Annotated in this window: 103 protein-coding genes, 3 tRNA genes and 2 pseudogenes (1 of these 108 cut by a window edge); 69 read left to right on the top strand and 39 right to left on the bottom strand. The window is 63.3% G+C overall.

Going from position 1 to position 104233, the window contains the following annotated elements; translation table 11 throughout:
- Nucleotides 1–366: 366 nt before the first annotated feature.
- Complete coding sequence (locus tag FXV83_RS04485; RefSeq protein ID WP_148737975.1) at nucleotides 367–2829, top strand: putative bifunctional diguanylate cyclase/phosphodiesterase; 2463 nt, start codon at nucleotides 367–369, stop codon at nucleotides 2827–2829.
- Here the strand turns inward: FXV83_RS04485 and FXV83_RS04480 are convergent.
- The 3 genes from FXV83_RS04480 to thrS form a co-directional block, all read right to left on the bottom strand.
- On the bottom strand, nucleotides 2815–4083 hold the full coding sequence (locus FXV83_RS04480) for a serine hydrolase domain-containing protein (protein ID WP_148737974.1): 1269 nt from the start codon (nucleotides 4081–4083) through the stop codon (nucleotides 2815–2817). The genes FXV83_RS04485 and FXV83_RS04480 overlap by 15 nt on opposite strands.
- A 63-nt stretch (nucleotides 4084–4146) precedes the next feature.
- Nucleotides 4147–4710: a nitroreductase family protein gene (locus FXV83_RS04475; RefSeq protein WP_187435648.1), complete on the bottom strand. Its 564-nt coding sequence runs from the start codon at nucleotides 4708–4710 to the stop codon at nucleotides 4147–4149.
- A gap of 93 nt (nucleotides 4711–4803) precedes the next feature.
- Nucleotides 4804–6846: a threonine--tRNA ligase gene (thrS, locus tag FXV83_RS04470; protein ID WP_187435647.1), complete on the bottom strand. Its 2043-nt coding sequence runs from the start codon at nucleotides 6844–6846 to the stop codon at nucleotides 4804–4806.
- Between the two features lie 186 nt (nucleotides 6847–7032).
- Between thrS and FXV83_RS04465 the strand changes: the two genes are divergently transcribed.
- On the top strand, nucleotides 7033–8208 hold the full coding sequence (locus tag FXV83_RS04465; protein WP_148737971.1) for an MFS transporter: 1176 nt from the start codon (nucleotides 7033–7035) through the stop codon (nucleotides 8206–8208).
- A gap of 91 nt (nucleotides 8209–8299) precedes the next feature.
- The gene (locus FXV83_RS04460; protein WP_148737970.1) at nucleotides 8300–8680 is read left to right on the top strand and encodes a hypothetical protein; all 381 of its coding nucleotides are present in this window, start codon (nucleotides 8300–8302) and stop codon (nucleotides 8678–8680) included.
- 41 nt (nucleotides 8681–8721) lie between these two features.
- Here the strand turns inward: FXV83_RS04460 and FXV83_RS04455 are convergent, their stop codons facing one another.
- Nucleotides 8722–10041, bottom strand: a complete 1320-nt coding sequence (locus tag FXV83_RS04455) for an alpha/beta hydrolase (protein WP_148737969.1) — start codon at nucleotides 10039–10041, stop codon at nucleotides 8722–8724.
- A 314-nt stretch (nucleotides 10042–10355) separates the two neighbouring features.
- Between FXV83_RS04455 and FXV83_RS04450 the strand changes: the two genes are divergently transcribed.
- Both FXV83_RS04450 and FXV83_RS04445 read left to right on the top strand, forming a co-directional pair.
- Nucleotides 10356–11723 carry an APC family permease gene (locus FXV83_RS04450; RefSeq protein ID WP_148737968.1) on the top strand — a complete coding sequence of 456 codons (1368 nt, stop codon included), beginning with the start codon at nucleotides 10356–10358 and terminating at the stop codon, nucleotides 11721–11723.
- A gap of 14 nt (nucleotides 11724–11737) precedes the next feature.
- A complete protein-coding gene (locus FXV83_RS04445) occupies nucleotides 11738–12940 on the top strand; it encodes a hypothetical protein (protein ID WP_235939305.1) in 1203 nt (400 codons plus the stop codon).
- On the opposite strand, the gene FXV83_RS04440 is transcribed toward FXV83_RS04445, so the two are convergent.
- Nucleotides 12941–13156: a hypothetical protein gene (locus FXV83_RS04440; protein ID WP_148737966.1), complete on the bottom strand. Its 216-nt coding sequence runs from the start codon at nucleotides 13154–13156 to the stop codon at nucleotides 12941–12943.
- Between the two features lie 91 nt (nucleotides 13157–13247).
- Entirely contained in the window at nucleotides 13248–13586 is a 339-nt protein-coding gene (gene yidD / locus FXV83_RS04435; protein WP_148737965.1) for a membrane protein insertion efficiency factor YidD, read from the bottom strand.
- Nucleotides 13587–13839: 253 nt separating this feature from the next.
- On the opposite strand from yidD, the gene FXV83_RS04430 reads away from it, so the two are divergent.
- Complete coding sequence (locus FXV83_RS04430; protein WP_148737964.1) at nucleotides 13840–14742, top strand: COG3904 family protein; 903 nt, start codon at nucleotides 13840–13842, stop codon at nucleotides 14740–14742.
- A 9-nt stretch (nucleotides 14743–14751) separates the two neighbouring features.
- Here FXV83_RS04430 and FXV83_RS04425 read toward each other — a convergent pair whose 3' ends face one another.
- Nucleotides 14752–15207: an iron-sulfur cluster assembly scaffold protein gene (locus tag FXV83_RS04425; protein ID WP_148738000.1), complete on the bottom strand. Its 456-nt coding sequence runs from the start codon at nucleotides 15205–15207 to the stop codon at nucleotides 14752–14754.
- Nucleotides 15208–15443: 236 nt separating this feature from the next.
- On the opposite strand from FXV83_RS04425, the gene folE reads away from it, so the two are divergent.
- The 4 genes from folE (at nucleotide 15444) to FXV83_RS04405 (ending at nucleotide 19179) form a co-directional block, all read left to right on the top strand.
- The gene (gene folE, locus FXV83_RS04420) at nucleotides 15444–16133 is read left to right on the top strand and encodes a GTP cyclohydrolase I FolE (protein WP_148737963.1); all 690 of its coding nucleotides are present in this window, start codon (nucleotides 15444–15446) and stop codon (nucleotides 16131–16133) included.
- A gap of 31 nt (nucleotides 16134–16164) precedes the next feature.
- Nucleotides 16165–16587 (top strand): phosphoribosyl-AMP cyclohydrolase, encoded by a 423-nt coding sequence (gene hisI, locus FXV83_RS04415; RefSeq protein ID WP_148737962.1) that lies wholly within the window; start codon nucleotides 16165–16167, stop codon nucleotides 16585–16587.
- A gap of 144 nt (nucleotides 16588–16731) precedes the next feature.
- Nucleotides 16732–17793, top strand: a complete 1062-nt coding sequence (locus FXV83_RS04410; RefSeq protein WP_148737961.1) for a lytic transglycosylase domain-containing protein — start codon at nucleotides 16732–16734, stop codon at nucleotides 17791–17793.
- Between the two features lie 210 nt (nucleotides 17794–18003).
- Nucleotides 18004–19179 carry a DUF2336 domain-containing protein gene (locus tag FXV83_RS04405; protein WP_148737960.1) on the top strand — a complete coding sequence of 392 codons (1176 nt, stop codon included), beginning with the start codon at nucleotides 18004–18006 and terminating at the stop codon, nucleotides 19177–19179.
- A gap of 112 nt (nucleotides 19180–19291) precedes the next feature.
- On the opposite strand, the gene FXV83_RS04400 is transcribed toward FXV83_RS04405, so the two are convergent.
- From FXV83_RS04400 to FXV83_RS04390, 3 genes are all read right to left on the bottom strand, one after another.
- Entirely contained in the window at nucleotides 19292–19864 is a 573-nt protein-coding gene (locus FXV83_RS04400) for an Hpt domain-containing protein (protein WP_148737959.1), read from the bottom strand.
- A 23-nt stretch (nucleotides 19865–19887) separates the two neighbouring features.
- Nucleotides 19888–20433 carry a response regulator gene (locus FXV83_RS04395; RefSeq protein WP_148737958.1) on the bottom strand — a complete coding sequence of 182 codons (546 nt, stop codon included), beginning with the start codon at nucleotides 20431–20433 and terminating at the stop codon, nucleotides 19888–19890.
- 97 nt (nucleotides 20434–20530) lie between these two features.
- Complete coding sequence (locus tag FXV83_RS04390) at nucleotides 20531–21310, bottom strand: NAD kinase (protein WP_148737957.1); 780 nt, start codon at nucleotides 21308–21310, stop codon at nucleotides 20531–20533.
- A gap of 318 nt (nucleotides 21311–21628) precedes the next feature.
- Between FXV83_RS04390 and FXV83_RS04385 the strand changes: the two genes are divergently transcribed.
- Nucleotides 21629–23188 carry a S10 family peptidase gene (locus tag FXV83_RS04385; RefSeq protein ID WP_187435646.1) on the top strand — a complete coding sequence of 520 codons (1560 nt, stop codon included), beginning with the start codon at nucleotides 21629–21631 and terminating at the stop codon, nucleotides 23186–23188.
- Nucleotides 23189–23286: 98 nt separating this feature from the next.
- On the opposite strand, the gene FXV83_RS04380 is transcribed toward FXV83_RS04385, so the two are convergent.
- On the bottom strand, nucleotides 23287–24669 hold the full coding sequence (locus FXV83_RS04380) for a serine hydrolase domain-containing protein (RefSeq protein WP_148737956.1): 1383 nt from the start codon (nucleotides 24667–24669) through the stop codon (nucleotides 23287–23289).
- Nucleotides 24670–24778: 109 nt separating this feature from the next.
- Nucleotides 24779–25318: a tetratricopeptide repeat protein gene (locus FXV83_RS04375; protein WP_148737955.1), complete on the bottom strand. Its 540-nt coding sequence runs from the start codon at nucleotides 25316–25318 to the stop codon at nucleotides 24779–24781.
- 230 nt (nucleotides 25319–25548) lie between these two features.
- Between FXV83_RS04375 and FXV83_RS04370 the strand changes: the two genes are divergently transcribed.
- The 4 genes from FXV83_RS04370 (at nucleotide 25549) to FXV83_RS04355 (ending at nucleotide 28030) form a co-directional block, all read left to right on the top strand.
- Nucleotides 25549–25908, top strand: coding sequence for a His-rich protein BRANT (locus FXV83_RS04370; protein WP_148737954.1), 360 nt, complete (start codon nucleotides 25549–25551; stop codon nucleotides 25906–25908).
- Between the two features lie 239 nt (nucleotides 25909–26147).
- Nucleotides 26148–26531, top strand: coding sequence for a hypothetical protein (locus FXV83_RS04365; protein WP_148737998.1), 384 nt, complete (start codon nucleotides 26148–26150; stop codon nucleotides 26529–26531).
- 286 nt (nucleotides 26532–26817) lie between these two features.
- Complete coding sequence (locus FXV83_RS04360) at nucleotides 26818–27525, top strand: outer membrane protein (RefSeq protein ID WP_187435644.1); 708 nt, start codon at nucleotides 26818–26820, stop codon at nucleotides 27523–27525.
- 265 nt (nucleotides 27526–27790) lie between these two features.
- Entirely contained in the window at nucleotides 27791–28030 is a 240-nt protein-coding gene (locus FXV83_RS04355; protein WP_148737952.1) for a DUF6719 family protein, read from the top strand.
- A gap of 26 nt (nucleotides 28031–28056) precedes the next feature.
- Here FXV83_RS04355 and FXV83_RS04350 read toward each other — a convergent pair whose 3' ends face one another.
- Both FXV83_RS04350 and FXV83_RS04345 read right to left on the bottom strand, forming a co-directional pair.
- On the bottom strand, nucleotides 28057–28311 hold the full coding sequence (locus tag FXV83_RS04350; RefSeq protein WP_148737951.1) for a hypothetical protein: 255 nt from the start codon (nucleotides 28309–28311) through the stop codon (nucleotides 28057–28059).
- A 301-nt stretch (nucleotides 28312–28612) separates the two neighbouring features.
- Entirely contained in the window at nucleotides 28613–29005 is a 393-nt protein-coding gene (locus FXV83_RS04345; protein ID WP_148737950.1) for a hypothetical protein, read from the bottom strand.
- 104 nt (nucleotides 29006–29109) lie between these two features.
- Between FXV83_RS04345 and FXV83_RS42410 the strand changes: the two genes are divergently transcribed.
- The gene (locus tag FXV83_RS42410; RefSeq protein WP_187435643.1) at nucleotides 29110–29274 is read left to right on the top strand and encodes a hypothetical protein; all 165 of its coding nucleotides are present in this window, start codon (nucleotides 29110–29112) and stop codon (nucleotides 29272–29274) included.
- 283 nt (nucleotides 29275–29557) lie between these two features.
- Nucleotides 29558–29901 (top strand): annotated as a pseudogene (locus FXV83_RS45360) (class I SAM-dependent methyltransferase); the annotation flags it as partial.
- On the opposite strand, the gene FXV83_RS04335 reads toward FXV83_RS45360, so the two are convergent.
- Entirely contained in the window at nucleotides 29898–30269 is a 372-nt protein-coding gene (locus tag FXV83_RS04335) for a hypothetical protein (RefSeq protein WP_148737949.1), read from the bottom strand. The pseudogene FXV83_RS45360 and the gene FXV83_RS04335 sit on opposite strands and share 4 nt — an antisense overlap.
- Before the next feature lie 135 nt (nucleotides 30270–30404).
- Here FXV83_RS04335 and FXV83_RS04330 point away from each other — a divergent pair, with 135 nt between their 5' ends.
- Nucleotides 30405–30824 (top strand): GFA family protein, encoded by a 420-nt coding sequence (locus tag FXV83_RS04330; protein ID WP_148737997.1) that lies wholly within the window; start codon nucleotides 30405–30407, stop codon nucleotides 30822–30824.
- A gap of 1284 nt (nucleotides 30825–32108) precedes the next feature.
- On the opposite strand, the gene FXV83_RS04320 is transcribed toward FXV83_RS04330, so the two are convergent.
- Together FXV83_RS04320 and FXV83_RS04315 are read right to left on the bottom strand one after the other, a co-directional pair.
- A tRNA-Thr gene (locus FXV83_RS04320) sits at nucleotides 32109–32183 on the bottom strand.
- A gap of 159 nt (nucleotides 32184–32342) precedes the next feature.
- Entirely contained in the window at nucleotides 32343–32795 is a 453-nt protein-coding gene (locus FXV83_RS04315) for a hypothetical protein (protein WP_148737947.1), read from the bottom strand.
- 307 nt (nucleotides 32796–33102) lie between these two features.
- Between FXV83_RS04315 and FXV83_RS04310 the strand changes: the two genes are divergently transcribed.
- Both FXV83_RS04310 and FXV83_RS04305 read left to right on the top strand, forming a co-directional pair.
- Entirely contained in the window at nucleotides 33103–33588 is a 486-nt protein-coding gene (locus FXV83_RS04310) for a hypothetical protein (RefSeq protein WP_148737946.1), read from the top strand.
- 61 nt (nucleotides 33589–33649) lie between these two features.
- On the top strand, nucleotides 33650–34174 hold the full coding sequence (locus FXV83_RS04305) for a hypothetical protein (protein WP_148737945.1): 525 nt from the start codon (nucleotides 33650–33652) through the stop codon (nucleotides 34172–34174).
- Nucleotides 34175–34237: 63 nt separating this feature from the next.
- On the opposite strand, the gene rlmB is transcribed toward FXV83_RS04305, so the two are convergent.
- Nucleotides 34238–35068, bottom strand: a complete 831-nt coding sequence (gene rlmB, locus FXV83_RS04300; protein WP_187435642.1) for a 23S rRNA (guanosine(2251)-2'-O)-methyltransferase RlmB — start codon at nucleotides 35066–35068, stop codon at nucleotides 34238–34240.
- 206 nt (nucleotides 35069–35274) lie between these two features.
- On the opposite strand from rlmB, the gene FXV83_RS04295 reads away from it, so the two are divergent.
- Nucleotides 35275–35360 (top strand) — tRNA-Tyr (locus tag FXV83_RS04295).
- A gap of 315 nt (nucleotides 35361–35675) precedes the next feature.
- On the opposite strand, the gene FXV83_RS04290 is transcribed toward FXV83_RS04295, so the two are convergent.
- Both FXV83_RS04290 and FXV83_RS04285 read right to left on the bottom strand, forming a co-directional pair.
- Nucleotides 35676–37130, bottom strand: a complete 1455-nt coding sequence (locus tag FXV83_RS04290; protein WP_148737944.1) for a short-chain fatty acid transporter — start codon at nucleotides 37128–37130, stop codon at nucleotides 35676–35678.
- A 50-nt stretch (nucleotides 37131–37180) separates the two neighbouring features.
- Nucleotides 37181–40585, bottom strand: a complete 3405-nt coding sequence (locus FXV83_RS04285; protein WP_148737943.1) for a molybdopterin-dependent oxidoreductase — start codon at nucleotides 40583–40585, stop codon at nucleotides 37181–37183.
- A gap of 170 nt (nucleotides 40586–40755) precedes the next feature.
- On the opposite strand from FXV83_RS04285, the gene FXV83_RS04280 reads away from it, so the two are divergent.
- Nucleotides 40756–41439 (top strand): GntR family transcriptional regulator, encoded by a 684-nt coding sequence (locus FXV83_RS04280; RefSeq protein ID WP_148737942.1) that lies wholly within the window; start codon nucleotides 40756–40758, stop codon nucleotides 41437–41439.
- Nucleotides 41440–41537: 98 nt separating this feature from the next.
- Here FXV83_RS04280 and FXV83_RS04275 read toward each other — a convergent pair whose 3' ends face one another.
- The 3 genes from FXV83_RS04275 to hglS are packed head-to-tail and all read right to left on the bottom strand — an operon-like array spanning nucleotide 41538 to nucleotide 45783.
- Nucleotides 41538–42767 (bottom strand): pyridoxal phosphate-dependent aminotransferase, encoded by a 1230-nt coding sequence (locus FXV83_RS04275; protein ID WP_148737941.1) that lies wholly within the window; start codon nucleotides 42765–42767, stop codon nucleotides 41538–41540.
- 11 nt (nucleotides 42768–42778) lie between these two features.
- Nucleotides 42779–44341, bottom strand: coding sequence for an L-piperidine-6-carboxylate dehydrogenase (gene amaB, locus FXV83_RS04270; protein WP_148737940.1), 1563 nt, complete (start codon nucleotides 44339–44341; stop codon nucleotides 42779–42781).
- A gap of 35 nt (nucleotides 44342–44376) precedes the next feature.
- Complete coding sequence (hglS, locus tag FXV83_RS04265) at nucleotides 44377–45783, bottom strand: 2-oxoadipate dioxygenase/decarboxylase HglS (protein ID WP_148737939.1); 1407 nt, start codon at nucleotides 45781–45783, stop codon at nucleotides 44377–44379.
- Between the two features lie 153 nt (nucleotides 45784–45936).
- On the opposite strand from hglS, the gene FXV83_RS04260 reads away from it, so the two are divergent.
- The 15 genes from FXV83_RS04260 to dhaK all read left to right on the top strand — a co-directional run bounded on the left by FXV83_RS04260 (nucleotide 45937) and on the right by dhaK (nucleotide 57778).
- Entirely contained in the window at nucleotides 45937–46833 is an 897-nt protein-coding gene (locus FXV83_RS04260) for a LysR family transcriptional regulator (protein ID WP_148737938.1), read from the top strand.
- Nucleotides 46834–46916: 83 nt separating this feature from the next.
- Complete coding sequence (locus FXV83_RS42405; protein ID WP_187435641.1) at nucleotides 46917–47060, top strand: hypothetical protein; 144 nt, start codon at nucleotides 46917–46919, stop codon at nucleotides 47058–47060.
- Complete coding sequence (locus FXV83_RS04255; RefSeq protein ID WP_148737937.1) at nucleotides 47057–47548, top strand: hypothetical protein; 492 nt, start codon at nucleotides 47057–47059, stop codon at nucleotides 47546–47548. The genes FXV83_RS42405 and FXV83_RS04255 overlap by 4 nt, the downstream gene beginning before the upstream one ends.
- A gap of 181 nt (nucleotides 47549–47729) precedes the next feature.
- Nucleotides 47730–49076, top strand: coding sequence for an ABC transporter substrate-binding protein (locus FXV83_RS04250; protein ID WP_148737936.1), 1347 nt, complete (start codon nucleotides 47730–47732; stop codon nucleotides 49074–49076).
- Nucleotides 49077–49178: 102 nt separating this feature from the next.
- Nucleotides 49179–50138: a carbohydrate ABC transporter permease gene (locus tag FXV83_RS04245; protein ID WP_148737935.1), complete on the top strand. Its 960-nt coding sequence runs from the start codon at nucleotides 49179–49181 to the stop codon at nucleotides 50136–50138.
- Nucleotides 50135–51088, top strand: coding sequence for a carbohydrate ABC transporter permease (locus FXV83_RS04240; protein ID WP_148737934.1), 954 nt, complete (start codon nucleotides 50135–50137; stop codon nucleotides 51086–51088). The genes FXV83_RS04245 and FXV83_RS04240 overlap by 4 nt, the downstream gene beginning before the upstream one ends.
- The gene (locus tag FXV83_RS04235) at nucleotides 51085–51297 is read left to right on the top strand and encodes a hypothetical protein (RefSeq protein WP_148737933.1); all 213 of its coding nucleotides are present in this window, start codon (nucleotides 51085–51087) and stop codon (nucleotides 51295–51297) included. The genes FXV83_RS04240 and FXV83_RS04235 overlap by 4 nt, the downstream gene beginning before the upstream one ends.
- 6 nt (nucleotides 51298–51303) lie before the next feature.
- Complete coding sequence (locus FXV83_RS04230; RefSeq protein ID WP_148737932.1) at nucleotides 51304–52401, top strand: ABC transporter ATP-binding protein; 1098 nt, start codon at nucleotides 51304–51306, stop codon at nucleotides 52399–52401.
- A complete protein-coding gene (locus FXV83_RS04225; RefSeq protein WP_148737931.1) occupies nucleotides 52394–53401 on the top strand; it encodes an ABC transporter ATP-binding protein in 1008 nt (335 codons plus the stop codon). Before FXV83_RS04230 ends, FXV83_RS04225 begins: the two co-directional genes overlap by 8 nt.
- On the top strand, nucleotides 53398–54012 hold the full coding sequence (dhaL, locus tag FXV83_RS04220; RefSeq protein ID WP_148737930.1) for a dihydroxyacetone kinase subunit DhaL: 615 nt from the start codon (nucleotides 53398–53400) through the stop codon (nucleotides 54010–54012). Before FXV83_RS04225 ends, dhaL begins: the two co-directional genes overlap by 4 nt.
- Complete coding sequence (dhaM, locus tag FXV83_RS04215; RefSeq protein ID WP_148737929.1) at nucleotides 54009–54410, top strand: dihydroxyacetone kinase phosphoryl donor subunit DhaM; 402 nt, start codon at nucleotides 54009–54011, stop codon at nucleotides 54408–54410. Before dhaL ends, dhaM begins: the two co-directional genes overlap by 4 nt.
- Nucleotides 54403–54717, top strand: coding sequence for an HPr family phosphocarrier protein (locus tag FXV83_RS04210; protein ID WP_148737928.1), 315 nt, complete (start codon nucleotides 54403–54405; stop codon nucleotides 54715–54717). Before dhaM ends, FXV83_RS04210 begins: the two co-directional genes overlap by 8 nt.
- Before the next feature lie 5 nt (nucleotides 54718–54722).
- Complete coding sequence (ptsP, locus tag FXV83_RS04205) at nucleotides 54723–56321, top strand: phosphoenolpyruvate--protein phosphotransferase (protein WP_148737927.1); 1599 nt, start codon at nucleotides 54723–54725, stop codon at nucleotides 56319–56321.
- Nucleotides 56318–56749, top strand: coding sequence for a hypothetical protein (locus tag FXV83_RS04200; RefSeq protein WP_148737926.1), 432 nt, complete (start codon nucleotides 56318–56320; stop codon nucleotides 56747–56749). Before ptsP ends, FXV83_RS04200 begins: the two co-directional genes overlap by 4 nt.
- A gap of 39 nt (nucleotides 56750–56788) precedes the next feature.
- Nucleotides 56789–57778, top strand: coding sequence for a dihydroxyacetone kinase subunit DhaK (dhaK, locus tag FXV83_RS04195; protein ID WP_148737925.1), 990 nt, complete (start codon nucleotides 56789–56791; stop codon nucleotides 57776–57778).
- 90 nt (nucleotides 57779–57868) lie between these two features.
- Here dhaK and FXV83_RS04190 read toward each other — a convergent pair whose 3' ends face one another.
- The 6 genes from FXV83_RS04190 to FXV83_RS04165 are packed head-to-tail and all read right to left on the bottom strand — an operon-like array spanning nucleotide 57869 to nucleotide 63509.
- Entirely contained in the window at nucleotides 57869–58705 is an 837-nt protein-coding gene (locus FXV83_RS04190; protein ID WP_148737924.1) for an ABC transporter substrate-binding protein, read from the bottom strand.
- A 13-nt stretch (nucleotides 58706–58718) separates the two neighbouring features.
- Nucleotides 58719–59267, bottom strand: a complete 549-nt coding sequence (locus FXV83_RS04185; RefSeq protein WP_148737923.1) for a MaoC family dehydratase — start codon at nucleotides 59265–59267, stop codon at nucleotides 58719–58721.
- 11 nt (nucleotides 59268–59278) lie between these two features.
- Complete coding sequence (locus FXV83_RS04180; RefSeq protein WP_148737922.1) at nucleotides 59279–60862, bottom strand: acyl CoA:acetate/3-ketoacid CoA transferase; 1584 nt, start codon at nucleotides 60860–60862, stop codon at nucleotides 59279–59281.
- Between the two features lie 16 nt (nucleotides 60863–60878).
- Complete coding sequence (locus FXV83_RS04175) at nucleotides 60879–62021, bottom strand: acyl-CoA dehydrogenase family protein (RefSeq protein WP_148737921.1); 1143 nt, start codon at nucleotides 62019–62021, stop codon at nucleotides 60879–60881.
- A 15-nt stretch (nucleotides 62022–62036) separates the two neighbouring features.
- Nucleotides 62037–62405 (bottom strand): tautomerase family protein, encoded by a 369-nt coding sequence (locus FXV83_RS04170; protein WP_148737920.1) that lies wholly within the window; start codon nucleotides 62403–62405, stop codon nucleotides 62037–62039.
- 3 nt (nucleotides 62406–62408) lie between these two features.
- A complete protein-coding gene (locus tag FXV83_RS04165) occupies nucleotides 62409–63509 on the bottom strand; it encodes a LacI family DNA-binding transcriptional regulator (protein ID WP_148737919.1) in 1101 nt (366 codons plus the stop codon).
- A gap of 184 nt (nucleotides 63510–63693) precedes the next feature.
- Between FXV83_RS04165 and dapA the strand changes: the two genes are divergently transcribed.
- The 16 genes from dapA (at nucleotide 63694) to FXV83_RS04085 (ending at nucleotide 77903) form a co-directional block, all read left to right on the top strand.
- On the top strand, nucleotides 63694–64602 hold the full coding sequence (dapA, locus tag FXV83_RS04160; RefSeq protein ID WP_187435655.1) for a 4-hydroxy-tetrahydrodipicolinate synthase: 909 nt from the start codon (nucleotides 63694–63696) through the stop codon (nucleotides 64600–64602).
- A gap of 15 nt (nucleotides 64603–64617) precedes the next feature.
- The gene (locus FXV83_RS04155) at nucleotides 64618–65808 is read left to right on the top strand and encodes a CaiB/BaiF CoA transferase family protein (RefSeq protein WP_148737917.1); all 1191 of its coding nucleotides are present in this window, start codon (nucleotides 64618–64620) and stop codon (nucleotides 65806–65808) included.
- Nucleotides 65805–66968, top strand: coding sequence for an acyl-CoA dehydrogenase family protein (locus FXV83_RS04150; RefSeq protein ID WP_148737916.1), 1164 nt, complete (start codon nucleotides 65805–65807; stop codon nucleotides 66966–66968). The genes FXV83_RS04155 and FXV83_RS04150 overlap by 4 nt, the downstream gene beginning before the upstream one ends.
- A gap of 10 nt (nucleotides 66969–66978) precedes the next feature.
- The gene (locus FXV83_RS04145; RefSeq protein WP_148737915.1) at nucleotides 66979–67386 is read left to right on the top strand and encodes a MaoC/PaaZ C-terminal domain-containing protein; all 408 of its coding nucleotides are present in this window, start codon (nucleotides 66979–66981) and stop codon (nucleotides 67384–67386) included.
- Nucleotides 67387–67389: 3 nt separating this feature from the next.
- Nucleotides 67390–67821, top strand: coding sequence for a MaoC/PaaZ C-terminal domain-containing protein (locus FXV83_RS04140; RefSeq protein ID WP_148737914.1), 432 nt, complete (start codon nucleotides 67390–67392; stop codon nucleotides 67819–67821).
- Entirely contained in the window at nucleotides 67818–68771 is a 954-nt protein-coding gene (locus FXV83_RS04135; protein WP_148737913.1) for a dihydrodipicolinate synthase family protein, read from the top strand. Before FXV83_RS04140 ends, FXV83_RS04135 begins: the two co-directional genes overlap by 4 nt.
- A complete protein-coding gene (locus FXV83_RS04130) occupies nucleotides 68768–69085 on the top strand; it encodes a DUF4286 family protein (protein WP_148737912.1) in 318 nt (105 codons plus the stop codon). Before FXV83_RS04135 ends, FXV83_RS04130 begins: the two co-directional genes overlap by 4 nt.
- Before the next feature lie 120 nt (nucleotides 69086–69205).
- The gene (locus FXV83_RS04125) at nucleotides 69206–70042 is read left to right on the top strand and encodes an ABC transporter substrate-binding protein (protein ID WP_148737911.1); all 837 of its coding nucleotides are present in this window, start codon (nucleotides 69206–69208) and stop codon (nucleotides 70040–70042) included.
- A 17-nt stretch (nucleotides 70043–70059) separates the two neighbouring features.
- Nucleotides 70060–70791: an amino acid ABC transporter permease gene (locus FXV83_RS04120; protein ID WP_148737910.1), complete on the top strand. Its 732-nt coding sequence runs from the start codon at nucleotides 70060–70062 to the stop codon at nucleotides 70789–70791.
- 23 nt (nucleotides 70792–70814) lie between these two features.
- A complete protein-coding gene (locus tag FXV83_RS04115) occupies nucleotides 70815–71594 on the top strand; it encodes an amino acid ABC transporter ATP-binding protein (RefSeq protein WP_148737909.1) in 780 nt (259 codons plus the stop codon).
- Nucleotides 71595–71622: 28 nt separating this feature from the next.
- A complete protein-coding gene (locus FXV83_RS04110) occupies nucleotides 71623–72588 on the top strand; it encodes a dihydrodipicolinate synthase family protein (protein ID WP_235939302.1) in 966 nt (321 codons plus the stop codon).
- A gap of 227 nt (nucleotides 72589–72815) precedes the next feature.
- A complete protein-coding gene (locus FXV83_RS04105; protein ID WP_148737907.1) occupies nucleotides 72816–73700 on the top strand; it encodes an AraC family transcriptional regulator in 885 nt (294 codons plus the stop codon).
- A 210-nt stretch (nucleotides 73701–73910) separates the two neighbouring features.
- Nucleotides 73911–74996, top strand: a complete 1086-nt coding sequence (locus FXV83_RS04100; protein ID WP_148737906.1) for an ABC transporter substrate-binding protein — start codon at nucleotides 73911–73913, stop codon at nucleotides 74994–74996.
- Nucleotides 74997–75074: 78 nt separating this feature from the next.
- Nucleotides 75075–75896, top strand: a complete 822-nt coding sequence (locus FXV83_RS04095) for an ATP-binding cassette domain-containing protein (RefSeq protein WP_148737905.1) — start codon at nucleotides 75075–75077, stop codon at nucleotides 75894–75896.
- Entirely contained in the window at nucleotides 75893–77149 is a 1257-nt protein-coding gene (locus FXV83_RS04090; RefSeq protein WP_148737904.1) for a sugar ABC transporter permease, read from the top strand. Before FXV83_RS04095 ends, FXV83_RS04090 begins: the two co-directional genes overlap by 4 nt.
- Nucleotides 77150–77174: 25 nt before the next feature.
- A complete protein-coding gene (locus tag FXV83_RS04085) occupies nucleotides 77175–77903 on the top strand; it encodes an SDR family oxidoreductase (protein ID WP_148737903.1) in 729 nt (242 codons plus the stop codon).
- Between the two features lie 158 nt (nucleotides 77904–78061).
- Here FXV83_RS04085 and FXV83_RS04075 read toward each other — a convergent pair whose 3' ends face one another.
- A complete protein-coding gene (locus FXV83_RS04075; RefSeq protein WP_148737901.1) occupies nucleotides 78062–79000 on the bottom strand; it encodes a LysR family transcriptional regulator in 939 nt (312 codons plus the stop codon).
- 208 nt (nucleotides 79001–79208) lie between these two features.
- Here FXV83_RS04075 and FXV83_RS04070 point away from each other — a divergent pair, with 208 nt between their 5' ends.
- From FXV83_RS04070 to dinB, 10 genes and pseudogenes are all read left to right on the top strand, one after another.
- On the top strand, nucleotides 79209–80291 hold the full coding sequence (locus tag FXV83_RS04070; protein ID WP_148737900.1) for an ABC transporter ATP-binding protein: 1083 nt from the start codon (nucleotides 79209–79211) through the stop codon (nucleotides 80289–80291).
- Between the two features lie 34 nt (nucleotides 80292–80325).
- Nucleotides 80326–81042 carry an HAD family hydrolase gene (locus tag FXV83_RS04065; protein ID WP_148737899.1) on the top strand — a complete coding sequence of 239 codons (717 nt, stop codon included), beginning with the start codon at nucleotides 80326–80328 and terminating at the stop codon, nucleotides 81040–81042.
- 16 nt (nucleotides 81043–81058) lie between these two features.
- On the top strand, nucleotides 81059–82366 hold the full coding sequence (locus FXV83_RS04060; RefSeq protein WP_187435639.1) for an NAD(P)/FAD-dependent oxidoreductase: 1308 nt from the start codon (nucleotides 81059–81061) through the stop codon (nucleotides 82364–82366).
- Between the two features lie 29 nt (nucleotides 82367–82395).
- The gene (locus FXV83_RS04055; protein WP_187435638.1) at nucleotides 82396–83457 is read left to right on the top strand and encodes an ABC transporter substrate-binding protein; all 1062 of its coding nucleotides are present in this window, start codon (nucleotides 82396–82398) and stop codon (nucleotides 83455–83457) included.
- A gap of 19 nt (nucleotides 83458–83476) precedes the next feature.
- Nucleotides 83477–84343 carry an ABC transporter permease gene (locus FXV83_RS04050; protein ID WP_187435637.1) on the top strand — a complete coding sequence of 289 codons (867 nt, stop codon included), beginning with the start codon at nucleotides 83477–83479 and terminating at the stop codon, nucleotides 84341–84343.
- Nucleotides 84340–85125 (top strand): ABC transporter permease, encoded by a 786-nt coding sequence (locus tag FXV83_RS04045; protein WP_148737896.1) that lies wholly within the window; start codon nucleotides 84340–84342, stop codon nucleotides 85123–85125. Before FXV83_RS04050 ends, FXV83_RS04045 begins: the two co-directional genes overlap by 4 nt.
- A 66-nt stretch (nucleotides 85126–85191) precedes the next feature.
- Nucleotides 85192–85437, top strand: a pseudogene (locus tag FXV83_RS04040) (aldehyde dehydrogenase family protein); the annotation flags it as partial.
- 168 nt (nucleotides 85438–85605) lie between these two features.
- Nucleotides 85606–86661 carry a sugar phosphate isomerase/epimerase family protein gene (locus FXV83_RS04035; RefSeq protein WP_148737895.1) on the top strand — a complete coding sequence of 352 codons (1056 nt, stop codon included), beginning with the start codon at nucleotides 85606–85608 and terminating at the stop codon, nucleotides 86659–86661.
- 14 nt (nucleotides 86662–86675) lie between these two features.
- A complete protein-coding gene (locus tag FXV83_RS04030) occupies nucleotides 86676–87851 on the top strand; it encodes a Gfo/Idh/MocA family protein (RefSeq protein ID WP_148737894.1) in 1176 nt (391 codons plus the stop codon).
- Between the two features lie 183 nt (nucleotides 87852–88034).
- Nucleotides 88035–89282, top strand: coding sequence for a DNA polymerase IV (gene dinB, locus FXV83_RS04025; RefSeq protein WP_148737893.1), 1248 nt, complete (start codon nucleotides 88035–88037; stop codon nucleotides 89280–89282).
- 374 nt (nucleotides 89283–89656) lie between these two features.
- Here the strand turns inward: dinB and FXV83_RS04020 are convergent, their stop codons facing one another.
- The gene (locus FXV83_RS04020; protein ID WP_148737892.1) at nucleotides 89657–90235 is read right to left on the bottom strand and encodes a hypothetical protein; all 579 of its coding nucleotides are present in this window, start codon (nucleotides 90233–90235) and stop codon (nucleotides 89657–89659) included.
- 542 nt (nucleotides 90236–90777) lie between these two features.
- Nucleotides 90778–91749 carry an MBL fold metallo-hydrolase gene (locus tag FXV83_RS04015; RefSeq protein ID WP_148737891.1) on the bottom strand — a complete coding sequence of 324 codons (972 nt, stop codon included), beginning with the start codon at nucleotides 91747–91749 and terminating at the stop codon, nucleotides 90778–90780.
- A 61-nt stretch (nucleotides 91750–91810) separates the two neighbouring features.
- Between FXV83_RS04015 and FXV83_RS04010 the strand changes: the two genes are divergently transcribed.
- The gene (locus tag FXV83_RS04010; protein WP_148737890.1) at nucleotides 91811–92095 is read left to right on the top strand and encodes a hypothetical protein; all 285 of its coding nucleotides are present in this window, start codon (nucleotides 91811–91813) and stop codon (nucleotides 92093–92095) included.
- Between the two features lie 405 nt (nucleotides 92096–92500).
- On the opposite strand, the gene FXV83_RS04005 is transcribed toward FXV83_RS04010, so the two are convergent.
- A complete protein-coding gene (locus tag FXV83_RS04005; protein WP_148737889.1) occupies nucleotides 92501–93532 on the bottom strand; it encodes an LLM class flavin-dependent oxidoreductase in 1032 nt (343 codons plus the stop codon).
- An 88-nt stretch (nucleotides 93533–93620) separates the two neighbouring features.
- Nucleotides 93621–95678 (bottom strand): ATP-dependent helicase, encoded by a 2058-nt coding sequence (locus FXV83_RS04000; RefSeq protein ID WP_148737888.1) that lies wholly within the window; start codon nucleotides 95676–95678, stop codon nucleotides 93621–93623.
- A 127-nt stretch (nucleotides 95679–95805) separates the two neighbouring features.
- Between FXV83_RS04000 and FXV83_RS03995 the strand changes: the two genes are divergently transcribed.
- Nucleotides 95806–96396 (top strand): TMEM175 family protein, encoded by a 591-nt coding sequence (locus tag FXV83_RS03995; RefSeq protein ID WP_148737887.1) that lies wholly within the window; start codon nucleotides 95806–95808, stop codon nucleotides 96394–96396.
- Nucleotides 96397–96402: 6 nt separating this feature from the next.
- Here the strand turns inward: FXV83_RS03995 and FXV83_RS03990 are convergent, their stop codons facing one another.
- Complete coding sequence (locus FXV83_RS03990; RefSeq protein ID WP_148737995.1) at nucleotides 96403–96789, bottom strand: YciI family protein; 387 nt, start codon at nucleotides 96787–96789, stop codon at nucleotides 96403–96405.
- 193 nt (nucleotides 96790–96982) lie between these two features.
- Here FXV83_RS03990 and FXV83_RS03985 point away from each other — a divergent pair, with 193 nt between their 5' ends.
- Complete coding sequence (locus FXV83_RS03985; RefSeq protein ID WP_148737886.1) at nucleotides 96983–97168, top strand: hypothetical protein; 186 nt, start codon at nucleotides 96983–96985, stop codon at nucleotides 97166–97168.
- Between the two features lie 29 nt (nucleotides 97169–97197).
- On the opposite strand, the gene FXV83_RS03980 is transcribed toward FXV83_RS03985, so the two are convergent.
- A complete protein-coding gene (locus tag FXV83_RS03980; RefSeq protein ID WP_187435636.1) occupies nucleotides 97198–97911 on the bottom strand; it encodes a substrate-binding periplasmic protein in 714 nt (237 codons plus the stop codon).
- Between the two features lie 349 nt (nucleotides 97912–98260).
- Here FXV83_RS03980 and FXV83_RS03975 point away from each other — a divergent pair, with 349 nt between their 5' ends.
- Both FXV83_RS03975 and FXV83_RS03970 read left to right on the top strand, forming a co-directional pair.
- A complete protein-coding gene (locus FXV83_RS03975; RefSeq protein ID WP_148737884.1) occupies nucleotides 98261–100672 on the top strand; it encodes an ATP-binding protein in 2412 nt (803 codons plus the stop codon).
- Between the two features lie 335 nt (nucleotides 100673–101007).
- Nucleotides 101008–101081, top strand: a tRNA-Gly gene (locus tag FXV83_RS03970).
- A gap of 269 nt (nucleotides 101082–101350) precedes the next feature.
- Here FXV83_RS03970 and FXV83_RS03965 read toward each other — a convergent pair.
- Nucleotides 101351–102085, bottom strand: a complete 735-nt coding sequence (locus tag FXV83_RS03965) for a polyamine aminopropyltransferase (protein ID WP_235939301.1) — start codon at nucleotides 102083–102085, stop codon at nucleotides 101351–101353.
- A 270-nt stretch (nucleotides 102086–102355) separates the two neighbouring features.
- On the opposite strand from FXV83_RS03965, the gene FXV83_RS03960 reads away from it, so the two are divergent.
- Nucleotides 102356–102676 carry a helix-turn-helix domain-containing protein gene (locus FXV83_RS03960; RefSeq protein ID WP_148737882.1) on the top strand — a complete coding sequence of 107 codons (321 nt, stop codon included), beginning with the start codon at nucleotides 102356–102358 and terminating at the stop codon, nucleotides 102674–102676.
- Nucleotides 102677–102832: 156 nt separating this feature from the next.
- Here the strand turns inward: FXV83_RS03960 and FXV83_RS03955 are convergent, their stop codons facing one another.
- Nucleotides 102833–103360, bottom strand: a complete 528-nt coding sequence (locus FXV83_RS03955; protein ID WP_148737881.1) for an NADH-quinone oxidoreductase subunit B family protein — start codon at nucleotides 103358–103360, stop codon at nucleotides 102833–102835.
- Nucleotides 103361–103369: 9 nt separating this feature from the next.
- Nucleotides 103370–104233 carry the 3' portion of a hydrogenase large subunit gene (locus tag FXV83_RS03950; RefSeq protein ID WP_148737880.1) on the bottom strand. Its footprint extends 648 nt past the window's final position, so only the last 864 of its 1512 coding nucleotides appear in the window; its start codon lies beyond the right edge, outside the window; it ends in the stop codon at nucleotides 103370–103372.

Below are 104233 nucleotides of genomic sequence, written 5' to 3'. Positions count from 1 at the left end.
CTTGACAACTCACTCCCCATGCAAGGATGACGGAATGGACACTGCCCTTGCGAAAAATTGGATTGCTTCGCTGCGCTCGCAATGACGGTCTGCTGATGCAGCGCGCGCACTATCTCCGCAACGTCGTCCCGGCGAAGGCCGGGAGCCATAGCCACCAGCGGACGTGGTTACGGAGACACGGAGTTACTTTTTCACGCAGCAACAACTGGCCCGCCGAACGCAACCGTCATAGTCTCTAACGCCCGCTAACTATCGTCCGACTTAAAACTGTCATAATCGCCGAATTGCCCCCGCAGCCGCACCACTTTTACAAGCCATTAAGCAGGCCTGCATTGGATGCGGCGGGAAAGTGCGTTGGGGACTGCCATGAATGCCGCGAAGAAAGCGCCGGGAAAACCGGCCACCGAAATGTTCGACGACATCCCGGTGCTTCAGCGCAAATGGCGTGCCGCGTTGAAGCCGGGCGAGCAACTGCCGCGCTACGAGGACGTGATGCTCGGCAGCCTTGGCCGGCTCGCCGACCACATCGCGTTGCTCAAGGGTGACGGCGTGCTCGAATTGTCGCGCAGCGGACGTTACGTGCAGAAATGGCTCGGCGAGGAACGCTGGGACATTCCGGTCGCGGAGCTATCGCCCGATTGCGCCACGGCGCTGTCGGAAGCGGTGGCGAACGCGCTGAAGAATGGACGGCCGCATCATGCGAGTGCACATTGCGTTCGCGACGGCATGGTCAGGACCTACGATCTGCTGGCGCTTCCGACTGCGTCGCGCTGGGGCGCCACGTTGATTGGCGCCTACGTCAACGAGCGCGGCGCGCAATACAACCTCCTCGACGCGATCTTCTCGTCGACCGACGACGCAGTCCTGTCGCTGGCGACGCTGCGTGACGCCGACGGCACGGCGTTCGATCTTCAAGTCGTGCACCACAACAAGAGCGCCGCACTGCTGCTGAAGGCCATAGGCGCCGGCCTTTTGTGGCGCCGGATCGGCGAGGGGAACAATTTGCTCGCCTCGCCCGACATCATAGAATTTCTGCTCAAAGCCGTTGCCGGCGGCCGCGGCGAACAGCTTGAGATCGAGCGAGACGGCCGCCATCTCCGGCTGAGCGCCACCGCCTTCGCCGATGTGGTCTCGCTGACGATCTCGGACGTCACCGCGCTGAAGCGCCGCGACGCCTCGTTTCGCCTGCTGTTCGACAACAACCCGATGCCGATGTGGGTGTTCGACGCACAGACCAAGCAATTCATCAGCGTCAACGACGCTGCGGTCCAGCATTACGGCTACAGCCGCGCCACTTTTTTGCGTATGACGCTGCACGAAATCTGGCCTAGGGACGAATGGGACATCCATGCCGAGGCACTCGAACGCGTCGGCGATACCTATCATTCCTCGCGCAACTGGCGGCATCTGCGCGCCGACGGCAGCGAGATCGAGGTGCTCACCTTCGGCCGCCGCGTCGCCTTCGACGATCGCGACGGCTATCTGGTCGCGGTGGTCGACATCACCGAGCGGCGCAAGGCCGAGGCGCGGATCGCCCACATGGCGCATCACGACGGGCTCACCGACCTGCCGAACCGCGAATATTTCCAGGAGCGGTTGAAGCAGGCGCTCGACCAGGCCGGCGGAAAGCGGGTCGGCGTGCTCTACATCGATCTCGACCTGTTCAAGAACATCAACGATTCCTTCGGGCATCCGGCCGGCGACCGCCTGCTGAAGGAGGTTGCCGAACGTCTGACCAGCGCGGTGCGCGGCGCCAATCTCGCGGCGCGGCTCGGCGGTGACGAGTTCGCCGTGATCCTCGCCGCCGATATCTCGCCCAACGAGGCCAGCGCCTGCGCGACCTTGTTGATCGACATGCTGAAGGCGCCCTACGAGATCGACGGCCAGGAAATGGTGATCGGTGCCAGCATCGGCATCGCGCTGTCGCCGGGCGACGGCATGACGTCGGAAGAATTGATGCGCAACGCCGACATGGCGCTCTACCGGGCGAAGTCGGACGGCGGCGGCGTGCACCATTTCTTCGAACGGGAGATGGACCTCCAGGCGCAGAGGCGGCGTGCCATGGAGCTCGATCTGCGCCGCGCCTTTGCCAATGGCGAGTTCGAGCTGCACTATCAGCCGCTGGTGTCGATCGCATCCGACCGCATCTCCGGCTTCGAATCGCTGCTGCGCTGGTGCCATCCCGACAAGGGCATGATCTCGCCGGCGGAATTCATCCCGGTCGCCGAGGACATCGGCCTGATCTCCCAGCTCGGCGAGTGGGTGTTGCGCGAGGCCTGCGCCGAGGCGACGAAGTGGCCCGTCGACGTCAAGGTCGCGGTCAATCTGTCACCGGCACAGTTCCGCAGCCGCAACCTGGTTCGGATCGTGATCTCGGCGCTGGCGCAGTCCGGCCTGTCACCCAGACGGCTCGAGCTCGAGATCACCGAGTCGATCTTCCTGGCCGAAACCGATGCAAATCTTGCGATCCTGCACCAGCTGCGCGAGCTCGGCGTCAGCATCTCCATGGATGATTTCGGCACCGGTTATTCCAGCCTCAGCTATCTCAGAAGCTTTCCCTTCGACAAGATCAAGATCGATCGCTCCTTCGTCAAGGATCTCGCCCAGCGGCCCGATTGCGTCGCGATCGTGCGCGCGATCTCGGGGCTCGGTCGTAGCCTCAATATCACCACGACTGCGGAGGGCGTCGAGACCGAGGATCAGCTCGATTGGCTGCGCGCCGAGGGCTGCAACGAAGTCCAGGGCTTTCTGTTCAGCGCGGCGCGGCCTGCCGCCGAGATCGCAAAACTGCTTGCGGATTTCGGCCAGCGCGCCTCACGGGCGGCGTAGCTCGGGCGGGTAGCAGTCATACACCAGCGCCTTGAAAGCGGGTGTGATTCGTCCGCGCTCGCTCTGGGTCTGCTGCATCAGGACGTAGACCATGTCGAGCTCGGGATCGACGCCAAAATAGGTGCCGCTGCCACTATCCCATTTCAACTCGCCCAGCGAGCCCGGCGGCGGCGGCTTTGCATTGCCGGGATCGGTGCGCACCGCAAGGCCGTAGCCATAGCCGAAGCCGTCGCCTGGAAAATAGAAATAGTCGCGTCCGACGCCGGAGCCGGGGCCTATGTGATCGGTCGTCATCGCCTTGAAGGCAGCGGGGCTCAAATAGCGCTTGCCCTCGAACTCGCCGCCGTTGAGCAGCATCTGCGCGAAGCGCTGATAGTCGGCGATGGTCGAGAGCAGTCCGCCGCCGCCGGACTGCCACTCGGGATGGTCAAGGCGGTCGCGCTCGGCGGCGAGCAGGATGAAATCGTTCGGCAGCGGCCGCGCCATCCGCGCAAGCTCGTCCTCCATCGCCAGCGCGAACTTGGTGCTGCTCATGCCGAGCGGATCGAAGATGCGCTGCTTGAGGAATTCGTACAGGGTCTGTCCGGAGATGATCTCGATGATGCTGCCGAGCACGTCGGTGGAATGGCCGTAGCGCCACAGCGTCCCCGGCTGCCGCGCCAGCGGCAGCTTCGCGATTCGCTCGGCAAATTCCCTGTTGTTGAATTGCCCCTCGAAGATGTTGGCGGCCTTGTAGGCCTGCTCGACCCATTTGCCGCCGATATAGTCGTAGCTGATGCCCGACGTATGCCGCAGCAGATCCTCGATGTTGACGGGACGGACCGGCGGCACGAGGTCGAGCGTCAGCGTGCCGTCGGGATTGGTGACCTCGAGGCCCACCTTGGTGTCGGCAAAGAGCGGGATATATTTCGACACGGGATCTGCGAGCGCAAGCTTGCCCTTGTCGATCAGCATCATCGCGCCAAGGCACGTGATCGGCTTGGTCATCGAATGGATGGCGAAGATCGTGTCCGGCGTCATGGCAAGGCCGGTCCTGGTATCGCGCACGCCGAACGTCTTCAGGTAGACCGGTTTGCCGTGCTGCTGGACCAGGATCACGGCGCCCGGCAGCCGGCCGCTCGTCACCTCGTTGTCAAAGAACGCCGTGATGCGGTCGAGCCCGGCGGGCGCCGGCGCAGGGATGTCGGCGGCGCGGCCTCGCGCCATCGTGCCGGCCAGCAGCGCAGCCCCGACCAGAAATTCACGCCGCAACATCCTGGCTTCCTCCCTGGCCGGGATCAAAGCCGCAAGACGTTCGAGGCGTCAACAAGACATCGATTAAAATCGCGTCACTATTTCAGAAAGGAACGGTCGCGGACGGTCATCGCTCGGCTTGGTCGGCGTGCCGATATGGACGAAGCCGGCGAGCTTTTCGTCCGGCTTAAGGCCGAGGCCATCCAGCACGTCGCGATCGAACGCGAACCAGCCGGTCAGCCAGCAGGCGCCATAGCCGAGCGCGGTCGCGGCCGTGACGATGTTCATGGCGCTGGCGCCCGCCGACAATTCCTGCTCGAACGCCGGCACCTTCGGATGTGGTCTGGTGAAGCTGACGATGCCGATCACCAGTGGCGCGTCCATGAGGCGCTTGCGCTCGGTCTCGACGTCGGCGGCCGGCGCGCCCGGATTCTTCCGGGCGAAGACCCTTGCGATCACCTCGCCGGCGCGCTGACGGCCGTCGCCCTCAAAGATAATGAAGCGCCAGGGCGTGAGCTTGCCGTGGTCCGGCACGCGCGCGCCGATGGTGAGGATCGTCTCGAGCTCGGCCGGGGAGGGGCCGGGCCCGGCCATCTCGCGCGGCTTGACCGAGCGGCGGGTCTTCAGGAGTTCGATGGCGTCTCGCACTGCGATGTCCTCTTCAGCTGGTCGTCGGGCGTGCCATACCGAGATAGGCATGCACGCCCGCAACCGGAAGCGAATTTAGATCGATTTAAGGGATCAGGCCGCGCCCCGCGCCCGCACGACATCCGGCGCCGTCGCCTCCTCGACCAGCGCGGCGATCGCCTCAGCCGTCGGCATCACCTTCTGCCCGTCGCTGCCGAGGCGGCGGACGGAGACCGAATGCGTCTCGGCTTCCTTCTTGCCGACCACGAGCAGCGCCGGGATCTTGGCCAGCGAGTGCTCGCGGACCTTGTAGTTGATCTTTTCGTTGCGCAGGTCGATCTCGACCCGAAGACCGGCGCGCCGGGCCTGCTCCATGACCTGCTTGGCGTATTCGTCGCCTTCCGAGGTGATGGTCGTGACCACGGCCTGCACCGGCGAGAGCCAGAGCGGGAAATTGCCGGCATAGTGCTCGATCAGGATGCCGATATAGCGCTCCATCGAGCCGCAGATCGCGCGATGCACCATCACCGGCGGCTTCTTGCCGCCGTCATGGTCGATGTAGAACGCGCCAAATCGCTCCGGCAGGTTGAAGTCGACCTGCGTGGTGCCGCACTGCCAGTCGCGGCCGATGGCGTCGCGCAGCACATATTCGAACTTCGGTCCGTAAAACGCGCCTTCGCCCGGATTGATCTCGGTCTTGATGTGATTATTCTGCGACTGGATCTCGCGCAGTACGGTCGCCATCACGCGCTCGGCGTGATCCCACATCTCATCGGTACCAACGCGCTTCTCCGGCCGGGTCGAGAGTTTGACAGTGAGATCGCCGGTAAAGCCGAAATCCGCATAGGTCGACAGGATGAGATCGTTGATCTTCAGGCATTCGTCCGCGAGTTGATCCTCCGTGCAGAAGACATGTGCGTCGTCCTGGGTGAAGCCGCGAACGCGCATCAGGCCGTGCATGGCGCCCGAGGGCTCATAGCGATGCACCACGCCGAACTCGGCGAGCCGCAGCGGCAGGTCGCGGTAGCTCTTCAGGCCGTGCTTGAAGATCTGGACGTGGCCCGGACAGTTCATCGGCTTCAGCGCGAACCAGCGCTTGTCCTCGGCCTCGTCGCCGGCCGACTGCGCCGCGAACATGTTTTCGCGATACCAGCCCCAATGGCCGGAGGTCTCCCACAACGACTTGTCGAGGATCTGCGGCGCGTTGACCTCGCTGTAGTCGCCGGTCAGGCGCCGGCGCATATAGGCGATCAGCTGCTGGAAGATGGTCCAGCCCTTGGCGTGCCAGAACACCACGCCCGGACCTTCCTCCTGGAAGTGGAAGAGGTCGAGTTCGCGCCCGAGCTTGCGATGGTCGCGTTTTTCGGCTTCCTCGATCTGCTTGAGGTAAGCGTCGAGGTCCTCCTGCTTGGCGAAGGCGGTGCCGTAGATGCGGGTCAGCATCGGATTGTTGGAATCGCCGCGCCAATAAGCGCCTGCGACCTTCATCAGCTTGAAGGCATTGCCGACCTTGCCGGTCGAGGTCATGTGCGGGCCGCGGCACAGGTCGAACCAGTCGCCCTGGTAATAGATCTTGATCGGCTCGTTGCCGGGAATCGCGTCGACCAGCTCGACCTTGAATGCCTCGCCCTTGTCGCGGAACACCTGCTTTGTCTTTTCGCGATCCCAAACCTCTTTCGTGAAAGGCTTGTCGCGCGCGATGAGCTCGCGCATCTTCTTCTCGATCGCGGCAAAGTCTTCCGGGGTGAACGGCTCGTTGCGGAAGAAGTCGTAATAGAAGCCGTTCTCGATCACCGGACCGATCGTGACCTGGGTGCCCGGCCACAGCGTTTGTACGGCTTCCGCCAGCACGTGCGCGCAGTCATGGCGGATCAATTCGAGCGCGCGCGGGTCGTCGCGATTGACCAGCTCGATCTTCGCATCGGCCTCGATCGGATCGTTGAGGTCGGCGAGCTCGCCGTCGAGCGCCATCGCTACCGTGCGCTTGGCCAGCGACGGCGAGATGCCCTTGGCAATCTCAAGGCCGGTGATGCTCTTGGCGTATTCGCGCCGGGCGCCGTCAGGGAAGGTGAGGGTGATCTTTTCGGGCGGGGTCACGGGCCTTAGATTGCTGAGGCTGTACTGGAAGCCGGATTCGGATTTGGGCTGGTCGGTCATTGCTTTTCTCCTGAAGCTCACTCCTGCGAACGAGCGCAGGTAAGCGGGAACGAGCGATATATCAGGCGATTCGGCCTGTGCAATCCGGCAATTCCAAGAAAGTGGCGCGCAAAAGCCGTGACGGTGCGCCAACTATTCCGGGCAACGCCCTTTAACTGGTTGCAGGCCTGCTCTACATGCACCCGCATGGAAAAGTCCCGCGCCCCCGACCGTCTCGTGCCAACCGCCCTGATGCTCGGAAATTTCGTCACCGGCTGCTCGGTGCTGGCGCCGGCGGGGATGCTGCCGGAATTGTCGGCGGGGCTCGGTATTAGTATCCACGCGGCCGGGCTGCTGATCACGTTCGGCGCCGTCACGCTGTGCATTGGGTCGCCGCTGACGGCCTGGCTGACCAGCCGGATCGGGCGGCGGACCTTGCTTACGACGACGCTCGCAGTCCTCGCCTTTGGCAATCTCGCATCGGCGTTCGCGCCCGACTACACCAGCCTCCTCGTCATCCGACTGGTGATGCTTGCGGTCGGCGCACTCTATACGCCGCAGGCTGCCGGCACGGCGGCGCTGATCGTGCCGGCAGAGCGGCGCGGCAGCACGATCGCCTATATCTTTCTCGGCTGGTCGCTCGCTGCCGCCGTGGGTCTTCCGCTCATTACCTTCATTGCCAGCCGCTATGGCTGGCGTGCGGCCTATGGCGAGATTGGCGCACTCGGCTGCGTCAGCTTCCTGTTGTTGCTGTTGCGCCTGCCCGGCGGATTGAGGGGCGTACCGGTGGATTTGAAGACCTGGGTGGAGGTCGGCCGCAGCAGGGCGATTCTGCTGCTGCTTGCGATTACGATGCTGCAAATGTCCGGGCAGTTCGTGGTGTTCACCTTCATGGGCCCGCTGCTCAAAAAGCTGACCGGGGCAAGCCCGGATGCGATCGGGATGGTGTTCGGCATCTATGGCGTCTGCGGCTTTCTCGGAGTCGTCATCGCCGCCCGCATCGTCGACACCTGGGGGCCTTATCGGACCTCGCTGCTGTTCACGTGCCTGCTGCTCGCGGGGATCACGGGATGGGCGCTCGGCGCCGGCACCCTCGTGTTGATGGCGATGGCGGTCGCGATCTGGGGACTGGGCTTTGCCTCCACCAATTCGATGCAACAGGTTCGACTGGTTGCGGCCGCGCCGCCGCTCGCATCGGCGACTGTCGCGCTCAATACGTCGGTTCTCTACATCGGCCAGGCTGTTGGCTCGGCCGTTGGCGGGCTGCTGTTTGCCCATGAGCGACTGTATTCGCTCGGCTTTGTGGCGGTTGGCTTCGTCGTTCTGGCGCTGATCCTGGTCCTGCTGACCCGGCCGCAGCCCGCCGTCGCCGTGCCGGCCTGAAGCCAGCGGTTTCCTGTGCGCAAGGCGCTTGGCAAACCGCGCGGGAGGGCGCTAGAAGGCGAGGCTCGGGGACCAAAGAGGGTTGACTGAAATGAGGATGATTCTGGCGGTTGCTGCGGTGCTCTATTCAGCCTCTGCGTTCGCACAGGCCGACAAGCCGCCGATGGTGGGGGACAAGCCGCTGGTGCTGGTCAAGCCCAAGGGGACCAAGGAGGCGGCTGCCAAGCCTGCCGCCGCGGCGCCGAAGGGCAAGCCGCAATCGATCGCGGTTCGGCTCCAGGCCTGCCTCGAGCTCGATGATGGCACCAAGGACCGCCTCAATTGCTATGACGCCGTGATCCCGCCGGCGCCGAAGCCGAAGCCGGCGAAGGCCAAGGGCTACGCCGATTGCCGCTTCTTCAAGGAAGAGGACGAACGACTGGCCTGCTTCAACGGCTTTGCCGAGAGCATTCCGAAGCTGCCGAAGAACTGAGGATAAAGAGCTGCAGTTCGAGCCGGACGTTTGGTCGCTGATCAGCGGCTCGATGGGGATGTGGCGGCCACGCGGGTCAGCGCCAGCGCCGGCGTCGCCGACATCTTCACCAGCACGTCCTTGAGCGGATCTTTCGTCCAGGCCCGGGTTACATAGTCGCGATGGGTGATGCCGTCGCCGGTTTCGACGAACACCACGCTCCCGGGATGCAGCGGCCCATCCATGTCCTCGGAGACGCTAATGCCCTTTTGGCGCAGCATGCTCATCAGCTCGCGGTCGCGCCGCGCGGTGTAGTGGGTGTAGGAGCTGACGAAGAAGCCGGAGCGGTGGCTCTCGATCCAGGAGGCGAACTTGTCCATTTCGCCATACACCGCGTCGAGAAGTACGACGCCGCGGACGCGGTCGCTGATGCCGCCGACCTCGAGGCTCCAGGCGGTCGGCAGGAAGCCGCCGCTATAGCCGACGATCACGATCGGCATGTTGGCGAAGGCACGCGCGCTGTTGGGATCGCCGGTGACGCGGGCGAGATGGCTAGCGGATTCTTCCATGAAGCGCTTGAAGCCGCCGGGCTGCCAGAACTTGCCGGCGCTGGAATCGGCGGCATCAACCGCCATCTGCGGCGCCAGCAGGATGGCATTGGCGCCGGAATCGGTGACCTGCTGCGGTACCAGCTGCCGATCGCGCACGTCGCGCTCCAGGGTCGCGCCGTTGCCGTGGAAGAACACCACGATCACGCCCGGCTTGCGCACGTCGAAATGCTCGGGCACGTGCACCAGCACGCGGCTGTCATTGTAGGTCTCGTCCTGCCAGAACACGCGCCCGGAATAGCTGCGGTGACCGCGGCGGTCGCCCTTGGCGATGTTGAGGAAGGGCGCCTCGGAGGCAGGGTTGTTGCCGAAATAGGGGAAGGCCGACGACTTCATGGTGACGAGCGTCGTCAGGTCTTGGCGCGGCGGACGCTTGTAGGGGGCCTGCGGCTCGAGCGAAGCCACCTTGTAGGGCGCCTGCTCCGGCTGCACGGCGTGCTTCGGGGAAAAGTCGGCCATCTGCCGTTGCAGGAAACTCTCGCTCGCGGAGGGGAAGCGCTCCCTGAACTGCGGGGCAGGGAAGCGATCCTCGAATGTATCGGCGTTCGCCAGTTGCGGATTGGTCTTGGCAACGGTCTGATTGACGATCTGGACGTTGGCCTGCGAGTTTGCGGCGAGCGCGGCCGGGTTGGGCGCCTTGCCGCATTGAACCAGCGTCAGCGACACCGGCACCAAGGCTGAGATCGTGGCGATCCGGAGCGCACGACCGCGCCCATCGGACATTGTCCGATCGGCACGAATGTCAGCTCTTACGTTCGGAACGGCCCCGACCATCCACCCATGACCCCAAGTCCAGCGGCGATGTTTTGCTAATTGAACCGACTGGCGTTTAGGCGACGTTAAGTATCCGGAGAAACTTCCCCACATCCGGAACGCTCAAAGTGACCATGCAATCGTGTCGTGATTGTGGGAGGAGAAAACGGATTTCGCGGGGGGCTGCGCAGCTTTATTGTCCAAGGACGTGCACAAAGGTGGCAAGATACCGATTTGGTTCGCCTCATTTAACCCTTGTTAACCCTGCTTGAATTGACTGGACTAATCTGCTCGATGCGACCCAAGAGGCGTGACGCCGAAGGTTGAGAACCCCGATGACGGCATCAGATGCGGGAACCGCGCCTTGGACTGGCCGGCTGACCGGAAGCGGGCCCGGGGTCTCCGTTCAGGTTGCGACCGCCATCGTCGTTGCCGACATGATCGGCGTCGGCGTCTTCACCAGCCTCGGCTTCCAAGTCAAGGACATCCCGTCCGGCTTCTCGATCCTCCTGCTGTGGACCATCGGCGGCATCGTCGCGCTGTGCGGGGTGTTCTCCTACAGCGAGCTCGGCGCGATGTTTCCGCGCTCGAGCGGCGAGTACAATTTCCTCAGCCGCGCCTATCATCCTGCCTTCGGCTTTCTCGCCGGCTGGGTCTCGGCGACGGTGGGCTTTGCGGCGCCGGTCGCGCTCGCTGCGATGGCGTTCGGCGAATACGCCAAATCGGTCGTCCCCGATCTGCCGCCGATCCCGCTGGCCATCGGCGTGGTGTGGCTGGTCTCGCTGGTGCAACTGACCGGCGTCAGGCATTCCTCGACCTTCCAGCTGATCTCGACCATTTTGAAGGTCGTGCTGATTGTCGCGTTCCTGGTTGCTGGCTTCATCGTCGGCGTGCCGCAGCCGATCTCCTTTGCGCCGCAGGGCGGCGATCTTGCCCATATTGCCAGCGCGCCCTTTGCGATCGGGCTGGTCTTCGTCATGTACTCGTTCTCCGGCTGGAACGCCGCGACCTACATCATCGGCGAGATGAACATGCCGCAGCGGAACCTGCCGCGCGCGCTGCTCGCCGGCACGCTGATCGTGCTGGTTCTCTACGTCGCGCTGAATGCGGTCTTCCTTTACTCCACGCCCGTCAGCGCGCTCGCCGGCCAGCTCGACGTCGCCAGCGTCGCCGGCACCGCCATCTTCGGCAGCCTCGGCGGCAGGATCGTCGGCGCGATGATCTGCGTTGGCCTGATCTCTTCGATCAGCGCGATGATGTGGATCGGGCCGCGGGTGATGATGACGATGGGGGAGGACATTCCGGCGCTGCGTGTGTTCTCGAGGAGATCGGTGAGCGGCGCGCCGGCCTATGCCATCCTGTTCCAGCTTGCGGTCGCGAATTTACTGCTGTTCACGCGCAGCTTCGAGGCGGTGCTCGACTTCATCCAGTTCGCGCTGCTGTTCTGCTCGTTCTTCACGGTCGCCGGCGTCATCAAGCTGCGCATCAGCGATCCCGACCTGCCGCGGCCTTATCGTGCCTGGGGATACCCGTTTACGCCTCTCGTTTTCCTGCTCGTGACCGCGTTCATGATGTACTACCTGTTAACCGAGCGGCCGGTGCAGGCGCTTGCGGGGATGCTCGTCATGCTCTCTGGCCTGTTGATTTATGCTGTTTTCCGCAGGCGGCCGGTCGCCGCTGCCGCTTCATCACATCGCGAATAGACATGTTTCGATCCATGAGAATTGCGGCCGTCGCATTTGCCCTGCTGGCTGCGGCCATCTCGTCCGCGGGCGCTGCCGACGTCACCTTCGACGATAGCGCGCGCTTCCTCGCCGGCATGCAGCCATCGGCGGACTCGCCCCTGGTGCCACTGACGAAGGACCCGGGCTGGCAGCGCCACGCAAAATTCTTCGATGGCGCCTTCGCCCAGCTCGAGCAGCGTCAGCTCTCGAAAATCCGCAACTGGGCCGACGTCAACCTGGCGGCGCCCAGGCCGACCATGTTCTACATGTTCAGCGGTCCGGACTTCCTCTACGCCAACGCCTTCTACCCCAAGGCCAGCACCTATGTGCTCGGCGCGCTCGAGCCCGTCGGTGCGGTGCCCGACCTGACGCGGCTTCCGCGCGGTTCGGTCGGCGCGGCGCTCTACAATGTCGAGCGTTCGCTCGGCTCGATCCTGAGTTTTTCTTTCTTCATCACCAAGCAGATGAAGGTTGACCTGCACACCAACCAGGTCAACGGCACTTTGCCTATCCTTTATGTCTTCCTGGCGCGCTCCGGCAAGACCATCCGCAACGTCGAGATGATCGCACTCGACAACAAGGGCGGGATGCACATTGGCAACGACAATCCCGGACCGAACGCAACCCGCGGCGTTCGCATCACCTTCGCCGGTAGCGACGGCGAGGCGCGCACGCTGTATTATTTCTCGACCGATCTCTCCAATGCCGGCGCACGCGCCGCGGGCTTCCTGAAGTTCTGCGAGACGCTCGGGCCCGGCAACAGCCTGCTCAAGAGCGCGTCCTATCTCTTGCACTCCGGCAACTTCACTTTTGTTCGCGACTGGCTGCTCGCCAACAGCGCGACTATCCTCCAGGACGATTCCGGAATTCCGCTTGCGAATTACAATGCACGGCAGTGGCGGTTCTTCCCGTTTGGCCGCTATCTCGGACCGATCGACGAATTCCCCGGCCGCTACCAGGAGCGCTACGCCGAACTGTTCACGCGCGCCCAGCCGATCGATTTCGGCGTCGGCTATCGCTGGCGAATGCACGAGTCGAATTTGCTGCTGTCGGTGAAGGTGCCGGGGAGCGAGACCGCGCCGGGAGCGGAGACCACCTCATCCGCCGAGCCGTCGCCAAAACCGCCACGCCCGAAGCGGCCGCGTCCGTCCGAGCCGATCCCGCCACCGCCGGGACGCTTCTTCTGGTTCCGGTAACTACCAGTGCACGCTCTGGCTCGGCACGATGAACGCCGTCGTGCTGGGCGGCGTTGCAAAGCTCGTTGCCAGATACCAGCCACAACCCAGCACCAGAGTCAGGAGAGCGATCATGGCGATCATGTCGAGGGCTCTGGGGTCATGGTGACCCTTCCGACGAATTCCAAAATGTGAACCAAGCCTGAAATGAAAATCGGGGCTGATTTTCCAGCGCATTGTTGTTTCCTCCCGCAGGAGCATCAAAACAACGCGAGCACAGAGTTCCAGTTCCGATCAGGGCAGAAATGCGCGAAGTACCGCAGCAAACTCAGCTAGCGTTGACTCCGCGCCAGCGGCCGTAGCGCCAGGGCAGATACCAGCGCGCGCGTTGCGGAGCGGTGAGAGGCACGTTGTCGATGCCCGACGTGCCGAAGGGATTGCAGCGCAGCAAGCGCGCGAGCGTCATCCAGCTGCCGGCCCAGAGTCCAAAGCGTTCGATGGCCTCGTCACCATAGGCGGAGCAGGTCGGCAGGTGACGGCAATTGTAGCCGACCAGGGGCGACAGCGTGTGTCGGTACAGCCAGATCAGCGCGCGGCCGAATCTGCGCGGAAGCCGGCGCGCACCATCGACGGGACTGGAACAATGCTCGCAGGCTGAATGCTTCATGGGCGGTTTGCTGCGATCGTGGGCGAGGTCTTGCACGGTTCCGGCGCAGGGAACTGTAAGCTGTTGTTTGTACGCCATATTTTGCGTGCTTTTTAGGAGCAGTGCAGCAAGTACCTATGGACGATCTGTATTCCCCCGGATACCATTTTTGTGACACTCGTGGGAACATACGTCTGTATGATGGACTCATCGAGCGCGAAGCGGGGATAATCGCGCAAATGGGCTTCAAATGGGGCTTGGGGAAGGGATCAGTTTGAAACTTCTGAAGTCGCTCAATCTTCGCGGCTGGTTGCTTGTGGGAACCGCCGTATGTGGTGTCGTGCTGGCTGGCGCCGTCGCGACATTCGGGTCGTCGGCCCGAGCCGGTGCTGCCCTCGAAGAGCGCAAGCTGCCGATGAAGTTCAACTGGGTCGCCTGCGAGCCGAACTGCCGCGGCTGGGTCAGCGCGGTCGGCATCATCACCGCTGATACGCCAAAGAATTTCGAGGAATTCGTGCGCGGTCGCCAACTGGGCGGTGCCACCGTCGTGCTCGACTCCAGCGGCGGTTCTGTCAACGACGCGATCGCGCTCGGCCGGCGGTTTCGCAATCTCGGCCTTTTGACCACGGTCGGCATGAGCGTGCAGAATCGAGGCGGACAGGGCGCCCGCCCGGCGGTCGCATCCGAAGCCTATTGTGAATCGATGTGCGTGTTCCTGCTGCTGGCCGGTAAGAAGCGCTACGTGCCGGAAGCCGCCCATGTCCGCGTCCATCAGATCTGGATGGGTGACCGCGCCGACGATGCGAGGGCGGCGAGCTACAACGCGCAGGATCTGATGATCGTGGAGCGCGACATCGGCCGCCTGGCCAAATACACGTTCGACATGGGTGGCGCTGGCGATTTGCTGTCGCTCGCGCTCAACGTGCCGCCTTGGGAAGACCTGCATGAGTTGGACGCGGCGGAACTGAAGCTCACCAATCTCGTCACGACCGACTTGGTGGCCGACGTGCTGCCGGACGTGAACGTCTCGGCGCCTGCGATGGCCGAGCTGGCGCCGAAGGCGCAGGACAGGGTCAGCGAGCAACCTGAGCACCCACAGGCGTCCTCCAGCTCGACGAAGACGGCGGAAGCCCTGGTGCCGACCGGCACCGCGCCGGCTACGACATCGCAGAAATAGGAATTTGCGTCAGCCCTGCGCGGTGGCCGGCTGCTTCGCCTTCGCCTCGATCTGGCCGATGGCATCGACCACGGCATCGAAGGTCAGGAGCGTCGAGGCGTGGCGCGCCTTGTAGTCGCGGACGGGCTCAAGGAACTTGATCTCGGCCCATTTGCCTTCGGGAGGGGCGCCATTCTCCTTCAGCATCTTGCGAACGGTTTCGCGTAACTCACGGAGTTCGCTCGCAGTCGAGCCGACGACGTGACTTGCCATGATGGATGAAGAGGCCTGGCCGAGTGCGCAGGCCTTCACGTCATGGGCGAAGTCGGTGACTGTGTCGCCGTCCATCTTGAGGTCGACTTTCACGGTCGAGCCGCACAGCTTGGAGTGGGCGGTGGCGGAGGCGTCGGGGTCCGAAAGTCGTCCAAGGCGCGGAATATTCCCGGCCAGTTCGATGATCCGCTTGTTATAGATGTCGTTCAGCATGTGATGGAGTCCAGCACTTCGCGCGGGATCGGCCTTGGCGGGCGCGGTCCACGGTCCTATATAGGGGCGGAACTGGCGGAAAAACAGCCTGGCGGTCCGGCACTGGTCCAGAACCACGCGACCGGCGTTAAAGCCGAAGACGTTTTTTGCCAAAATTGCTCTCTACAGGCGTCCGGCGGCTTGCCGCCCCGTCTGCCGGTGACACTCCGGCCGCAAGGCCGTCGAACGGAGTCGATATGGACGCTACGATCAAATCCATCCGCCCCAGCAAGCCTTCCGACAAGCACCCTGAGGGTCGCCCCGCTGAGCTCGATCCTGCCGAATTCCTCGCGGCCGCCGTCCGCGCCGACCAGCCGCGCCCCGCACGCGCCGAGGCCGAGCGCGCGGTCAAGACGTTGCTGGCCTATATCGGCGAGAACACCGAGCGTGAGGGCCTGTTGGACACGCCGCGCCGCGTGGTCGAGGCCTTCGACGAACTCTATCAAGGCTACCACCAATGCCCGGCCGAGGTGCTCAACCGCACGTTCGGCGAGACTGCCGGCTATGATGACTTCGTGCTGGTGCGTGACATCGAGTTCACGTCGCAGTGCGAGCATCACATGATGCCATTCTACGGCAAGGCGCATATCGCCTATACGCCAGTGGAGCGCGTCGTCGGCCTGTCCAAGCTCGCGCGCCTCACCGATATCTTCGCCCGCCGGCTCCAGACCCAGGAGCACCTGACGGCGCAGATCGCGGCGGCGATCGACGAGGTGCTCAAACCCCGCGGCGTTGCCGTGCTGATCGAAGCCGAGCATACCTGCATGTCGGTGCGCGGCGTCGCCAAGCATGGTGCCTCGACGTTCACCAGCCGCTTCACCGGCATGTTCCGCGACAATCCGGCGGAGCAGGCCCGCTTCCTGTCCCTGGTGCGAGGCACGCGCTGACCTCGCGAACACGTTTTGGCGAAGGATGCCCGTGTCCGGTCACTCTCATGAGGTCGAGGAAGGCCTTGCCTTCCTCCCCAAATTCGACGCGGCCGGCCTCGTCACCTGCGTGGCGACCGATGCCGCCAGCGGCGACGTGCTGATGGTCGCGCACATGAACGATGAGGCGCTGCGCAAGACCATTGCGACCGGCGAAGCTTGGTACTTCAGCCGTTCGCGCAATGCCTTGTGGCGAAAAGGTGAGACGTCAGGTCAGACCCAGCGCGTGGTCGAGATCCGCACCGATTGCGACCAGGACGCGCTCTGGCTCCGCGTCGAGCAGATCGGCGCGGCCTGCCACACCGGCCGAAGGTCGTGCTTCTACCGCAAGGTCGAACCCGAGGGGGGGATTGCGACGCTGGTCTTCGTCGATGCGGAGCGGCTGTTCGATCCAGGCGACGTCTACAAGGAATAGTCCGCCGTCATTCCGGGGCGCGCGACGCGCGGCGGAATGGATTCCGGGTTCATCGCTAACGCGATGCTCCGGAATGACGGCGAGAGCCAAATTAACCCCGCATTAACCATACCTGTCCCACGGTGAGACGACAGGGCGTCCGAATTGCCGGCGCCGCTCAATGCCGCGCGGAGCGGGCACGTCATCATGTCGGTCGACAATTTCAGTGCCACGCAGACGGCCGGCATCGATCCGTCACCGGCGCGCGTCGCCGGTGCGATCAAGCAGGCTTCGAACATCAGCGGCGTCAGCTTCGAATACATGCTGACCACGGCCAAGATGGAGTCGGATTTCAACCCGACCGCAGGTGCGACCACATCATCCGCGCACGGACTCTACCAGTTCATCGACCAGACCTGGCTCGGGACAGTGAAGGAGGCGGGCGCCCAGCTCGGCTTTGGCAGCTATTCCGATGCCATCACGAAGACCTCGTCGGGCACTTACACCGTCGATGATCCTATGATGAAGCGGTCGATCATGAAGCTGCGCGACGACCCGGAGGCCGCATCCAGCATGGCCGCGGCGCTGACGCAGTCCAACAGTTTCAAGCTCACCGGCATGCTCGGCCGCAGGCCGTCGGACAGCGAGCTCTATATGGCGCACTTCATGGGCGTCGGGGGAGCCGCCAAGCTGATCGCCAACGCCGAGGACAATCCGCAGGCCGTCGGCGCGAGGCTGTTTCCCAATGCGGCGGCCGCGAACCGCTCGATCTTCTACGCCAGGGACGGCCGCGCACGCAGCGTCTCCGAGGTCTATTCGGTATTGGACGCGCGCTATGCGAGCGCGGCGAATGCGAAATCGACCCGCAGTGCGATGGCGATGTACGGCGGTACGCCGTCGACCACGCAGGTGGCGAGTGCAAACGGGGTGCAGGCGACGGCGCCGGTGATCAACAACGCCGCCTATCTTCAGACCTTCCCGGACACGCGCGCCGTGACGCCCGTCAGTACGACCTCGCCAACAATCGTCGCGGACAATGCGCCGAGCACGCCGGTGTTTCGCTCGATCTATCAGCCCGGCGACGCCACCCAGCCGGTCTCGACCACGGTGCAGAAATTGTGGGGCAACAACGCCTCGTTCGCTTCGATCACTTCAGCAACGCCGGACGTGCGCCCGCCGCAGCCGCTCGATCTTTTCAGCGATCGCACCGGTACGTTCTCAAGCTGACATTCACTCGCATGTCCCGGACAAGGCGCACCGCATCATCCGTGCTGCGCTGTGTCCCTGGACACAAGCGAGGCGCTTTTTTGTTCCCTTAACAAAACGTCAATAAAACCAGCCAGTTATGGTGAACGCTTTGTTAAGCGTCGTGGTTTATTTTGTGTTGCAGGTGACAAGCCGTCACCGCTTCGTCGGGTTGCGTAGGCCGGAAGAACCATGATCGTTCGGCAGTTCATCAATTGGATCAGGACGGCGTCCGCCGGCGAGCGGGCCGAGGCGACGCGGGCATTGGCCCGGGCCTGGCTGATCTCGGACCTTTCCCATGACGACCGTCTCGCCGCCGAGGGCGCGCTGCTAATGTTGCTCGACGATGCCTCGCCGCTGGTGCGGCAGGCGATGGCCGAGGCCTTTGCGCGCAGCACGGATGCGCCGGCCGCCATCGTGCGGGCACTGTCGACGGACCAGCCGACTGTCGCGCTGCCAGTGCTCGAACATTCTCCGCTCCTGATTGATGCGGATCTGGTCGACATCGTTGCGACCGGCAACGGCGAAGTGCAATGCGCCGTCGCCCGCCGTATCGTACTGCCAGCCTCGGTCTGCGCCGCGATCGCCGAGGTCGGTTGCGCCGCGGCCGCGCTTGAGCTGATCGAAAATTCCTACGCCGAGCTCGCGCCGTTCTCCTGGGACCGCATCGTCGAGCGTCACGGCCATCTTGCCGCAATCCGCGAAGCCATGCTGGTGATCGAGGATCTGCCGGCCGCGACGCGCGCCGCGCTGGTGGCAAAGCTCTCTGAGACGCTTGCGCAATTCGTCGTGGCGCGGAACTGGCTGAGCGCCGACCGTGCCGACCGCATGATGATCGAGGCGCGCGACCGCTCCACCATGAACATCGCGGCGCGCTCGCGCGGCGAGGAAATGCAGGGGCTGGTGCGGCATCTGCGTGTCACGGGCCAGCTTACCGCGGGCCTGATCCTGCGCGCGCTGCTGTCGAGCAACCTCGACCTGTTCGACGCGGCGCTGGCCGAACTCGCCGATTTGCCGTTGGCGCGCGTCTCTACACTGCTGCATGATCGTGGCGGCGCCGGCTTGCACGCGCTGCTGCGCCGCGCCGAGCTTCCCGAGGCCACTTTCGCTGCGTTCCAGGTCGCGCTCGATGCCTGCCACGAGCAGGGTTTCGTCGATACCGATGACAGTGCCGCGCGGCTGCGCCGGCGCATGGTCGAGCGCGTGCTCACCCATTGCGAGGCCGACGGCGGCGCCGCCGAGCCGCTGATGATCCTGCTACGCCGCTTCGCCACCGAATCGGCGCGTGAAGAGGCGAGGCTGTTCTGCGACGAGCTGGTCGCGGAAGACGTGGTCGATCCGGTTTATGAGGATCTGATCGCGGCGTAGTTCAGGCCGACCCGCAAGCTCCGTCATTGCGAGCGCAGCGAAGCAATCCAGAATCCCTCCGCGGAAAGACTCTGGATTGCTTCGCTGCGCTCGCAATGACGAGAAGAGAGAGCTACTCCGCCGGCACGATGCTCGGTGCGAAGATCGCCTCGAGATGCTCGGGGCGGTCGCGGTTGACGTGGGCAAGATAATCGTCGGCGACGTTGCGCAGGCGGCGGCTGAGCTCGGCGGAGACGCTGATGCTGTCGAGCTTTGTGTTCTCGTGCGCGATGGCCAGGATGGCGTTGATGTGGTGCGTGAACAGCTCGGCCGGCACTTTCTCGAAATCAGGCGCGTGCTCGATGACGCGGCACAGGCTCTCGGCGATTGCCGCCGCCGACGGATAGCCGAACGTCGCAGCGTCGCCCTTGATGTCATGCGCGGCGCGGAACAGCTCGTCGCGCCTGTCCTTGGTGAAGCCGTCATTGCGGATGGCGACGTAGGCGGCCGAAAGCCGGTTGACCTCAGTCGCCATCCAGTCCTTGAACTCGCCGGAGAGGCCGGCCAGCGCCTGCTCGGCGCGGCCGACCGGATCGTCCTTGTCTTCGACCCGGCGCAGCACCTTGCGCAGCGGATTTGGCTGCGTGATCAATTGATGCGTGGCGAAGGCCTTGACCTCGATGTCCTTTGCGCCGTTCTTCGCCATGATGTCTGCCTCGAGACGTTGCGCTAGATGGAGGAGCGGGCCTTGTCGAGCAGCGAAGGTTGCTGGAGCACCTCGTGCTTTTCGCCGACGCGGCGCTCGGGGCCCATATAGGCAGAGCTGGTGTTGCGGCGCCGGTCCGGACCGAAATAGGTCTTGGTCTTGATGAAGGGGCGGGGACTGGCGACCACGTTGAGGATGCGCTGGTAGAGGCCCTTGGCCGAGATCGGCTTGGCCAGAAATTCGGTGACGCCGGCATCGCGCGCGACCGTGACGCGCCGCTTCTCGGAATGACCGGTCAGCATGATTATCGGCGCGTAGGGATTGCCCTTGGAGTCCGGCTGCCGGATCATCTGCGCCAGCTCGAGCCCGTCGAAGATGGGCATCGCCCAGTCGGTGATGACGATGTCGGGCACGTAGTGGCTGTACATTTCCAGCGCAGTCGCACCGTCCTCCGCCTCATAGACTTCGCGCGCGCCAAACGAATGCAACAGAGTCCGCAGGATGCGGCGCATGTGCGGATTGTCGTCACAGACGAGGAAGCGCAGCTTGTTGAAATCGATGCGGAACATGGCGCCCGGGCCGAAGTGGTCAACTTTTATTAACCATATCGCGCCGAGGGTTAACGAAGCGTTGCGACCGGGCACCGGCAGGCGCCGGGCAGGTCCCTCAGGAGCCGAACTGCTCGCGCAGAATGCGCTCTTCCAGGCTGTGGCCGGGATCGAACAGCATCCGCATCGAGATGGTCCTGTCGGACAGGACCTCGACGCGGCGGACGTCGCGCACCTCATCGTGGTCGGCGACTGCCGCGACGGGGCGCTTGTCGTCTTCCAGCACCTCGATCACGACATAGGCCGTGTTGGGCAGCAGCGCGCCGCGCCAGCGGCGCGGCCGGAAGGCGCTGATTGGCGTCAGCGCCAGCAGGGCGGCGTTGATCGGCAAAATCGGCCCCTGGGCAGACAGATTGTAAGCGGTCGAGCCCGCCGGCGTCGCCACCATGATGCCGTCGGCGATCAGCTCGGTCATGCGCTCGCGTTCGTCGATCAGGATCCGCAGGCGCGCCGCCTGATGGGTCTGCCGGAACAGGGCGACTTCGTTGATGGCATGATGCAGGTGGACACGGTCGCTGACGTCGGTGGCGCGCATCAAGAGTGGATGGATCTCGGACTCCTGTGCTGCCTCGAGCCGTGCGCGCAGATCGTGCGTCGCGTACTCGTTCATCAGGAAGCCGACCGTGCCGCGGTGCATGCCGTAAATCGGCTTTCCAGTGCGCATGTGCTGATGCAGCGTCTGGAGCATCAGCCCGTCGCCGCCGAGCGCCACCACGACGTCGGCCTCGTTTGGATCGCAATTGCCGTAGTTTTTTGTGAGCTGGCCGAAGGCGACCTGCGCCTCGGTGCTCGGGCTGGCGACGAAGGCGATCCGGTCATATCGCGAGGGCTTGGTCATGGCTTCCGGGCAGGGCCGCTGGCTCGAGAAAGTTCCGCCGGGCTCGTCTATACACCTCGGCCTGTATTGTCGAGGATGACAGTCCCTTGAAAGCAAACCGGCGGCGGGTCGGATGGCCACCCGTCTCGATTCAGGGTAAAAAATCGGCTCGAATTGGCTGGGGCCGTGCCATGATCCAGATCGGACGGGCTGACCCAGTGCGCAAATTCAACCAGGCGCTTTGGATCCCCCAAACCGTCGCAATTGACGGCTAGAACTTTGGCCAGCGCTGGCCGGCAAGCGATGATGTGCGAGTCCGGCCGGGCAGGGAGAATCGTCATGGTGATGCGTTGGTCGGCGCTGCGCCGAACGGGGCTGGTGCTGGCAGTATCTGCATTCGCCTTTGCAGGTTTTGCGCGCGCGGATGATCCGCCGCAGCCGCGCTCCGAGGCAACGGCGCCAACCGGCCAGAAGGGCGGGCGAGGCGCTGGCGCGCAGAACGCGTCGGCATCTGCTGCCGAGCCGCACCGTCTCCCGGCGGATTCGACCACCAGGCAGACGCTCGATCTGCCCGGGCGGACGCTCAACTTCGCCGCGACCGCCGGCTCGATCCGCGTGTTCGACGAGAAGAGGGAGCCGCTCGCCGACATCGCCACCACCTCCTACGAGCTCGACGGCGCCGACCGCGCCACGCGCCCGGTCACGTTCCTGTTCAACGGCGGGCCCGGTGCATCGTCGGCGTGGCTCCAGTTCGGCGCTGCCGGGCCGTGGCGGCTGCCGCTCGACGGCGAAGCGCTGTCGCCATCGGCGTCGCCCGAGGTGAAGCCAAACGCGGAGACCTGGCTCGACTTCACCGATCTCGTCTTCATCGATCCCGTCGGCACTGGCTACAGCCGCTTCGCCGCAAGTGGAGACGACGCACGAAAACGGTTCTATTCGGTCGATGGCGACGTCAACTCGATCGCGCTCGTGATCCGCCGCTGGCTCGAGAAGCACGACCGCCTGGTCTCGCCGAAATACGTCGCGGGCGAGAGCTATGGAGGCATTCGCGGACCGAAGGTCGTGCGCCAGCTGCAGCTCCAGCACGGCGTCGGCGTCAGGGGCCTTGTCCTGGTGTCGCCATTGCTCGACTTTCGCGAGTTCGCCGGCACCAGCCTCCTGCAATATGTCGCGACCTTGCCAAGCTACGTCGCGGTGGCCCGTCAAGCCAAGGGGCCGGTCACGCGCGCCGATCTTGCCGACGTCGAGGCTTACGCACGCGGCGAGTTCCTGGCTGATCTCGTCAAGGGCGAGGCGGACAAGGAGGCCACCAACCGTCTTGCCGACAAAGTCGCTGGCCTAACCGGCATCGACCAGGCGGTGAGCCGCAGGGTCGCCGGCCGCTTCGACGTCGGTGAATTCCGCCGCGAACTGGACCGCAAGAACGGCAAAGTGACCGGGCGCTACGACGCCTCCGTCCGCGGCTTCGATCCCTATCCGGATTCGGGCAACTCCCGGTTCGGCGATCCCTCAGGCGATGCGCTTCAGGCGCCGCTGACGAGTGCTGCGGTCGACGTCCTGACACGCAAGCTCAACTGGCGGCCCGACGGCTCTTATGAAATTTTGAACGGCGCCGTCGAGCGCAATTGGGATTTCGGCAATGGCATCAGCCCGCCGCAATCGGTGTCGGAGTTGCGCCAGATCCTGGCCACCGATGCGAAGCTGAACGTGCTCGTCGCGCACGGCCTGTTCGATCTCGCCACGCCCTATTTCGGAACGAAGCGGGTGCTCGACCAACTTCCGGCCTTTGCGACGCAACGCGTGAAGTTCGTCGTCTATCCCGGCGGCCACATGTTCTATTCACACGACGGCTCGCGGCAGGCGTTTCGCAGTGAGGTCGAGGCGCTGATCAGGGAGTAGGGCATGATCCGGACCGAAGGGCTGCGTTAGCGCAAAGTGCGCAGCGGCTTTCCGTCGCGACAAACGCGGAACGCGTTTGCGCGGAGATCATGCTCCGATTAAACAGGCCGGCGTTTTCGCGGCTTGTATCGCCGCGCGATCTCGCGGGCGACGATTCGCTCCGGCTTGACGTTGGCACCTGCGAGCCAGATGCCGCTCACCTTGCCACGCTTGTCACGGACGCGGCGCACCGGCTCGCCGTGGCTGGAGTATCCGGCGGCCGAGGCGAGCTTGCCGGTGTCGCGGCCGGTCACCTCGATCTCGGCGGCATCCATGAACGGATTGTTGAATTGCGGATTGGCGAGGAGCACGCGGTTGCCGATCGGCACCAGGTCGGTGGCGCCCCAGATTGTCCACCAGCGGCCGGTCCAGTCGCGTACGCCGCGGTCGGGCGCGCCGCGGGTCTGGAAGACGCGCAAGATCTGCATCGCGCCGTCCATCCAGAATGGTGCCGCACCGTCAATGGAGTTGCTCAGGATGCTGATCGCGAGCTCGCAAGCGGGGATCGAGCAGGTCCGGGAGATATAGCCCTGAAAACCGCCGCCATGGCCGAACCAGTCCCAGCCGTCGGTCTTGCCGGCGTTGACGCCGAGGCCGTAATAGGCCTCAAAGCTTTGCGGGACGCGCCAATGATGCCGCGTCATTTCGCGGCGGCTCGCGACCGATAGCACGCTCTTGCTTGCATTGGGCGCAAGCTGGGCGAAGAAACGCGCCGTATCGGCGGCGGTCGCGACGAAGCCCGCGGCGGACGCCATCGCGTGGGCCGGATTGTCGCCGGGAATCACGCATCGCTCGCCCAGCGGCAGCTTTCGCGTGTGGCCGCGCGCGAACGGCGTCCCCCTGGGAAGCAGCGCGTTGGGTTCGGTCTCGCGCAGGCCCGCGGGCGCGATGATCTCGCGCTTGATCCAGACGGCGTAGGGCTCCTTCGTCACGGCTTCGATGACGAGGCCGATCAGGCCAAAACCGTGGTTGGAATATTTGAAGCGTGTGCCGGGCTCGATCGCGGTCGGCAGCTTCAGTTCTGCGCGCAGCTCGCTCTGGGTCAGATAGGGGCGGCTGTCGATGAACTGGCCGGAATCGGCGCCGTCCCGCGTCAGCCCTGCGCTATGCGAGAGCACCTGTGCAATCGTCGTCTCGGCAACGCGCGGATGCAGGCCGCTGATATAGTCGCCGACGGGATCGTCGAGCCGGATCTTGCGCTGCTCGCGCAGCTTCATGATGCCGGCCGAGGTGAAGCTCTTCGAGTGCGAGGCGATACGGAAGCGGTGACGCGAGGTGAGTTTTTCGCCGGTGTCGAGATTGGCGAGGCCGAACGCGCGCTCGGCGACAACTTCGCCGCGATGGGCGAATGCAACGATGACGCCCGGCTGTTGCGATGTCGTTAGTTGGAATTCGATCCAGGAGCCGATGTAGTCGACGGCGGATCGTAGCCACGCGTCCATTGCGCACCAATTCTAAGGGAGGATTGCGGCGCGAAGGCTAGCCGAAAAAGCAGAACCGGCACAACCCCCGCGGGTCCTGCCGGTTCTTGTTGTTCGCAGATCGAATGTCTTAGTAAACCAGCGTCGTGCCGGTCGGCTTGTCGAGCGCCGCGGCGAGCGAGCGATATTCGGAGCTGTCGGTGCCGGCGAGCGAGGCGATCTTGTTCAGATGATATTGTGCCTGTTCGCGGTTGCCCTGCTCGAGCTGCCAGAGCCCATAATACTGCCAGGTCCGCACGTGGTTCGGATCGTCCTTCAGCGCCAGCTCGTAATAGACCTTCGACGACGGATAATCGCCGAGCTTGCGATAAGAGTAGCCGATCAAATTGGCAACGTCGGCGACATCGTCGCGCTTGAGCGACTTCAGCTGGTCGATCGCGCCGGTGTAGTCGTGGCCATCGTAGATGGTGGTGTAGGCGGTGCGATAGGCGGCAAGGAATTTGGGATCGCTGACGGAGGAGCTCTTCTTCTTCGACTTCTTGGTCGAGGTGTCCGATTTCGGCGGCGAGGGCTCGTCGCTGCCGGCGGCGTAGGCGCTGGTCAGCACCGGTCCGGCGGCCAGCGCCATCGAGACAAGTCCCGGTACCAGAAGCATGGAAAGTTTGCGCATTCATCTTCTCCCGTATGGAACGTGGCGATCCTACACGATTGCCTGAAGACCGGAACACCCGACGGGCCAAAACATTCCGCCCGGCCACAGATGACAAACTTGTCATCGAGATGAACGAAAGCCTGCAGCCGGCTTCAGATTGGGTTCAGTGCGCGCCGCCTAGGCTCCCACCCACGATCGAAGGGTTGGCAAAGGGCGCCGCCTCAAGATCCTTCACAGAGGAGACCACCATGTTGAAGACCATTTCCGCAGCCTTGCTTGCAGCGTCCGTCATCGCAGCCCCGGCCATCGCGGCCGAGACCGGCAAAACCACCACCACGACCGCGCCGGTGATCAAGGCGGACCAGAGCCAGACCAAGGTGTCGAACACGGCCGCGAAGCCGGCCGCCGGCGTCAAGGCCGATACGAAGGCCGCCGACGTCAAGGCGGACTCCAAGGTGAAGGCCATGAACGCCAACGCCGCCGTCACGCCCGACGAGCACAAGAGCGTGCGCACGCACCGCCATCACCACAAGCAGGTGTCGGCCAAGAAGTCGCTGAAGGCGCAGCCGGACCTCACCAAGCCGGCGACCGCCGACAAGCGTAGCTAACGACTGAACCCGCGCGGCGGCATCCCCCGCATTGCCCCGCCGCCGCGCGCGGAATTCAGGCCGGCCTGTCGTCTTGGTGCCTGCGCGAAAGCGCAGGCACCGGCGGCGGGCCGGTGCGCTATTCGCCAGCGTTGCGGGCAGGACCGAATTCCCTTTGCCTAACCTTGGGGCTAGAACGTCGCCGGGACTGATTGGCGGGAGAATTCGATTCCGTGAGGCGATTGGCGAAACGTGTGGCGATCCTCGTACTGCCGCTGGCGCTTGCGGCATGTTTTGGCAGCGACGGCGGCCGTCCGTCCCTGGCGGACGCAGGTCCGCAACCGTTCCCCGATAATTTCCGCAGCGACACGCTGGCGCTCATGCGCACCTATCTGAATAACCCGGTCGGCGTTCGCGACGCTGGCATGGCCGAGCCCGTATTGCGCGAGGTCGGCGGCCGGCAGTTTTACGTGAGCTGCCTGCACTTCGCGCCACGCGAGACCGACGGCAACTACAAGGGAATGCGCGAGCGCGCCGTGGTCTTCGTCAACGGCCGGGCGGACCGCGTCGTCGATCGCGCCAGCGAGCTCTGCGCCGGAGCGGTTTACGCACCCTTTCCGGAACTCGAAAAGATGGCGCGATAGCGCAAAGCCCGCCTTCATCGCCGGGTGCTAGAACAGCGCCTGCCGGAGTGCTGGATCACATTGTGGCGAGCTTTGAACGGGTTGTTTCGCCTCGCGACAAATTGTTACGGCAGACCTCGCGCAGAGGACAAAATCTGTCGGCACAGGCGGGACGTGACGGAACAAAATCGGCTTGTTGCCGCCCTGTCACAGTTGCGGACGATCAACGTTCCGGCATCGCCGCGAAGCAACCCAATTCACGCCACGTTGTTTGCTGAGTGTCGAATATGAAAGAACGGGGATGAGCATGAGAACGATTTGGCTAGGCGCGGCGGCTCTGCTCGCGCTGGCAGCGCCAGCCGCAGCAGCCGACATGCAGCCGCGCCCCTACACCAAGGCGCCGGCCTACACGCCGCCGCAGGTGATCTATAATTGGACCGGTTTCTACATCGGCGGCCATGTCGGCGGCGCGTTCGCCGGCGACAGCAGCTTCCAGTCGAGCGACGCACGCTTCATGGGCGGCGTGCAGGGCGGCTTTGACTACCAGTTCGCGCCCAATTGGGTGGTGGGCGTCGAAGCCCAATATTCGTGGCTGCCGACCAGCAACAACGGTGCTCTGTTCCCGCTGGGCACGCAGGTGACGTCGAACACCGACCAGATCGGGTCGGCGACCGGCCGGATCGGTTACACCTGGGGGCCGGCGCTGGTCTACGCCAAGGGCGGCTACGCCTGGCGCAACAACGGCCTCGGCGTCAACATTGCCGGCGTGCCGCAAGCCTTCACCACCACCGGCAACAGCAAGGACGGCTACACCGTCGGTGCCGGCCTTGAATACATGTTCGCGCCCAACTGGTCGGCCAAGGCCGAGTACCAGTACTATAATTTCGGCAGCACCACCTTCACCTCCGGCCCGGCGGACATCGTCGGCGTCCGCGGCCGGGAGGACGAGCATACCGTCAAGGCCGGTGTGAATTACCGCTTCGGCTGGGGCGGCCCGTCCGCCTCGCGCTACTGAGCTGTCGCCAGGAGCCAAGATCCGACTACGATCTGACAAAGGCCGGCCGCTTCGCCCGCCTTTTGTTTGCCAGCCTTTTGTTCGTCAGCCCGTTGTTTCCTTTGCGTGAACCATCTGGCGCGTCATTTGCAAGCAAACGTTCTGGAGCGCGCCTTCTCACGCGCGTCATGGGGCTGAGGTAAAGCAAAAATAATTTTTGCCGCTTACGGAACTCGCGCTCCGGAACGCGTATTATGAGAATTGCCGGGCTGGTGGGACAACGAACATGCGTATCTTGGCGTCGGTGGTGGTCTCGTGTTTCCTTGCACTGCCGTGCTTTGCACAGACAATCCTCAAATCCGAGCCTTTGATGCTGGCACCCTATGAGGTCGCCTTCGTCCGCGACGGCGCCTGTCCGTCCGGCAAGGTGCTGAAGGTCACTGGTGCCATCCGCGGGCTGCACCGCCGCAAGGCCTGTGTGGCCCTGGCCGGCGAGCAGGCGTCGCTGACGACGGCCATGCCCTGAGGGCCGGGGCGACTTTCGGCCGAAGCTTACGAACTCAACTGCAGCTCCATCCTCGACTCCTGCTCGGCGTCCGCCTTGTTCTTGGCGGGGTCTTCGCCTTGGGCGGCCTGGCAGGGCTTGATCTCATAGTCGTTGTCCAGCACCCGGCGCGGCCCGGGCCGCTGCTCGTCGGTACTGACGTCCACGACGAGGCCGCTCCGTTGCGCGAGCTTCCAGACGTCGGACTCGCCCGGATAGGCCTTGCTGATCTGGGCGTCGTTGCAAAACAGCGCGTACGGCATGCTTCCCGCTCCCATAAAGACCCGTTAACGTCCTGTAGGGGCTAGGGTTTCCTGCCAGAGGGAAATCACGGGAGCGTGATCGAGGCGGCGGGCCCTGAGTCGTAAACGAGTCCTGAATCCCAAAAAAAAGAATCCCTGGGACTCATTTGCCGGAATCAGCGGATGTTTTCGGCCATGACGTCCGACCTGAAAACCTCCTGCGGGCACATGCTCCTGCCGCTGACGCTGGCACTGGTCGGCGCCTGCGCGGCCAATCTCTGGTTGGTGTGGTCGTGGCTATAGGGGCTTCAAACGATCGGCTCTACTTATCCGCCGGCGGTCGTGACGGGATGTCGCGGATGGCAGCGCGGAGCCTGCTCAGGGTCGCCGCGCAATATTCCTCCCGTTCGCGCTGGAACCGCTCCTGATGTTTGCGGAAACTGACGATGCGGGCCTGCATCTCGGTGCGTACATCGACGCCGGTCCGCGGCGGCGGGACCTGGACGGGCCGAGGCTGCAGGGCGGCGAGCGGTGAGGTGGCCGCTGGCGGCTCGATTTCGACCGCAGCAGCCCGGACGGCGACGATCTCGGTGATCACGGCGGACGCCGCCGCCGGGGCCTGCGGCGGGGGAAAGTCCTCGTTCCTACCGGTGACCGATTGGACGAAGGCCAGTGTCTGAGCGATCAGCGCGTCGCGCTCCCTGATCCACTTCATGGTCCCCCCTTTGCTGGATCCATTCCACCAAAGCTGGTTCGCCGAATCAAGTCAGGTACTTGCAGGGGATTGCATATTTTTCCCGATTGTCCGACACTCAACCGATGGATGCCGGAGAAGAACAATCGGAGGAAGCGCAGGGCCTGAGGCTGGTGCGCGCCTTTCTGTCGCTGTCGCCGGACAAGCGGGCAGAGGTGATCGCGTTCGTCGAGGCCTTGGTGCGCGCTCATGGCCGGCCCGGGGAGGGCCAGGAGGCCTCGCCGACGTGAGCCTTGCCGCGCGCCGCCGGCGAGCCGCAGCTCCTATTGCGGCAGCAGGAGGGCCATGGCGATCGCGAACAGGAAGCCTGTCGCGACGATCGCCGCCACGGCACCGGCGATGATTTTGGCCTTCTGTCGGACGGTGGTTGAGCGCATCGGATGCGCACACTACCTCATGTTCGGAGATTTCGGACGCAACACCTCGCCTGTATAATGTGCCTGCGACGGAAATTTGTTTGAGTCTCGTCCGATGACCTCCAATCGCCCTCCAGCGCTCGCTCACGAACGGTTCGTCGCCGACCGCGATAATTTCGTGGGCCTCGATCTGATCCTGTGCCGGGACTGCCTCGTGCATCTGAGTTTTGCAAATATCGACCGCGCCGTCGCCCGCTTTCGCGGCAGCGGCGCGCTTCCTGCTGGTCACGGCCTTTCCTGAATGGGACAAGAATCAGGATTGCGAGGACGGCGACTGGCGGGCGCTGAACACGGAGCGGGCGCCGTTCAACTGGCCGACGCCGCGCGCGCTGATCAACGAGCGTTGCGAGGAGGGGGGCCGGCGGGTGGCGCGACAAGAGCCTCGGGGTCTGGCGGCTGGATCGATTGCCCGAAGGCAGTTGCACTCTAGGCGAAATCTAGTCTTCGGTCAGCTTTGAATCAGCCGAATTCAATTCTACCTCTACATTGCACCGCTTCTGTTGCTCGCGCTCTTTATTTGGAAGTTCCGGACCTTCGGTGAGATGCACTTTCCATGAGAGTCCAATCGAACTTTGCATCGCGAGCGCAAGGCAATAGACGCGATCTCGTACCGATCTATGAGTGCCGGAACTGCGCGCAAAATTTCGAAGCGACCTTTCGAGATTGATGATGCCGATTTCGACCTGGCGGTCTTCCACCATCGAAAGCCCGCTCCAGTAGAGGGCATAAAAGTCACGTTTCGTGCCGGTCCAGAGGTCAGATTGCGAAGTGGGATTGGTCGTTGCGAGCGTACCCCCAATGCGCGCCATTTCTTGGTAGAATTTCAGTTGAACATCGTTGAAGGGCTTGCGAGCCTCCCTGATCTGGGCATGCGGCGGTTAACGGCTTTCTCTTCTTTGACACGCCTCGGCCGATGCGGCGGATCTGAACGGGAGTCTGTGTTGATGGTCGACGCCAGATGCAGCTGCGGCGGCCTTGCGCTGTCGCTTCCGGGGTCATCGAGCCTCGTCGTTGCCTGTCACTGCATTGACTGCCAGCGGCGAACGGGCGCGCCGTTCGGTGTGGGTGCCTTTTACCCCGCTGAGGTCGTCACGATCTCGGGAGCTCCAAAAGAGTACGTTCGCGCCGCCGCAAGCGGTGGCAAGGTCCGTTGCTATTTTTGTCCCGACTGCGGTTCAACGGTGTATTGGAAGGCCGACAATCTGCCTGCGATGATCGGCGTTGCCGTTGGCGCAATCGCGGACCCAAACTACCCGGCGCCGGTCAGATCGGTTTTCGAGCAGTCGAAACATGGCTGGGCCGACATCAACGGCGCGGCCGTCGAACACTTCCAGCAAAGCAGCGTGGCGAAGAATTCAAGCTGAGGATTGCGCTGGTGCCGGCTTAGAGGATTGGTCAGTACAGCCGACAGGAATCCCCGGGAGAGCTTCGGAGTCTGGTCGAACGCTTGCGGCCGGGACGCCCCAAGCGCAGCTAGGCAGCTGCGGGAGGCAAGCCGGGTGGCTGCTCGGACGACGTGAACAGGTTATTGTTTGCGCATGATCTTTTCGGAAAACCGCTGCACACTTTTCCGAATCATGCTCTAGCCGCCCCAGTTCTTGTAGGGTCTATCCACCAGGGGATCCGGTTGGTCGTTGAAGTAGACCGGTGGACGAGGCCCGGCGTAGGCACCATAGGGAACGGGGCTCATGATCACGCCAGGATCCTGACGGGCAACGGCGTGTTTGCGGTGTGGGTGGTGTGCCGTCGCGGCATTTGCCGAGGCACATAGGGCAATGAGAAAGCCTAAGCTCAAAAAGGAACGCATCGCATCATCTCCCAAGGAAGCTGGCATGGCTGTTCACGTAAGGCCGGCCGCGCAGGCTGCAATCGGCACGAACTTTCACGAGCCGTCACAACGGCGGCATCAATGGCAGCCGCCCACCGGCGATTCCCGCGATGTGGAGCAGTCGTCCGCTCGGACGAGGATGACTTTTGATTGATGCACGTGTCTGAAGAAGCTTGCTCAGAAGCCGCGGCTCCTTGACACCAGCGACGTTCGGATCGGTCTGTCCGCATGCAGAACGACGCGCGAAGTCAGGTTGATCCGCTTACAAATTACATTCTGTGATTCCGCCCGGCAGCGCACGCCGGTTTTTTTGTGCGCACAACAGAAAGACTATAGTGAACACGAAACTGGAATTTACTACCTATCTCAAATCAACTCTTACCGCCGATTCCACGAAGCTACTTGCCGCGGACCCCACAAACACAGACACAGCCGACCGTCTCGATCAAATCGTACGCACGCCTGACGACAATGTGTCCGAGGGACACTCGGCGCGCCTCGCTCCCTCGTCCGATCCGTTTGCACCAAAACTGCAGCTAGAGGTGATGCATTTGAACGCAGATATCATTGGCGGGCTGAAGGTCGCGCCAGACTCAATGCTTATTTTTCGTTGTTCGCAGCCGACGCACAGAATTGATTTTAGATTGCCCGTCGCAAATTAGCGGCGGGCTTCTGGGGAGCCTTACACAATCGAGACCCGTGGACGGCTGGCAGCGTTGATTGGAACGCCTGCCGGGCGTCCTGAGGCCTCCCCATATGGTCTTATCGATGGGGGCAAAGGCAGCCCCAATGGGTAAGGCCGCTGTGTCGGCTAAATCGCTGGTGCCGGCTGAGGGGATTGAACCCCCGACCTTCGGTTTACAAAACCGCTGCTCTACCGCTGAGCTAAGCCGGCGACGCTGAAAAGGGCAGGGGCCGGCACGGGCCGGGCTGCCCGCCCGCGCGTCGCAATACCAGACTTGCCCAAAAAGTGCCAGAACCCGCGGGTGGCGTTCGCCGGCACGAAACAGGCGGCCCAAAGGGCCGCCTGAACCATTTCGCCTGGCTGCGGGGTCTACTGGCAGAGGTGCCGGCGGCCATCGCCGCCCTTGAACCAGGTGCCGGGCTTGCACACGATGCCGTTGCGGGTGGCGTAACTGTCCCAGTCGCCGTGCCAGCTCGTTCCGCCGCGGTCGTAGCTCGCGTAGGAGTTGCCCCAGCCCTGGAACGGTGCGGCGGCCACCGCTGCCGCGGTGCCGACCGCAGCGCCGGCGACGGCGCCCGCCGTGTCGAGCGGCCAGAAGCCGGATTGTGTTCCATCATTCGAATTCACTTGCCGACGGGCCATGTGCCTGTGGCGATAGCCGCGGTCGGTGGTGCGATTGCCTGGGCCGAGATTCTGACAATTGGGATCCTGGAAGAGCCCGGTGCAGCGGGCCGAATTGTCGGTCACGGTTTGCGCGAAGGCAGGTGCCGCCAGCGTGGACGCGACGATCGCGGCCAAGCCAAGAAGCTTCAGGCTCGTCATGGCATTTCCTCCATGTTGTTGAGACCTGTGCTAAGTGCGACGTCCGGCAGTCGTTCCGCGCTTTCTCGCAAGCGGTGTCACATCGACGTGAGCCCGCCCAGGATGTGCAGTCTGTGCCACGCAACCGTCTGCGCTCCGGCCGTGCTGTGGCCGACTGTCCCGTTAACGCTTCGCTAGCGCACCTCGCGGCATTTGAGCCGCTATCGACCCTTGCGCGTTAGGCTTACCGCCATTTGATGAGCCGGCCTTAACCCTAGCTGCGTTGCAATCGGATAGGTTGCGTTCCGGAACAACCGGGATCCCGCCTATGCGCGCCGTGGCGCTCGCAACCTTTCTGATCGGATTACCCGCGTCGGCGTTTGCCGGCGGCGGCTTCGATGTCGTCGTCCCCGGCCGGCCCGGCGTGCCCATCATCATCAATGGCATCGATGCGTCCTACACCGTCGTCGAAGGTGTCTGGGGTCTCGGCAAGAACGTCCAGGTGCAGCCCACGATCTATGGCGGGCGCTATGTCGCCGAGCGGCAGCCCTCCGATGTCGGCCATTATTATCCGACCCTGGGCTTGCGGCCCGGCTACGGCCGCCTCGAGGTCGAGCCGCCCGCGAACCGCAAGCTGCCGCAGCCTGCGGAGAGCTACCAGCGCAGCTGGGGTGCGCAGTCTGCGCCGTTGCCGCCGCAAATGGACATTCCGGTCGATCCGCCGCCGGTGATCCTGGCGCCGCAGATCAACGTCAATCCGCAGCATCGTCGGCCGCGGCCACATGCCGAGGGGGCCGGCAAGCCATCCGGTTAAGACAAGCCACCCGGTTAAGAAACGTCAAATCCAACGAAACGGAAATCAACAGGAGAGAGTAATGCGTCAAATGATTTCGGGACTGGTCGCGGCGGCTGCCGTGATGATTGCTGGGGCCGCGCCCGCCATGGCCTGCGGCTTCAATCCGTGCCAGCCGGTTGCGCCGGTCTATTCCGGCTGCAACACCGGCTGCGGCGGCTATGGGTACGGCTATGGCGCCTATGAGCGCCTCGCCGAGCCGACGACCCAATACTACTACGTCAACCAGGGCCCGACCTACACCGGCCCGGGCGCGTTCGCGCCGTATCCGACCTATCGTGAGGACGCGGTGGTTGCGCCCGCCAATTACGGTTACGGCTATGGATATCGTGCCGCCGCCGTCGAAGCGCCGGCCGCCTATCCCTATCGCCGGCCGTACTATCGTCCGTATCGCTACGGGTACGGTCCGCGCCAGGGCTACCTGCCGCGCGTGCACTATGGCTATGGCCCGCGCTACGGCTACGCCCCGCGCTACGGCTATGCCCAACGCCGCGCGCCCGCGCCGTACTATTACGGCGGCCACCGCGTGCTGCGCCGCTATTACTGAACGTTCGATCGGTTGAGCCAACGAAGCGCCCGTCCGCGTGATGCGGACGGGCGTTTTGTTTTGCTACCGCTTCATCAACCCGAGCCGGCTCGCGCCGACATAGAGAGAGAGCACGGCGGCGTTCGATACGTTGAGGCTCTTGATTTCGCCGGGCATGTCGAGCCGCGCCACCACGCTGCAGGTTTCGCGCGTCAATTGTCGAAGGCCCTTGCCTTCGGCGCCAAGCACGAGCGCGAGCGGCTCGCGCAGTGTGACATCGGAGAGATCCTCGCTGCCCTCGCTGTCGAGCCCGACGGTCAGGAAGCCGCATTCATTCAGCGCGGTCAGCGCGCGGGCGAGGTTTTGCACGGTAATCATCGGCACCAGCTCCAGCGCGCCTGAAGCCGCCTTCGCCAGCACGCCGGTCGCCTCCGGGCTGTGGCGCGCGGTGGTGACGATCGCCTTGACCGCGAAGGCGGCGGCGGAGCGCAGGATCGCGCCGACATTGTGCGGATCGGTGATCTGGTCGAGCACCAGCACTATGCCTTCCGGCTCTAGCGTCTCGATGTCGGGCGAGGGCAGGGGATCGGCTTCCGCAAGCAGGCCCTGGTGCACCGCGTCGGGCGACAGCAGGCGATCGATCTCCTGGGGCCGGACGATCTCGGGCGCGATGCGGGTTTCGATGTTCTCGTCCGCCAGGCGGCGGGCGGCGTTCTCGGTCAGCGTCAGCTTGCGGATCCGCCGCACGGGATTGGCGAGTGCCATGGTGACGGTGTGCCAGCCATAGAGGATGACGGGCCCGTCGGGGGCCGAATCGCGGTCGCGCCAGGCTGGGCGGCCTACGGATTTCCCTGGTCTGTTGAAGGGCTTACCGCCGCCGCGGGGGCGCTTGGGTGTGAATTTGCGCTCGTTCATGGTGCGCTTGTGTCACGGGTTCCGGAATATGGCAATTTGGGCGTCCAAGGAGGCGATTTTAGCTGTCCGCCTCGGTTGACTTTACCCCACGGCTTCGCCCATAACCGCGCCCGGTCGCGCCCCCATCCGGGCTGTTGCGGCCTTCACGTTCCATGGCCGTTTTCGGTCCGCCGGCAAGGTCCGGCCCGATTGTGCTGCCGTCGAGCGGGGGAGTGTCCCGAGTGGCAAAGGGAGCTGACTGTAAATCAGCCGCCTTATGGCTTCGCAGGTTCGAGTCCTGCCTCCCCCACCAACGATTACAGTGGCTTAGGGCGTTGCTGCTTCCCAGTTCTGTGGAGGCCTCCGGATTTGGGAAGCACATGGGAAGCAGCGAAATTCACGGCGTCTGCGCTAGACTTGCGGTCTCGAACAACACAGAGTGCAGCGGTTCGGGCCGCGCGGATTGACGAGCGCGCGCGGACAACTGCGAGATGTTGTTCTCGTTCGGCGGGGTGAACGGACCTGCCTTGTATCGAATGCCGATGTCGGGAGAGGCCTGAGATTACCCACTCTGGGATGTCGGGTCGGTGAGGTCACGACATCCCGCATGATCAGGTTCATCGATCGATTAGGGCAGAATTGGTGCGTGGTAGATGAACGTCGTCATCAAGATTGCAGCCAGGATCATGACGATCGGGAAGTGCACGAAGAATTGCACGGACGTGTATCCGATCAAGTCCTTTGACTTCAACCCGAGCACGCCAAGCAAAGGCAGCATCCAGAACGGGTTGATGAAGTTCGGCAGCGTCTCGGCGATGTTGTAGACCATAGTGGTCCAGCCCAGATGAGCTCCGACTTCGTTGGCCGCCTTCATGATGTAGGGCGCCTCAATGAACCATTTGCCGCCGGCTGACGGGATAAAGAAACCGAGCACCGCTGAATAAATTCCGATCAGGAACGAGAAAACGGTCGAGTTGACTGAGACGTGCGCAAACCAGTGAGCGATGGTATCGGAGAGCGTCAATCCGCTGCTATTAGGCACTTTGGTCAGCATCTGGGCGATGCCGGCGTAGAAGGGAAACTGCAATAACAAGCCCGAGATGCTCGGCGTTGCCTTGGAAAAAGCCTCGACGAGGCTATGGGGACGCCAATGCAGGAGAATGCCGAGCATCAGAAACACGAAATTATAGGTGTTCAGGCCTGAGAGAGTGATCAGCGGATTGCCGGACTGAAAGGTCCACCAGAGCCAGCCCGAGGCCAACGCCACGGTCAGAATGGTTAGAACAGGGCTGAACTCGAGAAAGTCGCCCGGCCGTGCCGGTTTCTTTGGCTCGATCCGGTCGCCATCAAGAGATACGCCAAGATCCTCTGCAGTCCTTGCCAACGCATCGTTCGGCGTCGTCAGATAACAGATTGCTGCGGACAGCGTGGTCACGACCAAGATCGTGACGAGGTTTTGCCAAGTCAGGATGGTCTCGGAAAAACTGATGACACCGGTGATCGGCAACAGCGAGGCCGGAATGCTTGCCGCATTGGCTTGAAGCTGGGCGACCGATGACGTGATGCCGAGGGTGAATCCGCAGCCAAGGCCGAGATAGCCGGCTGCACCGGCGGCGCGATAATCGAGCTTGATGTCGTTGCGCCGCGCGATTTCGCGCACCAAGAGGCCCGAAAAAATCAGGCTCAGGCTCCAGTTGAGCAACGACAGCAAGATACTGAGCACGCCAACGAAAACCACGGCACCGCGAGCGGTGGAGGGAACGCCGGCCAGCCGACGCATCAACGCCGCGACGGGCGGCGACATGGCGACGACATAGCCGCCGACGGCGGCCAGCGCCAACTGCATGGTGAACGGAATGAGATTCCAGAAGCCGTCGCCAAAGGCACGGCTGACGGCAAGTGGTGAGCCGCCATGCACGATGGTGCTGAGCGCGATCAAGACCACGGCGATCAAAACGAAGACATATGCATCGGGGAACCAGCGCTCGGCGAAGCGGACCATGTACTGCGAGAATCTCGCAAGCGGGTTGGTTTGTGTCGGTGCTTCGTCGAGGAAGATAGCTTTATCCGTCGTATCGGTCATTGCGGCCCCCATAGTCGAGTTGGTGTTGCGTTCAGTTCATCATTTGCCGATCAGAGTGCGAGCGTGAGCTCCGACAGCGGAACGGATTGACAGGTCAGGCACTGGTCGGTCGCGCTGTCGACGCCGCCGAGCTGTGCGACGTTGCCGTCGACGACGCGCATGAGGCAGCTCTCGCACTGGCCGACGCGGCAGCCGCTGGGCAATGACACGCCGGCCGCCTGGGCCGCATCGAGAAGGGTGCCGAGCTCAGGCGTCCACGTGAAGCTCCTGTCGCTATCGGCAATGTGGACGGTCTGCGCCTTCAGGGTCCGTGGCACGATCGGTGGCGAGGTGAACGCTTCCATGAATATGTCGAAGCGCGGAACGCCGCGTTCAACCAGCCGGGCCGTCATCGATGTCACGAAGCCGGGTGAACCGCAGAGATAGGCGAGGGGTCTCAGTGGCAGCATCGGATCGATCGCGGACAGATCCAGCCGGCCCGCGTAGTCGTAATCCTCGGGGCAGCGATCCTGCGCGCGCGGCGCCGAATACGCAGTAATGAGTTCGAGCTCCGGCAGCAAAACTGCGAGCTGCCGCAACCGTCCGGCAAAGGCATGCTCGCCGCGGTTGCGGCAGCCATAGAGCAGCAAAACCCTGGCAACGCGCTCGGCAGACCCTCGTCTGGCCAGCGCCTCGAGATGACCGATAAAGGGCGTGATGCCGATTCCGGCGGCAAGAAAGATCAGGGGGCGGGGTCCGTGCAGCGGTGGCGTGAAAATCCCCTTGGGCGACTCGATCTGAACTTCATCGCCGACCGCCAGACGATGGACGTGATCGGACAGATGAACCGCATCGCCCGCAAGGCTTGAATCGCCGGACCGGCGCTTCTTGACCGCGATCGACAGCACATCGCGGCCGTCGTGGCCGGTCAGCGAATAGGCGCGGGCAACGTCCAATCCCGGCAGGCTCAGCAGGACGTGCTGTCCCGGGCGAAACGCAGGAATCGCACCACCATCGTGTGGCGCAAGGTCGAGCGCGACGACATCGTCGGCCTGACCGTGAATGGCGGCGACTGCGAAGCCGCGCTTGCCCGTCCAATGAACGCGGCTCGCGGTCTCATCCTTGCGGATGTCGCAAGTCGTGGCGCGCAGCGGCACCGAACCGCTGACCGGATCGCGTGTCGCGTCGCTCAGGGCGTCGTTCATATTTGACGTCGGCGATCCCGCAGGCCGGATCGCGTCGCGTCCCAGCGGCGGACAATCCTCCCACCAGCCGAACTCGGCGATGGCGACGCGATCGTCGAGCGCTTCGTTCAGGCGCACGCGCAGCCGGACTTCGCCGGATGAGGTTGCGATGACCGCCCAGTCACCGTCTTGGAGGCCGCGTTTGGCTGCGAGCCTTGCGCTGATCTCGATGGACGGATCGGGCGTCTTCTTGCGGAGGGAGGCAATGTGACGATGCGAGCTGTGGACGAACCAACCGCTCTTGGCGGTGGTGAGCACCAACGGAAAGCGACTGTCGGCGCCGTCTGCGAGCGGACTTTCGGCAGGCTCAATATGGCCCGGCAACGCCGCGTAGCCATGTTCGAGCATTAGTTCCGAATAGATCTCGACGCGGCGGGTGGCGGTGGTAAAGCCCGCAACCGTGGCGTTCAGTTGCGGCAGCGCGTATTTTTCGTGACGAAAGGATTGAGGGAAACGCAGGCCTCCGGGATGCTGGCGCAAGTCGTGGACGGTCACGCCGAGCGGTGCAAGTTGATGATTCCAGCCGGCCTCAACATCGCCTCCGAAAAATTCATCAGCCATGCCCAACCTGACCGCGAGTTCGGCTGCTATTTCATAGTCTGCCTTGCAATCACCAAGCTGCGGCAGCATCTGCGGGCGAAACTGGATCGTCTCAACGGCTTCCTGCGTGATCTCGAAGCCGATCTTTAGGGCGTCCCGTTCCCAGGGCATGTTGGCAGGCAGCACGATGTCCGCATTCGCGGCCGTCGGATTCATGAACATGTCGACATGGACGTGGAAGTCGAGCGTGCGCAACGCCTCGCGATTGCGCGAAGAATGGCCTTGCGACACCATGAAATTGGTACCGAAGCTCATCAGCGCTTCGACCCGGTAGGGTTCGCCGGTCAGAACCGCGCGACTGAAATCCCGTGCCGTGATCCATCCCCGGCCTGGCGGCCCGAGCGGCAACTCGTCGAGGCCGAGCGCCTTGGCTTTTTGCTCCGGCGGCAACAAGGCATAGTCGTTGACGGTGCGTGTCGGAGGCGGGACTGGCCAGATATTGCCGCCGGGACGGTCGCAGGCGCCGGTGAGTGAGTAAAGCGTCGCAATCGCCCGTTCGATCATAGTCGCATTGGTGTGCTGCCCGACGCCCGTCCAGGAATGATAGGCGAGCCGCGGGCTGTTCTCAAACAGCTCGTAAAAGGCTGCGATCTTGCTCTCGTCGAGCCAGGTCAGTTCGGCCACACGTGCGATCGTGTAGGGATTTGCCGCGGCCGTCAGCAAATTGAAGGCCGTTGCCGCCGCGATCGCACGGCCGTCTTGCGCGATGAGTGTCGCCCGACAATCCAGCTTGTAGGAGGCAGGATCGGGCGCCGCAACGCGGGTATCGAAGGCGCGTGCTGCTCCGGATCGGTCCAGCGTGACGAAATCGTCGCTGGATTGGTCGGCCCAGAGCTCGCTCGCACGAACGAAGCGTCCCGTGGCGGTGTCGATCAGCAGCGGTCCGTTGGTCCAGCGCGTCACGAAGTCGGCGTCGTACGTCCCTGTCGTGATGAGGTGCCGGATCGCCCCCATCGCCAGCGCGCCGTCCGCGCCGGGGCGGATACGCAACCAGATATCGGCCTGTTGTCCGGAGCCGTTCGGCTTGGGATCGACCACCGCGACGCGCGCGCCGCGCCGCCGTGCGTCGGCGACGCGCGTTGCCTGGGCAAGCCAGGTGCGGGCCGGGTTATGCCCCCAGAGCACGATTGCGTCGGCACGCTCATAGTCGGGTACGCCGATGCCGCGTCCGAAGGTCAGCGCATGGGCGTAGTCCTTGTGCCAGCCGCAGATTTCGACCGCGTAGATCAGATTTGGACTGCCGAAGCAGCGGATGAAGCGCTCGACCCATTCGAAGCTGTCGACCATCGGCGTGCCGCTCGGCGTCGTGACGGCAAAGGCCACCGCTTCCGCCCCGGATTTTTTTCTGATGTGGCCGAGCCTTTGGGCGATGTCGTCCAGCGCCTCGTCCCAGGAAATCTCCGTCCAGCCGGGATCGGCTGCGTCGCGGGGCGTCGTCCGGCGAAGCGGCTTGGTCAGGCGGCGCGGACTGTGCACCATCTCGGGCGCGGCGCGGCCCTTTGCGCACAGCGCTCCGCCGGTCGGATGATCGGGCAAGGTCTCGACGCCGATCAGCCGCCCGTTCTCGATGACCATGGTTGCGCCGCATCGGGATCGGCACAGCGTGCAATAGCCGGGTACGCGCTGCGCCATAGGAAGGCCATACCATCTGAAGGGCTAATAGTAGCGCATTACTGTAAAGCGCTACATAATGTCATCTGCGGCGTGTCCGTCGTCAAGCCCTTTTATTGTGCCGTAGCCAAACCCGACTATGGTGCCGCGGACGAACCGGATGATTCCGGAGCCGACGAGGCAGGATGGGAATGGACCAGAATTTACGGGAGCTGGTGCTACAGCAGGTGCGCGCGGAGATCATTTCCGGTCAGAGCATGCCCGGATCGATGTATTCAGTACCGACGCTTGCCGCGAGCCTCGGCGTGTCGAGCACCCCCGTCAGGGAAGCGCTTCTCGAATTGGCGCGCAGCGGGTTGATCGAGCCGATGCGCAATCGCGGTTTCAGGGTGGTCGAGCCGACCTTGACCGAGCTGCGCAACCTGTTCGATCTCCGCGAGGTGCTGGAGCTCCACGCGGCGGCGATCGTTGCGCGCAAGCCGAAGAAGAATCTCAGGAAGCTTGTTCCCTTCGCCGATGAGGTTGCGCGGGCGGTCAAGGCGGAAGACATCGGGCATTATCTCGAAGCGGATCGGAACTTTCACCAATTGCTGACGGCGGCGGCGGACAATGCCCGCCTGACCGAAATGGTGATGGGATTGCGCGATCAGATGCGGCTTTACGGCATCAAGTCGCGCGCAGGTCTTGCCCGCCAGAACGAATCCGCCGCCGAGCACTACCAGATCATCGAACTCGCGATGGCCGGCGAGGAAGAAGCGCTCACCAATCTTCTCAGGCGCCATATCAGAGCCTGGGAACCGATCTTTATTGAGGCACTATCTCGGATGACACATCCGCGCGAGCCGATCATCGCAAATCGCGGTCGAGATCGGTAATTGCCGGGCAGAATCAAATCAGACGCAATGTCTGGACGAATATTCGGACTCGCGGTGACGTGTCGCAGGTACGGTCTTTCAGCGTCTTCTTTGGGCTCTCACGAAAGTCCCGCAGTTGCACGTGCGATGCGCTGGCACGCATCTTCGAGTTCGACAGCGGAGGTCGCGTAAGAGATCCTGAAATACGGTGCAAGCCCGAAAGCCGAACCAGGGATGACGGCAACGCCAGCGGCGCGAAGAAGGTACTCCGCGAAGTCCGTGTCGCTACGTAGTGTCTGCCCGTCAGGCGTGACTTTGCCGATCAAGCCGGCGCAACTTGCAAATGTGTAGAATGCGCCCTCGGGCGCGCGGCAACGGATGCCGTCGATCGCGTTCAAGGCGCCGACGACAAGATCGCGGCGCTGTTGAAATGACGAGCAGCGGTCCCGGATGAAATCCTGCGGGCCGTTCAGGGCTTCGATGGCCGCAGCCTGGCTGACCGATGATGGGCAGGAGGTCGATTGGCTCTGGACGACAGCCATGGCGCGGATCAGGGGGCTTGGCCCAGCCCCATAGCCGATGCGCCAGCCGGTCATCGCGTAGGCTTTCGAGACACCATTGACAGTCAGTATTCGGCTGCGGAGAGCCGGTTCGATCGCCGCCGGCGTGACGAAACGAAAATCGTCGTAGATGATATGCTCGTAGATATCATCGACCATCAGCCAGACGTGCGGATGCTTGATAAGCACGTCGAGGATCGGCCGATAATCGGTTTCCGAATAGGCCGCGCCGGATGGATTGGACGGCGAGTTCAGCATCAGCCATCGCGTGCGAGGCGTAATGGCACGTTCAAGAACGTTACCTTGAAGCCGAAAGCCATTGGCCTCGGAACATGGCACCAGCACCGGCGTGCCGCCGACGATCGCGACGATGTCGGCGTAAGTCACCCAGAACGGCGTCGGGATGATGACCTCGTCGCCGGGGTTGATGGTGGCCATCATGGCGTTGAAGAGCACCTGCTTGGCGCCGGCTGACACGGTGATCTCGTCTTGCGCGAACTCGAGCTCGTTATCGCGCTTGAACTTTGCGCGAATGGCGGCCTTGAGTTCCTGCCCGCCGTCCAAAGCGGTGTACTTGGTCACGCCTGCCCGAATCGCGCGCTCGGCTGCATCCTTGATCGGGTCGGGCGTGTCGAAATCAGGCTCGCCTGCGCCGAGGACGATGATATCTCGGCCTTGGCGCTTCATCTCCGCGGCGAGCCCGCTGATCTTCAGGATCTCCGACACGCCAATCGAGGCAATGCGGTGGGAAGGCCGGAACAACGCCGAGGTGTGCAGGGGCGCGTTCATGCAATCTCTCTCTACGCGACGTCGAACTTGACGCCCTGGGCGAGCGGCAGTGTCCGGCCAAAATTGATCGTATTGGTCGCTCGGCGCATGTAAGCCTTCCAGGAATCCGAGCCCGACTCCCGGCCGCCGCCGGTTTCCTTCTCCCCACCGAAGGCGCCGCCGATTTCGGCGCCGGACGGGCCGATATTGACGTTGGCGATGCCGCAATCCGATCCGGCCACCGACAGGAAAGCTTCTGCTTCGCGAAGATCGTTGGTGAAGATCGAGGACGAGAGTCCCTGCGGGACCGCGTTGTGCAGGTCAAGCACCGCTTCGAAGTCACGATATTTGATCACGTAGAGAATGGGCGCGAAGGTCTCGTGCTCGACGGGGCCGACCTGTCCTGTGATCTCGACCAGCGACGGGCGGACATAATAGGCCTCATCAGTGCCGTCGAAGAGGATCCGCTCGCCGCCGAACACCGCGCCGCCCACAGCGCGCGCCTCGCTCAGCGCTTTCTGCATCGATGCATACGCCGCTCCGTCGATCAGCGGACCGACCAGGGTGCCCTCCTTGAGCGGGTCGCCGACGGTGACGCTCTCGTAGGCGCGCTTCAGACGCGGTACGAACCTGTCATAGACACTTTCGTGAACGAAGAGGCGTCGCAGCGTCGTACAGCGTTGACCTGCCGTGCCCATGGCGGCGAATGCGACCCCGCGCAAGGTCAGGTCGAGGTCTGCCGTCGGCGCGACAATTGCGGCGTTGTTGCCGCCCAGTTCGAGGATTGCGCGCGCGAAGCGTTTTGCGAGCCGCGGTCCGACGACACGCCCCATTGCAGTTGAGCCGGTCGCAGACACCAGAGGCACCTTGGGGTGATCGACGAGGATTTCACCGATCTCGCGGCCACCAAACAGAACGGCAGAAAGCGCGTCCGGCGCCCTACCGCCTTCCGCTCTGAAACGCTCGAGCGCGCGATCGAACAGCGCTTCCGTCGCAAGCGCCGTCAGTGGCGTTTTTTCGGACGGTTTCCAGACGATGCTATTGCCGCAGATCAACGCCAGCGCCGCGTTCCAGGACCATACGGCGACAGGGAAGTTGAACGCCGAGATGATTCCGGTGACGCCGAGCGGATGCCAGCTTTCCATCATTCGGTGCTCGCTTCGCTCCGTCGCGATGGTCAGGCCATAGAGCTGGCGTGACAGACCCACCGCGAAGTCGCAGATATCGATCATTTCCTGGACCTCGCCGAGCCCCTCGGACGCAATCTTGCCGGCCTCGATCGACACGAGCCTGCCGAGCGCCTGCTTGTTGGCGCGCAACTCCTCGCCAAGAAGGCGCACGAGTTCACCGCGTTTCGGGGCGGGAACCAGTCGCCATTCGAGGAAGGCGGCGTGCGCCTTGTCGATTGCCGTCTGTGCGTCGCCGGTACCGATCTCGTTCACATGGCCCGTGATCTCGCCACTGATCGGAGATCGTGCAATCAGCTTGCCGCCGGTGTAGCGGCTCCGCTTGACGTTAAGCTTGCTCAGGAGCTGGTCTGCCTCGCCGGCCAGGGATTTGGCAATGCCGGTCGGAATTTGGGTCGTAGTCGTCATGGTGGTTTCTCTTGTATAGTTGAAAGGCGGCCCGATCAGGCCGTTGCCTTGCGTGCGATGTGCGGCGAACCGAGTTGGTTCATTGCCCGCTCGACGGAATCTTTTTCGGTCTTTGCGTATAGCGTCATTTCGTCGTGAACCTCGGCGCCAAGGGCGACCTCGAACGCAGCCCGGTTCGAGCGTGCGGCGTAGCTCTGCTGCGCGTCGGAGCCGAGATTCGACTGGAAGATTCCCGCCGCGCTGACAGGGAGGAAGTCCTCGTAGACGATCGGATCGTAACGCAAAAGGCCTTCGGCCACCAGTTGGTCCAGGGTGGAAGGCAGTGCCCGACGCTTGCCCGCCTCGACGCCTGCCGGTGTTGCCGAATAGCGGAAGAAGGCGAGGCCTTGCGAACGCAGCGCCGCCCAATCGTCCGGGAAAGCCGTGAACGCCCCGGCGAGTCCGGCGTCGTAGTCGCCCGTAGTCGACCCTGCCGCCCTGGCCTGACGCGCCGAGGCAAGCAATGCGTCGTAGAGCTCGCGGCCTTTCGGTGTGAGCGCAACGCCGCGCTGCTCGATCTCGCCAAACCGTGCGGTATGCATTCCCTGAGCGCTTTTGCCGTCTGTCTGCCGGAAGATGATCGGCTCTTCCAGCGCCTTGAAGCTGGTTTGACGCAACAGGATCGCGCAGTTGCGGCGCGGCGGACCTTCGATAACGGCCTTCGGCACAATGCCGCGTCGTGGCATCCCCGCCTGGACGGCGTCGATGTCGAGCGTGCGCGGCGTCAGATGGTTGATATGAGGGCCTTTGAAGCTCACCACGTCAGCTATCAACCGATGAGCATCATGCAGCTTTCGATAGACATCGAGGCTCACTGTCGCTTCGCTGTGCCAGCGGAAAGTTTCCAAGGCCTCGCAAACGAACTCCTCGGCTTGCGGGCGGGTCAGGCGACCGTCGGTCTCGAAAATGTTCACCAATTCGAGCGCCCGTGGCGTGAAGATCTGGCGCTCGGCAAGGATTTGTTCAGCCTGCCTGCGAAGCACCTCGTCCTCGATAAGCTCGACACGCAACAGTGAGGTGAAAACTCGAAACGGATTGTGGCGGAGTGCTGCATCTGTGATGGGCCGAAAGGCGGTCGAGTGGACGGGGACACCTGCGACCGACAGATCATAATAGCCGACCGCATGCATGCCCATCACGGAGAAGACACGACGGATATCGAACAGCTCTTCGGCGCGCCCCAAGCGGATCGCGCCGTGACGCTCGACGCTCAACCGATCGAGTTCGTCGTTTCGTGCGAGGCTCGCGCAAAGCTCACTGTGCCGCTGCAAGATCTCGCGATTGACGTCACTGACGAGCTCCAGGAGGGTTCCGTATTGCGGCACTTCGGCTCGGTACATTTCCGACATGGCACGGGAAAACAGAGTGCGGATTTCGTCGGGATCCGCGTGCAAGGCTGTCATCAGTATCTCCATTGCCACAGAACACGCCTGCGGCGGCGTGCCGGGTCCGATGGCACATGCATGCGATTTAGTTATGATCGTTGAAATTAGACTTGCGGAATGGGCTGATTCAATCAATGTTTTATCAATAGATCATTCTAAATTGGAATGAGTATGCAAACGCCTCGTCGCTTCCTTCCCTCCACCGCCGTATTGGCGGCGTTCGAGTGCGCCGCTCGGACCGGCAGCATGACCTTGGCCGCGCGTGAGCTCAGCCTGACCCAAAGTGCTGTCAGCCGTCAGATCAAGATTCTCGAGATGCAGCTCGATGTCGAACTCTTCGTCCGCGAGCGTCAGACCATTCGGCTGACTGCCGTCGGCGACGCCTATGCGCGCGAGGTCCGCGAAGCGCTGCACAAGATCAGCACCGCCTCCTTCAATCTTCACGCGAATCCAAGCGGGGGCATGCTCAATCTCGCCATCCTGCCGACGTTCGGTACGCGTTGGCTCGCGCCGCGCCTGCCCAGGTTCTTGGCGGCAAATCCCGGGATTACGATCAATCTTACGACGCGCTTGTCCTACTTCGATTTCCGTGCGGAAGCACTGGATGCCGCGATTCATTTCGGTCAGCCGGAGTGGCCAGGTGCAGAGATGGTGCTGTTGCGATCCGAGGAAGTGGTTCCTGCCTGTAGTCCCGCACTGAAACGGCAACACGGCTTCCGTGTTGCAGGCGACTTCAAGCAGGCTCCGCTGCTGAGCATCTCCACCCGCCCTCAGGCCTGGGATCGCTGGTTTTCGCTTCACGATGTGCCTGGCGGAACCTTTCAGGGGATGGTGTTCGACCAATTCGCGACTGTGGCCCAGGCCGCGATTGCCGGCGTCGGTGTGGCGCTGCTCCCGACGTTTCTGATCAAGGACGAACTGGCCAGCCGCAAGCTGGTTCGCGCCATCAATCTGCCGATGGAGAGCCCTGAGCGATACTACCTCGTCTGGCCCGCCGAACGTGCGACGTACCCGCCGCTTCTGGCTTTCCGTGAGTGGCTGGTGGCGGAGACCGCACCCGACCGGTGAGGGGACAGCTGGACTTTTGCTCGCGAAGCGCAATAATTTCCCTTCCTTTTGTCGAAAAACAATCAATCCGAAGAGAGCCGGATTTGAGCCCCAGCTATCGCTTCGGCGCTTTCGTCGAGGAGGGCGCCTATTGTACCGACCCGGGCGGCTATGTGGCGGCGATCGTGAACGCCGCGCGCATGCGAGGCGCTGTCCTTCGTCAGGCGCGCGCAACGGGCTTGCCGTGACGAATGGTGGTCTTGAAGCGATGACGACCGACCAAGGCCGGATCGATTGCGATCGCGCGGTGATCTGCGCGGGCATTTGGTCCAAGGCGCTGACTGAGGCCGCGGGTGATCGGGTATTTCTTGCAAGCGAGCGCGGTTATCACGGCGTCATCGCATTCCTGCCGCCGGCCCGTGGCTTCCGATCATTGAGGGTTCAAGTTTTTCAAATACTTGAATGGCCTCATGTGCACGATGTGCGCACCGGGAGATCAAGAAAAATCCTGCGTCCAATCTGGGCAAGCTCAGCAAATGGGACCGCATCCGATCGGCGATTGTACGAGGAAGCTTCAACGGGTGTCGCGTTATCCGCGGCGGAAATCTTTTCTACTCGTCCCAAAACAACAGCCGTCATTGCCGCTGACCGACCGATCATGTCGTGCGCGGGCTCGTGGGACCGCCGATATGAGTGTTTGAACTCCATGCCAGAACAGCCTGCTTGCAATGTTTAGTATCCCGTGGTTCACTAAACAAATCGAGCTTGGCTGAATCCCTAAGAATCCAGGCAGGCACGAGGAAACGTCCGTTTAGTCGTTCAGCCCGTGAAGGACTGTATCGCTCTGCTCGAAGCATTCGAGCGGGTTGGAGAGTCGCGCCATGTCGATGGCCGGCCCCACTGGGAGGGAAAGCGTTATGAAACTGACCGTAAAGGCGCTTCTTACTAGTTTCGGAGTTCTCGCATCCGCGCTCAGTGCCGGAGTGGGGACTGCCCCTGCGCACGCGCAGGCCAAGACCATCACGCTGTGCTGGGCCGCGTGGGACCCTGCCAACGCGCTGGTCGAACTGTCGAAGGACTTCACCGCCAAGACCGGCATCGGTATGAAGTTCGAATTCGTGCCGTGGACCAACTATGCCGATCGTTTCCTGAACGAGCTTAATTCGCACGGCTCGTTGTGCGATCTCATCATCGGCGATTCGCAATGGATCGGCGGCGCCGCGGAGAACGGCCAGTACGTCAAGCTCAACGATTTCTTCAAGAAGGAAGGGATCAGCATGGACGATTACATGCCGGCCACCGTGGTCGGCTATTCGGAGTGGCCGAAGAATACGCCAAACTATTGGGCGCTGCCCGCCATGGGTGACGCGGTGGGCTGGACCTATCGCAAGGACTGGTTTGCGCGGCCAGAGATCCAGAAGGATTTCAAGGCCAAGTACGGCCGCGATCTCGCTGCGCCGAAGACGCTCGACGAACTGCGAGACATCTCGAAGTTCTTCCAGGGCCGTGAGATCGACGGCAAAAAGGTCTATGGCGCTTCGATCTATACCGAGCGCGGCTCGGAAGGCATCACCATGGGCGTTTCGAACTATCTCTACGATTACGGCTTCCAATATCAGGATCCCAAGAAGCCCTATGCGATGGACGGGTTCGTCAACTCGCCCGGCGCGGTCAAGGGGCTTGAGGCCTACAAGGAGCTCTACAAGTGCTGCACGCCACCCGGCGCCTCCAACTCCTACATGTCCGAAGGACTTGATGCGTTCAAGTCGGGCCAGGTCGCGCTGCAGATGAATTTCTTCGCCTTCTTCCCGGGCCTCTACAAGGATCCGAACGTTGGCGGCGACAAGATCGGCTTCTTCAGCAATCCCGCCGGCCCTGCGACACAGGCGACGCAGCTCGGCGGACAGGGTATCTCGGTCGTTTCCTATTCGAAGAACCAAGGCGAAGCGCTGCAATATATCAAATGGTTCTCCGGCGGGGATGTGCAGAAGAAGTGGTGGGCGCTGGGCGGCTATGCCTGCGCCAAGTCCGTGCTGAACGATCCGAGCTTCCCGAGCAGCGCGCCGTTCGCCGGGGAGTTCCTGAAGTCGATGGGAATGGTCGTCGACTTCTGGGCCGAGCCCTCCTATGCGCAACTCCTGCAAGCCGAACAGAAGCGCGTGCATGACTACGTGGTTGCGGACAAGGGCACCGCGCAGGAAGCGCTCGACGGTCTGGTGAAGGACTGGAAGGCCATCTTCAAGGAAGAAGGCAAGAAGTTCTAAGGCAACCGCCTGGAGCGCACGCGAGCGCGCTCCAGGCTCTCTTCGGCAATATCGGCAGCTGTCGCATAGCTGATGGTCCCAGCGCGAGGATCGACCAAAGCCATGAACGATTTGAGTGCTTCGTCGCAGATCACCTATCGGGCCGTCCCGGTCCGGCCAGCCGTGGCGCGTCGTATCCGGGGCCTGTCGGACCAGGCGCTCGCCTGGCTCTTCATCACGCCGACGATCGTGCTGCTGCTGGCGATCAATATCTTCCCGCTGGTGTGGACGATCTATCTCTCGTTCACGAACTACCGCGCCAATCGGGCGAACGCGCCGACGATATGGCTGGGCACCGACTGGTACCAGTCGATCCTGACCGATCCGGATATCTGGGCGGCGATGCAGGTGACGGCGCATTTCGTGATCTGGACCGTGCTCATAGAGACCGTGCTCGGATTTGGTCTTGCCCTCCTCATCGACAAGAAATTCCGCGGCCATGGCATGTGGACCACGATCATTCTGCTGCCGATGATGCTTTCGCCGGCTGTCGTCGGCAATTTCTGGACCTTTCTCTATCAGCCGCAGATCGGATTGTTCAATTATGTGGTCGCCTTCTTCACGGGACGCGACGCCTCGTCGTTCCAGATGCTGGGAGACGTGACCCTCAGTCCGTGGGCCATCGTCATCGTCGATGCCTGGATGTGGACGCCTTACGTGATGCTGATTTGCCTGGCCGGGCTGCGTTCGATCCCGGATTACATTTATGAGGCAGCGGAGGTCGATCGCGCGTCGAATTGGCGGCAGTTCTGGTCCATCACACTGCCGATGGCTCTACCATTCATCATGCTGGCTGTGCTCTTTCGGGGGATCGAGAATTTCAAGATGTTCGACATGGTCAACCTTCTGACCGGAGGAGGGCCGGGCTCGACCACGGAAGTCGCTTCGATCACGCTGAAGCGCGCAGCTTTTGAGAGTTGGCGAACCGGCTATTCCTCGGCCTTCGCCATCATTTTGTTCGTAACCGTATTCGGCCTCGCCAACATCTACGTAAAGGCGCTGAACCGGGTGAAAAGCCGATGAGCGCCTCAAACGCTGCCCACTCCATCATCGAACCATCGACCGGCGCTCGCCGCTTCGCTGGCCTGCTCGTCATACTCTATGCCATCATAACGATGGTTCCGCTGGCATGGATCGTACTCACCTCGTTCAAGTCGCCTGACGATGCGATCTCCTACCCGCCGAAGGTCGTCTTCAAGCCTTCTCTTGAAGGCTATTGCAATGTCTTTACAACGCGCTCGCGCCAGACCCAGGAGTTCATCCAGACCCTGGGCTCGCCGCAGGGGCTTTGTGACAACATCGCGCGCAGCCGCAACATGGTCGTGGCCGGGCCGTCGAACTACGTACCGCGTTTCATCAACTCGCTGATTATCGCCTTTGGTTCGACAGCGCTTGCGGTCGCGCTCGGTACGCTCTCGGCCTACGGTTTTTCACGGTTCCGCGTGCCGCTAAAGGATGACCTCCTGTTCTTCATTCTGTCGACCAGAATGATGCCGCCAATCGCGGTCGCGATCCCGATCTACCTGATGTACCGGACCGTTGGGCTGTCGGATACCCGAGTCGGGATGATCCTGCTCTACACGTCGGTGAACGTCTCGCTCGCCGTCTGGCTTCTCAAGGGATTCATCGACGAAATCCCGCGGGAGTACGAGGAGGCGGCGATGATCGACGGCTACACGCGGTTTCAGGCATTCGTGAAGGTGGTTCTACCGCAGGCAACCACTGGGATCGCGGCAACGGCGATTTTCTGCTTGATCTTTGCGTGGAACGAATACGCCTTTGCGGTGCTTCTGACCTCCGGCAACGCGCAGACCGCGCCGCCTTTCATTCCGATCATCATCGGCGAGGGCGGTCAGGATTGGCCCGCAGTAGCCGCCGGTACGACGATCTTTCTTGTGCCGATCGTCGTGTTCACGGTGCTGCTCCGCAAGCATCTTCTGCGCGGCATCACCTTTGGGGCCGTCCGCAAATGAATCTTGATGTGAATACGTCCACGCTCCGACGCGGCCTCGCGGACAGGATTCTGCGACGCGGTCCGCTGGAGTCCATCGCGACGACGATCATCGCCGCGGGCGTCGTCATGCTGATGCAGCCATTTTTCCTCACGCTCTATTCTTGGTCGTTCGCGACCACGCTGTTCGGGACGGTGATGTTCACCATCGTCTCGAAGGTCAGGGAGTAAGGCGCGATGGCACAGATCAGGGTCGAAGCGCTCGACAAATCGTTCGGGACGTTTCATGCGGTCAAGGCCGCCAGCTTCACGGTGGAAGACGGCCAGTTCCTCTGCCTGCTCGGGCCTTCCGGCTGCGGCAAGACGACGACACTGCGCATGATCGCAGGGCTAGAATTGCCGACGGCCGGCACCATCTGGCTCGGCGGCGAGGATGTTACGATGAATCGCGCCTCGGCGCGCGATATCGCCTTCGTATTCCAGCTATTTGCGCTCTATCCGCACATGAATGTCCGACGAAATATCGGCTTTCCCCTGAAATGCGAGGGTGTCGGAGCGGCGGAGCGCGACCGGCGGGTGGTGGAGGCCGCGCGTATTCTGCGTATCTCCCATCTCCTCGGCCGGTCGGTCTCGGGCCTGGCAGGCGGCGACCGGCAGCGCGTCGCGCTCGGGCGGGCGATCGTCCGCAAGCCGAAATGCTTCCTGATGGACGAGCCGCTCGGCGCACTCGATACTGAGATGCGCGAGGCAATGATCCATGAATTGCGCGCGCTGCATGACCGGCTCGGCGCGACGACCGTGTATGTCACGCATGACCAGCTCGAGGCCATGGCGATGGCCGACATAATCGCGGTGATGAATAATGGCGTCGTCGAGCAGGTCGCGAGCCCGCGCGACGTCTACGACCGGCCTGCTTCGCTCTTCGTCGCAGACTTCATCGGCTCACCGCCTATGAATTTCCTGCCGTTCTTCGGTAGCCTGCAAACCGGCGCGCAGGCGGTCTGGCTCGGCGAGCGCGAAGTTGCAATTCCTGCTGCACGCGAGGCGCTGGCGGAAAGCGATCTCGTCCTCGGGGTACGGCCAGAGCATGTGCGGTTCAGCGATCGCGGCATGGTGCGGGGCGAGGTTTATGGGTCGGAATATCTCGGCACGACGCAGATCGTGACCGTTACTACGCACTACGGCGCACTCAAGGCCCGTTCGCCCAGCAGCATATACTTTCGGACTGGGGAAAGTGTCGGACTCGACTTCCGGCCCGATACGCTCTCGGTCTTCGACAAGGCGTCGGGCCGGGCCATCCGCACTGCGTTGTATGAAGGAGGTGCGCATGGCTGAAGTCGAGATCAGGGCAGTCTCCAAGGCGTTCGGCCGGACTCACGCCGTCGTCGACCTGTCCCTCTTGGTTGGCGACGGCGAATTCGTTGCGTTGCTGGGGCCGACGGGTGCCGGCAAGACGACGGCGCTGCGACTTGTCGCCGGACTGGAGACGCCAGACAGCGGTTCGATCCGGATCGGTGGACGCGATGTGACCGGCGATGCGCCGGCCGATCGCGACGTCGCCTTCGTCTTCCAGCAATATTCCTTGTATCCGCATCTTAGCGTGTTCGAGAACATGGCCTTTGCGTTACGTGCGCCGATCCGCCGCGTACCTGAGGCCGAGATTCGCGCGAAGGTGCAGGAGGTCGCGCGTCTTCTCCACATCGAAACCAAGCTGCACAACAAGGCGACGCAGTTGTCGGGCGGGCAGATGCAGCGCGTGGCGATTGGCCGCGCTCTGGTACGCTCGCCCTCAATCTATCTGATGGACGAGCCACTCTCCTCGCTGGACGCCAAGCTGCGCGGCGAAATGCGCCTCGAACTCAAGCGCATCCAGACCGATCTCGGCGCCACGATCCTCTATGTCACCCATGATCAGACGGAAGCGATGACCATGGCTTCGCGCATCGGCGTAATCGAGGCCGGCCGGCTGATGCAGATCGGTACGCCGCGCGAGATTTATGAGAATCCGATCAACGCCCATGTCGCCGCGCGACTTGGCCAGCCGATGATCAACCTGCTGCCGGCGGCTCTATTTGCCGGCATTCCGCCCGGCGCCAAGACCATCGGCGCGCGTACCGAGCACCTGATGATCGCACGCAGCGGCGGAGACGTGTCGGCAACCGTCACGCGAGTCGAACATCTCGGCGACCAGAGCCATCTCCACCTCGACCTCGGCGGCCAGCCGGTCGTGACGTTGGCCGACCCCGAGGCGAGGTTGGGCGCGGGGGACATCGTGTCGCTCCGGCTCAACAAGCCGCTGTTATTCGATGCGGCCGGCGGGAGGGTAGCGGCATGAGTCTCGATCGGGCTGCCAGGGAAAAGCTGGTGCGGGCGCTAGCGGAATCGGTGATCCAACACGCCGACGAATTGACCAGCCTCGATCAGGCGATCGGCGACGGCGATCACGGGCTGAACATGAAGCGCGGCTTCGAGGCCGTGCTCGCGACACTGCCCGGCCTTGCTGACAAATCGCTGCCGGAAATGCTGAAGGCGATCGGAATGACATTGGTCATGAAGGTCGGCGGCGCTTCCGGGCCGCTGGTTGGCACTTTCTTCATGGAACTAGGTAAGGCGCTTCCGGAGCAGTCGATCCGAGCGGATCTCGTCGCGGCGACGGCGAAGGCGATTGATGCGGTCAAAGCGCGCGGGCGCTCGGAGGCGGGGCAGAAAACCTTGCTGGATGTGCTGGTGCCGGTGCAGGTCGTGTTGGCTGTGGGCGGCGATGCCAAGGCGATAGCTGCGGAAGCCGCGCAAGCGGCCGATCGCACCACGCCCATGCTTGCCATCCGCGGCCGTGCGTCCTTTCTCGGCGAACGTTCTATCGGTCATATGGACCCTGGTTCGCGTTCGGCGTCCCTTTTGATCAGCGCGGCAGTCAAGGTACTGGAATTCGAGGCAAGTTCATGAACAGTTCAAATTCCGGCAATGTCGGGATCGTTATCGTTTCACATTCGCCCAAGATCGCGGAAGGCGCGGCGGATATGGTGCGCCAGATGGTAGGCAGCGCCGTCCCGCTCGCCTGGACAGGCGGCGACATCGATGGAGGGCTCGGCACGAATGTTGCCGGAATCCTCGAGGCGATCGAGACGGCCTGGTCGCCGGCAGGCGTGGCGGTGCTGGTTGATCTTGGCGGCGCGGAAACAAATTCCGAAATGGCCGTGGAAATGCTGCCTGAAGATCGACGGGCGCGCGTCGTCGTCTGCAATGCCCCGGTGGTCGAGGGAGCTGTGATCGCTGCAACCGAGTCTTCGGGTGGCTCGCCGCTTGCCGCCGTCAAGCGTAGCGCGGAGGAATTCTATGCATGATGCTCACGCCAGCCGGTCGGGCGAAACGCCGGTGCCGCTGACAGCCTCGGCGGTTCTCGTCAACAAGGTCGGACTTCACGCGCGGCCGTCGGTCAAGCTCACGCAGTGCGCGAAGGGTTTTAGCGCGAGGATCGAGCTTGCCCTCGCGGCGGACGGGCCCTGGACGGACGCAAAGAGCCCGGTGAAGGTGATGCGCGTGAAGGCCCCGCAGGGCGCAACGCTCCATTTCCGCGTTACCGGGCCCGATAGCAAGGCGGCGCTCGCTGCCGTACTGGCGCTTGTGCATGATGGTTTCGGCGAGGCCTGATCGCGGTGGCAGAGATCCATCTCATCGGCCGTGCTGCCTCGCCGGGCCTCGCGATCGGACCGGTCACCATGCTGACTGCGGCTGTGGCCAAGCGAACGGCGAGCGACGATCCCGCGCAGGAGGCGGCGGCACTGCGGGCGGCGATCGAAGGCGCGAGGGCGGAGATCGCCGAGCAGATCAAGACGATTCAGGGCGAGGTGGCCGACATTCTCGAATTCCAAGTCGCCATGCTTGAGGATGATGCGCTGGCGGATCCGGCATATGGGGTCATCTCGGAGGGGATCGCTGCCGACCACGCCTGGCGCTTGGCACTCGACGTGGAAATAGCTGGCTATCGCGCTGCTAAAGATGAATATTTCCGTGCCCGGGCGGCCGATATCGTCGACATCCGCGACCGCGTGCTCGCGCATCTGAGCGGCGTGGATACGGTCCCCAGGATTACCGGTGGCTCGATCGTGGCGGCTGACGACATCACGCCTTCCGCTTTTCTTGCCGCTGACTGGTCGCACGGCGGTGCTATCGCGCTGGCTGCGGGCTCACCTTCCTCGCATGTTGCGATGTTGGCGCGGGCGCGCGGGGCGCCCATGGTCGTTGGGCTCGGCCCACTGTCGTGGAACGGACAGCCACCGGCGTTGGCGCTCGTCGACGGCGATGCCGGCACCGTGATCTTCGATCCCGAGCCGGAAACGCGCCGCCTGTTCGAGCAGCGCATGGCGGTTGCGAATGCCGCGCAAGCCGCCGCCGATGCCGGCCGCCTCGAGTCGGCACGCACGGCAGGCGGCCGACGGATCGCGGTCCTTCTCAATATCGCCGCGCCCGAAGACCTTGCTGGCCTCGATCCCGCTATCTGCGACGGCATCGGCCTTGTGCGTACGGAATTTCTGTTCGAGGCGTCCCAAGGCCTGCCGGACGAGGATGCGCAATATGCAGTCTATCGGCGAATTCTCGACTGGGCCGAGGGAAGGCCGGTGACGATCCGTACCCTCGATGCCGGCGGCGACAAGCCAATTGCCGGCTTGACGATCGATGACGAGCGCAATCCGTTCCTCGGCCTGCGCGGCATCCGTCTCTCGCTCGCGCGGCCGGAAGTGTTTCGGGTGCAACTGCGGGCGCTGTGCCGTGCCGCCGTGCACGGGGCGCTGAAAGTGATGCTGCCGATGATCGCGGTCCCTTCGGAGCTCGACCGTGCCAGTGCCCTGCTGGATGCGGAGTTCACGGCGCTCAGGGCAGAAGGGATCGCCTGCGCCCGACCGCCGCTCGGCATCATGGTCGAGGTCCCGGCGGCGGCGCTCCGCGCCGAGGCTTTCGGCGCGGCGTTCTATTCCATCGGCTCGAACGACCTGACCCAGTACACGATGGCGGCGGCGCGCGACATCGGTGCCGTCGCGGACCTCAACGATACCGGCAATCCGGCGGTGCTGGCGCTGATCTCCCAGACCGTCGAGGCCGGACGAAAGCGTGGCGTGGAGGTCTCGCTGTGCGGTGACGCCGCGGCCGATACCCGCCTGACGACGGCGCTGCTCGCCACCGGGTTGACAATTCTCTCGGTGTCGCCGATTGCCGTCGCACGGCTCAAGGCCGCAATCGCAAAGGTGCGTTCATGACGGACGAAGCAGGCGAGGATCCCCGCGCGCCTGGTGACAGCAATGTGGCGGATTACAAGGCCATCCTGCGACGGGTGCTCGATAATCGGCCCTCGGGGACGCGGCTGAAGCTGGCGGCGGCGTTGGGCAAGAATCGCTCCTTCGTGACCCAGATCACCAATCCGGCGTATCTGGTGCCGATTCCGGCGAAGCATGTCGCGATCATCTTCGAAGTCTGCCATCTGTCCGGCGCCGAGCGCGCGGCATTCCTCCAAGCCTATGGACGCGCGCATCCCGGCCGGCTGCGCGCACCGCACCGCGAGGCGCGCACCCGCACCGTCTCGGTGACCGTACCCGACCTCGGCGATGACAAGAAGAACCGCGCGCTCGAACAGCTGATCGTGGATTTCGCCGCGCAACTCGCGCGCTATGCCGAAAGTGTGGGTTGAGCCATTGATTTGAACTTTAGACGAGACGGGAGGACGTTCATGAAAAAGCTGATCAACAGCGCCGATACGATACTCGAAGAAAGTCTGGACGGTTTCGCGGCAGCCCATGCGGATATCCTGCTTCTTGGTGCCGAGCGCAAATTCGTCCGGCGCCGCACGTTGAAGCCAGGCAAGGTCGCGCTGATTTCGGGCGGCGGCTCGGGACATGAGCCGCTGCATGCGGGCTTTGTCGGCCTCGGCATGCTCGATGCCGCTTGCCCCGGTCAAGTCTTCACCTCGCCGACGCCAGACCAGATGATCGAGGCCGCGGAGGCCGTCGACACGGGCGCAGGCGTGCTCTTCATCGTCAAGAACTACGAAGGTGACGTGATGAATTTCACCATGGCAGCCGAGATGGCCGGGCGGGAAGTTGCGAGCGTGGTGACTAACGACGACGTGGCGGTGGAGAAATCGACCTATACGACCGGTCGTCGCGGCGTCGCGGGGACATTGATCGTGGAAAAAATGGTCGGCGCTGCGGCCGAGACCGGATTGCCGCTTGCCGCGCTCACGGCGCTCGGCGAAGAGGTCAACCGGCGCACGCGCTCGATGGGGGTGGCGCTGTTGCCATGCACCGTGCCGGCGGCAGGGCGGCCAAATTTCGCATTGGCCGACAATGAAATGGAAATGGGCGTCGGCATTCATGGCGAGCCCGGCCGGCGCAGGGTGCCGCTGGCGTCCGCCGATGCGATTGCCGCCGAGCTGCTCGATGCGATCCTGAAGGATCTTGCGCCCGGCAAGGGGAGTGAAGTGCTGCTTCTCGTCAACGGGTTTGGCGCGACGCCTCTGATCGAACTCTATCTGATGGTCAATGCCGCAAAGCGGATTCTTGACAGCGCGGGGGTGGCAGTGGTGCGCTTCCTGACCGGTTCCTACGTCACATCACTCGACATGGCCGGTGTCTCGATCACCGTATCTGTGCTCGATAGCAAGTCGACGAAATTATGGGATGCCCCGGTGCAGACCGCAGCTCTGCGGTGGGGTGTCTGATCTCAGCTCGCGGCTTAGTTTGGGTCACAAACAATGACCTATCGACTCCGCTCCCGCGAAGCTAGTCCTTCCAAGGAAGGTATTCTCTCGTCAGTTGCTCGGACCATCGCCGCGGATGGCGAAGGTTGCGGCCTTCAGCTTGGTCATGCCGAACTTGTCGAACAGCTTGTCATAGGTGCCGTCGGCGCGGGCCGCTGTCAGCGCGTCGGCGAAAGCTTGCGCGAGCAGCTTGTCGCGGAAGGCGAAGGTGATGTCGGTGCCGGCGATGTCGCGGACCCAGATTTTTGCGATCCCCTTCTGCTCAAGCGAGTTGGCAGTCTCATTGATGTTGAGCGCGGCCTCGAGCTGGCCGGCGCGCAAAGCCGCAGAGGTCGCGGTGACGGTGGTAAAGGTGCGGAGCTCGATCGGCTTGAGGCCCTTCGCGACCATCTCGGTGTTGAACTCGCGCGCCTTGCGCTCGGTGTAGGTCGCCGATTCGACGCCCACCACGCGACCGGCGAGATCCTCGAACTTCTCCAGCTTCAGGCTGGAGGTGGGATCGGTGTAGATGCTGATCGCCTGCTGCGCGTAAGGCACGAGATAGAGCATTTTTGAGCGCTCCTCGGTCCAGAACAGGCCGGTGTTGATGGTGTCGAAGCGGCCGGAGCGGAGCGCCGGGATCATCGGCGGAAAATCCATGCGCAAAAACACCGGTTCGACGCAGATGCGCTTGGCGATCTCTCTGGCGAGCTCGACATTGAGCCCCTGCACCTCGCCCTTATCGTCGACGAATTGCTGCGGCGGTAGCGTCGGGTTGATCGACATCTGCCATTTCGGCGCCTCGATCAGGCTCGATCCCGGCACCTTCGGGGTACAGGTTTGGGCGCTGGCCGCCTGGGACAGGCCGATCAGCAAAGCGAGGGCGGAGAAGGTTCTGAGAAATCGCATCAAGATACTCCTGTCAAATCCTGCGTGGCAGTTGAGCCGTCTTCGGTCCGACGTCTTCTTTACGGTCGTGTGCCGTGGCGACCGGCACGCCACGATCAGCCTGCCGGGTCAGGATCAGCGAGGTGTGGCGGGCCGCCGTCACCACTTCGTCACGCTGGTTGACGAGGTCGAGCGCCTCGATGACGATGCCGCGTTCGGGATTTCGCGTCGACCGCTTCTCGACGAAACGGAAGCGCACGCGCAAGGCGTCGCCCGCAACGATGGGCGCCGTGAATCGCACCTCGTCCCAGCCGAGCGAGGCGACAGAGGTTTCCTCGTACAGTTTCAGCTCCGACTTCAGTCCCTCCATCAGCGACAGGCCGAACAGCCCGTGGCCGATCACGGCGGGAAAGCCGCGTGACTTTGCATAGGCCCTATCGACATGAAGCGGATGGTGATCGCGCGTGACCTCGGCGAAGGTCGCGATGTCGGCTTCGGTCACCGTGTGCACGGCAGTCTCGAACTCCGCGCCGAGCGCGATGTCCTCGTAGCGCAGATTGATTGATCCGGCAGCTGCGTCCATGAGCGTATCCCTCAGGCAACTTTGCGCGGCCGCGCCGGCAGCGCCCTAAAACTTTGCGCGATCCCCATCGGCCCGGAGCGGAAGATGCGCGGGTCCATATCCTTCAGCTGCAGGCTGATGCGCGGCCGGAAGCCCATATGCGCTAGGATGTTCTCCTCCAGGCGAGCGCCTGGCGCGATCTCGGTCAGGGTCACATTGCCGTTCTCCAGCTCGAACACGGCGCGCTCGGTGACGTAGCTGACGCGCTGGCCGCGCTGCGCGGCGAGCGAGGCACTGAAGCTGATCTGGCCGACTTGGGGCACGAACTTGCGGAAGGCGCCATCGCGGCGGATGGCGAGGCGGCCGTTCTCGACACCGATGTCGAACTTGCCGCCGGTCATGGTGCCGCTGAAGATCAGCCGCTTGGCGTTCTGGGTGATGTCGATGAAGCCGCCCGAGCCGTCGCGGCGGTCACCGAACCGGGTGACGTTGACGTTGCCGGTCTCATCCACCTCGGCGAAGGAGAGAAAAGCGCAGGACAGCCCGCCGCCGTCGTAGAAGTCGAACTGATAGGCCTGGTCGAGGATAACGCGCGGGTTGATCGCGGTGCCGAATTCGCGGGCATGGCCCGGTACGCCGCCGACCACGCCGGATTCCACAGTCAGCGTGATCAGGTCCGAGATGCCTTCCTCGGCGGCGACATTGGGGATCATCGCGGAGATGCCGACGCCGAGATTGACAACATCGCGTGGGCGCAGCTCGAAGGCGGCGCGGCGGGCGATCACACGGCGCTCTGTGAGCGGATCGGGTGCGATCATCGCGACCGGCACCCGCGTCTCGCCGCAGCGAGCGGGATCATAGACGGTGCCATAAGTCTGCATCTGCTCGGGTTCGAGCACGACGTGATCGATCAGGAAGCCGGGGATCTTGACCATCTGCGGATGGATCGAGCCCCGCTTCACAATCCGCTTTACCTGGCAGATCACCGTGCCGCCGGCATTGTGCACGGCCTGCGCGATCGAGAGATCCTCGCGCGTCGTGCCTTCGTGCTCCATGCTGACATAGCCGTCCTCGTCGGCGGAGGTGCCGCGGATGATGGCGACGTCCGGCGGTGCGGGAACGCGGTAGAGCAGCCACGACTGGCCGTGCAACTCGAGCAGATCGACCAGCGGCGCCGTGGTGCGCGCGTTCATGCGGCCGCCGTCCTGGCGCGGATCCATGTAGGTGTCGAGGCCGACGTGGGTGAGCACACCCGGATGTTTCGCGGCCATGGCGCGGCAGAGCTGGCTCATCACGCCCTGCGGAAAATTGTAGGCGTCGATCAGCTCGTCGCGGACCAGGCGCATGAACGGCACCTGGAGGCCGAAATTGCCGCCGATCACGCGCGCGATCAGGCCTTCATGGGCGAGATGGCACAGGCCTTTCTCGGTCACCGCGCCGACGCCGGTGATGTTGATCAATGTCAGCCCGTGCGGGCCGAGGCCGCTGAGGAAGCGTTGCTCAAGCGCGTCGAGGATCGCTTCGGCGGCACCGGTGCCGCCGTTGCCGCCGACAATCAGCGTGTCGGCATCGCGGATCAGGGCTGCGGCTTGTACCGCGCTGATGACGCTTAGCATGACTGCGCGCACCGCATCACGCGGCCTCCTTCTCAACCTGGCGAGCGATGATGAGCCGCTGGATCTGGTTGGTACCTTCGTAGATCTGGGCGAGGCGCACATCGCGGAAGATGCGCTCGATGCGGTATTCGCGCGAATAGCCGTTGCCGCCGTGGATCTGGAGCGCATTGGAGACGTGCTTCATCGCCATGTCGGTCGTGAACAGCTTGGCCTGCGCCGCCTCTTTCGCGATCGGCTCGCCGGCATCATGGAGGCGCGCGGCGTGATGGATCAGAAGGCGCGCGGCGGCGATGTCGGTCGACATGTCGGCGAGCATGAATTGTACCGCTTGGAAGCCGATGATCGCTTGGCCGAACTGTTTGCGGTCACGAGCGTAGGCGGTGGCGTCCTCGAACGCAGCCTGAGCCATGCCGAGCGCCATCGAAGCCATCATCAGCCGGCTGAAGTTGAAGTTGCTCATGGCCATCTTGAACGCCTGGTTCTCCGGCCCCATCAGGCTGTCGGCCGGCAGGCTCACGTCGGAGAAGGTGATCTGGCAGTCTTCAAGGCCATGCATGCCGAGAAGCTCCTCGTTCTTGCCGCGCGCGATGCCGGGCAGGACACCGTCAACCAGCAGGCAGGAGATGGCGCGATGGCCTGCGTCAGCGCCGGTGCGGGCGAACACCATGATGCGGTCGGCTATGCCGCCGAGGGTCACCCATGCCTTGGTGCCATTCAGCCGCCAGCCATTGCCGTCGCGCACTGCATTGGTCCGGATGCCCGCGACGTCAGAGCCGTGGTCGGGCTCGGAGACGGCGGTGGCGGGAATGAGGTCGCCGCTCAGGATTCTTGGGATCAATTCCTTGTGCGCGTCAGTGCCGTGATGGTCGAAGAAGAGAACTGCCTCGACGGGAATGGCGAAGGCGTTGGCGACCGCGCCGGAGCAGCGCGCAAGCTCCTCCATTGCGATGCAGGCCGCCACGGCATCGAGCCCGGCGCCGCCCGCGCCTTCGCGCAGGCAAATGCCGAACAGGCCAAGATCGGCCATGCCCTTGTAGAGCGCACGATCGAAACGATCCTCGCGGTCGATCGTGGCTGCGCGCGGCAGGATCTCTGCTTCCGCGAAACGACGGACTGTCTCGCGCAGGGCTTTCTGGTCTTGGCTGTAGAAGCGATCCATGGCGTGTGGCTCCCGTCAGTCGCTGGCGAGCTTGGCGTCGTGGGAGACTTCGCTCTTGTCGCGATCGAGGAAGTAGACCGCGACGTGGTCACTGGGGACGCCATAGGCGCTGCACACGCCGCGGGTCAGGGCGATGGCGGCGGCGCGGCGCTCAGCCTCGCTGCGACGGAACGCGTGGACCTTGAGCAGGATGCGTTGGCCGGCGCCTCGAATCCCCATCACACCGGCATGGGCGTAGTCGTCGGCAGCGATCGGGATGAAGTAGAGCGTGACCGTGTCCGCACCGACGCTGAATGCCGACATCAGGCCGTCGGTCACCGACCTCGCCAGCAAGGCCTTGCGCTGCGGCGGAACTTGCGGGGCGAGCACTTCGACATAGGGCATCGATCAGACTTTCGCGGACTTGGAGGCAGACAATTTGGAGGCAGACGATCTGGACGGAGACGATCTGGGCTTGCCGGATCTCGCCGGGGGCGCGGCGTCGATCTGACGGCACGAGTCGCGCTTCACGAGGCGGGCGCCGACGCGATATTCGCGAACGCCGTCACTGCCGTTGCCCTTCGCATCCATGCGCTGCAGCAGCCGGTCAACGGCCAGATTGGCGAGATCACGTGCGCCGTTGTCGACGATGCTGATGGCCGGGCGGTGCCATTCGAACCACGGCATGTCCTCGTAGCAGAGCAGCGAGAGGTCGTCGGGAATGGCGATGTTCCGCTCCGCGATGACGCGCAGCGCACCGAGCGTTGCCTCGTGATTGGCGACGAAGATCGCGCTCGGCGGGCGAGGGAGGTCGAGCAGCGTGCGGCAGCACGTCGCGCCAGTCTCGGGGACGAAATGGCCGGCAAGAATCAATGTGTCGTCGACAGGGATGCCGGCTTCGCGCAGCGCGCGGACATAGCCGGACAACCGCTCGCGGCCCGACGTGGTGTCCTGGCGGCCGACGATCAGCCCGATGCGGCTGTGCCCGAGCTCGATCAGATGGCGCGTGCCGAGATAGGCGCCTTGTGGGTCGTCGGCGAGCACGGTCTCGAGGTCGGTCGCGTCATCGCGCCGCACCAGGCAGACGATCGGGACGTCCTTTGCCAGGGCCTTGAGCTGCGTGCCGTTCTTTCCCGTCGGCACGACGATCAGACCGTCGATGCGGTGATCGACCAGCGTGGTGAGGGTGTCGCTTTCCTGCTCCGGATCGTCACCGCCGATGCACAACAGCATCTGGTAGCCCATCGCCTTCAGGCGCGCCTGCACCACTTCGGCCATCACCTGGAACGAGGCATTGGTGAGATTGTGGACAAGAAGCGCGACGAGCCGCGACTGACCGGTCTTCAGGCCTCGCGCGATCGGGTTCGGCCGGTAGCCGAGTTCGCGCGCGATGCGCGTCAGGCGCTGCTGCGTGCGCTCGCTGGTCAGGCCCGTTCCCGTCAGCGCGCGCGAGGCGGTGCTGACCGAAACGCGGGCCGCCTGTGCCACATCTTTGAGCGTGACGCTCATCAAACCTGCCGATAGACTGCAAACGATTGCAGAAACGCTATGGGCAAATTCCACATGGATCAAGCCCAAAAAATGGATGTTGTTGCTCAATGCAGAGCCAGGCGTGCAATCGATTGCACCAATCCTGCGGATATTCCGTAGGAGGTCGCCATTCCCTGAATCCACCCGATCACCCGGCAGTTCTCTGATGAAGACATTCCGCGGCACCTACACCGTCATGATCACTCCGTTCACGCCGTTCGGTGACGTCGATGTCGCAGCGCTGCGCGCCTTCACCGACTGGCAGATCGCCGAAGGAATTCACGGGCTGATCCCGCTCGGTTCGACCGGTGAATTCCTGTCGCTGGACGATGACGAGAAGGCGCTGGTTGCCGAAGTCGTGATCAGTCAGGCCGCAGGGCGCGTGCCCGTACTGATAGGCACCGGCGCGGAGGACACGCGCGAAGTGGTTCGCCTCAGCCGCCGTGCCGAAAAACTGGGCGCCGACGGCGTCATGATCATTCCGCCGTTCTATTCGACCCCGACCGACGACGAACTAGTCCACCATTACAAGACGGTTGCGGACGCGATCTCGCTGCCAATCATGGTCTACAACAATCCGGCGACCGCCAATGTCGATCTCAAGCCGCCGCTCGTGGCGCGCCTCGCCGAGATCGACAACTGTCTTTACATCAAGGAGTCGACGCTGGAGGTGACGCGCGTGCGCGACATCATCCGGCTCTGCGGCGACCGGATGGCCGTGTTCGGCGGCATCCTCGGCTTCGAATCCTTCGTCGAAGGCGCGCAGGGCTGGGTGGCGGTCGCCTCCAATGTGGTGCCGTCGGAGATGGCCCGGATCTTCAGCCTCGTTGCCGATGAGGGCGCGATCAAGCAGGCGCGCGAACTCTATCTGAAATACCTGCCGGTGATCGAATTCGTCGGCGGCCATGCCTATGTCGCCGGCAGCAAGGCGCTGCTCGGTCACATGGGCTTTGCGGTCGGCCATCCGCGCCCGCCGCGTCTGCCGTTACCGGCCGCACAGGATGTTGCCGCCCGCGCCCTGGTCAAGACGTTCGATCTGGCGTGGCGCGGCGCGCCAATCGCGGCTGCTTAAATTGGGTGTGAACGAATGAACCTGCTCGACGGCGTCAAAATCCTCAGCTTCAATCATTATCTCGCGGGGCCGCTGGCGGCGCAGACGCTCGCCGATCTCGGCGCCGACGTCATCGCAGTCGAGCCGATAGAGGGGGCGTTTCAGCGCAATTGGGCGGTCGCCAATCATTTCGTCGCGGGCGACAGCGTCAACCATCTGGCGACCGGGCGCAACAAGCGCAGCCTCGCCGTCGATCTCAAGCACACCGATGGCATCGCCGCGGTGAAGAAGCTGGTGGCGACCTCAGATGTCGTGATGGAGAATTTCCGTCCGGGCACCATGGCCAAGCTGGGGCTCGGCTATGATGTCCTCAAGGTCATCAACCCGGCCCTGATCTACGCGGTAGCGACCGGCTTCGGCTCCGAAGGGCCATACAGGGATCGCCCGGGCCAGGATCTCCTGCTTCAGGCGATGTCCGGTCTTGCGATGCGGACTGGGCGTGCCGACGGCGAGCCGACGGCAGTGGGCGCGGTGATCGTCGACCAGCATGCAGCCTCGCTCTACGCCATGAGCATTCTTGCGGCGCTGTTCGCGAGGACCAAGACCGGGAAGGGGCAGCTCGTCGAGGTCAATCTCTATCAGGCCGCCCTCGATCTCCAGGTCGAGCCGTTGACCGCTTGGCTCAACGGTGCGCCGTCGCCCACGCCGCGCGGGCCGGCCGGCATCGCTGCGTGGTTCAGCCCCGGGCCTTACGGCATTCATGCGACGGCCGACGGCCATCTCGCGATCTCCATGGCGTCGCCCAAAGCACTCGCGGTGGCGCTCGGCAGCGATGCGTTGCAGCAGTTCGGCGACGCCGACAGCTTTTCGAAACGTGAAGAAATTACCGGAATTGTCACGGCGCGGCTGAAACAGAAACCGACGGAGGAATGGCTGCCTGTGCTTGAAGCGGCGCGGATATGGCACGCGCCGGTGCAGGACTATCGCGACCTTGAGACCGATCCCCAGCTCAAACATCTCGGTGTGTTCAAGTCCGCCGAGAGTGCCGGGGGCGTACCGATTCGGATGGTCGCGCATCCTGCGCGTTATGACGGCCAGACGCCCGAGGTGCGGCTGGTGCCGCAACGGCTCGGCGCGCAGACGCGCGAGGTGCTCGGTGAGATCGGTTACGGTGCCGCCGAGATCGACACGATGGTCGCAGGCAGAGCTGTGGGAGTGGCGCGATGATCGATTTTTCGCTGCCCGAGGACACCCGCCTCCTGGTCGATACCGTCCGCCGCTTCGTCGAAACGGAAGTGCAGCCGCTCGAAGACGAGGTGGAGCGGACGGCGACAGTGCCGGCCGACGCGCTGGCGCTCACCAAGGCCAAAGCGCAGAAGCTCGGCCTCTACGCGATGAACATGCCGGCCGATGTCGGTGGTGGGGGGCTGTCCTGCGTCGAGCATTGTCTCGTCGAGGAGGAATTCGGCAAAACCTCCGATGCGTTGATCCGCCGTGTGTTCGGCCAGGTCTATCCGATGCTGATGGCCTGCAAGGACGAACAGGTCGATTGCTATCTGCTGCCGACGGTCAAGGGCGACAAGATCTGCGCCATGGCGATCACCGAGCCGGGTGCCGGGTCCGACGCGGCGGCGATCAGCACCACGGCTCATCTCGACGGTAGTGCGTGGGTGCTGAACGGCACCAAGCATTTCATCAGCGACGGCGACATTGCTGACTATGTGATCGTGATGGCGCTGACCGACAAGGAGAAGCGCGCGCGTGGCGGCATCACGCTGTTCCTGGTCGATCGCGGCACGCCCGGCTTCAAGGTCGCGCGCACCCAGCCGATGATGGGCCATCGCGGCTACGGCCATGCAGAACTGTCGTTCGAAGACTGCCGAATCCCGAAGGCGGCCGTGCTCGGCGAGGTCGGCGCCGGCTTCAAGCTGATCATGCAGAGTGTGCTCCAGATCCGCCTCGCCCATATCGGCGCGCGTGCCGTCGGCATGGCGCAGCGCGCGCTCGAGATGATGCGCCAGCACGCAGGCGAGCGGCGCCAGTTCGGCCAGGCCATCGGCGATTTCCAGATGGTGCAAAAGCTGATCGCCGATTCCGCCACCGAAATCTTCGGCGTCAAGATGATGGTAATGAACGCCGCCTGGGACATCGATCAGGGGCGGGATGCGCGCGACAAGGTCTCGATGATCAAGGTCGCGGCCTCCGAGATGCAGGGCCGCGTCGTCGACCGCGCCATCCAGGTGTTCGGTGGCATGGGTTTCAGCAAGGACCTGCCGCTGGAACGCATGTATCGCGACGCCCGCGTCACCCGCATCTACGACGGCACTTCCGAAATCCACCGCATGCTGGTCGCGCGCAGCACGATCAAGAACGGCTTGCAGCTCTAGGGAACGCTCGATGTCTCACACATCTCTCAATCCCGGGGCCGCCTTCGCCTTCCGCAAGACCATGACGGTCGCCGAACAGGCGATGTTCACTGGTATTAGCGGCAATCTCGGCGGTCTCTATGTCGATGCCGTCCGTGCCAAGAAGGCTGGCGCGTCCAACATGGTCGCCTTCGAGCTCGCTGTCGGCGGTCTCGCCACGACCTGCCTCAGCCAGCTCGGCGGGCCGACGCGGCGGATCGGCAGCATCGCGTTGAATTTTGCAGCGCCCGTGCTCGTCGGCGATTCCGTCGAGGCCAAGGCCGAGATCGTCTCGGTCGCCGGTGATGAAGCGGTCTGCCGCGTCACCTGCACATTGTCGTCGTCCGGCGCGACCGTGGTGGACGGCACCGCGACGCTCGTTCCCTTCGCGAAGGGCTGAACAATGTACGAACCGAAATCCTTCGACGATCTGAAGGTGAACGACAGGGTCAGCCTCAGCAAGACCATCACCGAGGCGGACGGCGCGCTCTACATTGCCGCGACCGGTGATTTCGGCCCCGTCCATGTCGACGAGGTCTATGCAGGCGCCACGCGTTTCGGCCGCCGGGTGGCGCCGGGGATCATGGTCGCCGGCCTCTGCACCAGCATTCTCACCAGCGAACTGGTCGGCACGATCGGCGTGTCGGTGGAGGATCGCTTCTGGTTCACTGGGCCGGTGTTTTATGGCGATACGCTGACGTTCGACGTCTGGATCGCCGAGCAGCACGATGAGACCCGCACGATCATCTGGGAGGCCAGCGCCCGCAACGATGGCGGCCTCGAAGTGCTGAAGGCGCGCGCAAGCCTGAAATTCCCACGGCGGAAACCCTCATGAGCAAGCCGATGAAGAAACCGGACCTGAGCGGCGTCACCGTCGCGACCGTACTGCCCTTCAGGGATGACAGCTCGATCGACTGGGACGGCTATGCCCGCGTGCTCGACTACTGCGCCTGCCCGGACGGAATTGCGGCGGTGTTCGTCAACGGACATGCCGGCGAGGGCGGGTCGCTCTCAGACGACGAGCGGCCGGCGGTGATCGAGCGGACGCGCAGGCAGATCGGCGGCAAGCCGCTGCTGGCCGGCATCATCGCGCATTCCACCGCGGACGCGATCCACCAGGCGCAGCTCGCGGAGGCTGCCGGCGCCGATTGCGCCGTGTTGTTTCCGCCCGCACCGCTCGGCGGCGGTGCGTCGGCTACCTCGCGCGCGCCGGTTGCCTTCGTGCAGGCGGTCAGCTCCGCGATCGGGATTCCGGTGTCGATCTTCCAGTATCCGCTGGCGTCCGGCTTTGGCTGTTCGCCGGAGACACTGGCGAAGATCGCGGCGCTCGACGGCGTCATTGCCATCAAGGAGGGCAGTGACACCATCTTTGCCTATGACGAGAACCGTCGTGCGGTGAAGCAGGCCGATCCGTCCGTTGCGATCCTGCCGTCGAATTTCAACTGGTTCCTGCCGCAGCTCGCCGTCGGCGGCGACGGTATCCTGTCCGGTCTCGTCAGCCTTGCGCCGGATCTGTTCGTCGCGCTGTGGCAGGCCTCACTCGCCGAGGATCTCAAGGCGATGCGTGCCGTCAACGAACGGCTCTATCCGATCGTCCGCGCGATCTATGGACCAGCGCCGATCATGGATATGCACACGCGCATGAAAGTCGGGCTCAAGGCGCTCGGCCTGATCGGCAACGCCGATCCACGGCCGCCACTGCTGCCAGTCCTTCCCGCGCTGTGCGACGCCATTGCAACGACCGTTTGCGCGGCGTGCGCGGCCGGCGATATTCGCCTGGCATGAGTAGCGAGCTCATGGGGGACGAGGCCTTCATCCACATCGTGCGGGTCGATATCGATCCCGAGCATGAGGCTGCGTTCAACGCCTGGTACGAGCACGCGCATTTCCCGGATCTGCTCGCCTGTCCCGGCTGGCTGTCCGCAAAGCGCTTCGTCTCGATCGGCGACGGTCCGAAATATGCGGCCGTGTACGAGGTCGCGGGTCGCTGGGCGTTCGAGACACCGGAGTTCCTGAAGGTGAAGGGATTCGGTCCGTTCGAAGCGCTCGTGAAGAATTTCATGCGCATCCAGCTCAAGCCGTTGTCGGGACCGGTTTGAAGGGATCGATGACGATGCTGCCTGCCTTGTCGCGAGATCCGGCCGGTCGCATCCAAAAATATTGAGGGGAAAGCCGGGCGAGGAACTGCATCGGTCATTGCGTCTTACTGGAGGTATCACATGCTCTCGACCCTGTTTCGCTTGAGTGCCGCTGCTGCACTCGTTCTCGCATCCACTGCTGCGCATGCCGCATGCACGCCGGCGATCACCGACGACAATCTGATTGCGCCGGGGAAATTGCAGCTCTCCATCAATCCGACCAATCCGCCGCAGCAGTTCGTCGACAAGGACGGCCAGTTGCAGGGTCTCAACGTGGAGCTCGCCACCGAGCTCGGCAAACGGTTGTGTCTTCCGGTCGAGCTCGTCCGGATGGATTTTCCGGCGATGATGCCGGCCATGAATGCGGGGCGCATCGACGGCATCGACACCGGCATGTTCTGGACCGAGGAACGTTCCAAGCTGATGTACATGGTGCCCTACGCGATCCAGGCGATTTCGGTGGTGGTTTCGCCCGACAGCGGCACAAAAATTGCTGGCGAAGGAGACCTGATCGGGAAAACATCCGCCGTCGAGGTCAGCACTTACCAGATGAACTGGCTCAAGAAACTCAGCGATGCGAACGTGGCAAAGGGCGGACCAGCTATCGAGATGCGCACCTTCCCGACGGCGACCAACGTCGTGAGTGCGCTGCTCGCGGGACAGGTGGACAATGCGCTGCTCGTCGACAGCGTGGCGCGCGATCTCGTCGGCCGCGGTCGCGTGAAAGAGGTATTGAGCGGGCTCGGCACGGCACGCACCACGCTAGGCTTCCGTAACAAGAAGGTGGTTGATGCCGTCGTCAAGGCGCTGAACGCGATGCGCGCCGACGGCAGCTACCAGGCATTGTTCGACAAGTTTGGTCTGACCAGCGTGCCGGCCGATCAGCCGATCGCGATCGCCGGCCCTGGTCCGGCCTGAACCACGGAGACGAGCCGATGAGCCATTTCAGTCCGACGGCTGCCGTCAACTACTTCTTCAACTACTTCCTGATGAAGGGTGTGCTCGTCACCATCGGCTTGACGATAGCGGCTGTCATCGGCGGATTGATCCTCGGCATGGGCATCGCGTTGATGCGCATGTCGTCCAACCCGGTGCTATCAGGTGCGGCGCGGTTCTATACCTGGTTTTTCCGCGGCACGCCGCTGTTGATCCAGTTGGTGGTCATCTACAGCGGCTTGCCGCAGCTGGGGATCAAGTTCTCCGTGATCACCTGCGCGCTAGTCGGACTGATCCTCAACGAGGCCGCCTATCTGGCCGAGATCGTCCGCAGCGGCTTCATGGCCGTCTCGGCGGGGCAGCGGGAGGCCGCGTGGGCCTTGAGCCTGTCGCCATGGGTGACGTTCCGGCGCATCACTCTGCCGCAGGCGTTTCGGCTGATGATCCCGCCGCTCGGCAACTCCATCAATTCGCTGTTGAAAGCGACCTCGCTCGCTTCCGTCATCTCGGTCGAGGAGCTCATGCGGCGCAGCGACATGCTGATGCAGGAGCATTTTCAGATCCTCGAGGTGTATGCAGCTGCCACCGCGTATTACCTGATCCTGACCTCTGTCTGGGACGCAATCCAGCGCCGGCTGGAGAAGCATTTCGGCCGCTCCAGTGCTTCGAAATCGAAGCGGGCCGCGGCGAGGGTGCCGGTCGCACAGGCCAGCGTCGAGGCCAGAGCATGAGCGCATCATTGGGGAACACAGCGATGGCAACCAGTATCAAGGGTGAAATGGTGCAGCCGAAGCTGCGCGACGTGCCAGCGGTTCGCATGGAGGCCGTCTACAAGCATTATGGCGAGTTCACCGCGCTCAACGAGATTGATCTCAAGGTCGCCAAGGGCGAAAAGATCGTGGTCTGCGGTCCCTCCGGCTCGGGCAAGTCGACCCTGATCCGCTGCATCAACCACATCGAGAAGCACGACGAGGGGCTGATCTACGTCAACGGCACCGAGCTCGATCGCCAGCAGAAGAACATCGATGCCGTCAGGCGCGACACCGGCATGGTGTTCCAGAGCTTCAATCTGTTTCCGCACATGACGACGCTGGAGAACTGCATCCTGGCGCCGATGACCGTGAGCGGCATGACGAAGGAGGAAGCAAGGGATCTCGCCATGCATTTCCTGACCAAGGTCCGGATTCCGGACCAGGCCGAGAAATTTCCGGGGCAGCTCTCTGGTGGCCAACAGCAACGCGTTGCCATCGCACGCGCGCTGTGCATGCGGCCGAAGATCATGCTGTTCGACGAGCCGACCTCGGCGCTCGATCCCGAGATGGTCAAGGAGGTGCTGGAGACCATGAAGAAGCTCGCGGAAGAGGGCATGACGATGCTGTGCGTGACCCATGAAATGGGCTTTGCCCGCGAGGTCGCGGACCGGATCGTGTTCATGAACGAGGGGAAGATCGTCGAACAGTCCGCGCCGGAGGAGTTCTTCAACTATCCGAAGTCCGAGCGGGCAAGGACGTTCCTCGACCAGATCATTCACTGACCGGATGATGGCGGCGGCGAGGGACCAGATGGTGCGATCATTCGGCGACCGCCTGCGCGGCATCCATGCCGCGACCATTGTGCCGATGACGCCGAACTTCCTGATCGACGAGCCGGCGCTGGCGGCACATATCTCATCGGTCACGTCGGTGCCGGGGATCAACGGCCTCTTGGTCAACGGCCATGCCGGTGAGAATTTCGTGCTGTCGCTGGCCGAAAAGCGCCGCGTGGTGGAGATCGCACGCGGGCATGCGCCGAAGGACTGCTTGATCGTCTCTGGCGTCAATCACGAATCGAGCCTTGAGGCCGCGCGCGAGGCGGCTGCGCTGGAGCGGGCCGGCGCGGACGGGCTATTGGTGTTTCCTCCCAACAGCTGGGCGCTGGCGCATGCCGATGGCTGCGTCATGGCGCATCACCGCCACATCCGCGAAGCGACGACGATCTCCTTGATGCTTTACGCAGCGCCCGTCGGCGCCGGCGCGATGCCCTATGCACCGTCGCTGCTGGAGCAACTTGTGGCTGACCACCGCTACGTCGCGATCAAGGAAGGCAGTTGGGAGGTCGCCGCCTATGAGCAGAACCTGCGACTAATCCGCAAGCTGCGCCCGGATTTTACGGTGCTGAGCTCGGGCGACGAACATCTCTTGACGAGCTATTTGATCGGAACCGCCGGCAGCCAGGTCAGCCTCGCCGCCGTCGTGCCGGAGCTCATGGTCGCGCTCTGGTCCGCAGCCGAGGCAGGGGAATGGGGTGAGGCCCAGGCCGTGCACGACAAGCTCTATCCGCTGGCGGTCGCCATCTATCGCCATGCGCCGGGCGGACGGGCGACGGCGCGGCTCAAGGTGTGCCTGAAGCTGCTCGGGCGGCTCGCCTGCGACGCGCTACGTCCGCCGCAGCCGCCGGTGACGCCGACCGAACAACATGCGCTCGAGCTGGCGCTGCGAACGGCGGGTTGTCTCAGTGACGGGGATGATTTGAGCCGGGCGGAGGTTTAGTGAAACGGGCGTAGACATTTACCGAAAATCTGATCCGGGATGATCCCGAGATGCCACATCATATCTAGGGTGCCACTCGGGTCAAAAAAGTATCATGATTGGCCACCAAATGTGGTGGCACGCGTCTACGTCGTCACCTACCGTTACGATCAAGCAAGAGCCGACAGAGATCGGCCGGCTGGGAACGAGGTCGTTGCGGGTGCCTGCATACGACTGGGAGGAAGGACATGGAGCCGGATCTTGAATTGGTCCAGATAAGGCCTGGCGAGTCCTTTGCCGCCTGGTCCCACGGCTATCCCTTCCGCACCGTACGATGGCATTTCCACCCCGAATATGAGCTGCACATGGTGGCGGCGACGACCGGCCGCTATTTCGTCGGCGATTTCATCGGCGATTTCGCGCCCGGGAACCTGGTGCTGACCGGGCCCAACCTGCCGCACAATTGGGTCAGCGACATTCCGCCCGGGACCAGCATTCCGCTGCGCTGCCGCATTATCCAGTTCAGCGAGGAGTTCATCGACGGCGCCATCAAAGCCCTGCCGGAGCTCGCGGCGCTGCAGCCGGTGCTGGAATCGTCCCGGCGCGGTGTGCTGTTCAGCTGCGAAACCAGCCGGCGGCTCTCGCCGCTGCTCGAAGAGACAATGCATGCCAATGGCATGCGCCGCATCGAGTTGTTCATGCTGATCGCTGGCGTGTTGAGCCGGGCACGGGGATCGCGCATGCTGGCCAGCGCCAGCTACTTGCCCGATCCGTCCGGCTACATGTCCGCAGGCATCAACAAAGCGCTCGCCTATCTCCGCAAGCATCTGACCAAGCCGTTCGGCGAGATGGATCTCGCCGAGATCGCAGGTCAGAGCACAAGCGCCTTCTCGCGTGCGTTCCGCCAGCACACCGGCATGTCGCTGATGCAATATGTAAAACGGCTGCGCATCAATCTTGCCTGCCAGATTCTGATGAGCGATGAGCAGGCCTCGATTGCAAGTATCTGTTACGAAGTCGGCTACAACAACATGTCGAATTTCAATCGACAGTTCCTCGCCGAGAAGGGAATGACACCATCACAGTTCCGGCGATTGCTGCTCGACAACATCAACGCACCCAAAGCCGCATGAGAAGGTTCTACGGCTTGGCCGCATAGCTCGTCGAGCGAGATGACGTATTATTCGACACACGGCGCGAACGGGCTTCCACCGCTTCGAGGACGGATGACTGTTGTGTGTAGCGATCGACAAAAAGATGGGGGATTGTCCGGGATCGCCGGCGCCAACCCTACGCATTCAAGGCAACCGCAGGGGTTGCTCTTACCCTAGGGAGAAGACCATATGACACTAGCATCATTGAACGGAGTCGGGATGGCGGCGCTCGCCTTGTGCGTTCTGGCAGGCGGCCCCGCTTTCGGTCAGAATGCCAAAGTATCGGGCGCCACGGTCGCTTTTCTGATGCCGGACCAGGCCTCGACACGTTACGAAGAACACGATCGCCCTGGTTTCGTGGCTGAGATGAGCAAGCTGTGCCCGACCTGTAAGGTGCTCTACCAGAACGCCGACGCGAATGCGTCTCGCCAACAGCAGCAGTTTAATTCCGTCATTTCGCAGGGCGCCAAGGTGATCGTCATCGACCCCGTCGATTCCACCGCTGCGGCATCGCTCGTGAAGCAGGCCCAGGGGCAGGGCGTGAAGGTCATTGCCTATGATCGGCCGATCCCCTCCACGGCGGCGGACTTTTACGTGTCTTTCGACAACAAGGCGATCGGCAAGGCAATTGCCAAATCGCTGGTCGACCATCTCAAGGCGACCAAAGTGCCGACCGACGATGTCGGCGTACTGGAGATCAACGGCTCACCGACCGATGCCGCGGCCGGGCTGATCAGGGACGGCATCCACGACGGTCTGGCGGGCAGTGGATACAAGACGCTCGCCGAGTACGACACGCCGGATTGGGCGCCGCCGAAGGCGCAGCAGTGGGCCAGCGGCCAGATTACCCGTTTCGGAAAGAAGATTGTGGGCGTCGTGGCCGCCAACGACGGCACCGGCGGTGCCGCGATCGCCGCTCTCAAGGCTGCAGGGGTCAATCCGGTGCCGCCGGTTACCGGCAACGACGCCACCATTGCTGGCCTCCAACTGATTATTGCCGGGGACCAATACAACACCATCAACAAGCCAAGCGAGATCGTCGCGGCTGCGGCGGCCAATGTGGCTGTCCAGTTGCTCGCGGGGGAGAAGCCGAAATCTGAAACCACGCTGTTCAACACGCCGTCGCAGTTGTTCACACCGACGCTGGTCACGGCCGACAACCTCAAGGCAGAGATCGTCGACAAGCGGATCAACGGCAAGCCGATCCAGAGCGCCGAAGTGCTCTGTGGGGGCCGCTATGCCGAAGGCTGCAAGAAACTCGGCATTACCAAGTAGAGTGTCGTCAAGGTATCATTTGGCCCGGCGATGCGGTTCGGTTCGCCACATCGCCGGGACGATCATGGAACGCCACGCATGACCGACCTGACATCGCAATCCAATTCGCAGAACGGCCTGGTGCTCAGCCTGCGCGGCATTTCGAAAAACTTCGGCGCCGTCTCCGCCTTGACCAACATCGATCTGGATGTCCACGCCGGCGAGGTCGTCGCGTTGGTCGGCGACAATGGCGCCGGCAAGTCGACCCTGGTGAAGATCCTCGCCGGCGTTCATCTGCCGGACTCGGGAACGATCACCTTCTGCCGCGACATCGTGGCCCTCGACGATCCGGCCGCGTCGCTGCGGCTCGGTATCGCGACCGTATTCCAGGATCTGGCGCTGTGTGAGAATCTCGACGTCGTCGCCAACATTTTCCTCGGACGGGAACTCGATCCATGGCGCCTCGACGAGGTGGCGATGGAGATTCGGGCCTGGACCCTGCTCAACGAACTGTCGGCGCGCATCCCCAGTGTTCGCGAGCCGGTGGCATCGCTTTCCGGCGGCCAGCGCCAGACGGTTGCGATTGCCCGTTCGCTGCTGCTCGAGCCGAAACTGATCCTGCTCGACGAACCAACGGCCGCGCTTGGCGTGGCGCAGACCGCTGAGGTGCTTGATCTGATCGAGCGCGTCCGCGATCGTGGTCTCGCTGTGGTGATGATCAGTCACAATATGGAAGACGTCCGCGCGGTCGCGGACAGGATCGTGGTGCTGCGGCTCGGACGCAACAACGGCATCTTCCATCCTGACGCATCCAACCAGGAACTCGTGAGCGCCATCACGGGGGCCTCGAACAATGCCGTGTCGCGCCGCGCAGAGCGGCGACAGGGCTCACGTGAACATTCAAGGGAGCCGCGGCCGTGAACGGCGACAAGGAACGTCGCGCAACGTCGGCGCCGCTCGATCGCGCCGACGAGCGGATTCGCAGCGATACGGGTCTTGCCGGCGCCACGCGCGCCTTCCTGGACCGGGTCCGCTCCGGCGATCTCGGCGCGCTTCCGGTCGTGATCGGGCTCGTGATCATCTGCACGGCGTTCCAGAGCCTCAATCCGGTGTTCCTGTCGAGCAACAATCTCGTCAACCTGTTGTTCGACTGTTCGACGGTGGGGGTGATCGCGCTTGGGATTGTCTGCATCCTGATGGTCGGCGAAATCGATCTGTCCGTGGGCTCGGTCAGCGGTTTCGCTTCGGCCATGGTTGGCGTGCTCTGGGTCAACATGGAATGGCCGGCGTGGCTCGCGATTTTCGCGGCGCTCGTCGTCGGCGGAGCCATTGGCGCACTCTACGCGGTGTTGTTTAACCGCTTCGGGATGCCAAGCTTCGTCTCGACACTGGCCGGCCTGCTCGCGGTTCTGGGCTTGCAGCTTTATCTTCTGGGCTCGACTGGATCGATCAATCTGCCGTACGGCTCGCCGCTTGTGAATTTTGGCCAGACGCTGGTCATGCCGCCTGCGGTCGCCTACACGCTGGCCGCGGTGACCGGCGCGGTGGTATTCGCAACAGCTTTTCGAACTGCCGCTCGCCGCAAGCAGGCTGGTCTGTCGGCGAGATCGCTGGGCAGCCTGTTGCTTCGGGGCATCGTGATTACGATCATTCTCGAGCTCGTCGTTTATTATCTAAATCAAGATCGCGGCGTGCCCTGGATGTTCGGCCTGTTCGTCGCCCTGGTCGTAGCGATGAACTATGCGTTGACCCGAACAAAGTGGGGACGCTCGATGAATGCTGTCGGAGGCAACCGGGAGGCGGCGCGCCGTGCTGGCATCAACGTGCGTCGGACTTACATGACGGCCTTCGTGCTATGCGCGACCTTCGCGGCCGCTGGCGGCATTCTTTCGGCGGCGCGCCTGGCGTCCGCAAGCCAGCAGGCCGGCACCGGCGATGTTAATCTCAACGCCATCGCAGCCGCCGTGATCGGTGGAACCAGCCTGTTCGGCGGTCGCGGCACCGCTTATTCCGCGCTGCTTGGCATCATCGTAATTCAATCGATCGCCAGCGGTCTGACGCTGCTCGATCTGTCATCTTCACTCCGGTACATGATCACTGGCGCCGTGCTGGCCGTTGCCGTCATCGTCGATTCGTTGGCCCGCCGCTCGCGCATGTCCCATGGCCGGGCCTGAAATCACCCCAAGCAACAGGAACGCCATGACTCTCACGCTGTCCGGAAAAGTAGCCGCCATCACGGGAGCGGCTTCGGGGATCGGTCTGGAATGCTCCAGGATTCTGCTGCGCGAGGGCGCGCGCGTCGTGCTGGTCGACCGTGACGAGGATGCCTTGAACTCGGCTTGCGCAATCCTCGGCCCGGAGGCCGTCCCGTTGACGATCGACCTCACCAAGCCTGAAAGCGTCAGCCGCATGATGCCGGGGATACTGGACCGAGCGGGCCAACTCGATATCTTCCACGCCAATGCCGGAACCTACGTCGGCGGCGATATTGTGGACGGGGATCCCGATGTCTGGGACCGCGTGCTGAACCTCAACGTGAACGCTACCTTCCGTTCGGTCCATGCCGTCCTGCCGCACATGATCGCGCGCGGGACTGGCGACATCATCGTGACGAGCTCGATTGCTGGTCTGGTGCCGGTGGTTTGGGAGCCGATCTACACCGCTTCCAAGCATGCCGTTCAGGCGTTCGTGCATACGGTCAGGCGGCAGGTCGCCAAGCATGGGCTGCGCGTCGGCGCCGTGGCTCCTGGTCCCGTGGTCACGGCCCTGATCAAGGACTGGCCCAAGGAAAAGCTCGATGACGAATTGGCAGCCGGAGGCTTGATGCAGCCGGCCGAAGTGGCCGAGGCCGTGCTGTTCATGCTGACGCGGCCGAGGAATGTCACCATCCGCGATCTCGTCATCCTGCCGCAGAGCAACGACTTGTAAACGTCATCGCCAAGCACGATGGGGATCACCGAGCATGTGCGAAAAGCATTTTCTGGGCATCGACGTCGGCACAGGCAGTGCGCGCGCCGCAGTGTTCGATGAGTTCGGCACGTTACTCGGATCCGCCAAGGCGGACATTGCGTTGTGGCGCAATCACATCAATAGCAGGCCGATATCAAGCCGAGCTTCGGGTGAAGGCGGTCGATCGCGGTGAGCTCGCTTTGCATCTGCTCGATGATCCAGTCGCGGATCTCGGCGGCGACGGGCCGCATTGGCCGATTGCGCGGCGGCAGGAATTCGCAGATCCGCCGGGTGGTGGTGAGCGCGTCGGATGCCGGCGTCAGCGCACCGGTCAATAGCCAGTGCGAGGTGACCGTCAGCCAGCCGAGCGCGATGCCTTGGCCGAGCAGGGCGGCCTGCACCACGACGGCATAGTCGGTGAAGCTCAGCGTCTTCGCCGCACCGCGGCGCTTCGTGAGAAAGGATGGGTAGTCCGCCGCCCAGTCGCCGGGCGTCTCGGCCAGGCGAATGATGGTGTTGCCTTCCGCCTGCCCGGTCTGACGGAGATAGCCGGGGCTGCACACCGGCAGCATCACCTCCTTCATCACCAGCGTGCCGCCGGCCGAAGGCTCATCGCGATCGCGAAAGCGCATGCCAAGGTCGACATTCTCCACCGGCCCGCGCAATGCGCCCGAGATCAGCTGAAAGCGCAAATCGACTCTCGGAAACTGCCGCTGGAGCTTGTCGATCCGCGGCATCAGCCAATGCGTCGTGAAGGCGGAGGACACCGACAACGTGACGGTCTCAGTGCCTTTGCGGCGGCGCTCGATCTCGACCAGTCCGGTCTCGATGCTGCGAAAGCCCTCCAGCACGCGGCGATACAAGAGTTCGCCTTCCTCTGTGAGCACGGCGCGTCCCGCTTTGCGGTCGAACAGGCGCACGCCGAGATGCTCCTCGAACTGGCCGAGCATTCGGCTCACCGCGGGCTGCGTGACGTTCAATTCGGCGGCCGCCGCCGTGAAGCTGCCGTTGCGCGCCGCTGCGTCGAAGACGAACAGGGCGTTACTGGAGGGCAGCATCCGGCGCAGCTCGGGCATAACGCCATGTTATGAGGCCGGTAAGAATTTGGCAATTGCCGAGTTTGGCCAAGTCTGGTGTCATTGGCATGACAGCTGAAAGATAGGGCTCGCGAGCGAAGATTGGTTGCAGCGCACGCTGCAATCCGGACTGCTCCGAAGGCCTGTCTATAAAGCAAGCTTATGGCGTGCAGTGAGGCACGCCTGAGGGACATGGCGAGGTCGATCGTTGGACAAACGAGCGGAAAGCGTCGAGATCAGGTCCGCGAGCAAGGCTTACGGCGCAGTTCGCGCCCTCGACGACGTGTCCCTCAATGTCGGCGCCGGCGAGTTCGTCTCGCTGCTCGGCCCCTCCGGCTCCGGCAAGACCACGCTGCTCGGCATTTTGGGCGGCTTCATTCTGCCCTCGTCCGGCTCGATCCTGTTCGGCGGCCGCGACGTCACCTATATGCCGCCGCACAAGCGCGATCTCGGTGTCGTCTTCCAGAACTACGCGCTGTTCCCGCATATGAGCGTCGGCGAGAACGTCGCCTTCCCCTTGCGTGCGCGGCGCCTGCCGAAAGCGGGCTGGCCCGACAAGGTGCGCGCCGCGCTCGCGATGGTCGGTCTGGCCGGCTATGAAGCGCGGGGCATTGCGCAGCTCTCCGGCGGCCAGCGCCAGCGCGTGGCGCTGGCGCGCGCCATGATCTTCGAGCCGCGGCTGATCCTGATGGACGAGCCGCTCTCCGCGCTCGACAAGCAGCTGCGCGAATCCATGCAGATAGAGCTGCGCGCACTGCACAAGCGTATCGGCGCCACCATCATCTACGTCACCCATGACCAGCGCGAGGCGCTGACCATGAGCGACCGCGTCGCGGTGATGAAAGACGGCAGGCTGATCCAGATCGACCGGCCCGAGCGCCTGCACGATCATCCCGCGGACTCCTTCGTTGCAAGCTTTATCGGCGAGGCAACCCTGCTGCCGGTTCGCCGCGTCGATGCCTCCAGCGTCGCGCTCGGCAACGCTTCTTTGCGCAGCGCCCGCGCCATTCCTTCAGGCGATGCCCTGATGCTCGCCGTGCACAGCGAAAAGCTGCTGATCGACGACGGCGCGCAGGATGCCGCCTGCAACCGGCTGACCGGGACGGTCACCGACATCGTCTACCAGGGCGAGAGCCTGCGCATATTCCTGGCGCTCGAAGGCGGCATCGCGCTCAGCCTGCGCCAGCCGGCTTACCACCAGGCCTATCAGCGCATTCCGCCGCTCGGCGGCAGCCTCACCGTCACCCTTCACCACGAGGACACCATTATCGTGCCCCGGGTGGGAGACTGATGCCAGCCTTGTTCAACCGAGAGAAGAAGCCAAAATGTCGTCAGCAGCCTCGTTCAGCAATTTCAAGGTCCTCACCTTCGACGTCGTCGGCACCTTGATCGATTTTGAGACCGGTGTGCTCGCCGCGGTGCGCAGGATCTCGGGCAAGACGCCGGCCGAGCTCAGCGACGACCAGATCTTCGAATCCTACAAGCGGGGCCGCGACCGGCACCATGAGCGCTCGAGCGAGGTGATGTTCCACGTCTACCGCTACCTCGCCAAGGAGCTCGGGTTGCTCGCCGACGACGCCTCCTGCGACGTGTTTCAGCTCGCGGTGCTGCGCTGGGGGCCGTTCCCGGACTCGGTCGAGGCACTCAAGCGTCTGCGTACGAAATTCCGCCTGGTGGCAATGACCAATGCCGACCGCGTCGCACTGTCCTGCTACGCGCATGCGCTCGGCAACCCTTTCGACGACACCGTGTGTGCCGACGACACCGGCGTGGCCAAGCCGGACCCGGAATTCTTCGCCTACAACAAGGGCCGCCAGTCCGCCTTCGGCTACAAGCAGTCCGACATCCTCCACGTCGCGCAGAGCCAGTACCACGACATCGGGATCGCGCGGAAGCTCGGCTACAAGGTTTGCTGGATCGAGCGCCGCCAGGGCATCGCGGGCTTTGGCGGCACGCCGGCCGTCGAGACGCTGACCAAGCCGGACTTCCATTTCCCGACCTTGAAAGCGCTCGCCGACGCGGCGATCGGGCCCGCGGCTTAAATCGGTGAGCGCGGGCATGACACGGGACTGGAGCGCGCTGCCATCGGCGAACTCGCTGTGGGCCGCCACGGCGGAGCCGGCGCGCGAATGTCCCGTGCTGTCGGGCGAGCATCAGGCGGATGTGGTGATCATCGGCGCGGGCTACACCGGCCTCTCGGCTGCGCACCACATCGCTAGAAGCGGCCTGTCGCCGATCGTGCTGGAGGCGAACCGCCCCGGCTGGGGCGCAAGCGGCCGCAATGGCGGCGTGATCACCGCAAAGTTCCGGCTGTCGTTCCGCGAGATCGACGCCGTGCATGGCCGCGCCATGGCGCGGCGCATGTACGAGATCGCGCATGAATCCACAGACATCGTCGAGGAGCTGGTCTCCGAGTTCGGCATCGCCAGCGCGCAGCTCACCCGCGCCGGCCAGGTCAAGGCCGCGCACAACGAGACCACGCTCCGGGCCGCGACCGACGAGGCCGACTGGATGAAGCGCGAGATGGGTGATGCGGAGGTCCGCATCCTCGACAGACGCGAGGTGCGTGACGAGACCGGCTCCGACGTATTCGTCGGCGGCGTGCTCAATCCCGGCTCCGGCGGCATCCATCCGCTGAATTATCTGCGCGGTCTCGCCGATGGCGTGGCGCGCTGCGGGGTCGGCATCTTCCAGGAATCGCCGGTAGTCAAGCTCCGCCGCGACAACGGCGGAATCGTCGCGCAGACGCCGCAAGGCGCGGTGCGCGCGAAGCAGGCGATTATCGCCACTAACAGCTATTCGGATCTGACCGATGCCACCGCGCACATGCAGCGCACGCTGATCCCGTTTCGCAGCGCCATCATCGCCACCGACAGGTTGTCGCGCAATCTCGCCGGACGGCTGATGCCGACGGGACGCACCTACACCGAGACCAAGCGCATGATGCGCTGGTTCCGCATGGTCGATAATCGGGTGATCTTCGGCGGCCGCGGCGCCTTCGGCAAGCAGGATTCGCAAGCCGCCTTCGACGCCCTGCGCAAGGCGATGGTCGGCATCTTCCCCGACCTCGCCGAAGTTCGGCTCGCCTACAAATGGTCGGGCCTCGTCGGCATGACGCTGGACTCGGTGCCGCATATCGGCCGGCTCGACGACCGCATCTTGTTCTCGATGGGCTACAACGGCGCGGGCGTTGCGATGTCGAGCCTGATGGGCCGCTATCTCGCCGCCTTCGTGCGCGGCGAGACGCCCGAGGTCGGGCTGCTCGATGCGCGGCGCATGAAGGCCATTCCATTCTATCCGTTGCGCGAGCCCGCCGTGCGCATGGTTGCCGGCTGGTACCAGTTTCTCGATGCGATCGGACAATGAGATCTTGTGTGGTGACAGAGGAGGCGAGGATGAAGATGAAACGGGATCTTGGAATTGGCTATGCCCTGTTGGGCGCTTCGCTCGGCGCGATCGTGCTCACGGGAACCGCGGCTCACGCCGCCGAGCAGATCACCTTTGTCTCGCAGGGCGGTGTCTATCAGCAGGCCCAGACGGTGGCGATCCTCGATCCGTCCGCCAAGAAGCTCGGCATTACCATCAACCAGGATTCGATTCCCGACGCCTGGCCCGCGATCAAGACCCAGGTCGGCAGCGGCAAGCCGATCTGGGACGTCGTCGACACCCCGACCGGCTATTGCCTGCGCGGCGGCGAGCAGGGGCTGATCGAAAAACTCGACTTCTCCAAGATTCCAAACGCCGCGGCGATGCCCGAGGCCTATCGCAGCCCCTATTCGGTGTCGTACGAGTTCTATTCCAGCGTGCTGGCCTACAGCCAGAAGACGTTCCCGAAGGATGCCCCGAACAGCTGGGTCGATTTCTGGGACGTCAAGAAATTCCCCGGTCGCCGCGCGCTGCGCAACCATCCGATTGCCACGCTCGAGGCGGCATTGATGGCCGATGGCGTCGCACCCGACAAGCTCTATCCACTCGACGTCGATCGCGCCTTCAAGAAGCTCGAAGAGATCAAGCCGCACATCACGGTGTGGTGGACCTCCGGCGCGCAGTCGGCACAACTTCTTAATGACGGCGAGGTGGACATGGAAATGGCCTGGAACGGGCGCGTCAGCGCGGTCGCCAAGGAAGGCGCCAAGGTCGCCTTCACCTACAATCAGGGCATTTTGCAGAGCACCTCGCTCTGCATCCTCAAGGGTGCGCCGAATCTCGGGACCGCGGTCAATTTCCTCAACGAGGCCGTCGATCCCGTGCACCAGGCGAACCTGCCGGTCCACATCGACTACGGCCCGGGCAATCCGAAGGCGTTCGAGACCAACGTGATCAAGCCGGAACGCGCCGCGCAGTTGCCGAGCGAGCCGGCCAATGCGGCCAAGCAGGCGCTGATGTCCTACGCGTGGTGGTCGTCGCCGGCCGGCGAGGCGGCCGAGAAGCGCTGGGCGTCGTTCATGCAGAAGTAAGACGAGCGAGACAGCGTCGATGACAACCGCACCGGATTCCTCTCAAAAGCATCAGCGCCGGGAGCATGGGCTGATGCTGGCCCTGGTGTCGCCGGCGCTGCTCGTGATCCTGCTCTTGATCATGCTGCCGGTCGGCTGGCTCGCCTGGCAATCGATCTATCATGACGGTTTTACGCTGGAGAACTATCGTCGCATCTTCACCGAGGACATCTATTGGCGCAGCTTCGCGCTGACGTTCGAGATCAGCCTTGCGGTGACCGTGATCGCTCTTCTGCTCGGCTATCCCGTGGCGTACCTCGCCAATGCCGTGCCGAAAGGATGGAGCATGCTGATCCTGTCGCTGGTCGTGCTGCCGTTCTGGACCAGCGTGCTGGTGCGGGCCTATGCCTGGCTGGCGCTGCTTCAGCGCACCGGCGTGATCAACCAGTTTTTGCGCTATCTCGACGTGATCGGCGAGCCGCTCGCGCTGGTCCACAACATCTTCGGCACGGTGGTCGCGACCGTGCACATCCTGTTGCCCTTCATGGTGCTGCCGCTCTACGCGACCATGCAGAAGATTCCGGGCGAGCTGATGCAGGCCGGCGCCAGCCTTGGCGCAAGCCCGTCGCTCTCCTTCGTCCGCGTCTTCCTGCCGCTATCGCTGCCGGGCGTGCTCGCGGGCTGCACCATGGTCTTCGTGCTCTGTCTCGGCTTCTACATCACGCCGGAACTGCTCGGCGGCGGTCGCACCGTGATGGTGTCGATGCTGGTGAGCCGCAACGTCGAGCTCTACAACCAGTTCGGCGCCGCAAGCGCCGTGGCGGTGGTGCTGCTCGCCAGCGTGCTCCTGATCTTCGTGGTCGTCAGCCGATTCATCCCGCTCGATCGGGTGTTGGGGCAGAAATGATGCGACCGTCGTCCGCCCGGATCGTCCTGTATGTGATCAGCGCGCTGGTGCTGGTCTATCTGATCCTGCCGATCGTGATCATCGTGCCGATCTCGTTCTCCAGTGCGCGCTTCCTGACCTTCCCGCCGCCGTCTCTGTCGCCGCGCTGGTACCAGCAGTATTTTTCCAATCCCGCCTGGATGCAGGCCACGCGGGTGACGCTGACGGTCGCGCTTCTCACCGTCCTGATCGCGACGCCGCTCGGCATTGCCGCCGCCTATGCCATCAGCCAGTCGAAGCTGCGCATCATGCGCATCATCCACATGGCGCTGCTGTTGCCGCTGGTCGTGCCGATCATCATCACCGCGGTCGGCATTTTTTTCGTGTATGCCAAGGTGGGGCTGGTCGCGACCTTGCCCGGTCTCGTGCTGGCGAACGTGATGCTTGGGTTGCCTTACGTCGTCATCTCCGTGCTGGCGGGCTTGCAGAGCTTTGACCCGGCGCAGGAGATGGTGGCGCGCAGCCTCGGCATGAACCGCCTGCGCAGCTTCTTCGCGGTGACGCTGCCGCAGATCAAGTCCAGCGTGGTCGCCGGCGGCATCTTTGCCTTCATTTCGGCGATGGACGAGACCATTGTCGCCCTGTTCATCTCAGGCGGCCAATATCAACCGCTGACCAAGCGCATGTTCACTGCGTTGCGCGACGAGATCGACCCAACCATCGCCGCGATCTCGACCCTGATGACGGCGGCCTCCTTCATGCTGGTGCTGCTCGCAAGCGCACGACTGCGGAGGAATTCGTAAGGCACCCTGGCGCTTGCGGGAGACGCAATTATTGATCGCGAGGATGGAAATGGCATCCTGCCCGTGAAGGCGATCGAGATCGCCAACGATACTGTCTACGGCCTCGGCGCCCATGTGCAGGGCAGGGACATGGACCCGGTGCGGGCGGTCGCCAAGCAGATCTGGTCCGGTCAGGTCCATCTCAACTATCCTGACTGGGACCCGAACGCACCTTTCGGCGGATACAAGCGTTCCGGCAACGGCCGGGAATATGGCCTTGAGGGTATGGAGGAATATCTCGAGACCAAGGCCGTTCTCGGATTTTATCGATAGAACGTCATCTCCAGGACAACCCCCCTTCGAAATCAGGCTGCCGACATCGCGCTACCAGAGGTGATGAAGCGGACCGCGCGCGGTCTTGATGGCGACATTTCGTTTTGCTGAGATATCGCGCTCGGCAGGCACGTGCTGCTGGAGCATCCAGGGAGAAGGAAGCACGAGATGAAGATGATCAAGGGACCGGCGATATTCCTCGCTCAGTTCACGGCCGATGCGGCGCCGTTCAACTCCTTCGATGCGATTTGCGAATGGGCTGCCTCGCTCGGCTATGAGGGGATTCAGATCCCGAGCTGGGACGGGCGACTCTTCGACCTCAACAAGGCCTCGGAGTCCCAGGACTATGCCGATGAAGTGAAAGGGATAGCAGCCGAACACGGACTTTCCATCACCGAACTCTCGACCCATCTTCAGGGCCAGCTCGTCGCCGTGCATCCGGCTTATGACGCAGCATTCGACGGCTTTGCCGTGCCGGAGGTGCGCGGCAATCCCAAGGCACGCACCGAGTGGGCCGTCGACCAGGTCAAGCGCGCAATTCGCGCCTCAGGGCGCCTCGGGCTCACGGCGCAGGCGACCTTCTCCGGCGCGTTGGCCTGGCCCTATGTCTATCCCTGGCCGCAGCGTCCAGCCGGCCTCATCGAGGCCGCCTTCGACGAGATCTCCAGCCGATGGCGGCCGATCCTCGACTTTGCGGACGAGCACGGTGTCGATCTCGCCTATGAGATCCACCCGGGCGAGGACCTTCACGACGGCGTCTCCTATGAGATGTTTCTCGATCGGGTGAAGGGCCACAAGCGCGCGAACCTGCTCTATGACCCGTCGCACTTCGTGCTGCAGCAGCTCGACTATCTCGACTACATCGACATCTACCACGAGCGGATCAAAGCCTTCCACGTCAAGGATGCCGAGTTCAACCCGACGGGCCGCCAAGGCGTCTATGGCGGGTTCCAGAACTGGGTCGACCGTGCCGGCCGCTTCCGCTCGCCAGGCGATGGACAGATCGATTTCGGCGCGATCTTCTCGAAGCTCACGCAGTACGACTACGACAGCTGGGCGGTGCTGGAATGGGAATGCGCGCTCAAGCATCCTGAGCAGGGCGCGCGCGAGGGCGCCGAATTCATAAAAAGGCACATCATTCGGGTGACCGAGAAGCCGTTCGACGATTTCGCGGGCTCCGGCGCAGACGACCGGATGAACCGCAAGATGCTCGGCATCTCCTGATCGAGGAACAAGAAATGATTATTGAGGCAAGCAGTGGGGGCGGCGGTCATGTTCGTATCCGGCTGGGCATGGTCGGCGGCGGCCAGGGGGCTTTTATCGGCGCCGTCCATCGTACTGCCGCGCGTATCGACGACCAATTTGTGCTGACGGCCGGTGCGTTGGCGTCGGATCCGGCGCGAGCAAAAGCCTCGGCTCGGGAGCTCGGTATCGCCGACGACCGCGCCTATACCTCCTTCGAAGAGATGGCGAAGGCGGAGGGGGCGCGCCCGGACGGCATCGAGGTGGTCTCGATCGTGACCCCCAACCACCTGCACGCCCCGGTCGCCAGGGCGTTCCTTGAAGCCGGCATCCACGTCATCTGCGACAAACCACTCACCACGAGCCTCGCCGAGGCAGAGGAACTGGTTGAACTGGTCAGGAAGACGGGCAAGGTCTTCGTCGTGACCCACAACTACACGGGCTATCCCATGGTCCGACAGGCCCGCGCCATGGTGGCGAACGGTGATCTCGGCGAGATCCGGCTCGTTCAGGCCGAATATCTGCAGGATTGGTTGACCGAGCGGTTGGAAACAAGCGGCCATAAGCAGGCCGCGTGGCGCACGGACCCGACCCGTTCCGGCGCCGGCGGTTGCATTGGCGATATCGGCACCCACGCCTACAATCTCGCCTGCTTCGTCACTGGCCTCGAGCTTGAGGAACTGCTCGCGCAACTTTCGATCTTCGTCGGCGGCCGGCGTCTCGATGACGACGTCCAGATCCTCCTCAAGTGGAAGGGCGGTGCCAAAGGGATGCTTTGGGCGAGCCAGGTCGCGGTCGGCAATGAGAACGGCCTGACGCTGCGCGTCTATGGGACCAAGGGTGGGCTCGAATGGGCGCAAGAAAATCCGAACTATCTCTGGTTCACGCGTTACGGGCAGCCCAAGCAGCTCCTGACCCGCGGCGGTGCCGGGGCCTTGGTCGAGGCGGGCCGCGTCACCCGCGTGCCATCGGGGCACCCCGAAGGATATCTTGAGGGTTTTGCAACGATCTATGCTGAGGCAGCACGCGCCATTCGTGCGGCACAGGCCGGCAAAGCACCGGATCCGGCGGTGATTTTCCCGACCGTCGAGGATGGCCTCGCCGGCGTGAAGTTCATCGACGCTGCGGTGAGTTCGTCTGCAAGCAATGGCGCCTGGGTTCGAATGACGTAGATGCCGACAGTTCTGTTGAGCTGAACCTTGGCTCCGTAGCCGTGCCGATCGCGTCTTACGACGCGTTTGACCGCCGGCCATGATTCAGTCGGACAGGTTCGCAGGCCGGCTTGACACTCACTGTTGATGTTCTCATTATGTTCCGTCAAGAGTTTCCTCGAGACGTGACGGACGAACGGTCGGATGGCGACGACAGCCACCATCCTCCACGCGGACCTGGACGCCTTTTATGCTTCGGTAGAGCAGCTGCTTGATCCTTCATTGCGCGGCAAAGCCATCGCCGTCGGCGGCGGAGTTGTACTTGCCGCGTCTTACGAGGCCAAGGCGTTCGGGGTCCGCGGAGGGATGCCGGGACGGCGAGCGCGCGAGCTCTGTCCGCAACTCACTTTTGTGAGCGGTCATTTCAAGGAATATCAGCGGCTGGGCGACGCCGCCATCAAGCTGATCGGCGATTTCACGCCTATGGTGGAGCGGATTTCAATCGACGAAGCCTTCGCCGACGTTGCTGGTTGTACCCATCTGTTCGGTCCACCCGACGAAATTGCGAGGACAATCCGCCAACGCGTCCGGGCTGAACTCGGCCTGCCGATTTCGGTCGGCGTGGCTCGCACCAAGCATCTTGCGAAGATTGCCTCGCAAGTGGCCAAGCCCGATGGGCTGGTGGTCGTCGATCCTGACAGTGAGTTGCAATTCCTTCACGATCTGCCGGTCGAGCTGATGTGGGGAGTGGGCCCGGTCACAAAAGCCCGGCTCGCCGAGATCGGCGTGCTCACAATCGGAGACTTGGCGAAGACACCGGGAGGCTCGCTTGAGCGGCTACTCGGTCCTGCGGCAGGAGAGAAGCTTGCAGCGCTGGCATGGAATCGTGATTCACGCGAGGTCAAGGCTCACCGCCGCGCCCGATCGGCGGGAGCACAATCGGCGATCGGCAGGAAGCCTGCCGAAGAGCGGGTGTTTCGACCAACCCTGGTTCACCTTGCAGATCGAATCGGCACCCGGCTCCGGGCCAAGGGCAGGCCGGGCCGAACCGTGACGGTCCGCGTTCGCTTCGCCGGCCTGAACTCAGCTACGCGCTCGGTAACGCTCAACGCGCCTATCGCGGCGACCATGATCCTTGCCGAACTCGCCGAGGACCTGGTGCGTGCCGTCCTCGCAGATCACCCTGACGAGAAGATCATTTCGCTCCTCGCGATCTCCGTCTCGCATATCGAGGAGGACTGGGATCTTGAGCTGGAGCTTCCGCTTGGGCTTCGAGATGAACCGCGCCGCCCTGGCAGCAAAATAGGCCTGGCGCGTTGGGCGGCCGACCGTGCCGTCGATAAGATCCGCGATCGTTTTGGACGGGATGCGATCGGATATGGCTCCGTGGCGCTCGGCATCTCGCGTTCGGTTCCTGACGAGTTTCGCGAACTCGCCGAAAAGGACCTGTGATGGTCATAGGAAGCTTGCAGCATCGTGCTCTGCCATTCACAAGCCCGTGTGACCACTTGCACATTGTGACATTCGACCGCTCGATCGCCATGGCCGACGAAGCGCAGTTCTGGAGCATCGACGAGGCAGCGGTCGTTGACGATTGGAGAGCGGGGGCGTAAGCGCCGCCGCGCTGTCGATGAGCAGCATCCTTGAGCTCGCTTGTGCTTGCCGGGCTGCAGCTCCACGGAGGAGATCATGCGCAGCAAGACGAGCGAGATTGATGTCGGTCACCGGTCATTGACACCGTGACCAAGCAGGCACCCACTTTGCCGTTTGCCGTGGAGTCGACCGCGATCGGCCAACCCCGCATGCTCAGCACAAAGAGCGCCCTCTCAAGTCCGAGTATCAACTTCATTTGCGCGGCTGGGTAACGCTGCCTGGCTAGAGGCATAGGCGGCCGCCGCCCTCGAAGCTGGCGAGTAGATTCGAAAGACTTCGGCCAGCTCCGCGGCAGTATCTGTGAGCTCCTTCATGATGGCCAGGCTGTCCGCTGGCTGACCTCCGGAAGAGTGGCAGACCTCGAACGAGATCCCGTTCGGAAGATCCACGTGTATCTTGTCTAGTCCGACGACACCCGGCGCCTCGCCGTCTTGGGCATCAGAAATTGAGCTTGCTCCGTCCGTGCCTGACGCCTGATGCCCGGAGGTCTCTTTGCTCGCCAGCCTCTGCACGAAGTCTTCAATGGTCTTGAGAGTGACGCTATCGAAACCCACGTTGCCGAAGCTGACGACTCCGATCGACATGCCGTTCGGCAGATCGACCTTGATCGCATCGTAAGGCGCATCGGCGCTCATGCCGGCTGCTAATTTCGAGGCGTCGGCTTGTGCACCGCCTGCCGAAGGAGATTTCGCCTGACGGGCGGAAGAAGGCCAAATCGCCAGGCTTCCGCTGGCTACAGTGCTGATGCTCATGCACGAATTCCACTGTCAATTGCAAACGCTCGTCTCACTAGCAACGCACGTGCCAATTCCGATGGCCTTTGCCATCAAGGGGTTGTCCAGAATGCCGACCAGCGCGTGTTTCACATCGGCAAATGCGACCCGGCAAAAGCTGCCACTCTGCACGCGCGCGTTTGTGGGTGACGATGGTGGGCTCGGAGCAGGTTCGGACAAGGCATGACAGCTTTAGGAAAGAGGCCCGACCCGTACGGCGCTTAGAACGAAATGAACGCTCGATCCCAAGGCTCACGATGTCCCAGTTCTCAACCGAACCGGCAGTCGAACTCACGAACGCGCGATGCGCTGAACTAGGGCGCGTACTCATAGCGTTGATGAGCTCACGCCCTAGCCATCGGTTGTGTTCATTGGGAAAGGGAACGCCTTAAATCAACCGCCTGATGGCTTCGCAGGTTCGAGTCCTGCCTCCCCACCATGCTTCGCGAGCCACAGCTCGGCAAGCCGGCACGCATGGCTATGGCCGGCCCAACGATCTTCAGAAGACGCCGCTATCGAGCTCACAGTGCCGGCCAAGGCATCGGGATGTAGCTGTAGGCGTTGCCTTCACGCGTGACGTGACCGACGCCGGGGAAGGGCAAGTGCATACCGGCTACGAGTAGGCGATCGGCCGACACCATATCCAGCACCTTCTTGCGGGTGGCGACCGCAGCCGCTTGGTCCACATCGAAGGCTATCGCCCATTCAGGATGTGCGAATTGCAACGTCGATGAGTGGATGACGTCCGTGAAGAGCAGCATGTTGGCGTCGCCAGAGCCAATCCGCAGGGCGAGATGTCCCGGCGTGTGGCCGGGCGCGGGCACCGCTGCGATGCCAGGCGCGATTTCAACCTCGCCGCCCATCTGCCGAATCTTGCCGCGGTACGGTCCGAGCGATTTGCGTGCCATTTCGAAGAATGGCCTCATCGGGTCAGGCGCCTGGGACAGGATGCCGTCGTCGTGCCAGAAAGCGAATTCGACGTTGGCAACCACAATTTCAGCCGCGGGAAAAGCAGCCTCGCCGCCCGCGCCAATCAGGCCGTTCGCGTGGTCAGGATGCAGGTGGGTCACGATCACGGTGTCGATCTCTTCGCGCTTGACGCCAGCCGCGACAAGCGCCTCGGGTAGGTGGCCGAGCGTTGGTCCCATCGCCGATGCCGTGCCCGTATCGATGAGTATGCGCCGGCTGCCGCGCGTGACAAGGTAGGCATTGACGGAGGTGGCGATAGTCTTCGGCAGGAACGCTCTCGTCAGCAGCGCCTCCGCGGCAGCCGGATCGGCGGCGGGAAAGAGATCAAGGCCGAGATTGAGGAAGCCGTCGCTGAGCGCCGTGATTGTGAAGTCGCCGAGGGCGAAGCGATGGGCGGCGGGTAGCGGCGCGGCTGTGGTCGTATCAGGTGTTGCACCCTTCGCTGCGAAGGAGCCGGTGCCTGCAAGGGCCAAGGTACCTGCGCCAAGCGCGGCGCGGCCAAAGGTTCGGCGGTCGATCTTCATATTCCATCTCCATCAGCTCTTGTGGATGTTCGCAGGGCCACCACGGTGCCCGTCGCGCACGGTGATCATCTATTTGCTTGATGTTGAAAGCGGAAGCCTGTCGAAGCTAAATCGCCTGCCCTGCAGGCAGGGTATCCCGGATCATCGCCTCGAGGCTGCTTGCCTTGACGCCGAGGAGATTTTCGGTGTCGGAGGCGTCGATCAGGAGGGGCTAGTCGAACAAATAGGACATCTCGACGCCCTCGTGAAAAGCGATAGACTCCAATTCGTCCTCGGTCAGCCAATGGAGTTCGGGCGCCTCGATTTCCAGTACAGCTGCAAATTTTCCGACGAGCTCGCGAATTGATGCGTTCCGGCAAGGTACATGAAACGCACGCCCCCACGCTCCGGAACAGCGGCAGACTGCCACGAGAGTCTTTGCGGGGTCTTTGGTGAAGGACCACGCGTGGGCAGCATCCAAGTCGCCCAGGAACGAGATCGCGTGACCCCGAAGCAGCGATGGAAGTGCAAGCAGAGAGAAATAGGTCACCGTTGCGGCCGAGACAAGGCGCGTAAGACCCCGTTGAGAAGTTTGACGTGCGCCATCAGCTGCGGAACGAGCGCATCGTTTACCTGGCCAACGCGCTCGCAGCGGAGGCACGTGCAGGGTCCCCGAGCGGCGATTTATACGCCGACAGCGTCAGCACAGCGGTGCGAGTTTGGTTATACACCGGGCGATCTGCGTCGCATGCGTGGATCCGGATGATTCCGACTAGGCCATCATCTCCCTGACCATCGGCACCACCTTGCGCCCATAAAGCTCGATGCTGCGCATCAGCTTCTCATGCGGCAGCGATCCGGCCGAATACTTCAACTGGAAGCGCGAAATGCCAAGCACCTTTGCGGTTGCCGCGATTTTTCGCGCGACGGTTTCCGGCGAGCCGACATAGAGCGAACCGCGCTCGGCCTCGCTGACGAACTCGTCGCGGCCCATCGGCGGCCAGCCGCGCTCCTTGCCGATGCGGTCGCGCATGGGCTTGTAGTCGGGCCATAGCGCTTCGCGCGCCTCTTCATCGGTCTCGGCGACGTAGCCCGGCGAGTGCACGCCAATCGGCTTTGCCGGGCGGCCAAATTCCTTGAAGGCGCGGTGATAGAGCTCGACGTAAGGCGCAAAACGTGCGGGATCGCCGCCGATGATCGCCAGCATCAAGGGCAGATCGTAATGCGCGGCGCGCACCACTGATTGCGGACTGCCGCCGACACCGATCCAGGTCTTCAGCGTGCCGTGCTCGACCGGCGGATAGACGCGCTGGTCCTTCAGCGGCGGACGCAGCTTGCCTTCCCAGGTCACGGGCTTTTGCGACAGCAGCGCGATGAACAGGTCGAGCTTCTCCTCGAACAGCGCCTCGTAAGCCCGCAGATCGAAGCCGAACAGGGGAAATGATTCGGTGAACGAGCCGCGGCCGAGGATCACCTCGGCGCGCCCGTTGGAGACCGCGTCGAGCGTGGCAAAGCGCTGGAACACGCGGATGGGATCGTCCGAGCTCAGCACCGTCACGGCCGAGCCGAGATGGATGCGTTTGGTGCGCGCCGCGATCGCGGCCAGCACGGTCTCGGGCGAGGAGATCGCGAAATCGGCGCGGTGATGTTCGCCCAACCCGATGAAGTCGAGGCCGAGCTCGTCGGCCAGCACCGCCTCATCGACGACGTTGCGGATCACCTGCGCATGCGCAAGCATGGCGCCGGAGGCGTCCCTGGTGACGTCGCCAAAGGTATCCAGTCCGAATTCGAGCGGTGCGGTCATCGATCAGGTCTCTGCGGGGAAGATGTTCAAGACTTAATGGACGACGGCTTTGCCACAAGGTGGCTTTCGGAAATGCTCGGTTTCCGTTTTACCGCCACATCCGGCGCATGCGCGCGCCGATGTCCACCTTCGGGCCTTGCGCCGCGGTGCGCGCGGCGCCGGCGGCGGCCTTCGGCCAGGCGGTGCGCTCAAACAGATAGACCAGCTGCTCCGGGATGAAGCGGGTGCGCGAGGCATAGACGTGGCGGTCGCCCTTGGCGGCCTGGCCGTGGGTGAAGAAGCGCTGCGGCACGACGAGGTGCAGATCGTCCTTGGCGCGCGTCATCGCCACATAGAGCAGCCGGCGCTCCTCCTCGAGCTCGGCGCTGGTGCCGGCGCCGAGATCGGAGGGCATGCAGCCGTCGACGACGTTGAGCACGAATACCGATTTCCACTCCTGCCCCTTGGCGGAGTGGATGGTAGAGAGGATCAGATAGTCCTCGTCGCGGAGCGGAGGTCCGGATTTGTCGCTGGTCGCATCCGGGGGGTCGAGCGTGAGCTCGGTCAGGAATTTTTCGCGCGAAACGTAGCCGCTCGCGATCTGCTCGAGCTGCATGAGATCGGCGCGGCGCGTCTCGGAATCCTCGTGGATGCGATCGAGATGCGGCGCGTACCACAGCCGCACGCGTTCGAGATCGGCCGGCCATTCCGAATAGCGCAGGTTCTCGACCGTGCGGACGAAGTCGGCCCAGTCCGCGCCGGTGCGCGGCGGCGTTGGCAGCTGGCCGAGCGCGTGCAGCGGGTCGGGGCTCTCTGCCATCTGGTCGAGCACGCGCTGCGCGGTCGCAGGGCCGATGCCCGGCAACAAATGCAGGATGCGAAACCCCGCGACGCGGTCGCGCGGATTTTCGGCAAAGCGCAGCAGCGCCAGCACGTCCTTGACATGAGCGGCGTCGAGAAACTTCAGCCCGCCGAACTTCACGAACGGTATATTGCGGCGGGTCAGCTCGATCTCCAGCGGCCCCGAATGCGAGGACGTGCGGAACAGCACCGCCTGATGCTTGAGCAGCGCGCCTTGCTCGCGATTGGCCAGCACCTCCTCGACGATGTAGCGGGCCTGGTCGGCCTCGTCGTGCACGGTGACGAGCTGCGGCTTTTGCGCGGACGTGCGATCGGTCCAGAGATTCTTGGTGAAGCGCTCGCGGGCGAGACCGATGACGCCGTTGGCCGCCGCCAGCACGGTCTGAGTCGAGCGGTAATTGCGGTCGAGCGTGATGAGCTCGGCGCGCGGCGAAAAGCTTTGCGGGAAGTCGAGGATGTTGCGCACGGTGGCGGCGCGGAACGAGTAGATCGACTGCGCGTCATCGCCGACCACGGTGAGGCCGCGTCCGTCGGGCTTCAGCGCCAGCAGGATCGAGGATTGCAGGCGGTTGGTGTCCTGGTACTCGTCGACCAGGACGTGATCGAAGCGGCCGCCGATCTCCTCGGCGATCAGCGCATCGCTCATCATCTGCGACCAGTACAGCAGGAGGTCGTCGTAATCGAGCACGTGCTGGGCCTGCTTGGCCTCGACGTAAGACGCGAACAGGCTCTTCAGCTCGGCGGCCCAGCCGGCGCACCAGGGATAATGCTGGCCGAGCACCTTCTCGATCTCCATCTCGGCATTGACGCAGCGCGAGTAGATCGAAAGACAGGTGCCCTTGGCGGGAAAGCGGCTCTCGGTCTTCGACAGGCCGCGCTCGTGCCGGACCAGGTTCATCAGGTCGGCGGAATCCTCGCGGTCGTGGATGGTGAAGGCGGGGTCGACGCCGATCCGCTCGGCGTATTCGCGGAGCAGCCGCGCGCCGATGCCGTGGAAGGTGCCGGCCCAGCTCAAGGCGTCGCGCATGATCGCGGCATTGTTCTCGCCGAGCACTTTTCGGGCGATGCGCTCGACCCGGCCGGCCATCTCGGCCGCCGCGCGGCGCGAAAACGTCATCAAGAGGATGCGGCGCGGATCGGCGCCCGCGACGATCAGATGCGCGACGCGGTGGGCAAGCGTGTTGGTCTTGCCGGAGCCGGCGCCGGCGATGACGAGCAGGGGGGCGCCCACGGTCGCCCCTTCGGCCACGCCATGCTCGACGGCGCGGCGCTGCTCCGCATTGAGCGTGTCCAGATATGTCGCCACGAATCGCCCCGGTGAAAGATCGAGCGTCGGCGATTTGGTTGCGAATCGCAATGCGGCTGGACGGAACCGGATTTAGGACTTAGGGGAGAGACGGACAAAAAGTTCCAGTCCGCAAAGCTTGCCAGGAATGCCCGAGCTCAAGCCCGACCAGTTCGAAATGCGGCGGCTGGAGTCGCTCAGCAACACCATTTTCGGCGTCGCCATGACGCTGCTCGCCTATGACCTGCCCAAGGCGGCTGTGTTCACCGGCGCGCCCGATTGGAACGATCTCGCCCGGGTCTATTCCGGCAAGCTCGCCGGTCTGGCGCTCAGCTTCATCATCGCCGGCGTGTTCTGGATCAGCCATCACCGCCGGCTGGCGCGCCAGCCAGTGGGCAGCCGCGGTACGGTGGTCCTCAACCTGTTCTTCCTGCTCTCGATCGTGCTGCTGCCCGTGACCAACGGCCTCTACACCAATTATGCCATGAGCAGCGCGGTCGCCGTGCTCTATGGCCTGCATCTGACCGCCATCGCCGGCCTCAATGCCTGGCTGTGGTGGAGGATTTTGGGTGGCTGGCGCCACGAGATCATGGCGTCGCTGTTCCCGCTGCTGGTGTTCATCCCGGGCACGATCGTCGCGGTGTTTGCGCCGCACGTCGCGCCCTTCGTGTGGTTCATCGCCTTCGGCGGGCTCCTGATCCAGCGCTTCTATGCCGCGCCGACCGGGGCGGACGCGTAGGCCCGGTCATCCATCCGACGGCGTCGCGCCGAACCCATCCGCTGGCACGTAAAGCTTGACCGGGCGGATTTCGTAGACCGCAGTCGGATTGACCTGACGCAGCGTCCGCGCCGCCGCGATTGCCTCTTCGTCCGTGTCGTATTCAACGAGGTGGAAGCCGAGGAGCTGCTCCTTGGTCTCGGCAAACGGGCCGTCCAGCACCATTCCTGCGCCGGGGCCACGCAAGGTGCGGGCCTTTCGAGTCTCATCCAGACGGGCGGCCGGCCCAAAATGTCCGCTCGCCCTTAAGGGCGCTTGAACCTCGATGACTTTGGCCACGACCGCGGCGTCATGCTCCGGCGTCCACGACAAAATCTCGTCTTCCACATGGTAGGCCAGGATGGCGTAGAGCATCGTCACCTCGTTCATTTTGTTGTCGCGAGTCCAAAGGACGTATCACCGCGCCCGCTGCCGACAAAGCCGAAACACTAAATATTGCGCCGCCACGGCGCGACGAAACCGTCCCGAAACTCGATTTCCGGCCTCTGGCGTGAACGCCGCGGGGCGGGGCCACGACTGATGACCACCAAGAACACTGGAGGCGGCAATGTCGGGTCACACCATCAAGATCATCTGCGATGCGCGTCGGGCGGGACAATCGGAGCCTGCCGATCTACACGACCATGCCGGCCATCACCGCTATTACGGCAGTTCCGCCGAGAAGGGCGGCGAGCGCATCGCCGAAAGCCGACGCGGCAAGCGCCCGCGCTCGCCTAACGTCTGCGGCTTCTGACCTTTCGCGCGACCAACGGTTGCCGCGCGTCACATTCCGCTCAGCACCTGCTTGATCAGGGTTTCCCGCAACCGGGCGAGTTCGCCGCTCGCCTCCATCTGCCCGATCACCTTTCCGACTTTCGGCACGAGATCGCGATGCCGTTCGTGCAAATGGTGGTAGATGCTGATGCGCTCGAGCGGTGGGGAGAGCGGATGGATCCTGGCCTCTAGGTTCAGTTTCCTCACCGCAACCAACCCGCTGAAGAGGTCGGTGACCATCACGTCGAAGCGGTCGGCATCGAGCATCTTGACCATGCTCTCCAGGCTGGTGGTCGCCGTGACGCGGGCCATGCCGCGCGTACCGGCCTCCGACGAGCCGACGCCGCGCACGATGCCGATGCTGTAGTCCCTGATCGAATTCCAGCCGACGACGTCGAAATGCAGTTTCGTGGTGAAGACCGCGGGCTCGATGTAGTTGATTGCAGGAGTCACCTGGATCAGCGTCGGGTAGTCGCGGGAGAGCGTTCCGATCCGCTGGATCTCGCCGTCGACCTCGCCGGCGCTCGACAGCGCGAGCGCGCGCTTGCCGGGGACGTCCTCGAATTCGAGCTTGATGTTCAGCCTGGCATAGACCGCGCGCAGCATCTCGCCGCCGACATATTGATCGGGGATGTCGGCGATGCGCGCCAGGCGGATGACCTCTTGTGCCTGCGACGGGCCGGCCGCGAGCAGCGACAGGCAGACCACGGCTATCCGCCACATCACGCATCTCCTCGGGCGCGCCTTATGGGCGTGCCCCGCTACCGCCGGATTCCGGCGCCGCGCGATCTACCGGAGCTGGCGCCTGCGCCGGGCAGCAACGCTCACAGCGCGTTCCCGCTGTCCGGCGGCTCCGGACTTTCACCGATGTCATTCTAGCACGCGAGGTGCTAGTTTGCCCGGGAATCCTGCTGCTGGGCGCAAGATATGACCCCGCCGACCTCAAGCCGCCCATGGGCCGACAGGATCGCCGCGCGCATCGCGTGCTGAGGCCGAGTCTCAACCGTTGAGTTTGCTCGAGGCTGCGATCGGCAGGCCGAGCAGGGTGTCGCCATTTTCGGGGACGTGGTGCATGGGCAACGCAGGTAACGAAGATCCCAAGCGCCGCCGCGTCATTGCGCCAGCGACTGCGAAGCAGGATTTGACCGGCATCGGCGCCGTGCTCGGGCCCACGATGTTGGCGGCGCTCCTGTCACGGATCTTCAACTGGTTGCGCAGTGGCGTCGGGCCGCGCCTGCTTGCCGCCGTGCTGCTGTTCTCATCGGCCGTGACGCTGACGCTGACCGCGCTTCAGCTCTACTTGGATTACAATCGTGAGGTCGGCCTCATCGAGACGCGGCTCGACGAGATCGGCCGCAGCACCACGGGCAGCCTCGGAGAGAGCCTGTGGAATCTCGACCAGAACCAGCTCAAGCTGCAGCTCGACGGCATTCTGCGGCTGCCCGACATCCGTGCGGCAGAGGTCCGCGAGATCGCCAATCGGCCCAATCCGATCCGCGTGGAGGTCGGCGAGCGAAGTACCCGTTCGGCCATGATCCGGGAATTTCCGCTGACCACCATGGTGCAGGGGACCTCGCGTGCCATCGGCACGCTTCAGGTCGAGGCGACGCTGACCGACGTCTATCAGCAATTGCTGAACAGGGCCCTCGTTATTCTGGCAAGCCAGGCGGCCAAGACGTTCCTCGTCTCCCTGTTCATCATCTACATGTTTCATCTGCTCGTGACGCGGCATCTCGTCGCCATCGCAGAGTTCGTCGGCAAATACAGCCTCGGGCGGCCGCCGCCGCCTCTGCGCCTGGAGCGCCGGCCGCCCGACGATCCCGACGAGCTGGACAAGGTGATTGATGCCTTCAACGCCATGTGCGCCAACCTCGAACGTGCCTATCGCGCGCTACGCGAGGCCAATGGGAATCTCGAGCGTGACCTTAAGATTCGCCGGCGCGCCGAGGAGGACGCACGCGCGAGCGAGCAGCGCTTCCGTGACTATGCCGAGACCGCATCCGACTGGTTTTGGGAGACCGGACCGGATCACGTGTTCACCTACATTTCAGATCGGGCAGATGCCTTCGGCATGGACCACAGGGCCCTGATCGGCAGGCGCCGTTCGGACGCAGCCTTCGACCACGATGCCGAGCCGCAGAAATGGCGCGAGCACATGACGATGCTGGATCGCCACGAGCCGTTCCGGAAATTCGAGTATCGCGGCCGCGATGCGGCTGGACGCGTGCGCCATTTCAGCGTCAACGGCCAGCCGGTGTTCGGCACCGACGGACGCTTCATGGGCTATCGTGGTTCGGCCACCGATCTCACCGAGCAGCACGAGACGGAGGAGCGGCTTCGCCAGTCGCAGAAGATGGATGCGATCGGCCAGCTCACCGGCGGCGTCGCGCATGACTTCAACAACGTGCTCACTGTCATCACCGGCACCATCGAGATCATCCAGGAGGGGCTGGCAGACAAGCCCGAGCTCGCCGGGATCGCCCATCTCATCGACAATGCGGCGGCGCGCGGCGCGGAGATCACCTCGCAGCTCCTGACCTTTGCGCGTCGCCAGCCGCTGGAGCCGAGCGAGATCGACGTCAACGGTCTCGTGGTCGAGGCGGCGAAGCTGTTGAAGCCGATCCTGGGCGGAAACGTCGAGATCGTGACCCGCCTCGCGGACGACGCCTGGCCGGCGATGGCGGATCCGTCGCAGCTGTCGTCGGCGATCGTCAATCTCGCCGTCAATGCGCGCGATGCGATGCCGGGCGGCGGCACGTTGACGCTCGAGACCGCCAATCGGGAATTCGACGGCGCGGACGGTGCCGGTGACGGCGACGCCACACGCGGTGCGTTCGTCATGGTCGCGGTGGCCGACACTGGCCACGGCATCCCCGCCGACATCCGCGACCGCGTGTTCGAGCCGTTCTTCACCACCAAGGGGGTCGGCCGCGGCACCGGGCTTGGGCTCAGCATGGTCTACGGCTTCGCCAAACAGAGCGGCGGCACCGTTGCGATCGAGAGCGAGGAGGGCCGCGGCACCGTGATCCGGCTGCTTCTGCCGCGATCGGCGGGCGAGGCGCCGGCGAGGACCGGGCCGGTGCAGTCGCCGGCGGCGGCACGCGGGCACGAGACGATTCTCGTGGTCGAGGACGATCCGCTGGTGCAGGGCTATGTCATCGCCCAGCTCGGCAGCCTCGGCTATCGCACGCTCGCAGCCGGCGACGGCGCAACCGCGCTTGCGCTGGTGGAGCAGGGCGCCAAATTCGATCTGCTCTTCACCGACATCATCATGCCCGGCGGCATGAACGGGCAGGAATTGGCCGAGGCCGTGCGGCGCCTCCGCCCGGGGATGAGGGTGCTCTACACGTCCGGCTATACCGACAACGCCCTCGATCACGAGGGCCATCTCGATCCCGGCGTGGCGTTGCTGAGGAAGCCGTACCGGAAGTCGGACCTGTCACTGAGGATCCGCGAGGTGCTCGCCGGCGAACTGCCTGCCTGAGTGGCACGCACGATGCCAACGAAAAGGCGCGGCGGGGAAGCCCCGTCGCGCCCCATTTCTTGCTCGCTGGTCCAGGGCTGAGAGCGCCCCGATGCCAAGCCCTTTTCAAAAGCTTAGCGGGCGATCCCAGCGAGGTGACAGCGCTTGGTAAAAGACACTGGATCACCTCCTTTCGTTGGTTGCAGAAGATCTCCATATAGGCGGCAACGCCGCTCTTGTTAAGGGGAGGCGGTCTAGGGAGGAACCAGGTCTGTTCGCGAGGGCCGGGAAGGCTGCGGAAAGCCGCCTCTTGGGCAGTTGAGACCGCCGCCGCGCCGTGTTAGGGAGCCGGTGATGCGGGTGTAGCTCAATGGTAGAGCAGCAGCCTTCCAAGCTGAATACGAGGGTTCGATTCCCTTCACCCGCTCCAGCCTTTTCAAAGACTTTCGCGTGTCGCTTGATACGCTGTCGTATTCCCCGCACGGCTCTGGACTGGCCGAGTGCGAGCTCATCAAAAACCGAATATCTTGATTTGGAGAAGAAGTACTGAACCCGGGTGTGGACATGGGCGACTACGCGCGGCATGCCGTTGTGTCCTGGGATCAACCTCGCTCACGCGGGACCGGTCGACGCCCCCGGGGTGGATCATCATCCACGGCGCAGCCACCGCGTCGCGTCGGTCTGTCGGATATTACAACATTAGCGCGATCCAAAGGGGAGATCGCGGCTTCGCAATCTTCCTCGGCGAATAGCCCACCGTTCATGGCTATGGCGGATGACACGATCGAGCGCTGCCCGCGAACCCAGTGTTTTCTCGGGCATGCAGGCGATGACTGCATTCCGGTCCTCGATGCCCTGCTCGTCAACGATCCATGTCCGCAGTTCCTCACCGGCAAGCCGAGCGGCGATCCGGTCAGGTGTCGGATCAATGTCGTTCGACACCGTCACGTTCATCACTATCCGGCCACCCGGTGCCAAGCGCGAGCGGATTGCGTCGCAGGTTGCGGCATCGAACTCATCCGTGAACCGAAATCCCGGTCCGCCGACGTCGACAGCAATGCCGTCGTAGTGCGTGCGATCATCGAACACGAATTTCCGAAAGTCGGAGACGATGCAGGGCAATTCGTCCGGCAGGTCGAAAAACTTGTGTGCAAGTACGAAGCTGATCGGATTGTTGTCGACAATGGTCAACCTCTTCCCAAGACGCCACAGTGCTGTCGCAAGATTTCCGCCGCCGCAGCCCAGAACGAGAATTTGTTCGGAGCGGGACAGTAGTTCGTCCATGAGCTTGACGTAGGTGAATACGCTTTCGCCATGGGGCGTTGCCTGACTCTGCCTCACGCCTTCTTCGAAGTACACGCGGGTTCCGTCCCAGGAATACTCAACGATTTCGATCTGCCCGTTCCTCCCTTGATAACGCCCCAGCAGTTTCACGGCCCACAACCATATTAAAAGTTGAACATCAGAACACATGCACTAAACATCTATTATCATGTGATCTGCATTGCGCCAACCGTTTCGGGAATTGCACATAATGGTTTCCGTATCTTGCGAGAAGACCGGGCTACATTGCTTCGGCACCTCGGTTCGATCCAATGAATCAGATTTGGATATGATCTATTTTCCATCTAAACTGATGCTTGAACAATAATTCGGATAGTCTTAGATGTATTGGATGGAAATCTCACTGGAGACGGCCATTTCATGATTACGGCCAACCAACTCAGGGCAGCCCGTGCGCTCCTGAACATAGATCAGCGGCAAACTGCCGATCTTGCAGATCTTTCAGTCCCTACCATCCAGCGCATGGAGGCGAGCGAGGACGTTATTCGCGGGAACGTCGATTCTCTGATGAAGCTGGTTTCTGCGTTGGAGAATGCGGGGATCGAATTGATCAATCCAGGTGTTACGAGTTCAGCCGGCGGCCGCGGCGTTCGCCTCAGGGAACATGTTACGAAGCCAAAGGCGAAGAACATGAAGCAGTCCAAGCCCTCGCTACCGCGGACTTTGGAGCGGACTCGATGAATGGCGTGGTTCGCTGACAACGGATTTTCAGATCAAAGAACGCTCCAAGCGGATACGCAGGCGCTCGTGAGTGCCGACCACGGTATGGGCGCGGCAGCGTAGGGGCCGAATTGCCAGTTCATCACCACAGGGATAGCCGAAGTCGTCTCCCGGGCCTCAAGTGGCGCTTTTTGCCGTTCGATCGAGCAGGGAAAGAAGTCCCTGCAAAATCGCAACAGGCGGTGGCGGACAGCCCGGAATATGAAGATCGACGGGAACGATTTGCGAGACCCCTCCGACCACCGCGTAGCTGCCGGCAAAACACCCGCCATCTCGTGCGCAGTCGCCGAGGGCAATGACCCATTTCGGGTCGGGGGTCGCATGATAGGTTCGCTCCAGTGCATCGCGCATGTTTTTGGTCACGGGCCCCGTGACCAAAAGAACGTCGGCGTGACGTGGCGAGGCGACGAAGCGAATACCAAAACGTTCGACGTCGTAATAAGCATTGTTCAGTGCATGGATCTCCAGCTCGCAACCATTGCATGACCCGGCATCTATTTCGCGGATCGAGAGGCTTCGGCCGAGGCGCCGCCGTGTGGCGCGCCGAATTGCAGCGGCGAGTTCCTCGACAGCTGTCTGGTCGAGGGCAGGAGCCTGCTCTGTGAGCGGCCTCTGGAAGAAACTTTGAAAGAGAAGTTTGCGCATCGTCTTCCCCTACAGGTCCTGCCCGGAATAGGAACAGTTGAACGATTTGTTGCAGAGGGGGAAGTCGGCGACGATGTTGCCTTCGATGGCGGCTTCGAGCAGCGGCCACTGAAACCATGATGGATCGCGAAGATGGCAGCGCTCGACCTGGCCGCCGTCGAGCCGGAGCCAGACCATGATGTCGCCCCTGAAACCTTCGACCAGCGCCATGCCCTCGCGCGGTCCCGGTTCGGCACTGAGTGGCGTGCGTAACGGGCCGTCGGGAAGGCGGTCCAGAATCTGGTTGGCCAGCAAAAGACTCTGCTCGACTTCCCGAATCCGAATCCAGACGCGGGCGTTCACGTCACCCTCCTCGAGCGTCGGTACCTCGAAGCGCAGATCGTCATAGGGCGGATAGCCCGGAGCCCGACGGGCGTCGAACGCGCGCCCGGACGCGCGCCCGACATATCCTCCCGCACCGTACTGTTTTGCCAGTGCGGCAGCGACGATGCCGGTACCGACCGTCCGATCCTGAAGCGACGCGGTGTTGTCGTAAAGTTCGATCAATTCGGGAAAGCGAACTTGGACATTAACGAGCGCCGCACGGATGGCTGATTGCCCCTTGGCGTCGAGATCGCGAGCCAATCCACCGGGAATGATGACGTCTCGCATCAGGCGGTGACCAAAGGCGCTGTTCGCAGCGCGCAGAAGGTCCTCGCGCAGCACGTTGCAGTGGGCCTGCATCAAGCCGAAGGACGCGTCATTGCAGATCGCGCCGATGTCGCCGAGATGGTTGGCGAGCCGTTCGAGTTCCGCAAGCAGCGCCCGCAGCCAGACGGCGCGATTCGGCACGACAAGCTGCAGCGCCGCCTCGACGGCCCTCGCAAAGGCGTA

The sequence above is a fragment of the Bradyrhizobium hipponense genome (assembly GCF_008123965.1).
Classification (GTDB): Bacteria; Pseudomonadota; Alphaproteobacteria; order Rhizobiales; family Xanthobacteraceae; genus Bradyrhizobium; species Bradyrhizobium hipponense.
Note: the sequence above shows the minus strand (reverse complement) of the source record. Positions and strands in the feature narration are given on the sequence as shown.

Coding starts and splice junctions, on each gene's coding strand:
- FXV83_RS04485 (WP_148737975.1), top strand. CDS start 367: ATGAATGCCGCGAAGAAAGCGCCGGGAAAACCGGCCACCGAAATGTTC.
- FXV83_RS04480 (WP_148737974.1), bottom strand. CDS start 4,083: ATGTTGCGGCGTGAATTTCTGGTCGGGGCTGCGCTGCTGGCCGGCACG.
- thrS (WP_187435647.1), bottom strand. CDS start 6,846: ATGACCGACCAGCCCAAATCCGAATCCGGCTTCCAGTACAGCCTCAGC.
- FXV83_RS04465 (WP_148737971.1), top strand. CDS start 7,033: ATGGAAAAGTCCCGCGCCCCCGACCGTCTCGTGCCAACCGCCCTGATG.
- FXV83_RS04460 (WP_148737970.1), top strand. CDS start 8,300: ATGAGGATGATTCTGGCGGTTGCTGCGGTGCTCTATTCAGCCTCTGCG.
- FXV83_RS04455 (WP_148737969.1), bottom strand. CDS start 10,041: ATGGTCGGGGCCGTTCCGAACGTAAGAGCTGACATTCGTGCCGATCGG.
- FXV83_RS04450 (WP_148737968.1), top strand. CDS start 10,356: ATGACGGCATCAGATGCGGGAACCGCGCCTTGGACTGGCCGGCTGACC.
- FXV83_RS04445 (WP_235939305.1), top strand. CDS start 11,738: ATGAGAATTGCGGCCGTCGCATTTGCCCTGCTGGCTGCGGCCATCTCG.
- FXV83_RS04440 (WP_148737966.1), bottom strand. CDS start 13,156: ATGCGCTGGAAAATCAGCCCCGATTTTCATTTCAGGCTTGGTTCACAT.
- yidD (WP_148737965.1), bottom strand. CDS start 13,586: ATGAAGCATTCAGCCTGCGAGCATTGTTCCAGTCCCGTCGATGGTGCG.
- FXV83_RS04425 (WP_148738000.1), bottom strand. CDS start 15,207: ATGCTGAACGACATCTATAACAAGCGGATCATCGAACTGGCCGGGAAT.
- folE (WP_148737963.1), top strand. CDS start 15,444: ATGGACGCTACGATCAAATCCATCCGCCCCAGCAAGCCTTCCGACAAG.
- FXV83_RS04405 (WP_148737960.1), top strand. CDS start 18,004: ATGATCGTTCGGCAGTTCATCAATTGGATCAGGACGGCGTCCGCCGGC.
- FXV83_RS04400 (WP_148737959.1), bottom strand. CDS start 19,864: ATGGCGAAGAACGGCGCAAAGGACATCGAGGTCAAGGCCTTCGCCACG.
- FXV83_RS04395 (WP_148737958.1), bottom strand. CDS start 20,433: ATGTTCCGCATCGATTTCAACAAGCTGCGCTTCCTCGTCTGTGACGAC.
- FXV83_RS04390 (WP_148737957.1), bottom strand. CDS start 21,310: ATGACCAAGCCCTCGCGATATGACCGGATCGCCTTCGTCGCCAGCCCG.
- FXV83_RS04385 (WP_187435646.1), top strand. CDS start 21,629: ATGGTGATGCGTTGGTCGGCGCTGCGCCGAACGGGGCTGGTGCTGGCA.
- FXV83_RS04380 (WP_148737956.1), bottom strand. CDS start 24,669: ATGGACGCGTGGCTACGATCCGCCGTCGACTACATCGGCTCCTGGATC.
- FXV83_RS04375 (WP_148737955.1), bottom strand. CDS start 25,318: ATGCGCAAACTTTCCATGCTTCTGGTACCGGGACTTGTCTCGATGGCG.
- FXV83_RS04370 (WP_148737954.1), top strand. CDS start 25,549: ATGTTGAAGACCATTTCCGCAGCCTTGCTTGCAGCGTCCGTCATCGCA.
- FXV83_RS04360 (WP_187435644.1), top strand. CDS start 26,818: ATGAGAACGATTTGGCTAGGCGCGGCGGCTCTGCTCGCGCTGGCAGCG.
- FXV83_RS04355 (WP_148737952.1), top strand. CDS start 27,791: ATGCGTATCTTGGCGTCGGTGGTGGTCTCGTGTTTCCTTGCACTGCCG.
- FXV83_RS04350 (WP_148737951.1), bottom strand. CDS start 28,311: ATGCCGTACGCGCTGTTTTGCAACGACGCCCAGATCAGCAAGGCCTAT.
- FXV83_RS04345 (WP_148737950.1), bottom strand. CDS start 29,005: ATGAAGTGGATCAGGGAGCGCGACGCGCTGATCGCTCAGACACTGGCC.
- FXV83_RS42410 (WP_187435643.1), top strand. CDS start 29,110: ATGGATGCCGGAGAAGAACAATCGGAGGAAGCGCAGGGCCTGAGGCTG.
- FXV83_RS04335 (WP_148737949.1), bottom strand. CDS start 30,269: ATGGCGCGCATTGGGGGTACGCTCGCAACGACCAATCCCACTTCGCAA.
- FXV83_RS04330 (WP_148737997.1), top strand. CDS start 30,405: ATGGTCGACGCCAGATGCAGCTGCGGCGGCCTTGCGCTGTCGCTTCCG.
- FXV83_RS04315 (WP_148737947.1), bottom strand. CDS start 32,795: ATGACGAGCCTGAAGCTTCTTGGCTTGGCCGCGATCGTCGCGTCCACG.
- FXV83_RS04310 (WP_148737946.1), top strand. CDS start 33,103: ATGCGCGCCGTGGCGCTCGCAACCTTTCTGATCGGATTACCCGCGTCG.
- FXV83_RS04305 (WP_148737945.1), top strand. CDS start 33,650: ATGCGTCAAATGATTTCGGGACTGGTCGCGGCGGCTGCCGTGATGATT.
- rlmB (WP_187435642.1), bottom strand. CDS start 35,068: ATGAACGAGCGCAAATTCACACCCAAGCGCCCCCGCGGCGGCGGTAAG.
- FXV83_RS04290 (WP_148737944.1), bottom strand. CDS start 37,130: ATGACCGATACGACGGATAAAGCTATCTTCCTCGACGAAGCACCGACA.
- FXV83_RS04285 (WP_148737943.1), bottom strand. CDS start 40,585: ATGGCGCAGCGCGTACCCGGCTATTGCACGCTGTGCCGATCCCGATGC.
- FXV83_RS04280 (WP_148737942.1), top strand. CDS start 40,756: ATGGACCAGAATTTACGGGAGCTGGTGCTACAGCAGGTGCGCGCGGAG.
- FXV83_RS04275 (WP_148737941.1), bottom strand. CDS start 42,767: ATGAACGCGCCCCTGCACACCTCGGCGTTGTTCCGGCCTTCCCACCGC.
- amaB (WP_148737940.1), bottom strand. CDS start 44,341: ATGACGACTACGACCCAAATTCCGACCGGCATTGCCAAATCCCTGGCC.
- hglS (WP_148737939.1), bottom strand. CDS start 45,783: ATGACAGCCTTGCACGCGGATCCCGACGAAATCCGCACTCTGTTTTCC.
- FXV83_RS04260 (WP_148737938.1), top strand. CDS start 45,937: ATGCAAACGCCTCGTCGCTTCCTTCCCTCCACCGCCGTATTGGCGGCG.
- FXV83_RS04250 (WP_148737936.1), top strand. CDS start 47,730: ATGAAACTGACCGTAAAGGCGCTTCTTACTAGTTTCGGAGTTCTCGCA.
- FXV83_RS04245 (WP_148737935.1), top strand. CDS start 49,179: ATGAACGATTTGAGTGCTTCGTCGCAGATCACCTATCGGGCCGTCCCG.
- FXV83_RS04240 (WP_148737934.1), top strand. CDS start 50,135: ATGAGCGCCTCAAACGCTGCCCACTCCATCATCGAACCATCGACCGGC.
- FXV83_RS04235 (WP_148737933.1), top strand. CDS start 51,085: ATGAATCTTGATGTGAATACGTCCACGCTCCGACGCGGCCTCGCGGAC.
- FXV83_RS04230 (WP_148737932.1), top strand. CDS start 51,304: ATGGCACAGATCAGGGTCGAAGCGCTCGACAAATCGTTCGGGACGTTT.
- FXV83_RS04225 (WP_148737931.1), top strand. CDS start 52,394: ATGGCTGAAGTCGAGATCAGGGCAGTCTCCAAGGCGTTCGGCCGGACT.
- dhaL (WP_148737930.1), top strand. CDS start 53,398: ATGAGTCTCGATCGGGCTGCCAGGGAAAAGCTGGTGCGGGCGCTAGCG.
- dhaM (WP_148737929.1), top strand. CDS start 54,009: ATGAACAGTTCAAATTCCGGCAATGTCGGGATCGTTATCGTTTCACAT.
- FXV83_RS04210 (WP_148737928.1), top strand. CDS start 54,403: ATGCATGATGCTCACGCCAGCCGGTCGGGCGAAACGCCGGTGCCGCTG.
- FXV83_RS04200 (WP_148737926.1), top strand. CDS start 56,318: ATGACGGACGAAGCAGGCGAGGATCCCCGCGCGCCTGGTGACAGCAAT.
- dhaK (WP_148737925.1), top strand. CDS start 56,789: ATGAAAAAGCTGATCAACAGCGCCGATACGATACTCGAAGAAAGTCTG.
- FXV83_RS04190 (WP_148737924.1), bottom strand. CDS start 58,705: ATGCGATTTCTCAGAACCTTCTCCGCCCTCGCTTTGCTGATCGGCCTG.
- FXV83_RS04185 (WP_148737923.1), bottom strand. CDS start 59,267: ATGGACGCAGCTGCCGGATCAATCAATCTGCGCTACGAGGACATCGCG.
- FXV83_RS04180 (WP_148737922.1), bottom strand. CDS start 60,862: ATGCTAAGCGTCATCAGCGCGGTACAAGCCGCAGCCCTGATCCGCGAT.
- FXV83_RS04175 (WP_148737921.1), bottom strand. CDS start 62,021: ATGGATCGCTTCTACAGCCAAGACCAGAAAGCCCTGCGCGAGACAGTC.
- FXV83_RS04170 (WP_148737920.1), bottom strand. CDS start 62,405: ATGCCCTATGTCGAAGTGCTCGCCCCGCAAGTTCCGCCGCAGCGCAAG.
- FXV83_RS04165 (WP_148737919.1), bottom strand. CDS start 63,509: ATGAGCGTCACGCTCAAAGATGTGGCACAGGCGGCCCGCGTTTCGGTC.
- FXV83_RS04155 (WP_148737917.1), top strand. CDS start 64,618: ATGAACCTGCTCGACGGCGTCAAAATCCTCAGCTTCAATCATTATCTC.
- FXV83_RS04150 (WP_148737916.1), top strand. CDS start 65,805: ATGATCGATTTTTCGCTGCCCGAGGACACCCGCCTCCTGGTCGATACC.
- FXV83_RS04145 (WP_148737915.1), top strand. CDS start 66,979: ATGTCTCACACATCTCTCAATCCCGGGGCCGCCTTCGCCTTCCGCAAG.
- FXV83_RS04140 (WP_148737914.1), top strand. CDS start 67,390: ATGTACGAACCGAAATCCTTCGACGATCTGAAGGTGAACGACAGGGTC.
- FXV83_RS04135 (WP_148737913.1), top strand. CDS start 67,818: ATGAGCAAGCCGATGAAGAAACCGGACCTGAGCGGCGTCACCGTCGCG.
- FXV83_RS04130 (WP_148737912.1), top strand. CDS start 68,768: ATGAGTAGCGAGCTCATGGGGGACGAGGCCTTCATCCACATCGTGCGG.
- FXV83_RS04125 (WP_148737911.1), top strand. CDS start 69,206: ATGCTCTCGACCCTGTTTCGCTTGAGTGCCGCTGCTGCACTCGTTCTC.
- FXV83_RS04120 (WP_148737910.1), top strand. CDS start 70,060: ATGAGCCATTTCAGTCCGACGGCTGCCGTCAACTACTTCTTCAACTAC.
- FXV83_RS04115 (WP_148737909.1), top strand. CDS start 70,815: ATGGCAACCAGTATCAAGGGTGAAATGGTGCAGCCGAAGCTGCGCGAC.
- FXV83_RS04110 (WP_235939302.1), top strand. CDS start 71,623: ATGGTGCGATCATTCGGCGACCGCCTGCGCGGCATCCATGCCGCGACC.
- FXV83_RS04105 (WP_148737907.1), top strand. CDS start 72,816: ATGGAGCCGGATCTTGAATTGGTCCAGATAAGGCCTGGCGAGTCCTTT.
- FXV83_RS04100 (WP_148737906.1), top strand. CDS start 73,911: ATGACACTAGCATCATTGAACGGAGTCGGGATGGCGGCGCTCGCCTTG.
- FXV83_RS04095 (WP_148737905.1), top strand. CDS start 75,075: ATGACCGACCTGACATCGCAATCCAATTCGCAGAACGGCCTGGTGCTC.
- FXV83_RS04085 (WP_148737903.1), top strand. CDS start 77,175: ATGACTCTCACGCTGTCCGGAAAAGTAGCCGCCATCACGGGAGCGGCT.
- FXV83_RS04075 (WP_148737901.1), bottom strand. CDS start 79,000: ATGCCCGAGCTGCGCCGGATGCTGCCCTCCAGTAACGCCCTGTTCGTC.
- FXV83_RS04065 (WP_148737899.1), top strand. CDS start 80,326: ATGTCGTCAGCAGCCTCGTTCAGCAATTTCAAGGTCCTCACCTTCGAC.
- FXV83_RS04060 (WP_187435639.1), top strand. CDS start 81,059: ATGACACGGGACTGGAGCGCGCTGCCATCGGCGAACTCGCTGTGGGCC.
- FXV83_RS04055 (WP_187435638.1), top strand. CDS start 82,396: ATGAAGATGAAACGGGATCTTGGAATTGGCTATGCCCTGTTGGGCGCT.
- FXV83_RS04050 (WP_187435637.1), top strand. CDS start 83,477: ATGACAACCGCACCGGATTCCTCTCAAAAGCATCAGCGCCGGGAGCAT.
- FXV83_RS04045 (WP_148737896.1), top strand. CDS start 84,340: ATGATGCGACCGTCGTCCGCCCGGATCGTCCTGTATGTGATCAGCGCG.
- FXV83_RS04035 (WP_148737895.1), top strand. CDS start 85,606: ATGAAGATGATCAAGGGACCGGCGATATTCCTCGCTCAGTTCACGGCC.
- FXV83_RS04030 (WP_148737894.1), top strand. CDS start 86,676: ATGATTATTGAGGCAAGCAGTGGGGGCGGCGGTCATGTTCGTATCCGG.
- dinB (WP_148737893.1), top strand. CDS start 88,035: ATGGCGACGACAGCCACCATCCTCCACGCGGACCTGGACGCCTTTTAT.
- FXV83_RS04020 (WP_148737892.1), bottom strand. CDS start 90,235: ATGAGCATCAGCACTGTAGCCAGCGGAAGCCTGGCGATTTGGCCTTCT.
- FXV83_RS04015 (WP_148737891.1), bottom strand. CDS start 91,749: ATGAAGATCGACCGCCGAACCTTTGGCCGCGCCGCGCTTGGCGCAGGT.
- FXV83_RS04005 (WP_148737889.1), bottom strand. CDS start 93,532: ATGACCGCACCGCTCGAATTCGGACTGGATACCTTTGGCGACGTCACC.
- FXV83_RS03995 (WP_148737887.1), top strand. CDS start 95,806: ATGCCCGAGCTCAAGCCCGACCAGTTCGAAATGCGGCGGCTGGAGTCG.
- FXV83_RS03990 (WP_148737995.1), bottom strand. CDS start 96,789: ATGCTCTACGCCATCCTGGCCTACCATGTGGAAGACGAGATTTTGTCG.
- FXV83_RS03985 (WP_148737886.1), top strand. CDS start 96,983: ATGTCGGGTCACACCATCAAGATCATCTGCGATGCGCGTCGGGCGGGA.
- FXV83_RS03980 (WP_187435636.1), bottom strand. CDS start 97,911: ATGTGGCGGATAGCCGTGGTCTGCCTGTCGCTGCTCGCGGCCGGCCCG.
- FXV83_RS03975 (WP_148737884.1), top strand. CDS start 98,261: ATGGGCAACGCAGGTAACGAAGATCCCAAGCGCCGCCGCGTCATTGCG.
- FXV83_RS03960 (WP_148737882.1), top strand. CDS start 102,356: ATGATTACGGCCAACCAACTCAGGGCAGCCCGTGCGCTCCTGAACATA.
- FXV83_RS03955 (WP_148737881.1), bottom strand. CDS start 103,360: ATGCGCAAACTTCTCTTTCAAAGTTTCTTCCAGAGGCCGCTCACAGAG.